89 protein-coding genes, 1 tRNA gene, 3 rRNA genes and 1 riboswitch are annotated in these 99632 nt (G+C 72.4%); of the genes, 77 read left to right on the top strand and 16 right to left on the bottom strand.

The features are described from left to right. The 33 genes from QMC84_RS19500 to QMC84_RS19340 form a co-directional block, all read left to right on the top strand. Positions 1 to 548: prepilin peptidase (locus tag QMC84_RS19500; protein WP_300377700.1), on the top strand; the 548-nt coding region annotated here is incomplete at its 5' end. Positions 549 to 633: 85 nt separating this feature from the next. Then, complete coding sequence (gene aroC, locus QMC84_RS19495; RefSeq protein ID WP_300377698.1) at positions 634 to 1812, top strand: chorismate synthase; 1179 nt, start codon at positions 634 to 636, stop codon at positions 1810 to 1812. Continuing rightward, entirely contained in the window at positions 1809 to 2345 is a 537-nt protein-coding gene (locus tag QMC84_RS19490) for a shikimate kinase (RefSeq protein WP_300377695.1), read from the top strand. The genes aroC and QMC84_RS19490 overlap by 4 nt, the downstream gene beginning before the upstream one ends. Then, positions 2342 to 3439 carry a 3-dehydroquinate synthase gene (aroB, locus tag QMC84_RS19485; protein WP_300377693.1) on the top strand — a complete coding sequence of 366 codons (1098 nt, stop codon included), beginning with the start codon at positions 2342 to 2344 and terminating at the stop codon, positions 3437 to 3439. The genes QMC84_RS19490 and aroB overlap by 4 nt, the downstream gene beginning before the upstream one ends. Beyond that, positions 3436 to 3876: a type II 3-dehydroquinate dehydratase gene (locus QMC84_RS19480; RefSeq protein ID WP_300377691.1), complete on the top strand. Its 441-nt coding sequence runs from the start codon at positions 3436 to 3438 to the stop codon at positions 3874 to 3876. Before aroB ends, QMC84_RS19480 begins: the two co-directional genes overlap by 4 nt. A 118-nt stretch (positions 3877 to 3994) precedes the next feature. Next, positions 3995 to 4789, top strand: coding sequence for an SIMPL domain-containing protein (locus tag QMC84_RS19475; protein WP_300377689.1), 795 nt, complete (start codon positions 3995 to 3997; stop codon positions 4787 to 4789). A gap of 115 nt (positions 4790 to 4904) precedes the next feature. Further along, positions 4905 to 5468: an elongation factor P gene (gene efp / locus QMC84_RS19470; RefSeq protein WP_300377687.1), complete on the top strand. Its 564-nt coding sequence runs from the start codon at positions 4905 to 4907 to the stop codon at positions 5466 to 5468. Next, the gene (nusB, locus tag QMC84_RS19465) at positions 5468 to 5875 is read left to right on the top strand and encodes a transcription antitermination factor NusB (RefSeq protein WP_300377685.1); all 408 of its coding nucleotides are present in this window, start codon (positions 5468 to 5470) and stop codon (positions 5873 to 5875) included. The genes efp and nusB overlap by 1 nt, the downstream gene beginning before the upstream one ends. A gap of 37 nt (positions 5876 to 5912) precedes the next feature. Then, complete coding sequence (locus QMC84_RS19460; RefSeq protein WP_300377683.1) at positions 5913 to 7289, top strand: NAD(P)/FAD-dependent oxidoreductase; 1377 nt, start codon at positions 5913 to 5915, stop codon at positions 7287 to 7289. Then, positions 7286 to 8119: a DUF1206 domain-containing protein gene (locus QMC84_RS19455; protein ID WP_300377681.1), complete on the top strand. Its 834-nt coding sequence runs from the start codon at positions 7286 to 7288 to the stop codon at positions 8117 to 8119. The genes QMC84_RS19460 and QMC84_RS19455 overlap by 4 nt, the downstream gene beginning before the upstream one ends. Positions 8120 to 8218: 99 nt before the next feature. Next, entirely contained in the window at positions 8219 to 9550 is a 1332-nt protein-coding gene (locus tag QMC84_RS19450; protein WP_300377679.1) for a hypothetical protein, read from the top strand. 21 nt (positions 9551 to 9571) lie between these two features. Further along, positions 9572 to 10585 (top strand): NADPH:quinone reductase, encoded by a 1014-nt coding sequence (locus tag QMC84_RS19445; protein WP_300377677.1) that lies wholly within the window; start codon positions 9572 to 9574, stop codon positions 10583 to 10585. 274 nt (positions 10586 to 10859) lie between these two features. Beyond that, positions 10860 to 12329 (top strand): arginine-ornithine antiporter, encoded by a 1470-nt coding sequence (gene arcD, locus QMC84_RS19440; protein WP_300377676.1) that lies wholly within the window; start codon positions 10860 to 10862, stop codon positions 12327 to 12329. A gap of 127 nt (positions 12330 to 12456) precedes the next feature. Next, positions 12457 to 13752: an arginine deiminase gene (arcA, locus tag QMC84_RS19435; RefSeq protein WP_300377674.1), complete on the top strand. Its 1296-nt coding sequence runs from the start codon at positions 12457 to 12459 to the stop codon at positions 13750 to 13752. 29 nt (positions 13753 to 13781) lie between these two features. Beyond that, on the top strand, positions 13782 to 14786 hold the full coding sequence (locus QMC84_RS19430) for an ornithine carbamoyltransferase (RefSeq protein ID WP_300377672.1): 1005 nt from the start codon (positions 13782 to 13784) through the stop codon (positions 14784 to 14786). 13 nt (positions 14787 to 14799) lie between these two features. After that, positions 14800 to 15756 (top strand): carbamate kinase, encoded by a 957-nt coding sequence (gene arcC, locus QMC84_RS19425; protein ID WP_300377670.1) that lies wholly within the window; start codon positions 14800 to 14802, stop codon positions 15754 to 15756. Between the two features lie 233 nt (positions 15757 to 15989). Then, positions 15990 to 16604 (top strand): bifunctional pyr operon transcriptional regulator/uracil phosphoribosyltransferase PyrR, encoded by a 615-nt coding sequence (pyrR, locus tag QMC84_RS19420; RefSeq protein WP_300377668.1) that lies wholly within the window; start codon positions 15990 to 15992, stop codon positions 16602 to 16604. Next, positions 16601 to 17557, top strand: coding sequence for an aspartate carbamoyltransferase catalytic subunit (locus QMC84_RS19415; protein WP_300377666.1), 957 nt, complete (start codon positions 16601 to 16603; stop codon positions 17555 to 17557). The genes pyrR and QMC84_RS19415 overlap by 4 nt, the downstream gene beginning before the upstream one ends. After that, positions 17554 to 18834 carry a dihydroorotase gene (locus QMC84_RS19410; protein WP_300377664.1) on the top strand — a complete coding sequence of 427 codons (1281 nt, stop codon included), beginning with the start codon at positions 17554 to 17556 and terminating at the stop codon, positions 18832 to 18834. Before QMC84_RS19415 ends, QMC84_RS19410 begins: the two co-directional genes overlap by 4 nt. Continuing rightward, complete coding sequence (gene carA / locus QMC84_RS19405) at positions 18831 to 19964, top strand: glutamine-hydrolyzing carbamoyl-phosphate synthase small subunit (protein WP_300377662.1); 1134 nt, start codon at positions 18831 to 18833, stop codon at positions 19962 to 19964. The genes QMC84_RS19410 and carA overlap by 4 nt, the downstream gene beginning before the upstream one ends. Then, positions 19964 to 23293, top strand: a complete 3330-nt coding sequence (gene carB / locus QMC84_RS19400) for a carbamoyl-phosphate synthase large subunit (RefSeq protein ID WP_300377660.1) — start codon at positions 19964 to 19966, stop codon at positions 23291 to 23293. The genes carA and carB overlap by 1 nt, the downstream gene beginning before the upstream one ends. Further along, positions 23290 to 24309 (top strand): quinone-dependent dihydroorotate dehydrogenase, encoded by a 1020-nt coding sequence (locus tag QMC84_RS19395; protein WP_300377658.1) that lies wholly within the window; start codon positions 23290 to 23292, stop codon positions 24307 to 24309. Before carB ends, QMC84_RS19395 begins: the two co-directional genes overlap by 4 nt. After that, entirely contained in the window at positions 24306 to 25115 is an 810-nt protein-coding gene (pyrF, locus tag QMC84_RS19390; RefSeq protein ID WP_300377656.1) for an orotidine-5'-phosphate decarboxylase, read from the top strand. Before QMC84_RS19395 ends, pyrF begins: the two co-directional genes overlap by 4 nt. After that, entirely contained in the window at positions 25112 to 25543 is a 432-nt protein-coding gene (locus tag QMC84_RS19385) for a hypothetical protein (RefSeq protein WP_300377654.1), read from the top strand. The genes pyrF and QMC84_RS19385 overlap by 4 nt, the downstream gene beginning before the upstream one ends. A gap of 129 nt (positions 25544 to 25672) precedes the next feature. Then, a complete protein-coding gene (gene mihF / locus QMC84_RS19380; protein WP_300377652.1) occupies positions 25673 to 25993 on the top strand; it encodes an integration host factor, actinobacterial type in 321 nt (106 codons plus the stop codon). A gap of 15 nt (positions 25994 to 26008) precedes the next feature. Next, positions 26009 to 26593 (top strand): guanylate kinase, encoded by a 585-nt coding sequence (gene gmk, locus QMC84_RS19375; RefSeq protein WP_300377650.1) that lies wholly within the window; start codon positions 26009 to 26011, stop codon positions 26591 to 26593. Positions 26594 to 26602: 9 nt separating this feature from the next. After that, positions 26603 to 26935, top strand: a complete 333-nt coding sequence (rpoZ, locus tag QMC84_RS19370) for a DNA-directed RNA polymerase subunit omega (protein ID WP_300377648.1) — start codon at positions 26603 to 26605, stop codon at positions 26933 to 26935. After that, on the top strand, positions 26910 to 28217 hold the full coding sequence (gene coaBC, locus QMC84_RS19365) for a bifunctional phosphopantothenoylcysteine decarboxylase/phosphopantothenate--cysteine ligase CoaBC (protein WP_300377646.1): 1308 nt from the start codon (positions 26910 to 26912) through the stop codon (positions 28215 to 28217). Before rpoZ ends, coaBC begins: the two co-directional genes overlap by 26 nt. Before the next feature lie 73 nt (positions 28218 to 28290). Beyond that, positions 28291 to 29481 carry a methionine adenosyltransferase gene (metK, locus tag QMC84_RS19360; RefSeq protein ID WP_300377644.1) on the top strand — a complete coding sequence of 397 codons (1191 nt, stop codon included), beginning with the start codon at positions 28291 to 28293 and terminating at the stop codon, positions 29479 to 29481. Between the two features lie 139 nt (positions 29482 to 29620). Continuing rightward, entirely contained in the window at positions 29621 to 31654 is a 2034-nt protein-coding gene (locus QMC84_RS19355; RefSeq protein ID WP_300377642.1) for a primosomal protein N', read from the top strand. A 64-nt stretch (positions 31655 to 31718) separates the two neighbouring features. After that, on the top strand, positions 31719 to 32264 hold the full coding sequence (gene def, locus QMC84_RS19350; protein WP_300377640.1) for a peptide deformylase: 546 nt from the start codon (positions 31719 to 31721) through the stop codon (positions 32262 to 32264). A gap of 2 nt (positions 32265 to 32266) precedes the next feature. Further along, the gene (gene fmt, locus QMC84_RS19345; RefSeq protein WP_300377638.1) at positions 32267 to 33217 is read left to right on the top strand and encodes a methionyl-tRNA formyltransferase; all 951 of its coding nucleotides are present in this window, start codon (positions 32267 to 32269) and stop codon (positions 33215 to 33217) included. Between the two features lie 188 nt (positions 33218 to 33405). Beyond that, positions 33406 to 34803 carry a transcription antitermination factor NusB gene (locus QMC84_RS19340; protein ID WP_300377636.1) on the top strand — a complete coding sequence of 466 codons (1398 nt, stop codon included), beginning with the start codon at positions 33406 to 33408 and terminating at the stop codon, positions 34801 to 34803. A gap of 3 nt (positions 34804 to 34806) precedes the next feature. Here the strand turns inward: QMC84_RS19340 and QMC84_RS19335 are convergent, their stop codons facing one another. Continuing rightward, positions 34807 to 35406 carry a hypothetical protein gene (locus QMC84_RS19335; protein WP_300377634.1) on the bottom strand — a complete coding sequence of 200 codons (600 nt, stop codon included), beginning with the start codon at positions 35404 to 35406 and terminating at the stop codon, positions 34807 to 34809. Further along, entirely contained in the window at positions 35406 to 35960 is a 555-nt protein-coding gene (locus tag QMC84_RS19330) for a SigE family RNA polymerase sigma factor (protein WP_300377632.1), read from the bottom strand. Before QMC84_RS19330 ends, QMC84_RS19335 begins: the two co-directional genes overlap by 1 nt. Positions 35961 to 36205: 245 nt before the next feature. Between QMC84_RS19330 and ligD the strand changes: the two genes are divergently transcribed. The 9 genes from ligD to QMC84_RS19285 all read left to right on the top strand — a co-directional run bounded on the left by ligD (position 36206) and on the right by QMC84_RS19285 (position 43361). After that, positions 36206 to 37186, top strand: a complete 981-nt coding sequence (gene ligD / locus QMC84_RS19325; protein WP_300377630.1) for a non-homologous end-joining DNA ligase — start codon at positions 36206 to 36208, stop codon at positions 37184 to 37186. A 9-nt stretch (positions 37187 to 37195) separates the two neighbouring features. After that, on the top strand, positions 37196 to 37858 hold the full coding sequence (rpe, locus tag QMC84_RS19320; RefSeq protein ID WP_300377628.1) for a ribulose-phosphate 3-epimerase: 663 nt from the start codon (positions 37196 to 37198) through the stop codon (positions 37856 to 37858). Positions 37859 to 38029: 171 nt separating this feature from the next. Next, positions 38030 to 38175: riboswitch (FMN riboswitch) on the top strand. Positions 38176 to 38253: 78 nt separating this feature from the next. Then, positions 38254 to 39297 carry a bifunctional diaminohydroxyphosphoribosylaminopyrimidine deaminase/5-amino-6-(5-phosphoribosylamino)uracil reductase RibD gene (ribD, locus tag QMC84_RS19315; protein WP_300377626.1) on the top strand — a complete coding sequence of 348 codons (1044 nt, stop codon included), beginning with the start codon at positions 38254 to 38256 and terminating at the stop codon, positions 39295 to 39297. Between the two features lie 2 nt (positions 39298 to 39299). Beyond that, a complete protein-coding gene (locus QMC84_RS19310; protein ID WP_300377624.1) occupies positions 39300 to 39953 on the top strand; it encodes a riboflavin synthase in 654 nt (217 codons plus the stop codon). Continuing rightward, positions 39950 to 41206, top strand: a complete 1257-nt coding sequence (locus tag QMC84_RS19305; RefSeq protein WP_300377622.1) for a bifunctional 3,4-dihydroxy-2-butanone-4-phosphate synthase/GTP cyclohydrolase II — start codon at positions 39950 to 39952, stop codon at positions 41204 to 41206. The genes QMC84_RS19310 and QMC84_RS19305 overlap by 4 nt, the downstream gene beginning before the upstream one ends. Positions 41207 to 41209: 3 nt before the next feature. Continuing rightward, the gene (gene ribH / locus QMC84_RS19300) at positions 41210 to 41695 is read left to right on the top strand and encodes a 6,7-dimethyl-8-ribityllumazine synthase (protein ID WP_300377620.1); all 486 of its coding nucleotides are present in this window, start codon (positions 41210 to 41212) and stop codon (positions 41693 to 41695) included. Between the two features lie 11 nt (positions 41696 to 41706). Then, entirely contained in the window at positions 41707 to 41970 is a 264-nt protein-coding gene (locus QMC84_RS19295) for a phosphoribosyl-ATP diphosphatase (RefSeq protein ID WP_300377618.1), read from the top strand. 13 nt (positions 41971 to 41983) lie between these two features. Then, positions 41984 to 42844, top strand: coding sequence for an ATP phosphoribosyltransferase (gene hisG / locus QMC84_RS19290; RefSeq protein ID WP_300377616.1), 861 nt, complete (start codon positions 41984 to 41986; stop codon positions 42842 to 42844). Positions 42845 to 42944: 100 nt separating this feature from the next. Beyond that, positions 42945 to 43361 (top strand): PH domain-containing protein, encoded by a 417-nt coding sequence (locus QMC84_RS19285; protein ID WP_300377614.1) that lies wholly within the window; start codon positions 42945 to 42947, stop codon positions 43359 to 43361. 35 nt (positions 43362 to 43396) lie between these two features. Here QMC84_RS19285 and QMC84_RS19280 read toward each other — a convergent pair whose 3' ends face one another. The 4 genes from QMC84_RS19280 to QMC84_RS19265 are packed head-to-tail and all read right to left on the bottom strand — an operon-like array spanning position 43397 to position 46659. After that, positions 43397 to 44320, bottom strand: coding sequence for an aldose 1-epimerase family protein (locus QMC84_RS19280; RefSeq protein ID WP_300377612.1), 924 nt, complete (start codon positions 44318 to 44320; stop codon positions 43397 to 43399). A 44-nt stretch (positions 44321 to 44364) separates the two neighbouring features. After that, positions 44365 to 44919, bottom strand: a complete 555-nt coding sequence (locus QMC84_RS19275) for a 4-amino-4-deoxy-L-arabinose transferase (protein ID WP_300377610.1) — start codon at positions 44917 to 44919, stop codon at positions 44365 to 44367. Positions 44920 to 44926: 7 nt separating this feature from the next. Continuing rightward, a complete protein-coding gene (locus QMC84_RS19270) occupies positions 44927 to 46204 on the bottom strand; it encodes an amino acid deaminase/aldolase (RefSeq protein WP_300377608.1) in 1278 nt (425 codons plus the stop codon). Then, positions 46204 to 46659 carry a hypothetical protein gene (locus QMC84_RS19265; protein ID WP_300377606.1) on the bottom strand — a complete coding sequence of 152 codons (456 nt, stop codon included), beginning with the start codon at positions 46657 to 46659 and terminating at the stop codon, positions 46204 to 46206. Before QMC84_RS19265 ends, QMC84_RS19270 begins: the two co-directional genes overlap by 1 nt. A 101-nt stretch (positions 46660 to 46760) precedes the next feature. On the opposite strand from QMC84_RS19265, the gene QMC84_RS19260 reads away from it, so the two are divergent. The 9 genes from QMC84_RS19260 to pheT all read left to right on the top strand — a co-directional run bounded on the left by QMC84_RS19260 (position 46761) and on the right by pheT (position 56898). After that, positions 46761 to 47288 carry an SseB family protein gene (locus QMC84_RS19260; RefSeq protein ID WP_300377604.1) on the top strand — a complete coding sequence of 176 codons (528 nt, stop codon included), beginning with the start codon at positions 46761 to 46763 and terminating at the stop codon, positions 47286 to 47288. Between the two features lie 308 nt (positions 47289 to 47596). Continuing rightward, positions 47597 to 48298 (top strand): translation initiation factor IF-3, encoded by a 702-nt coding sequence (gene infC / locus QMC84_RS19255; RefSeq protein WP_300377602.1) that lies wholly within the window; start codon positions 47597 to 47599, stop codon positions 48296 to 48298. Positions 48299 to 48396: 98 nt separating this feature from the next. Continuing rightward, positions 48397 to 48591 carry a 50S ribosomal protein L35 gene (gene rpmI / locus QMC84_RS19250; RefSeq protein WP_300377600.1) on the top strand — a complete coding sequence of 65 codons (195 nt, stop codon included), beginning with the start codon at positions 48397 to 48399 and terminating at the stop codon, positions 48589 to 48591. A 70-nt stretch (positions 48592 to 48661) separates the two neighbouring features. After that, positions 48662 to 49054, top strand: coding sequence for a 50S ribosomal protein L20 (gene rplT, locus QMC84_RS19245; RefSeq protein WP_300377598.1), 393 nt, complete (start codon positions 48662 to 48664; stop codon positions 49052 to 49054). Between the two features lie 29 nt (positions 49055 to 49083). Beyond that, positions 49084 to 49845 (top strand): RNA methyltransferase, encoded by a 762-nt coding sequence (locus tag QMC84_RS19240; RefSeq protein ID WP_300377596.1) that lies wholly within the window; start codon positions 49084 to 49086, stop codon positions 49843 to 49845. A gap of 10 nt (positions 49846 to 49855) precedes the next feature. Then, a complete protein-coding gene (locus QMC84_RS19235) occupies positions 49856 to 52168 on the top strand; it encodes an alpha-glucosidase (protein WP_300377594.1) in 2313 nt (770 codons plus the stop codon). A gap of 10 nt (positions 52169 to 52178) precedes the next feature. Then, complete coding sequence (locus QMC84_RS19230) at positions 52179 to 53207, top strand: ATP-binding protein (protein ID WP_300377592.1); 1029 nt, start codon at positions 52179 to 52181, stop codon at positions 53205 to 53207. Between the two features lie 86 nt (positions 53208 to 53293). Further along, entirely contained in the window at positions 53294 to 54400 is a 1107-nt protein-coding gene (gene pheS, locus QMC84_RS19225; RefSeq protein ID WP_300377590.1) for a phenylalanine--tRNA ligase subunit alpha, read from the top strand. A gap of 5 nt (positions 54401 to 54405) precedes the next feature. Continuing rightward, complete coding sequence (pheT, locus tag QMC84_RS19220; protein ID WP_300377588.1) at positions 54406 to 56898, top strand: phenylalanine--tRNA ligase subunit beta; 2493 nt, start codon at positions 54406 to 54408, stop codon at positions 56896 to 56898. Positions 56899 to 56943: 45 nt separating this feature from the next. On the opposite strand, the gene QMC84_RS19215 is transcribed toward pheT, so the two are convergent. Next, positions 56944 to 57744: a maleylpyruvate isomerase family mycothiol-dependent enzyme gene (locus tag QMC84_RS19215; protein WP_300377586.1), complete on the bottom strand. Its 801-nt coding sequence runs from the start codon at positions 57742 to 57744 to the stop codon at positions 56944 to 56946. 114 nt (positions 57745 to 57858) lie between these two features. On the opposite strand from QMC84_RS19215, the gene argC reads away from it, so the two are divergent. The 16 genes from argC (at position 57859) to QMC84_RS19135 (ending at position 76489) form a co-directional block, all read left to right on the top strand. Then, the gene (gene argC, locus QMC84_RS19210; protein WP_300377584.1) at positions 57859 to 58899 is read left to right on the top strand and encodes an N-acetyl-gamma-glutamyl-phosphate reductase; all 1041 of its coding nucleotides are present in this window, start codon (positions 57859 to 57861) and stop codon (positions 58897 to 58899) included. Further along, the gene (gene argJ / locus QMC84_RS19205; protein WP_300377582.1) at positions 58896 to 60047 is read left to right on the top strand and encodes a bifunctional glutamate N-acetyltransferase/amino-acid acetyltransferase ArgJ; all 1152 of its coding nucleotides are present in this window, start codon (positions 58896 to 58898) and stop codon (positions 60045 to 60047) included. Before argC ends, argJ begins: the two co-directional genes overlap by 4 nt. Positions 60048 to 60055: 8 nt before the next feature. After that, a complete protein-coding gene (gene argB, locus QMC84_RS19200) occupies positions 60056 to 60991 on the top strand; it encodes an acetylglutamate kinase (protein WP_300377704.1) in 936 nt (311 codons plus the stop codon). Continuing rightward, positions 60988 to 62184, top strand: a complete 1197-nt coding sequence (locus tag QMC84_RS19195; RefSeq protein ID WP_300377580.1) for an acetylornithine transaminase — start codon at positions 60988 to 60990, stop codon at positions 62182 to 62184. The genes argB and QMC84_RS19195 overlap by 4 nt, the downstream gene beginning before the upstream one ends. Further along, complete coding sequence (gene argF, locus QMC84_RS19190) at positions 62181 to 63119, top strand: ornithine carbamoyltransferase (protein WP_300377578.1); 939 nt, start codon at positions 62181 to 62183, stop codon at positions 63117 to 63119. The genes QMC84_RS19195 and argF overlap by 4 nt, the downstream gene beginning before the upstream one ends. Continuing rightward, on the top strand, positions 63116 to 63655 hold the full coding sequence (locus tag QMC84_RS19185; RefSeq protein WP_300377576.1) for an arginine repressor: 540 nt from the start codon (positions 63116 to 63118) through the stop codon (positions 63653 to 63655). Before argF ends, QMC84_RS19185 begins: the two co-directional genes overlap by 4 nt. Next, a complete protein-coding gene (gene argG / locus QMC84_RS19180; protein WP_300377574.1) occupies positions 63652 to 65085 on the top strand; it encodes an argininosuccinate synthase in 1434 nt (477 codons plus the stop codon). Before QMC84_RS19185 ends, argG begins: the two co-directional genes overlap by 4 nt. Next, the gene (argH, locus tag QMC84_RS19175) at positions 65085 to 66497 is read left to right on the top strand and encodes an argininosuccinate lyase (protein WP_300377572.1); all 1413 of its coding nucleotides are present in this window, start codon (positions 65085 to 65087) and stop codon (positions 66495 to 66497) included. Before argG ends, argH begins: the two co-directional genes overlap by 1 nt. Then, complete coding sequence (locus QMC84_RS19170) at positions 66481 to 67074, top strand: DNA-3-methyladenine glycosylase (protein WP_300377570.1); 594 nt, start codon at positions 66481 to 66483, stop codon at positions 67072 to 67074. Before argH ends, QMC84_RS19170 begins: the two co-directional genes overlap by 17 nt. 428 nt (positions 67075 to 67502) lie before the next feature. Next, positions 67503 to 69029, top strand: a 16S ribosomal RNA gene (locus QMC84_RS19165). A 404-nt stretch (positions 69030 to 69433) separates the two neighbouring features. Beyond that, positions 69434 to 72588: ribosomal RNA gene (locus QMC84_RS19160) — 23S ribosomal RNA — on the top strand. Positions 72589 to 72760: 172 nt separating this feature from the next. Beyond that, positions 72761 to 72877: ribosomal RNA gene (gene rrf, locus QMC84_RS19155) — 5S ribosomal RNA — on the top strand. Together the 16S, 23S and 5S rRNA genes form the textbook arrangement of a ribosomal RNA operon. A 37-nt stretch (positions 72878 to 72914) precedes the next feature. Then, on the top strand, positions 72915 to 74036 hold the full coding sequence (locus QMC84_RS19150; RefSeq protein ID WP_300377568.1) for a tetratricopeptide repeat protein: 1122 nt from the start codon (positions 72915 to 72917) through the stop codon (positions 74034 to 74036). A gap of 35 nt (positions 74037 to 74071) precedes the next feature. Next, positions 74072 to 74878: a protein phosphatase 2C domain-containing protein gene (locus tag QMC84_RS19145; RefSeq protein ID WP_300377566.1), complete on the top strand. Its 807-nt coding sequence runs from the start codon at positions 74072 to 74074 to the stop codon at positions 74876 to 74878. 18 nt (positions 74879 to 74896) lie between these two features. Next, positions 74897 to 75829, top strand: coding sequence for an alpha/beta hydrolase (locus QMC84_RS19140; RefSeq protein WP_300377565.1), 933 nt, complete (start codon positions 74897 to 74899; stop codon positions 75827 to 75829). Positions 75830 to 75970: 141 nt separating this feature from the next. Beyond that, entirely contained in the window at positions 75971 to 76489 is a 519-nt protein-coding gene (locus QMC84_RS19135; protein ID WP_300377563.1) for a DUF3145 domain-containing protein, read from the top strand. A gap of 27 nt (positions 76490 to 76516) precedes the next feature. Here the strand turns inward: QMC84_RS19135 and QMC84_RS19130 are convergent, their stop codons facing one another. The 7 genes from QMC84_RS19130 to QMC84_RS19100 all read right to left on the bottom strand — a co-directional run bounded on the left by QMC84_RS19130 (position 76517) and on the right by QMC84_RS19100 (position 83646). Further along, positions 76517 to 77002: a hypothetical protein gene (locus QMC84_RS19130; RefSeq protein WP_300377561.1), complete on the bottom strand. Its 486-nt coding sequence runs from the start codon at positions 77000 to 77002 to the stop codon at positions 76517 to 76519. A 49-nt stretch (positions 77003 to 77051) separates the two neighbouring features. Next, positions 77052 to 78524, bottom strand: a complete 1473-nt coding sequence (locus QMC84_RS19125) for a carboxyl transferase domain-containing protein (RefSeq protein WP_300377559.1) — start codon at positions 78522 to 78524, stop codon at positions 77052 to 77054. 26 nt (positions 78525 to 78550) lie between these two features. Further along, positions 78551 to 79804 (bottom strand): beta-ketoacyl-ACP synthase II, encoded by a 1254-nt coding sequence (fabF, locus tag QMC84_RS19120; protein ID WP_300377557.1) that lies wholly within the window; start codon positions 79802 to 79804, stop codon positions 78551 to 78553. A 61-nt stretch (positions 79805 to 79865) separates the two neighbouring features. After that, positions 79866 to 80111: an acyl carrier protein gene (locus QMC84_RS19115; protein WP_011755445.1), complete on the bottom strand. Its 246-nt coding sequence runs from the start codon at positions 80109 to 80111 to the stop codon at positions 79866 to 79868. Between the two features lie 34 nt (positions 80112 to 80145). After that, positions 80146 to 81153 carry a beta-ketoacyl-ACP synthase III gene (locus QMC84_RS19110; RefSeq protein ID WP_300377532.1) on the bottom strand — a complete coding sequence of 336 codons (1008 nt, stop codon included), beginning with the start codon at positions 81151 to 81153 and terminating at the stop codon, positions 80146 to 80148. A gap of 17 nt (positions 81154 to 81170) precedes the next feature. After that, a complete protein-coding gene (locus QMC84_RS19105) occupies positions 81171 to 82355 on the bottom strand; it encodes an acyltransferase domain-containing protein (protein ID WP_300377530.1) in 1185 nt (394 codons plus the stop codon). Positions 82356 to 82446: 91 nt separating this feature from the next. Then, complete coding sequence (locus tag QMC84_RS19100) at positions 82447 to 83646, bottom strand: helix-turn-helix domain-containing protein (RefSeq protein ID WP_300377528.1); 1200 nt, start codon at positions 83644 to 83646, stop codon at positions 82447 to 82449. A 120-nt stretch (positions 83647 to 83766) separates the two neighbouring features. On the opposite strand from QMC84_RS19100, the gene QMC84_RS19095 reads away from it, so the two are divergent. Beyond that, positions 83767 to 84708: an alpha/beta fold hydrolase gene (locus tag QMC84_RS19095; RefSeq protein ID WP_300377526.1), complete on the top strand. Its 942-nt coding sequence runs from the start codon at positions 83767 to 83769 to the stop codon at positions 84706 to 84708. Between the two features lie 155 nt (positions 84709 to 84863). On the opposite strand, the gene aceE is transcribed toward QMC84_RS19095, so the two are convergent. Continuing rightward, positions 84864 to 87614 (bottom strand): pyruvate dehydrogenase (acetyl-transferring), homodimeric type, encoded by a 2751-nt coding sequence (aceE, locus tag QMC84_RS19090; RefSeq protein WP_300377702.1) that lies wholly within the window; start codon positions 87612 to 87614, stop codon positions 84864 to 84866. Positions 87615 to 87839: 225 nt separating this feature from the next. Here aceE and QMC84_RS19085 point away from each other — a divergent pair, with 225 nt between their 5' ends. The 9 genes from QMC84_RS19085 to QMC84_RS19045 all read left to right on the top strand — a co-directional run bounded on the left by QMC84_RS19085 (position 87840) and on the right by QMC84_RS19045 (position 98328). Continuing rightward, the gene (locus tag QMC84_RS19085) at positions 87840 to 88283 is read left to right on the top strand and encodes a DUF3052 domain-containing protein (protein WP_300377524.1); all 444 of its coding nucleotides are present in this window, start codon (positions 87840 to 87842) and stop codon (positions 88281 to 88283) included. Between the two features lie 105 nt (positions 88284 to 88388). Continuing rightward, the gene (locus tag QMC84_RS19080; RefSeq protein ID WP_300377522.1) at positions 88389 to 90005 is read left to right on the top strand and encodes an AMP-binding protein; all 1617 of its coding nucleotides are present in this window, start codon (positions 88389 to 88391) and stop codon (positions 90003 to 90005) included. A 33-nt stretch (positions 90006 to 90038) separates the two neighbouring features. After that, the gene (locus tag QMC84_RS19075; protein ID WP_300377520.1) at positions 90039 to 90515 is read left to right on the top strand and encodes a peroxiredoxin; all 477 of its coding nucleotides are present in this window, start codon (positions 90039 to 90041) and stop codon (positions 90513 to 90515) included. A 245-nt stretch (positions 90516 to 90760) separates the two neighbouring features. Beyond that, positions 90761 to 90832 (top strand) — tRNA-Val (locus QMC84_RS19070). 124 nt (positions 90833 to 90956) lie between these two features. Continuing rightward, positions 90957 to 92126 (top strand): universal stress protein, encoded by a 1170-nt coding sequence (locus QMC84_RS19065; protein ID WP_300377518.1) that lies wholly within the window; start codon positions 90957 to 90959, stop codon positions 92124 to 92126. Positions 92127 to 92198: 72 nt separating this feature from the next. Further along, positions 92199 to 94514, top strand: a complete 2316-nt coding sequence (locus tag QMC84_RS19060; RefSeq protein ID WP_300377516.1) for an HAD-IB family hydrolase — start codon at positions 92199 to 92201, stop codon at positions 94512 to 94514. A 10-nt stretch (positions 94515 to 94524) separates the two neighbouring features. After that, positions 94525 to 95715, top strand: coding sequence for a zinc-binding dehydrogenase (locus QMC84_RS19055; protein ID WP_300377514.1), 1191 nt, complete (start codon positions 94525 to 94527; stop codon positions 95713 to 95715). A 109-nt stretch (positions 95716 to 95824) separates the two neighbouring features. Continuing rightward, positions 95825 to 97405: a lactate racemase domain-containing protein gene (locus QMC84_RS19050; protein ID WP_300377512.1), complete on the top strand. Its 1581-nt coding sequence runs from the start codon at positions 95825 to 95827 to the stop codon at positions 97403 to 97405. Next, positions 97402 to 98328 (top strand): lysophospholipid acyltransferase family protein, encoded by a 927-nt coding sequence (locus tag QMC84_RS19045; protein WP_300377510.1) that lies wholly within the window; start codon positions 97402 to 97404, stop codon positions 98326 to 98328. The genes QMC84_RS19050 and QMC84_RS19045 overlap by 4 nt, the downstream gene beginning before the upstream one ends. Positions 98329 to 98338: 10 nt before the next feature. Here QMC84_RS19045 and QMC84_RS19040 read toward each other — a convergent pair whose 3' ends face one another. Beyond that, positions 98339 to 99499: a Dyp-type peroxidase gene (locus QMC84_RS19040; RefSeq protein ID WP_300377508.1), complete on the bottom strand. Its 1161-nt coding sequence runs from the start codon at positions 99497 to 99499 to the stop codon at positions 98339 to 98341. Positions 99500 to 99632: the final 133 nt, after the last annotated feature.

Genomic DNA, 99632 nt, shown 5'->3' with positions numbered 1-99632 from the left:
CCGCCGGCCGCCAGGCTGAGGGCCGCCGCGGCGGGCAGCAGGCGCGGCGCGGCCGCCTGGTCGGCGCCGCGGTGGGGCTCGCCTGGCCGCTGCTGTTCCTGCTGCCGCTCGTGCCGGTCGGGGTCGCGCTCGCGGCCGTGGACCTGCGCACCCGGCTGCTGCCCACGGTGGTGGTGTGGCCGACGCTCGCGGCGACCGCGGCGCTGGCCCTGGCCAGCGGGCTCCTCGACGGCGACCGGGACGCGCTGGTCCGGGCGGCGCTGGGCGCGGTCGTCGTGTTCGCGGCGTTCTTCGCGCTCTGGTGGATCCATCCGGCGGGGATGGGGTACGGCGACGTCCGGCTGTCGGCCGTGCTCGGGCTCGCGCTCGGCTACCTGGGCTGGACCGAGCTCGCGGTCGGCATCTACGCCGGGTTCCTGGCGTTCTCGGTGCCCGGGCTCCTGCTCGCCCTGCTGCGCCGCGACCGGTCGATCCTGAGGGCGGCCTACCCGTTCGGCCCGTTCCTGCTGGCAGGGGCGCTGGCGGGCGTCGTGCTCGGAGGCTGGTGACCGGGACGTGCCGGCCGCACTGGACCGGTCTCGCGCCGGAGGTGACCGGCCCCGCCCGCCGTACCGCTCGTGAAAGACTGACGCCATGCTGCGTTGGCTGACCGCGGGCGAGTCCCACGGCCCCTCCCTGGTCGCGATCCTCGAGGGGCTGCCCGCCCACGTCCAGGTGACCTCCGATGACGTCGCCGACGCGCTCGCCCGCCGGCGGCTCGGCTACGGACGCGGCGCCCGGATGAAGTTCGAGAAGGACGAGGTCGCGCTGGTCGGCGGCATCCGGCACGGCGAGACCATCGGCGGTCCGGTGGCGATCGAGATCGGCAACTCCGAGTGGCCCAAGTGGGAGAAGGTGATGGCGGCCGACCCGGTCGACCCCGTCGAGCTCGAGTCCCTGGCCCGCAACGCGCCGCTCACCCGGCCCCGGCCCGGGCATGCCGATCTGGTCGGCATGCAGAAGTACGACTTCGCCGAGGCCCGGCCGATCCTCGAGCGCGCCTCGGCCCGCGAGACCGCCGCCCGGGTGGCGCTCGGCCGGGTGGCGTCCAACTTCCTCGAGCAGGCCGTCGGCGCCCGCATCGTCTCCCACGTCATCGAGCTCGGCGGCGTGCGGGCCCCCGCGGGCCTGTGGCCACAGCCCGACGACGTGAACCGCCTCGACGACGACCCGGTCCGCTGCCTGGACGCCGACACCAGCAAGCTGATGGTGGAGGCGATCGACCAGGCGCACCGCGACGGCGACACCCTCGGCGGCGTCGTCGAGGTCGTCGTCCACGGGCTGCCGCCGGGCCTCGGCTCCCACGTGCACTGGGACCGGCGTCTCGACGCGCGGCTGGCCGGCGCGCTGATGGGCATCCAGGCGATCAAGGGGGTCGAGGTCGGCGACGGCTTCGAGCTGGCCGCCACCCCCGGCTCGCGGGCGCACGACGAGATCGTCGGAGGCGAGGACGGCCTGCGGCGGGTCAGCGGCCGCTCCGGAGGCACCGAGGGCGGCATGAGCACCGGGGAGGTGCTCCGGGTCCGAGCCGCGATGAAGCCGATCGCCACCGTCCCCCGAGCACTGCGGACCGTCGACGTGGCCACCGGAGAGGCCGCGGTCGCCCACCACCAGCGCTCCGACGTCTGCGCCGTGCCGGCCGCGGGGATCGTCGCCGAGGCGATGGTCGCGCTGGTGCTCGCCGACGCCGTCCTGGAGAAGTTCGGGGGAGACTCGGTGCGCGAGACCCGGCGCAACGCGGAGAGCTACCTGGACACCCTGAGGTTCCGGTGAGCGGACCCGCACGGGCCCGCGTGGTCCTGGTGGGGCCGATGGGGGCCGGCAAGACCACCGTCGCCCGCCTGCTGGCCGCCGCCTGGGGCACCACCGTCCGCGACACCGACCACGACGTCGAGGCGGCCGAGGGCCGCACGATCTCCGACATCTTCGTCGACTCCGGCGAGGACGCCTTCCGGGCGCTCGAGCGCCACGCGGTCGCGGAGGCGCTGAGCCAGCACGACGGGGTGCTCGCGCTCGGCGGGGGAGCGGTGCTCGACCCCGCGACCCGCGCGCTGCTCGCCGGGCACCAGGTGGTGTTCCTGCGCGTGGGGCTCTCCGATGCCGTCAAGCGGGTCGGGCTCGGCGTCTCGCGCCCGCTGCTCCTCGGCAACGTCCGCGGGCGGATCAAGGCGCTCCTCGACGAGCGCACCCCGATCTACGAGTCCGTGGCCACGTTGGTCGTGGACACCGACGGCCGCAGCCCCGAGGATGTCGCGAAGGAGATCCGCGCTGCGCTGGACGGGCCCGCGCGGGAGGGGGAGGCATGAGGGAGACCGTCGTCCGGGTGACCGGCCCCTCGCCGTACGACGTCGTCATCGGCCACGACCTGGCCGACCGCCTGCCCCAGCTGCTCGGCGTCGGCGTCCAGCGGGTCGCGGTCGTGTTCGCCGACGCCCTGGCCGAGCTGGTGCGCCCGGTCCTCGACTCGCTGGCGGCGGCGTACGACGTGATGGTGCTGCCCATCCCCGACGGAGAGCGCGCCAAGAAGGCCGCGGTCGCCGTCTCGTGCTGGGAGGCGCTCGGCGAGGCTGGGTTCACGCGCTCCGACGCGGTCGTGACCTTCGGCGGCGGCGCCACGACGGACGTCGGCGGCTTCGTGGCCGCGACCTGGCTGCGGGGCGTGCGGGTCGTGCACGTGCCGACCACCCTGCTCGGCATGGTCGACGCGGCCGTCGGCGGCAAGACGGGCGTGAACACGCGCAGCGGCAAGAACCTCGTGGGCGCCTTCCACGAGCCGGTCGGGGTGCTCTGCGACCTGTCGACCCTGCGCTCCCTGCCCCGCGCCGAGCTGCTCGCCGGGCTCGGTGAGGTCATCAAGTGCGGGTTCATCGCCGACCCCGCGATCCTCACCCTCGTCGAGGGCAACGCGCCGTCCGGCCTCGACGCGGACTCAGCGGTGCTGCGCGAGCTGGTCGAGCGCGCCGTGCGCGTGAAGGCCGGCGTGGTCTCGGCGGATCTCAAGGAGATCGGTGGCCGCCCGGACGACCCCGGCCGGGAGGTCCTCAACTACGGGCACACCATGGCGCACGCCATCGAGCGCACCGAGAACTACCGGATCCGCCACGGCGAGGCCGTCTCGATCGGCTGCGTGTACGTCGCCGAGCTGGCCAACCGGGCCGGCACCCTCGGCTCGGACGTCGTCGAGCGGCACCGGCACGCGTTCGCGCGCGTCGGGCTGCCCACGTCGTACTCCAAGGCGTCCTTCGACGACCTGCACCGGGCGATGCGCGTCGACAAGAAGGCGCGCGGCTCCCAGCTGCGCTTCATCGTGCTCTCCGACCTCGCGGTCCCGACCGTGCTGGCGGGCCCCTCGGTGGTGGACCTGCGCGACGCCTACGCCGCGATCGGCGGCCCCGAGTGAGCGGCGGGCGCCGAGTGCTGGTGCTCAATGGTCCGAACCTGGGCCGGTTGGGGCGGCGTCAGCCGGAGATCTACGGCACCACGACGCACGCCGAGCTCGCCGACCGGTGTGTCGCGTGGGGGCGCGACCTCGGCCTCGACGTCGAGGTGCGCCAGACCAACCACGAGGGCGAGCTGCTCGACTGGCTCAACGCCGCCGCCGACGACGCGGAGCCGGTGGTGCTCAACGCCGCCGCCTGGACGCACTACTCCTATGCGCTGCTCGATGCCTGCGCCCAGCTGGTCGCACCGCTGGTCGAGGTGCACATCTCCGACCCGCACCAGCGGCCCGAGGAGTTCCGGCACACCTCGGTCGTCACGCCGTACGCCGTCGAGGTGATCGCCGGCCGCGGCATCGAGGGCTACCGGACGGCACTCGAGGTCATCGCCCGGGGCTGACTGTCCGTCGAGTGACGCGAACTGGCTGTCCCGGAGCGGGCAATCCAGCCACTTCACGTCACTCGACGGGAGATGGCGCCCGCGGAACCACTCAGCACGCCGATCCGTCCCATCCGGCATGAACGGGAACGTGACGGTCGGTGTGCGCGGGCTGCTCGTGGCCGCGCTGGTGGCGATGGCGCTGGTGGTGGCCTACCTCCTCGGCGGCTCCGGCGGCGGCACACCGGCGGCGCAGGCCGCCGCCGACGGTGGCGCGGCGCAGGCCGAGCGACCCCGGCTCCTGACGATGACCGGGACCGGCGAGGCCGGGGCGGTGCCCGACCAGCTGTCCTTCGGCCTCGGGGTGACCCTGACCCGGGCGGATCTCGACGATGCCCTCGCCGCGGCGAACGCGACGATGGGCCGGGTCCTCGGGGCGCTGGCGAAGTACGACGTCGCCAGGTCCGATGTCCAGACGACCGGGCTCTCGATGACGCCGGTGTACCAGTACCACGACTACAGCCCGCCGACGATCACCGGCTACCGGGTCTCGGAGCGGGCCTCGGTCCTGGTCAAGGAGCTCGCCCGGGGTGGCGAGGCCGTCAGCGCCGCCGTCCGGGCCGGCGGCGACGCCGTCCGGGTGAGCGGCATCCGGCTGCTGGTCGGCGACACCGGCGCGGTCCTGGAGAGGGCGCGGGACGCCGCCGTGGAGGAGGCGACCGCCAAGGCGCGGCAGTACGCCGAGGCCTCCGGCCAGACGCTCGGGGACGTGGTCAGGCTCCTAGAGGTGCACGCCCGGCCGCGGCCCTCGCCGTTCCAGCAGTTCGGGTCCGCGGTGCTGGGTCGCGCGGCGATGGACCTGAGCGCCGTGCCGATCCGCGCCGGGCGGGACCGGACCGCCGTCACCGTCCGGGTCGTCTGGGAGCTGGCCTGACCGCCTCGCGCAGCGGTTTCGGTGCGTGGGCGCCGAGCCGATAGACTCGTGCGCTGTGCCCGGCGCGATCCGGGTGGCTCCCCGACACTCGCGACCAGAAGGCTGACACGCGCGCATGGCAACGACGAACGACCTGAAGAACGGCATGGTTCTCAACATCGACGGTCAGCTCTGGGCCGTGGTGGAGTTCCAGCACGTCAAGCCCGGCAAGGGCCCGGCCTTCGTGCGCACCAAGCTGAAGAACGTCGAGTCGAACAAGAGCGTCGACAAGACCTTCAACGCCGGCACCAAGGTCGAGACCGCCACGGTCGACCGGCGCACCATGCAGTACCTCTACAACGACGGCTCGTCGTACGTCTTCATGGACGTCCAGAGCTACGACCAGCTCGAGATCGCCCCGGAGATCGTGGGCTCCGCGAAGAACTTCCTCCTGGAGAACCAGGAGGCGATCGTCGCCACCAACGAGGGTCGCGTCCTGTTCATCGAGCTCCCGGCCTCGGTCGAGCTCGTGATCACGTTCACCGAGCCCGGTCTCGCCGGCGACTCCGCCACCGGTCGCACCAAGCCGGCGACGCTGGAGACCGGCCACGAGATCCAGGTCCCGCTGTTCATCAACCAGGGCGAGAAGGTCAAGGTCGACACCCGCGACTCCTCCTACCTCGGTCGTGTGAAGGGCTGATGAGCGCCCGCTCCAAGGCCCGCAAGCGCGCACTGGACGTGCTGTACGCCTCCGACGTGCGCGGTGAGGACGCCGTGGCCGCCCTGGACCGGGCGATCGCGGAGGGCGAGGGGCCGACGAACGACTACACGGCCACCCTGGTGCGCGGCGTGGTCGAGCACCGCGCGCGCATCGACGAGCTGCTCTCGTCGTACTCGCAGGGCTGGACGTTGGCACGGATGCCGGCCGTCGATCGGAACGTGCTGCGGCTGGGCGTGTGGGAGCTGCTGTACGCCGACGACATCCCCGACGCGGTGGCGGTGAGCGAGGCGATGGCGCTGGTCACCGACCTCTCCACCGATGAGTCGCCGCAGTTCGTCAACGGCATCCTCGGCAGCATCGTGCGGAACAAGCCGTCCATCGTCTGAGCCACCGCGGCTCGGGTCAGGGGCCCATAGTGGACCCATGGACGCTCAGCAGGTGGACCTGGTCGTGATCGGCACCGGGCCCGGCGGCGAGGCTCTCGCCACCGGCGCCGCCCGCGCAGGAATGCGGGTCGTGGCCGTGGACAAGCACCTGGTCGGAGGCGAGTGCCCCTACTACGGCTGCGTCCCCACCAAGATGATGGTGCGCGGTGGCGACGTGGTCGCCGAGGTGCGCCGGGCAGCCGCGGTCGCCGGGGAGGCGACGGTCGCCCCCGCCTGGGCGGTGGTCGCGCGCCGCATCGACGAGGAGGCGACCACCGGGTGGGACGACACGATCGCGGTCGACCGGCTCCGGGACGCCGGGGTGACCTTCCACCACGGGGTGGGCCGGCTCGACGGGCCGGGCCGGGTGCGCGTCGAGGAGCCGGACGGCACGACCACGACGTACGTCGCCGAGCGGGGCGTGCTGGTCAACCCCGGCACCCACCCGGCCGCACCGCCGGTCGAGGGCCTGGCGGGGACGCCGTACTGGACGAACCGCGACGCGGTGCAGGTCACCGAGCTGCCTGCCACGCTGGTCGTCCTGGGCGGCGGGCCGATCGGGTGCGAGCTCGCGCAGGTCTTCTCCCGGTTCGGCGTCCGGGTCACCGTGGTGCAGCGCGGCGCGCGGCTGCTTCCTGCCGACGAGCCCGAGGCCGCGGAGCTCGTGGCGCAGGTCTTCGCCGAGGAGGGCATCCGGGTGCTGACCGGCGTCGAGGCGACGCAGGTCGGCTACGCCGAGGGCGTCTTCACGATCCGGCTCGACACGGGAGAGGAGCTGAGCGCCGACAAGCTGCTGGTCGCCGCCGGCCGGATCCCCAACCTGGACGACCTCGGCCTCGAGACGGTCGGCCTGGACCCGACGGCGCGGACCATCGAGGTCGACGAGCACCTGCGGGCCGCCGAAGGCCTCTGGGCGATCGGCGACGTGACCGGCAAGGGCGGCTTCACCCACGTCTCGATGTACCAGTCGGCCGTCGCTCAGCGCGACATCCTCGGCGAGCCGGGGCAGCCGGCGCGCTACCACGCGGTGCCGCACACGACGTTCACCGACCCGGAGGTCGGCGGCGTGGGGCTGACCGAGCAGCAGGCGCGCGACGCCGGGCTGCGGGTCCGCACCGGCACCACCGACCTGGCGAGCTCGTCGCGAGGTTTCACTCACGGACCCGGTGGGCACGGCCTGATCAAGGTCGTCGAGGACGCGGACCGGGGGGTCCTGGTCGGAGCCACCGCGGTGGGCCCGACGGGCGGAGAGATCCTCGGCTTCCTGGCCGTCGCGGTCCACGCGGAGGTCCCCGTCGACACGTTGAGGAACATGATGTACGCCTACCCCACCTTCCACCGGGCCATCGAGTCCGCCATCGCCGAGCTGTCATGACCGTCTCGGGAGGGAGCGCCGCGCGACGGGCCGAGGGAGCCGGCCGCGACGCGCACAACAGCAAGTGGATGGACTACGCCGTCCGCGCCGGTCTTGTCGCCTACGCCGTGGTGTATCTGATGATCGGCTGGCTGGCCGTCCAGCTCGCCTTGGGCGACCGTGAGGGCAAGCCGTCCAGCTCCGGCGCCATGCACCAGCTGGCCGAGCAGCCGTTCGGCGACGTGCTGATCTGGGTCGTCTCCATCGGGATGTTCCTGCTGGTGCTCTGGAAGCTGCTGGACGCGGCGTTCGGCCACCAGGAGGAGCGCGACGACAGCAAGCGCACGCGCAAGCGCCTGGTCTCGGTCGGCAAGGCGATCATCTACGCGGCCATCGGGCTCTCCGGCCTCCGGGTCGCCACCGGCTCCGGGTCCTCGGGCAAGAACAAGAGCTGGACCGCCTCCGTGATGGAGTGGCCCGGCGGCCAGCTGCTGGTCGGCCTGGCGGGCCTCGCCGTCATCGGTTACGGCTGCTACCAGGGCTACCGAGCCTGGACCGAGGGCTTCGCCGACAAGCTGGACGCCGAGGGCCGCAGCGGCAGCAGCGGCACGGCGTACCTCGCGTTCGGCAAGGCCGGCTACACGGCCCGCGGGATCGCGTTCCTCGTGGCCGGCGGTCTCATCGTCTACGGGGCCGCCACCCACGACGCCTCCAAGTCCGGCGGCCTCGACCAGGCCCTGTTCAAGGTGCTCGAGCAGCCCTTCGGCCCGGTCCTGCTCTGCCTGCTGGGCATCGGGCTCGCCTGCTACGGCCTCTTCACGCTGGCTCGGGCGCGGCACCTGTCCCAGTGAGCCCGCCCGGCGCGCTCGACCGCTCGCGCGTGTGACGGGCCCGAAATGGGGGAAGGACGCACTCAGCAGGAACCCCCAGTCTCGCGGAGGAGGACCTCGATGTCGCAGGATGCGTGGAGCTCGGCCGGCTCGCGACACGACCACGGCGACACCAGCGACCGGCTCTACACCCCGGAGGACCTGGCCGCGTACGCCGCTCACCGGGGCGGCGGCCCGGGTGCCGGGTCGCGTGGCCCGGCCGGTCCCGCCGATCCGCTGACCGACCCGTTGCCCGACCCGCGGGCCGGGTCGGCGCCGATGCCGTCCTCGCCGCCGCCGTCCTCGCCGCCGCCCCCCTCACGTCCGGGGAGCGGGCCCCCGCCGTCGTACTCTCCGTCCGGCCCTCCGCCCGCGGCACCGCCGTCGGCGCCGCCCGCGGCACCGGTCGTACTGGTCGGGGAGGGCGGGGCCGCGGACCCGGAGCAGCCGGCCGGCACCGAGGGCGAGGTGCGTCGCTTCATGAGCGCGACCGACTTCTTGGACCGCCGCGACGCGGCCCAGGAGCACGGCCCGGCGACCTGGGGCTGGCGGGGCGCCGTGCGCCGGTGGAGCGGCGGGCTGGTGACGCCGCGGATGGGCGCCACCGAGCTCGCCTATGAGCGCGACCGCCAGGCGATCCAGAAAGACTTCGACGGCCCGCGCACGATCGCGTTCATCAACCCCAAGGGCGGCGCCGCCAAGACCACCGGCGTGCTCGCCGCCGGGTACACCTTCGGCACCGTCCGCGGCGGGGGCGTAGTGGCCTGGGACAACAACGAGACTCGCGGCACGCTCGGCATCCGGGGTACCCGGAGCGCCCACCGCAACACGACCCGGGAGCTGCTGGAGGACCTCGAGCGGTTCACCGACGTCTACCAGTCGCGCATCGGGGACCTCGGCGCCTTCGTGCGCTCGCAGGGCGACGCCCACTTCGACGTCCTCGCCTCCGACGAGCGGCCCGACGTGACCGGCACGATCCGGGCCCAGGACTTCGACGCGGTGCACAAGCTGCTCGAGCGGTTCTACCGGGTCATCCTGATCGACACCGGCAACAACATGCGCGCCGAGAACTGGCTCGCCGCCGCCGGTGCGGCCGATCTGCTCGTGGTCACCAGCACCGTGCGCGAGGACACCGGCTACAGCGGCCTCTGGATGCTCGACGCCCTCCAGGACGCGGGCTACCAGAATCTCAAGTACAAGGCGATCACCGTGCTCTCCGACCCCTCCGCGGCCGTCGACACCAAGCTCGCGGCGGACCTGGTCGACGTCTACCAGCAGCGCACCCGCGCGGTCTACCGGGTGCCCTACGACCCGGCCCTGGTGGCCGGCTCGGTCGTGCCGTACTCCCAGCTCTCGCGCGGCACCAAGATGGAGTGGCTCAAGGCCTGCGCCGGCATGGCCGCGGCACTCTGACGCTGCGTGGGAGACTGTCGTATGCGCGCAGTCGTCTACCAGGAGACCGGTCCGTCGTCGGTGCTGGAGGTCGCCGAGCGCGACCTCCCCGAGCCGGGTCCGGGCGAGGTCCGGGTCCGGGTCCTCCGGTCCGGCGTGAATCCCACCGACTGGAAGTTCCGCGCCGGCATGATGTCGGGGTACGACGAGGTCGTACCCGGCCAGGACGGCGCGGGCGTCGTCGACGCGCTCGGCGAAGGGGTCGACGGTGTGGCGGTCGGCGACCCGGTGTGGCTGGTGCTCGCCCAGCACGGGCGCGCCTATGGGACGGCGGCCGAGTTCACCGTGCAGCCGGCCGGCCGGGTGGTGCCGCTGCCCGAGGGCGCCTCGTTCGACCTCGGCGCGAGCCTGGGCGTGCCGGCGGTCACGGCGCACCGCGCCCTGACCGCGGCCGAGGGCGGCCCGTCCCGGCTGGGCCCCGGCGCCCTCCAGGGCCGGGTGGTGCTCGTGGCCGGCGGAGCGGGCGCGGTCGGCCATGCCGCGATCCAGCTGGCCCGCTGGGCCGGCGCGACCGTGGTCGCGACGGTCAGCAGCGAGGAGAAGGCCAGGCTCGCCCGGGCCGCGGGCGCCCACCACGTCGTGAACTACCGGGAGCCGGGGGTGGCCCAGGCGATCCTCGCCGTCGCTCCCGACGGAGTGGACGTCGCCGTCGAGGTCGCCCCCGCGCAGAACATCGAGCTCGACCTCGAGGTGGTGCGGGTGCACGGCACCGTCTCGATCTACGCCAACAACGGCGGGGACACCCTGAGCCTGCCGCTGCGCGCGGCATTCGGGAAGAACCTGCGCTTCCAGTTCCTGATCCTCTACACCCTGCACGAGCAGCTGCTCCGCGCGGCCGTCGAGGACGTCTCGGCCGCTCTCGCCGGCGGCGCCCTCCGCGTGGGTGAGGACGCCGGGTTGCCGCTGCACCACTACCCGCTGGCCCGGGCCGCGGCGGCGCAGGACGCCGTGGAGGCCGGCGCGGTCGGCAAGGTGCTGCTCGACGTGGCGGACTGACGCTCGGCGGGCACCGGCGGCGGAGTCCTCCGGATCGGGACCTTTGGCTGCAAGGTCATGCATGGAGATGTACAGCCATTCGTGCCGCCGCGCGCACGGCCGCCGCGGCACCGAGAGACTCCTCGTGCGGGCCCCGTCGGCGCTCCCGCGTGGGCTGGGACGGGTCCCAGGTCGTCGTGCCGTTCGTCCCTGCTGCGGACCTGTCGTGGCCTCCTAGCGTCCTTCCCAGGACGGAAGATCGGTCTTCCGTCTCCTGAAGGAGGCCCTAGAAACCATGACTCAGCAGATGGTCCGACCACCGTCGGGCCCGAGCCCTGAGCAGTCCGCGAGAGGCGCCGGCACCCTGGCGCTGCCCGCCCTGATCGCCCTTGTCGTGGGGTCCATGATCGGTAGCGGCATCTTCGCGCTGCCCTCGCAGATGGCCGGGAGCGCTGCTCCCGGGCCGCTGCTCATCGGCTGGCTGGTGACCGGCGTCGGCATGCTGATGCTGGCGTTCGTCTTCCAGACCCTGTCGCGCCGCAAGCCCGACGTGGACGGCGGTGTCTACGGATACGCCCGCGCCGGCTTCGGCAACTACCTCGGCTTCACCTCGGCGTGGGGTTACTGGATCAGCGCCTGGATCGGCAACGTGGGCTACCTCGTCCTGCTGATGTCGACCCTCGGCTACTTCGTGCCGGCCTTCGAGGGCGGGAACACCGTGGCGGCCGTCATCGGCGCCTCCGTCGTGCTCTGGGTGGTGCACGCGCTGACGCTGCGCGGCGTGAGCGGCGCGGCCTTCGTCAACACGCTGGTGACGATCGCCAAGGTCGTCCCGATCCTGACCTTCATCGCGATCGCGGTCGTCGGCTTCAGGGCGGGCATCTTCACCACCGACGTGTGGGGCGACGGCCAGGGCCTCGGCTCCACCCTGGACCAGGTCAAGAACATGATGCTGGTCACCGTCTGGGTGTTCATCGGCATCGAGGGCGCCTCGGTCTACAGCCAGCGCGCCACCAAGCGCAGCGACGTCGGCCGAGCGACCGTGATCGGCTTCGTCGGCGTGCTGGTGCTGTTGCTCGCCGTGAACCTGCTGGCCTACGGCCTGATGAACCAGGCGAAGATCGCGGGTCTCGAGGACCCGTCGATGGCCGGCCTGATGCGGCACGAGGTCGGCAGCTGGGGCACCGGCTTCATCTCGATCGGCCTGGCGATCTCGCTGCTCGGCGCGCTCCTCTCCTGGGTGCTGCTGTGCGTCGAGATCCTCCGCCTGCCGGCTCGCGAGGGCGTGCTGCCGCGCCAGCTCGGAGCGGAGAACCGGTACGGCGCCCCGTCGAATGCGCTCTGGCTGACCAATGGCTGCGTCCAGCTGATGCTGCTGTGGACCCTCGTCAACGACAGCACCTACACCGACCTGATCTACCTCGCGACCTCGCTGATCCTGCTGCCCTACCTCTGGTCGGCGCTGTACCAGGTCAAGCTCGCCCTCACCGGCGAGACCTACGCCGAGCACGACGGCCGGACCCGTGACCTGACGGTCGGCCTGGTGGCCCTGGCGTACGCCGTGTGGCTGGTCTACGCGGGCGGCTGGGAGTACGTGCTCGTGGCCGGGATCTTCTACCTGGTCGGCACCGCGCTCTACGTCTGGGCGCGCTCGCAGGCCCGGGCGGAGATGTTCACGATGGCCGAGCGTGCGGTCGTCGCCGTGGTCGTCGGCCTCTCGGTCGCCGGCGTCATCGGCCTGGCCCAGGGCTTCGTCTCGATCTGAGCCGAGCCGGTTCCACCGCCCGGAGGGCGGGGTGGCCTCGGGCCACCACCCCGCCCGCCCGCTTCGGCGCGCCGTCGGGGCACCTCTCCCGCCCACCCGGCCACCCCTGCACAAAGGAAGGTTCATCATGGCAATCGAACAACTGTCCCGAGCGGCGATCGAAGAGACCGTCGCCGAGCCGAGAGTCGGCGTATGGTCCGAGGTCGGCCGTCTGCGACGGGTGATGGTGTGCGCCCCGGGGCTCGCGCACCTCCGGCTGACCCCCGATACCTGCGACGAGCTCCTGTACGACGACGTCATCTGGGTCGGCCAGGCCAAGCGTGACCACTACGACTTCGTGATGAAGATGCGCGACCGCGGCGTCGAGGTGCTCGACATGCTGCAGCTGCTCGTCGACGTGGTGCGCTACCCCGAGGGCCGCAACTGGATCCTGGACCGGAAGGTCACCGACGACCAGGTCGGCCCCGGCCTCGTCCATGAGGTGCGCGCCTGGCTGGAGAGCCTGCCGGCTGAGAAGCTGGCCGAGTTCCTGGTCGGCGGGGTCGCGTTCGGCGACGTGCCGGACGACATGGCCGGTCCGTTCCTGCAGTCGTTCCGCGACGCCGACGTGCAGCAGTTCGTGCTGCCGCCGCTGCCGAACACCGTGTTCGCCCGCGACAACTCGTCCTGGGTCTACCAGGGCGTGACCCTCAACAGCATGTACTGGGGCGCGCGCCGCCAGGAGACCCTGTTGACGACCGCGATCTACCGGTTCCACCCGAGCTTCGCGGGTGAGGACTTCCGAGTCTGGTTCGGCGACCCGGACCAGCAGCCTCGCGACCGCGGCAACGCCACGATCGAGGGCGGTGACGTGATGCCGATCGGCAACGGCGCGGTCGTGATCGGCATGGGGGAGCGGACCTCGCAGCAGGCCATCACCCAGGTCGCCCGGTCGCTGTTCGCGGCCGGTGCGGCGGACCGGGTCATCGCGGCCGGCCTGCCGCGCACGCGGGCCGCCATGCACATCGACACGGTGTTCACGTTCTGCGACCGCGATGTCGTCACGGCGTACGGCCCGGTCGTCGACGCGATCAACAGCTTCTCGCTGCGTCCCGACGACTCCTCGCCGTCCGGCCTGGACATCCGCCACGAGGACAAGCACTTCGTCGACGTCGTCTCCGACGCCCTCGACACGCCGATGCGGGTGGTGCCCACGGGCGGCGACCGCTACGGCTCGGCGCGCGAGCAGTGGGACGACGGCAACAACGTGCTCGCGATCGAGCCCGGCGTCGTCGTCGGCTACGACCGCAACACCCACACCAACACCCAGCTCCGCAAGGCCGGCATCGAGGTCATCACGATCGACGCCAGCGAGCTGGGCCGGGGCCGCGGCGGCGGGCGCTGCATGACCTGCCCGATCCTGCGCGACCCCATCGACTACTGACCATCCGACCGGAACAGAGGAAGAACCAAATGCCTGTCAACCTTCGTGGCCGACACCTGCTCAGCCTGCGCCACCACACCGCCGACGAGATCCGTCACCTGCTCGACCTCTCGCGCGACCTCAAGCGCGCGAAGTACGCCGGAGCCGAGCGGCAGCTCCTGCAGGGCCGCAACGTCGCGCTGATCTTCGAGAAGACCTCCACCCGGACCCGCTGCGCCTTCGAGGTCGCCTCCTACGACCAGGGTGCGCACGTCACCTACATCGACCCCGCGTCGTCCCAGCTGGGGCACAAGGAGTCGGTCGCCGACACCGCGCGCGTCCTCGGCCGCATGTACGACGCGATCGAGTACCGCGGGTTCTCCCAGGACGTCGTCGAGGAGCTGGCGAAGTACGCCGGCGTCCCGGTCTTCAACGGCCTCACCGACGAGTTCCACCCCACCCAGATGCTCGCCGACGTGCTGACGATGCGCGAGCACAGCGACAAGCCCCTGCACGAGATCGCCTTCGCGTACCTGGGCGACGGCCGCAACAACGTGGCCAACTCCCTCATGCTCGTCGCGGCCAAGCTCGGCATGGACGTCCGCATCGGAGCGCCGGAGGAGCTGTGGCCCGAGGACGAGCTCGTCAAGCTGTGCCACGAGTTCGCCGAGGAGTCCGGGGCCCGGATCCTGATCACCGACGACGCCGCCCAGGCCGTCGCGGGCGTCGACTTCATCTACACCGACGTGTGGGTCTCGATGGGCGAGCCCGTGGAGTCGTGGGCCGAGCGGGTCCAGCAGTGCCTGCCGTACCAGGTGAACGCCGAGCTGCTGCACGCCACCGGCAACCCGCGAGTCAAGGTGCTGCACTGCCTGCCGGCCTTCCACAACACCCAGACCAAGGTGGGTGCCCAGGTCGTCCAGCAGTACCCGGAGCTCGCGAACGGGATCGAGGTGACCGAGGACGTCTTCGAGTCCGCGGCGAACATCTCCTTCGACCAGGCGGAGAACCGGATGCACACGATCAAGGCGCTCCTCGTAGCGTCGCTCGCGTGAGGGGGAGGACGACATGCGCATCGTGATCGCTCTGGGGGGCAACGCCCTCCTGCGCCGGGGTGAGCCGCTGACCGCGGACAACCAGCGCGCCAACATCCGCATCGCTGCCGAGCGGATCGCCACCGTCGTGCCCGACAACGACGTGGTCATCGCCCACGGCAACGGTCCCCAGGTCGGCCTCCTGGCCCTCCAGGCGGCGGCCTACGAGGACGTGCGGCCCTACCCGCTCGACGTCCTGGGCGCCCAGACCGAGGCGATGATCGGGTACGTCATCGAGCAGGAGCTCGGCAACGTGCTGCCCGAGGAGAAGCACATCGCCACGCTGCTGACGATGGTGCGGGTCGACCCGGAGGACCCGGCGTTCCAAAACCCGACGAAGTTCATCGGGCCGATCTACCTCCGCGAGGAGGCCGAGGAGCTCGCGGCCGAGAACGGCTGGGCGATCCGTCAGGACGGCTCGTCGTTCCGACGCGTGGTCGCCTCGCCCGAGCCCCAGCACATCTACGAGGTGCCGTCGATCCGGACCCTCGTGGAGCAGGGCACGGTCGTGGTCTGCGCCGGCGGCGGCGGGATCCCGACCGTCCTCGAGCCCGGGCGCATCCTGCGCGGCGTCGAGGCCGTCATCGACAAGGACCTCGCCTCCTCGCTGCTCGCGCAGGAGATCGGCGCGGACCTGCTGGTGATCGCCACCGACGTCGACGGCGTGTACCTCGACTGGGGCACACCGGACCAGCGGATGCTGACCGAGACGACGCCGCAGGCGCTGCGCGCGTTCGACTTCGCGGCCGGCTCGATGGGCCCGAAGGTCGAGGCCGTGTGCCGGTTCGTCGAGCGGACCGGGCGGTCCGCCGCGATCGGCTCGCTCGCCGACATCGCCGAGATCGTCGCGGGCCGCGCCGGCACCCGGGTGGTACCGGACGGGCACGCCTCGGCGTCGGGACTGGACCGGGAGCTGGTCGTCACCGGCTGACTGTCGAGGCCGCGTCTGGCGTGGCGGCTCCGCCGCCACGCCGGCCGCGGGATCGCTCTTCGGGTTGGTGGTCCGACGGTGTGGTTGCGGTGGGTGGGTCGGCTGCGGGCCGTCCATCCCGTGGGAACGACCAGGGGTGGGCTGCGCCGCGAGCGCGCGGAGGAGTAGGGTCGTCCTCGATCGACATCCTTTAACGAGCCGTCCCGTGAGGCGGAGAAGGAGGTCCGAGGCTCATGCCTACGCACCCTCAACCCGTGCCCCCCGGTCCGTCGTCCAGCACGGACCCCGCCCGCCCCGTCCGCACCGTCCTCGACGAGCGTGACATCGGCCGGGCCCTCACCCGGATCTCCCACGAGATCCTCGAGCGCAACAAGGGCGCCACCGACCTCGTCGTGCTCGGCATCCCCAGCCGCGGCGTGCCACTCGCCGAGCGGATCGCCGAGCGGATCGCCGCCGTCGAGGGGTACGACGTGCCCGTCGGCTCGCTCGACGTCACCATGTACCGCGACGACCTGCGGATGAAGCCGGCCCGGACGCTGCTGCCCACGCAGATCCCGGCGGGCGGGATCGACGGCCGCATCGTCGTACTCGTCGACGACGTGCTCTTCTCGGGGCGCACCATCCGGGCCGCGCTCGACGCGCTCAACGACCTCGGCCGCCCACGGGCGGTGCAGCTGGCCGTGCTGGTCGACCGCGGTCACCGCGAGCTGCCGATCCGCGCCGACTTCGTCGGCAAGAACCTCCCGACCTCCCTCGTCGAGCGGGTCCGGGTGACCCTGGCCGGCACCGACGACGTGGACGCGGTCACCATCCAGGGCACCGCGCCCGCCGAGGAGGTGACCGCATGAAGCGGCACCTGCTCAGCGCGGCCGACCTGAGCCGCGACGACGCCGAGCTGGTCCTGCGGACCGCCGCCGAGCTGCGCGAGCTCGCCGACCGGCCGATCAAGAAGCTGCCGGCGCTGCGCGGGCGGACCGTGGTGAACCTCTTCTTCGAGGACTCCACCCGGACCCGGATCTCGTTCGAGGCCGCCGCGAAGCGCCTCTCCGCGGACGTCATCAACTTCGCGGCCAAGGGCTCCAGCCTCTCCAAGGGCGAGAGCCTGAAGGACACCGCGCTGACGCTCGAGGCGATGGGCGCCGACGCGGTCGTGGTCCGCCACGGCGCCAGCGGCGCACCGCACCGGCTCGCCCACTCCGGGTGGGTCCGCTCCAGCGTCGTCAACGCCGGCGACGGGACCCACGAGCACCCGACCCAGGCGCTGCTCGACGCGTTCACGATGTCCCGCCACCTCGGTACCGGGCCGAAGGGCAGCCTCGACGGCCGCCGGGTCGCGATCGTCGGCGACGTGCTGCACAGCCGGGTCGCTCGCTCCAACGCGCTCCTGCTGAACACCCTGGGCGCCGAGGTCACGCTGGTCGCCCCGCCGACGCTGTTCCCGGTCGGGGTGGAGAGCTGGCCGGTGGAGATCTCCTACGACCTCGACGCGGTGATCCCCAAGGCCGACGCGGTGATGATGCTGCGCGTGCAGCGCGAGCGGATGAGCGGCGGGTTCTTCCCGACCGCCCGTGAGTACTCCCGACGCTACGGTCTCGACGGCCGCCGGATGGCGACGCTGCAGGACCACACGATCGTCATGCACCCGGGACCGATGGTCCGCGGCATGGAGATCACCGCGGACGTCGCCGACGCCGACCGCTCCGTGATCGTCGAACAGGTCACCAACGGCGTCGCCGTGCGGATGGCCGTCCTGTACCTGCTGCTCGGGGGCTCCGAGCCGGCCGTCGGAGGAGAAGAGTGAGCACCTCGTACCTGATCAAGAACGTCTCCGTGCTGGGCGGGGAGCCCACCGACCTGCTGCTGAAGGACGGCGTGGTCCACGAGGGCGCCGACGAGGCCGGCGCCGAGGTGATCGACGCGACCGGGCTGATCGCGCTGCCCGGCCTGGTCGACCTGCACACCCATCTGCGCGAGCCCGGCCGGGAGGACGCCGAGACCGTCGAGTCGGGCACCCGCGCCGCCGCGATGGGCGGCTTCACCGCGGTGCACGCGATGGCCAACACCGAGCCGGTCGCCGACACCGCCGGAGTCGTGGAGCAGGTCTGGCGGCTGGGCCGCGAGGCCGGCTACTGCGACGTCTACCCCGTGGGCGCGGTCACCGTCGGCCTCGGCGGGCAGCAGCTCGCCGAGCTCGGCGCGATGGCCGACTCCGCGGCCCGGGTGCGAGTGTTCTCCGACGACGGCAAGTGCGTCAGCGACGCGGTGCTGATGCGCCGCGCGCTGGAGTACGTCAAGGCGTTCGACGGCGTCGTCGCCCAGCACGCCCAGGAGCCCCGCCTCACCGAGGGTGCCCAGATGAACGAGGGCCCGCTGTCCGGCCGCCTGGGCCTGGCCGGCTGGCCGGCGGTCGCCGAGGAGGCGATCATCGCGCGCGACGTGCTGCTCGCCGATCACGTCGGGTCGCGCCTGCACGTGTGCCACGTGTCCACCGCCGGCTCGGTCGAGCTGATCCGGTGGGCCAAGGGCAAGGGCGTCGACGTCACCGCCGAGGCCTGCCCGCACCACCTGCTGCTCACCGACGACCTGGCGGCGACGTACGACCCGGTCTACAAGGTCAACCCGCCGCTGCGCTCGGCCGCCGACGCGGAGGCGCTGCGAGCGGGGCTCGCGGACGGGACGATCGACATCGTCGCCACCGATCATGCCCCGCACCCGCACGAGGACAAGGACTGCGAGTGGGCGGCCGCGGCGTTCGGCATGCTCGGGCTCGAGACCGCGCTGTCGATCGTCCAGCAGACGATGGTCGATCGCGGCCTGCTCGACTGGGCCGGCGTGGCCGACCGGATGTCGCACGCCCCCGCCCGGATCGGCCGGGTGGCCGACCACGGCCGGCCGATCGCCGCGGGGGAGCCCGCCAACATCGTGCTCTACGACCCGGCGGCCACGCGGGTCGTCGACCCGGCTGAGTCGCAGAGCCTGAGCCGCAACACGCCCTACCGCGGCATGGAGCTGCCGGGGCGCGTCGTCGCGACATTCCTGCGCGGCAGGGCGACCGTCCTCGACGGGAAGCTGCAGTGACCGCCGGCAGCCAGAAGTCGGCGATCCTGGTCCTGGAGGACGGGCGCGCCTTCCACGGCGATTCGTACGGCGCCGAGGGGGAGACCTTCGGCGAGGCGGTCTTCAACACCGGCATGACCGGCTACCAGGAGACGCTGACCGACCCGTCCTACCACCGCCAGGTCGTGGTGATGACCGCGCCGCACGTCGGCAACACCGGCGTCAACGACGAGGACCCCGAGAGCCGCCGGATCTGGGTGGCCGGGTACGTCGTGCGCGACCCGGCCCGCCGCTCGTCGAGCTGGCGCTCGCGCCGCACGCTCGACGACGAGCTGCGTCAGCAGGGGGTCGTCGGCATCTCCGGCATCGACACCCGGGCGCTGACCCGGCACCTGCGCGAGCGCGGCGCGATGCGGGTCGGGATCTCCTCGACCGAGTCCGACCCGGCGGCACTGCTCGAGCGGGTCCAGGCGTCCGGGGAGATGGCCGGTGCCGAGCTCGCCTCGGAGGTCTCCACCCCGGAGGCGTACGTCGTCCCGGCCGTCGGCGAGAAGAGGTTCACCGTCGCCGCCCTCGACCTCGGCATCAAGTCGATGACCCCGCACCGGATGGCCGAGCGCGGCATCGAGGTGCACGTGCTGCCCGCGACCGCCTCGCTCGACGAGGTCCGCGCGGTCGGTGCCGACGGCCTCTTCTACTCCAACGGCCCGGGCGACCCGGCCGCCACCACGCACCAGATCGAGGTGCTGCAGGGTGCGCTGTCCGACGGGCTGCCGTACTTCGGCATCTGCTTCGGCAACCAGCTCTTCGGCCGGGCGCTCGGCTTCGGCACCTACAAGCTCAAGTACGGCCACCGCGGCATCAACCAGCCCGTGCTGGACCGCACCACCGGCAAGGTCGAGGTGACCGCCCACAACCACGGCTTCGCGGTCGACGCCCCGCTCGAGGGCACGACCACGACGCCGTACGGCGAGGCGAGCGTCAGCCACGTCTGCCTCAACGACGACGTGGTCGAGGGCCTCGAGCTGCGAGACGGCAGCGGCAAGCTGACGGGCTTCTCCGTCCAGTACCACCCCGAGGCCGCCGCCGGCCCACACGACGCGGCGTACCTCTTCGACCGCTTCCTCGACGTGATGGAGGGCAAGGCCTGATGCCGAAGCGCGAGGACATCAAGTCGGTGCTGGTGATCGGCTCGGGGCCGATCATCATCGGCCAGGCCTGCGAGTTCGACTACTCCGGCACCCAGGCGTGCCGGGTGCTGCGGGCCGAGGGCCTGCGGGTCGTGCTGGTGAACTCCAACCCGGCCACGATCATGACCGACCCGGAGTTCGCGGACGCGACGTACGTCGAGCCGATCACCCCGGAGTTCGTCGAGAAGGTCATCGAGAAGGAGCGCCCCGACGCGCTGCTCGCGACGCTGGGCGGCCAGACGGCCCTCAACACCGCGATCGCGCTCGCCGAGCGCGGCGTGCTCGACAAGTACGGCGTGGAGCTGATCGGCGCCAGCATCGAGGCGATCCACCGCGGCGAGAACCGCGAGTCGTTCAACGCGATCGTGCACAAGGTCGGGGGAGAGGTGGCCCGCAGCTTCGTGTGCCACTCGCTGACCGACTGCGAGGAGGCCGTCGCCCGGCTCGGCTACCCGGTCGTGGTGCGCCCGTCGTTCACGATGGGCGGCACCGGGTCGGGCATCGCCTACGACGAGGGCGACCTGAGCCGCATCGCCGGCGCCGGCCTGGCCGCCAGCCCGACCACCGAGGTCTTGATCGAGGAGTCGATCATCGGGTGGAAGGAGTACGAGCTCGAGGTGATGCGCGACCGGGCCGACAACGTCGTGATCGTCTGCTCGATCGAGAACGTCGACCCCATGGGCGTGCACACCGGTGACTCGATCACGGTCGCGCCCGCGATGACGCTCACCGACCGCGAGTACCAGCATCTGCGCGACCTCTCGATCGGGATCATCCGCGAGGTCGGCGTCGACACCGGCGGGTGCAACATCCAGTTCGCGGTGAACCCCGTCGACGGCCGGGTGATCGTGATCGAGATGAACCCCCGGGTCTCGCGGTCGAGTGCGCTGGCATCGAAGGCGACCGGCTACCCGATCGCCAAGATCGCCGCCAAGGTCGCGATCGGCTACACGCTCGACGAGGTCCCCAACGACATCACCACGCGCCCGGACGGCCAGAGCACGCCCGCGTCGTTCGAGCCGACCCTGGACTACGTGGTCGTCAAGGTGCCGCGGTTCGCGTTCGAGAAGTTCCCCGGCGCCGACCCGGTGCTCACCACGCACATGAAGTCGGTGGGCGAGGCGATGGCGATCGGGCGCAACTTCACCGAGGCGCTGCAGAAGGCGCTGCGCTCCCTGGAGAGCCGCACCGCGGTGTTCGACTGGGAGAAGGAGTGGGTCGACCTCGACAAGGACGCGATCCTCGCCGACATCCGCAAGCCGCACGACGGCCGGCTGAAGAAGGTCATGGACGCGATCCGCGCCGGGGCCACGCCGGAGGAGGTCTTCGACGCCACCGGCATCGACCCGTGGTTCGTCGACCAGCTGGTGCTGATCAACGAGATCGCCGCGGAGGTCACCGCCGCCCCTGAGCTGACCCCCGAGCTGCTGCGCAAGGCCAAGCGGCACGGGTTCTCCGACTTCCAGATCGGCAAGATCCGGGGCATGACCCCCGCGGTCGTGCGCGGGGTGCGGCACGCACTGGGCATCCGACCGGTCTACAAGACCGTCGACACGTGCGCCGCCGAGTTCGCGGCGACCACGCCGTACCACTACTCCTCCTACGACGAGGAGACCGAGGTGCGGCCGCGCGAGAAGGAGGCGGTGCTCATCCTCGGATCCGGTCCCAACCGGATCGGCCAGGGCATCGAGTTCGACTACTCCTGCGTGCACGCGGCGCTGGCGCTGTCCGACGCGGGCTACGAGACCGTGATGGTCAACTGCAACCCCGAGACGGTGTCGACCGACTACGACACCTCCGACCGGCTGTACTTCGAGCCGCTGACGCTCGAGGACGTGCTCGAGATCGTGCACGCCGAGCGGCAGGCCGGGCCCGTCGCCGGCGTCATCTGCCAGCTCGGGGGCCAGACGCCGCTGGGCCTGGCCCAGGGGCTCAAGGACAACGGCGTGCCGATCCTGGGCACCTCGCCCGAGGCCATCCACCTCGCCGAGGAGCGCGGCGCGTTCGGCCGGGTCCTCCACGAGGCCGGCCTGCCCGCCCCCAAGCACGGCCTGGCCACCAGCTTCGGCGAGGCCCAGGAGATCGCTGCCGAGATCGGGTTCCCGGTGCTGGTGCGCCCGTCGTACGTCCTGGGCGGGCGCGGCATGGAGATCGTGTACGACGACACCGCGCTCGAGGGCTACATCCACCGCGCGACCGAGATCAGCCCCGCGCACCCCGTGCTGGTCGACCGGTTCATCGACGACGCGGTCGAGATCGACGTCGACGCGCTCTACGACGGCGAGGAGCTCTTCCTCGGCGGCGTGATGGAGCACATCGAGGAGGCCGGCATCCACTCCGGCGACTCCTCGTGCGCGCTGCCGCCGATTACGCTGGGCGACGCCGAGATCCGCCGGATCCGCGAGGCCACCGAGGCGATCGCCCGCGGCGTGGGTGTCCGGGGGCTGCTCAACATCCAGTTCGCGCTCGGCTCCGACGTGCTCTACGTCCTCGAGGCCAACCCGCGCGCCAGCCGCACCGTCCCGTTCGTCTCGAAGGCGACGGCGACGCCGCTGGCGAACGCCGCGGCCCGGATCATGGTCGGGGACACCATCGCCCGGCTCCGGAAGGTGGGGATCCTGCCCGCGACCGGCGACGGCGGCACGCTGCCACCCGGCCAGCCGATCGCGGTCAAGGAGGCGGTGATGCCGTTCAACCGGTTCCGCACCCCCGACGGCCGCCAGATCGACACGATCCTCGGCCCGGAGATGAAGTCGACCGGTGAGGTGATGGGCCTCGACGCCGACTTCGGCACCGCGTTCGCCAAGGCCCAGGCCGGGGCGTTCGGGGCGCTGCCCACGAGCGGCCGGGTGTTCGTGTCGGTGGCCAACCGCGACAAGCGCAACATGATCTTCCCGATCAAGGTGCTGGCCGAGCACGGGTTCGAGATCCTCGCGACACAGGGCACCGCGGAGGTGCTGCGCCGCAACGGCGTGACCGCCACCGTGGTGCGCAAGCACTTCGAGGGCGCCGGACCGGACGGTGAGAAGACGACGGTGCAGCTGATCCTCGACGGCGAGGTGCAGCTGGTCGTCAACACCCCGCACGGCTCGACGAGCGGCAGCTCGGTGCGTCTGGACGGCTACGAGATCCGGACCGCTGCGGTCATGGGCAACATCCCCTGCGTCACCACGATCCAGGGGCTGGGTGCGGCCGTGCAGGGCATTGAGGCGGTACGCCGCGGGGACATCGGGGTCCGGTCGCTGCAGGACTGGGCCCGGGGGGCCGCCGAGGCGGCCGCGGCGCGGTGACCGCGTACCGGCTCCTGTTCGACCACGTCCTGACCCGGACGGACCCGGAGCGCGCCCACCACGGCGCGTTCCGGGCGATCCGGGCGGCCGGACCCGCGCTGCGGATGCGTCGTACGCCGGGGGCGCCGGTCGACGCGCTCGGGCTGCGGTTCCCCAACGTCCTCGGCCTCGCGGCCGGGTTCGACAAGAACGCCGTCGGCATCGACGCGCTCGCAGCGCTGGGCTTCGGGCATGTCGAGATCGGCACGGTCACGGGCGAGGCCCAGCCGGGCAACCCCCGGCCGCGGCTGTTCCGGCTGCCCGAGGACCGCGCGGTCGTCAACCGGATGGGCTTCAACAACGACGGCGCCGAGGTCGTGGCGCGCCGGTTGGCCGACCGTGCCCGGGGTCTCGACAGGCTCGACCACCGGCCGCGGCCCCTGCTCGGCGTCAACATCGGCAAGAGCAAGGTCGTGCCGGAGGACGAGGCGGTCCGCGACTACGAGAAGTCCGCGCGGCTGCTCGCGCCGTACGCCGACTACCTCGTGGTCAACGTCAGCTCCCCGAACACGCCCGGACTGCGCAACCTCCAGGCGGTCGAGAAGCTCGAGCCGATCCTCACCTCCGTGCAGGCGATCGCGGGGGACACGCCGCTGCTGGTCAAGATCGCGCCCGACCTCTCCGACGGCGACGTCCTCGCCGTCGCCGACCTGGCGCTGGCGATCGGCCTCGACGGGATCATCGCCACCAACACCACGATCTCCCGCGCCGGGCTGCGCACGCCATCGGCCCGGGTCGAGGAGATCGGCGCCGGCGGGCTGTCGGGCCGCCCGCTCACCGGGCGCTCGCTCGAGGTGCTGCGGCTTCTCCGCGACCGGGTGGGTCCGGACCTGACCCTGATCGGGGTCGGGGGCATCACCACCGTCCAGGACGCCCGCGACCGGCTCGCTGCGGGTGCGGACCTGCTCCAGGCCTACAGCGCCTTCATCTACGAGGGGCCGCTGTGGCCCCGCCGCATCCTCAGGGGAGTCCGATGAGCCCGTTCGGCAGCCGCCTCCACGTTGCGATCACGGACCGCGGACCGCTCTGCGTCGGCATCGACCCGCACGCCGGGCTGCTGGAGGACTGGGGCCTCCAGGACGACGTCGCCGGCCTCGAGTCCTTCGCGCTCGCGGTCGTGGACGCGATCGCGCCGCACGTCTCGGTGGTCAAGCCCCAGTCGGCGTTCTTCGAGCGCTTCGGCAGCCGGGGGATCGCGGTCCTCGAGCGGGTGATCGCGCAGTCCCGGGCCGCCGGGGCGCTGGTGCTGCTGGACGTCAAGCGCGGCGACATCGGGTCCACCAGCCAGGCGTACGCGGACGCCTACCTCGACCCGGCCTCGCCGCTCGCCTCGGACGCGATCACGGTCAGCCCGTTCCTCGGCTTCGGCTCGCTGGACCCGTTCGTCGAGACCGCCAGGACCCACGGCGCGGGGCTGTTCGTCCTGGCGCTCACCTCGAACAAGGAGGGCCCCGAGGTCCAGCACGCCCGGGTCGAGGACGGCACGGTCGCGGGCCTGATGCTCGACCACCTGCGCCGGCTCAACGCCGGCGCCGACCCGCTGGGCTCCTTCGGGGCGGTGGTCGGCGCGACGATCGGGTCGACCGACGAGGACCTGGCGTTCGACGGCCCGGTCCTCGCACCGGGCTTCGGGGCGCAGGGCGGCACGATCGCCGACGTACGCCGGCTGTTCGGTGCCGCGGCCGCGGTCCTCCCGAGCACCTCGCGCGAGGTGCTCCGGCTCCAGGACGCCGCGGCCATGCGGGACTTCGTGGTGCGCACGAACGACGAGCTCCGCTCGTGAGGCGGCTCCTGGCGGTCGCCGTGCTGCTCCCGCTGCTCGCTGCCTGCGGCTCCGACCAGGACGACTACTGCGCCGCGGTCCAGGAGCACCAGCAGGAGCTCAGCGACATCGTCGGCAGTGGCGCGCCGGACGCACTGCTGAAGGCCCTGGACGCGTTCCGCGACCTCCAGGACCAGGCGCCCGACGACATCACCGACGAGTGGCAGCAGGTCGTCGGTCGGATCGAGGCGCTCGCGGAGGCCCTCGACGCCGCCGGGGTCGACCCGGCCACCTACGACCGTGACCACCCGCCGGAGGGTGTCACCGCGGAGCAGAAGGCACGCATCGACGCGGCCGCCGCCCAGCTGGGCAGCGGGACGACGCTGCGGGCGCTGCAGGACCTCGACCAGCAGGCGCGCGACGTCTGCCGGACGCCGCTGACGCTCTGAGGATCGGGCGCGGGCCCGGCGCGGAGCGGGGCGGACCGGGACCCGATTGCTGCCCGGTCACCGTTCTGACTAGTGTGACCTCTCACCGGCCCGTCCGGCTCCTGTCCCTGACCGAAGGATCCAATCCTCGTGGCTCTGCCCCCGCTCACCCCCGAACAGCGCCAGGCGGCCCTCGAGAAGGCCGCCGCCTCCCGCAGGGAGCGGGCCGAGGTCAAGAACCGCCTGAAGAACTCCGGTGCCTCGATCGTGGACGTCCTTTCGGAGGGCCAGCGCAACGAGGTGATCGGCAAGATGCGCGTCGTGGACCTGCTCCAGTCGATGCCCGGGCTGGGCAAGGTCCGGGCCCGCCAGGTGATGGACCGGCTCGGCATCGCCGAGAGCCGGCGGGTCCGGGGCCTGGGCGCGAAGCAGGTGGCGGCACTGGAGAAGGAGTTCGCTGCGCGTGACTGAGCGGAGGCACTCGCGGTGACCGCGCCCTCCACCCGTCGTTCGCGACTCGTCGTCCTCGCCGGCCCGACCGCGGTCGGGAAGGGCACCGTCGCGGCCGAGGTGCGTCGCAGTCACCCCGACGTGTGGATCTCGGTCTCGGCGACCACCCGGCCCCCGCGACCGGGCGAGGAGGACGGCGTCCACTACTGGTTCGTGTCCGACGAGGAGTTCGACGCGATGGTCGAGCAGGACAACCTGCTCGAGTGGGCGGTGGTCCACCAGACCGCTCGCTACGGCACGCCCCGTCGGCCGGTCGAGCTCGCGCTGGCCTCGGGACGACCGGCGATGCTGGAGATCGACCTCCAGGGCGCGCGGCAGGTCCGCGAGACGATGCCCGAGGCGCTGTTCGTCTTCCTCAAGCCGCCGTCGTGGGACGAGCTGGTGCGGCGCCTGGTGGGTCGCGGCACCGAGACCGAGGAGGATCGCGCCCGCCGGCTCGAGACCGCGCGGGGGGAGCTCGCCGCCGAGGCGGAGTTCGACGTGACGATCGTCAACCACGAAGTTCACGCTGCTGCGGAGGACTTGGTAGCCTTGATGGTGCCATCCCCGACAGATCTGTGAGGCTTTAGCGTGTCCGGACCCACCATCGCTGCCGAGGGTGTCACCAACCCCCCGATCGACGAGTTGCTGACGAAGACCGACAGCAAGTACAAGCTGGTCCTCTACAGCGCCAAGCGCGCCCGGCAGATCAACGCCTACTACTCCCAGCTCGGGGAGGGCCTGCTCGAGTACGTCGGCCCGCTGGTCGACACCCACGTCCAGGAGAAGCCGCTCTCGATCGCGCTGCGCGAGATCAACGAGGACCTGCTGACCTGCGAGGACGTCGACCCCGCCGAGCTCGCCGCCGAGGAGGCTGCCGCCCAGGCCGCCGCCGCGGATGCGGGTGACTCCTTCCGCGAGTGATCCGCTGACCACCAGCAGCACCCACGAGGCCGCCTCCCCGTCCGGGGGGCGGCCCGCTGCTCGCGTGGTGCTCGGCGTCTCGGGTGGCATCGCGGCGTACAAGGCCTGCGAGCTGCTGCGCCGATTCTCCGAGTCCGGCCATGGGGCCGACTTCGACGTGACGGTGGTTCCGACCGCCGCGGCCCTTCAGTTCGTCGGCGAGTCGACCTGGGCCGCCCTGTCCGGCAAGCCGGTGGCGACCGAGGTGTGGACCGAGGTGCACCGGGTGCCGCACGTGCGGATCGGGCAGTCCGCGGACCTCCTGGTGGTGGCGCCGGCGACCGCCGACCTGCTCGCGAAGGCCGCCCACGGGCTGGCCGACGACCTGCTCACCAACACGCTGCTCACCGCCCGCTGCCCGGTGGTGTTCGCCCCTGCGATGCACACCGAGATGTGGGAGCACCCCGCGACCCAGGCCAACGTGGCGACGCTGCGGGAGCGCGGCGCCGTGGTGATCGAGCCCGCCGAGGGCCGGCTCACCGGCGTCGACACCGGCAAGGGCCGGCTGCCCGAGCCGGCCGAGATCTTCGAGCTGTGCCGGGAGGTGCTGGCCCGGGGGAGTGCCGTCGGGCCGGACCTCGCCGGCCGGCAGGTCCTGGTCACCGCCGGCGGTACCCGCGAGTACCTCGACCCGGTCCGGTTCCTCGGCAACCGGTCCTCGGGCCTCCAGGGCTACGCCCTGGCCCGCGCCGCCGCCGCCCGCGGCGCCGACGTCATCCTGGTCGCCGCCAACGTGAGCCTCCCCGACCCCGCGGGCGTCAAGATCGTGCGGGTCGAGACCACCGCCGAGCTGCGCGACGCGGTGCTGGCCGCGGCCCCGTCGGCCGACGCCGTGGTGATGGCGGCCGCGCCCGCGGACTACCGCCCCGTGGACGTCAGCGACGCGAAGATCAAGAAGGCCGAGGACGGCTCCGCGCCGACCGTCAGCCTCGCGCAGAACCCCGACATCCTCCACGAGATCAGCACCCGGCGCGCCCGACCCGGGGCGGTGATCGTGGGGTTCGCCGCGGAGACCGGCGACGACAGCGGCAGCGTGCTCGACCTGGCCCGCGCCAAGCTGGCCCGCAAGGGCTGCGACCTGCTGGTGGTCAACGACGTCAGCGGCGGCGCCGTCTTCGGCAGCCCCGAGAACGAGGCGGTGATCCTCGCGGCGGACGGCGGGGCGGTCGAGGTGCAGCGCGGCCCGAAGCACGCGCTCGCCCACGTCATTTGGGACGAAGTGGCAGCCAGGCTGCAGGATTGAGACCGCCGTCCCGCGATCCGGGACGCTCGATATCGTTGGCAGGACCGCCAACCCAGGACACAGGAGTGCAGCAGTGACCGGACGCCTCTTCACCTCGGAGTCGGTGACCGAGGGTCACCCGGACAAGATCGCCGACCAGATCAGCGACTCGGTCCTCGACGCGATGCTGGAGCAGGACCCGACCAGCCGCGTCGCCGTCGAGACACTGCTCACCACGGGCCTCGTCGTCGTCGCCGGCGAGGTCACCACGACCGGGTACGTCGACGTCAAGGACGTCGTGCGCCGCCGGATCATCGACATCGGCTACGACTCCTCGGTCAAGGGCTTCGACGGGCACTCCTGCGGCGTGATGGTCGCCATCGGCGGTCAGTCCGGCGACATCGCCCAGGGCGTCGACACCGGCCACGAGAGCCGCACCGGATCGGTCGACGCGATGGACAAGCAGGGCGCGGGCGACCAGGGCCTGATGTTCGGCTACGCCTGCGACGACACCGACGTGCTGATGCCGCTGCCGATCGTGATCGCGCAGCGGCTCGCCGAGCAGCTCACCGCCGTGCGCAAGGACGGCACGCTGCCCTATCTGCGCCCCGACGGGAAGACGCAGGTCACCATCGAGTACGACGCCGACAACCGCCCGGTCCGGGTCGACACCGTCGTGCTCTCCTCGCAGCACGACGAGGACACCGAGCTCGGCACCCTGGAGTCCGACGTCAAGAAGCACGTCATCGACCCGGTGCTCGCCACCTTCCGGATCCCCTCCGAGGGCTACCGGCTGCTGGTGAACCCGACCGGCCGCTTCGTCGTCGGCGGCCCGATGGGCGACGCGGGCCTGACCGGCCGCAAGATCATCGTCGACACCTACGGCGGCATGGCGCGTCACGGCGGCGGCGCCTTCTCGGGCAAGGACCCGTCGAAGGTCGACCGCTCCGCGGCCTACGCGATGCGCTGGGTGGCGAAGAACGTCGTCGCCGCCGGCCTGGCCACCCGTTGCGAGGCGCAGGTCGCCTACGCCATCGGCAAGGCCCAGCCGGTCGGCGTCTTCGTCGAGACCTTCGGCACCGGCGTCGTGGCCGACGAGCGGATCCAGCAGGCGGTGCTCGAGGTCTTCGACCTACGTCCCGCCGCGATCATCCGCGACCTCGACCTGCTGCGGCCGATCTACGCCAAGACCGCGGCGTACGGCCACTTCGGCCGCGAGCTCCCCGAGTTCACCTGGGAGCGCATCGACCGCGCCGACGCGCTGCGCGCCGCCGCCGGCCTCTAGTCAGCGTCTCCGGCGTCCGCGTCTCGCGCGTCGGCTTCGCCGCCGCGCGGGCCGCGGGATCGGTGCGCGGGCTGGTCGTTCCTCGGCGTGGTTACGGTGGCGGGTAGGTGCGTCGCCGCCCCCTGGTAGACATCAGTCCATGACGGACCCGGAGGAGCAGCCCGAGCTGCTGCCGGGGATGGTCCGGGCCAGCGTGAAGGCGTCCCGGGCCAAGGCGCGCGCGACCCGGGAGCGCAAGGCGGCGGCCGCCGAGCCCGCCGCGGTGGATCCGGTGGCCCGGGTCCTGGTCGACCTGCCGCTCGCCCACCTCGACCGGCCCTTCGACTACGCCGTCCCGGCCGCGATGGCCCAGGACGCGCGGCCGGGGGTGCGGGTGAAGGTCCGGTTCGCGGGCCAGGACGTCGACGGCTACCTCGTGGCCCGCGCGGCGGAGTCCGACCATCCCGGACGCCTGGCGCCCCTGCGGCGCGTCGTGAGCCCGGAGCCGGTGCTGGCCCCGCAGGTCGAGGCCCTCAGCGCCGAGCTCGCCGAGCGGTACGCCGGCACCCGCTCCGACGTGCTCCGGCTGGCGGTGCCGGCCCGCCACGCGACGACGGAGAGGGAGCCCACCCCCGCGGCCCCACCCTGGGCCGGTCCCGACCCGGCTGCGGGTGAGGCGGTGTGGGCCGGGCACGAGCCCGGCCCGGCGTACCTGCGCCACCTCGCCGCCGGCGCCAGCCCGCGGGCCGTGTGGACCGCCGCCCCGGCGACCGACTGGCCGGCCCTGGTCGCCCACGCCGTCGCGGCGACGTACGCCTCGGGTCGGGGGAGCCTGGTGTGCGTCCCCGACCACAAGGACGTCGCGCGGGTCGACGCGGCCCTCACGGACGTGCTGGGGGAGGGCCAGCACGTCACGCTGACCGCCGACTCCGGGCCGGCCGCCCGCTACCGCGACTTCCTCGCGGTCAGCCGCGGTCTGCGGCGGGTGGTGGTCGGCACCCGCGGTGCCGCGTTCGCGCCGGTCCACGACCTCGGGCTGGTCGTGGTCTGGGACGACGGCGACGACCTGCACGCCGAGCCGCGAGCGCCGTACCCGCACACCCGCGAGACGCTGCTGCTGCGGGCCGAGCGGGAGGGAGCCGCGGCCCTGGTCGGCGGGTTCGTGCGCACGGTGGAGGGCGAGTACCTCCTCCGCACCGGCTGGGCTCACGAGCTGGGCGCCACCCGGGAGGAGGTGCGCCGCCGGGTCACCGTGACCGTCGCGGGGGACGCCGGGTTCCGCGACGTCCACGCCCGCGCCGCCCGGATGCCGCGCGAGGTGCACCAGTCGATCCGCGACGCGCTGGCCGGGGGGCCCGTCCTCGTGCAGACGCCCCGGCTCGGCTACGTCAACGCCCTGGCCTGCGAGCGCTGCCGGACGCCGGCCCGCTGTGCCACCTGCCAGGGTCCGCTGGCCCTCACCGGACCGACCACCCCGCCCGGCTGCCGCTGGTGCGGCACCCTGGCCGAGGGCTGGGCCTGCCCGGAGTGCGGCCATCGCGGGCTGCGTGCGCCGGTGCTCGGCGACGCCCGGACGGCCGAGGAGCTGGGGCGCGCGTTCCCCGGCACCACCGTGCGCACCAGCTCCGGTGACGCCGTGGTGGCGACGGTGGGCGGACGCCCGCAGGTCGTGGTCGCGACGCCCGGCGCCGAGCCGGTCGCCGAGGGCGGCTACGCAGCTGTGGTGCTGCTGGACACCTGGCTGCTGCTCTCCCGGATCGACCTGCGCGCCGAGGAGGAGGCGCTGCGCCGGTGGGCGAACGCCGCGGCGCTGGTCCGCCCCGGAGGCCGAGTCGTGGCCGTCGGCGATGCGGCCCACCCGGCGCTCCAGGCGCTGGTGCGCTGGGACCCGGCCGGGTTCGCGGCCCGCGAGACCGCCGAGCGGGTCGAGGCGCACCTGCCGCCGGCCAGCCGCCTGGCCACGATCACCGGCGAGCCCGGCGCGGTCGACGACGCCCTGGTCCTCCTCGACGCCCCGCCGGAGGCCGAGATCCTCGGCCCGGTGGACCTGGGCGAGGGCGAGTCACGGGTCGTGGTCCGCGTGCCGCGGGCGCAGGGGCTCGCGCTCGCGCACGCCCTCGGCCAGCTCCAGCGGGCGCGCTCGAGCCGCAAGCTCGACGCCGTCCGGATCCAGGTCGACCCGCCCACCCTGTAGGACGCTGGCGCTCGCTCGACCACCACCAGGGAGCCGGCTGGCGCGTGCTCCCTAGACTCTGGACGTGCCCATCCAGCCGATCCGTCTCTTCGGGGACCCCGTCCTGCGCAAGCCCGCCATCGAGGTCGTCGACTTCGACAAGGAGCTGCGCCGGCTCGTCGAGGACCTCACCGACACCATGATGGGCGCCCCCGGGGCGGGCCTGGCCGCCCCGCAGATCGGCGTCGGGCTGCGGGTCTTCACCTGGTACGTCGACGGCGAGCCCGGCCACCTGGTCAACCCCCGGCTGGACCTGTCGGACGAGGTCCAGGACGGCCCCGAGGGCTGCCTGTCCATCCCGGGCCTGAGCATCGACTGCCGGCGCGCGATGCGCGCGGTCGCTCGCGGCTTCAACATGTACGGCGACCCGGTGACCATCGAGGGCACCGAGCTGCTGGCCCGTGCCCTCCAGCACGAGACCGACCACCTCGACGGGGTCCTGTTCATCGACCGCCTGGACACCGAGGCCCGCAAGGCCGCGATGAAGGCGATCCGCGAGTCCGAGTGGTTCGGCCTCGAGGCCCCCCAGATCAAGGTCTCCCCGCACGCCACGCACGGGCTCGGCTTCTGAGCATGCGCGTCGTCTTCGCCGGCACCCCCGAGGTCGCCGTCCCCGTCCTGGACGCCGTCGCCGCGTCCACCCACGAGCTGGTCGGGGTCGTCACCCGCCCCGACGCGCCCGCCGGGCGGGGCCGCCGGCTGGTGGCCAGCCCGGTCGCGGTCCGTGCCGAGGAGCTCGGCGTCCCGGTGCTCAAGCCGGCCCACCCGAAGGACCCGGAGTTCCAGGAGCAGCTCCGCGCGCTGCGCCCCGACTGCTGTCCGGTCGTCGCGTACGGCGCGCTGCTGCCGCAGTCCGCCCTCGACATCCCGGTGCACGGATGGGTCAACCTGCACTTCTCGGCGCTGCCCGCCTGGCGGGGCGCAGCCCCCGTGCAGTACGCGATCTGGGCCGGGGACGAGGTCACCGGCGCCACGACGTTCCGGATCGTGAAGGAGCTCGACGCGGGCCCGACGTACGGCGTGATGACCGAGCGGATCCGCCCGACCGACACCGCCGGCGACCTGCTCGCCCGCCTCGCCGAGGGCGGCGCCGGCCTCATGGTCGCGACCCTCGACGGGATCGAGGACGGCTCCCTGGAGGCTCGTCCGCAGCAGGCCGAGGGGGTGTCCTACGCCCCGAAGGTCGAGGTCGAGGACGCCCGCGTGGACTGGTCGCGGCCGGCGGTCGTGATCGACCACCAGGTGCGGGCCTGCACCCCGGCCCCGGGCGCCTGGACCACCGTCGACGGCGAGCGCCTCAAGCTCGGTCCGCTCACCCACGCCGAGCCGCCCACCAGTGCTGCCCTCGAGCCGGGGGAGCTGTGGGTCGGGAAGCACGACGTGCTGGTCGGCACCGGCACGACCGCCGTCCGCCTCGCCGAGGTGCGCCCGCACGGACGCCGGCAGATGGGCGCCGCCGACTGGGCCCGGGGCGCCCGGTTGGAGAGCGGTGTCCGAATTGGTGCCGGTTCCGGTGAAAGCTGAGGCCCGGGTCGATACGGTCGGGGGCATGAGCCGTCCGGCGCATGCAGACGACCCGAGACCGACTGTCGGAAACTGCAGGTCGCGGCCCGCCCGTCTCGGAGAGATCGAGCGCGAGGAGTGGGTGGAGATAGCCACCGAAGCCAGGGCCGTGCAGGCCGCAGCGAGCCCGTCGACGAAGTACCTCCCGGATGAGTGATACCCGGCCGCGGGAGCCGCAGCGCGGCAGCCGCACCGCCGGCAGCCGATCTGGCGTCGACCCGGCCCGGCTCGCGGCGCTCGACGTGATGAAGGCGGTGCGCGTCGACGGCGCCTACACCAACCTGGTGCTCCCCTCGGTGCTGCGCCAGCACGGGCTCTCCGGCCGCGACGCCGCGTTCGTGACCGAGCTCGTCTCCGGCACGATCCGTCGGAGGGGGACGTACGACGCCATCCTCGCGGCGTGCGTGGACCGGCCGCTGAGCAAGGTCGAGGCGAAGGTCCTCGATGCGCTGCGGCTCGGCACCCACCAGCTGCTCTCCATGCGGGTGCCCGTGCACGCCGCGATCAGCACCACGGTCGACCTGGTCCGCGCCAAGGTGAGCTCCGGCGCGGGCGGCTTCGCGAACGCCGTGCTGCGCCAGGTCGCGCGGCAGGAGCTGGCCGAGTGGATCCGCCGCGTCGCACCCGACCCGCGGCTCGCGCCGACCCGGTTCGCGTCGATCGCCTTCAGCCATCCGCGCTGGATCGTCGACGAGCTGCGCTCGGCCGTGGGGGCCGGCGAGCTGCTCGAGCTGCTCGCCGCCGACAACGAGCCGCCCCGGGTGACGCTCGTGGCTCGGCCGGGCCGCTCCAGCCGCGACGAGCTGCCGGGCGAGCCGACCGCCTACTCGCCGTACGGCGTGGTCCTCGACGGGGGCGACCCGGGCCAGATCCCGGCGGTCGCCGAGGGCCGGGCCGGGGTCCAGGACGAAGGCTCCCAGCTGGTCGCCGCCGCGCTCGCGGCGGCACCGGTCGAGGGCCCGGACCGGCGGTGGCTGGACCTCTGCGCGGGCCCCGGCGGCAAGTCGGCCCTCCTGGCCGCCCTCGCGGCCGGGCGCGGCGCCCGGCTGGTGGCCGCCGAGCGGCAGGAGCACCGGGCCCGCCTGGTGCAGCGGGCGCTCGGCGACGCGCCCGGGGTGACCGGCATCGTGACCTCCGACGGCACCGCGCCGCCGTTCGCCGCCGCGACCTTCGACCGGGTGCTCGTGGACGCGCCCTGCACCGGCCTGGGCGCCCTCCGGCGCCGGCCCGAGGCCCGGTGGCGCCGGCGCGCCGACGACCTGCTGAGCCTGGTGCTGCTCCAGCGCCGACTGCTGTCCGCGGCGCTCGACCTGACCCGCCCCGGCGGGGTCGTGCTGTACGCGACCTGCTCCCCGGTGCTCTCGGAGACCCGCGGCGTGGTGTCCTCGGTGCTCGAGACCCGCGACGACGTACGACTCGAGGACGTGCGCGGACTCCTGCCCGCCGTGCCCGACTGCGGTGGCCCGATGGAGGGCACCGTCCAGCTCTGGCCGCACCGGCACGGCACCGATGCGATGTTCCTGGGGCTGCTGCGCCGGACCGGCTGAGGGCTACTCGGCCCAGACGAGCGCTCCCGCGACCTCGGTGACCTGGGCCGGGGCGGTCCCCTGGCCCGGCGCGATGGTGGCGAAGACGTCGCCGTGCACGTCGCTGACGTACGTCCCGGGGCCCGCCTTGGCGGGGTCCTGGTAGTCGTCCCACGCCGCGGCAGAGCGCCAGCTCACCACCACGGACGCCCCGCCGCGGGAGCAGATGAACTTCTCGTCGGCCGGGCGGTCGCAGCGCCAGTCCGGGGAGTCGACGTAGACCGGGGCGTCCTGCAGGGCGCGCTGGGCGCGCGCGTGCGCGCCGGCCGCACGGGTCTGCCGCTCGGAGGTGGCCGCCCGTGTCCCGGGGTCCGACGCGGCGGTGGTGGGCTGGCTGGCGAGGTCCGGCCCGCCGCGCGGCGTACCGTTCGAGCCGGCCAGCAGGGCACCGCCCAGGGCGATCGCGGCGACGCCCGCCGCGGCGCCCACGGTGGCGGCGGTCCGGCGCCTCCGCCGGATCCGGGTGCCGGAGCGGGTGGCCGCCCGGAGCAGCTCCTCGAGGTCGACGTGCTCGTCCCTGACCCGCTCCTGCAGGGCGGTGCCGACGGCGGTGGGGTGGTCCATCACGGGGTCCTCTCGGTGAGCTCGGCGCCGAGCAGCGGTCGCAGCCGCTGCAGGGCGCGTCGGGATCGGGTGCGCACGGTCGTCTCGGTGAGCCCGAGGTCGCGGGCCGTGTCGGCGACCGAGCGGTCCTCCCAGTAGCGCAGCACCAGCAGCGCCCGGTCGTGCGCCGGGAGCGTGGCGAGGGCGGCGAGGAGATCCACCCGGGTCGCGGGGTCGTCCTCGGGCGCGGAGCCCTCGCGCCCGGGGACGGCACCGGCCGGCAGCTCAGTCGAGCGGCGCAGCCGGCGGTGGGACAGGAACGTGTTGAGCAGCGTGGTCCTGGCGTACGCCACCGGGTTCTCGGCCCGGGAGACCCGGCGCCACGAGGCGAACACCTTGGCGTAGGTCGTCTGGATCAGGTCCTCGGCCAGGTGGTGGTCCCCGGTGAGCAGCAGCGCCTGGCGGTACAGCCGGGTCCCGGTCGCCCGCACGAAGTCCCCGAAGTCCCCGGGGTCCCCGAGGTCCCTGGGGTCCTCGGGGTCCCCTCGGCTCTCGAGGTTCGGTGTGCTCGTCACACTCCTATGACGCCTCGAGGGGCCGTGGCGTTGCGGCCGATCGCGAACGATGGATCTCAGGCGAGCACGTGCCGCAGGTAGCGGCCCGGAACCTCCAACTAGGCCTTCTGGTGCCGATCAGGCCGAGCTGCTCCCAGGACCGATCCGGCAGCGGCAGCCGGGGTCCGCCCAGATCCGCACCACCGGGGGCTGGTCGAGGTCCAGGGCAGGAACCGAACGACCCGCCACCCCCTAGATTGGGGCGCATGCCCGCCGCCAAGCCGCCCGCGGTCGAGATCGAGGTCGACGACCGGGTCGTCCGGGTCAGCAACCCCGACCGGGTCTACTTCCCCGCCAGTGGGGCCACCAAGCTGGACCTGGTCGAGTACTACCTCGCGGTGGGCCCGGGCATCGTCAACGCCCTGTTCGAGCGGCCCTGCATGCTGCACCGGTTCCCCAAGGGGCTCGCCGGCGACAAGGTCCACCAGAAGCGCCTGCCGCAGGGCGCGCCACCGTGGGTGGAGACGGTCCGGCTGCACTTCCCCCGCTGGAACCGCACGGCCGACGAGCTGTGCGTGACCGAGCTGGGATCGGTGATCTGGGCGGTGCAGATGTCCACCGTCGAGTTCCACCCGTGGAACAGCCGCCGCGAGGACACCGAGAGGCCCGACGAGTGGCGCATCGACCTCGACCCCGGCCCGGACTGCTCCTACGACCGGGTCCGGCGGGTCGCGCAGGTCGCCCACGAGGTGCTCGACGAGCTCGGCGCGGTCGGCTTCCCCAAGACCAGCGGCAGCAAGGGCCTCCACGTCTACGTCCGGATCAGGCCCGAGCACGGGCACAAGGACGTACGCCGGGCCGCGCTCGCGTTCGCCCGCGAGGTGGAGCGGCGTACCCCCGACGAGGTCGACCTGACCTGGTGGCGCAAGGACCGCGACCCGGCCACGGTCTTCGTCGACTACAACCAGAACGCCCGCGACCACACGATCGCGGCGGCGTACTCCGTGCGCGGCCTCCCCGACGCCCGGGTCTCCACCCCGATCCGGTGGGACGAGGTCGACGACGCCGATCCCCGCGACTTCACGATCTTCACCGTCCCGGCCCGGTTCGCCGGGCTCGGCGACCTGCACGCCGACATCGACGACCACGTGTACGACATCGCCCCGCTGCTGGAGTGGGCCGAGCGCGACGAGCGCGCCGGCGCCGAGACGCCGGCCGAGCCGGACGAGCCCGGCGCTGACCAATAGGCTGACCCCGTGGGCATCCAGATCACGCCGAGCATCCTCAATGCCGACTTCGCGCACCTCGGCGCGGAGGTGGCCCGGATCGGCAGCGCCGACTGGGTGCACGTCGACGTGATGGACAACCACTTCGTCCCCAACCTCACGTTCGGGCCCACGATGGTGGAGGCCCTGGCCCGCTCGACGGACGTGCCGCTGGACGCCCACCTGATGATCGAGGACGCCGACCGCAACGCGCTCGCGTACGTCGAGGCCGGGTGCGGCTCCGTGACGTTCCACGTCGAGGCGGCCACGGCCCCGGTCCGGCTGGCCCGCGAGATCCGCTCCCACGGCGCGCGGGCGAGCATGGCGCTGCGGCCGGCCACCCCGGTGGAGCCGTACGAGGACCTGCTCCCCGAGCTCGACATGCTGCTGATCATGACCGTCGAACCCGGGTTCGGCGGGCAGCGGTTCCTCGACCTGTGCCTGCCCAAGATCCGGCGCGCCCGCGAGCTGATGGACAAGCACGGCGTCGAGACCTGGCTCCAGGTCGACGGCGGCATCAGCCTGGACACCATCGAGCGGTGCGTCGAGGCCGGCGCGGACACGTTCGTCGCCGGCTCCGCGGTCTACTCCGCCGACGATCCGGACCGGATGGTGGCCGAGCTGCGCGCCGCCGCCGAGCGCGCGGCCCGCTGACCGGGTCCCCAGACGTCATCCGGTCAGAGCCACGGGCAACACTGCCACGGTCAACACCCTCCGCATGACCTCTCGGGCGACCCACGCAGGCGCCAGGGGTCTCACCGTGACGGGTGCCACGCGCCACCGCCCGAGGTCGTGTGGCAGACTCGATCTCGACGAGTTATCAGCTCGCGTGCTCTGGGGTCGGTGTAATTCCGAGCCGGCGGTGACTGGGTTGACGCCCAGAAGTCCGCGACCCGGTCACAGCCAGTGACCGGTTGACCAGGTGGAAATCCTGGACCGACGGTGAAAGTCCGGATGGGAAGCGCACGCACGGCGTCCCGTCGGGCACCCGCCCGCCGGTGCCCGCCCGTCAGCCCCGGAGTCCGTGACCGGACCGGAGGGGCACCCAGATGAGGTTCAGCGCAGCCGAGCAGGCCGCCATGCGGCGTGCGCTCGAGCTCGCGGCGACCCCGGGCGTCCCGCTCGGCCCCAACCCCCGGGTGGGCTGCGTGCTGCTCGACGCGACCGGCCGCACCCTCGCCGAGGGCCACCACCGCGGCGCGGGCACCCCGCACGCCGAGGCCGACGCCCTGGCCCGGGCAGGCGATCGGGCCCGGGGGGCGACGGCGGTCGTGACCCTCGAGCCGTGCAACCACACCGGACGCACCGGCCCCTGCGCGCAGGCCCTGGTGGCCGCCGGCGTACGCCGGGTGGTCTTCGCGCAGCCGGACCCCAACCCCGAGGCGGCGGGCGGCGCCGCCACCCTCCGCGCCGCCGGCGTCGAGGTCGAGGCGGGACTCCTGGCGGCCGAGTCCGGACTCCTGAACAGGTTCTGGGCCTTCGGTCTCACCCACGGCCGGCCGTTCGTGACCTGGAAGTTCGCCGCGTCCCTCGACGGCCGCAGCGCCGCCGCCGACGGCACCAGCCGCTGGGTCAGCTCGCGCGCCGCCCGGCTCGACACCCACCGGCTCCGGGCGCTGTGCGACGTGATGCTCGTGGGTACCAACACCGTCGAGGTCGACGACCCCCTGCTGACCGTGCGCGACGAGGACGACCGCCCGCTGGCGCACCAGCCGCTGCGCGCGGTGATGGGGGAGCGGGACCTGGCGCCCGGTCGCCGGGCCTTCAACGAGGACGCCGCGTCGGTCCACCTGCGCACCCGCGACCCCGAGAAGGCGCTCGCCGAGCTCGCCGCCCTCGACCGGCAGCACGTCTTCCTCGAGGGCGGGCCGACGCTGGCCGCCGCGTTCCTCAGGGCCGCGCTGGTCGACGAGATCGTCGCGTACGTCGCGCCGATGCTGCTGGGGTCCGGCCGCGCGGCCGTGGGCGACCTCGGAATCCCCACCATCGCGCAGGCGTTCCGTCCCCAGGTCACCGACGTCACGGTGCTGGACGGGCTCGACGGCGAGCAGCCCAACGTGCGCCTGACCCTGACCCCCGCAGAAGGAGCCTGACCATGTTCACCGGGATCGTCGAGGAGCTCGGCACCGTCGCCGCCGTCGAGGACCAGGGCGACGCCATCCGCCTCACCATCCGAGCCGCGACCGTGCTCGAGGACGCGGCGCTCGGAGACTCGATCGCCGTCAACGGCTGCTGCCTCACGGTTGCCGCGCGCGAGGGGGACACCTGGACCGCCGACGTGATGCAGGAGACGCTCGACAAGACCAGCCTCCACGGCGTGCGCCCCGGCGACCGGGTCAACCTCGAGCGGGCGGTGACCGCGCAGAAGCGGCTCGGTGGCCACATCGTCCAGGGCCACGTCGACGGGGTCGGGACCGTGGTCCGGCGCACGCCGAGCGAGCACTGGGAGGTCGTCGAGATCGCCCTGCCGGCGGCCGACGAGCGCGGCTCCCTGGGCCGCTACCTGGTCGACAAGGGCTCGATCACCGTCGACGGCGTCAGCCTCACCGTCGTCGAGACCACCGAGGACGGCTTCACCGTGAGCCTGATCCCCGAGACCCTGGCCCGCACCACCCTCGGCACCCGACGCCCGGGCGACCGGGTGAACCTCGAGACCGACATCCTCGCCAAGCACGTCGAGAGGCTGCTGGCGCACCGTGACCGCACCGATCGGGGCCTGACGGCCCACACCGAAGGAGCATCAGCATGAAGAGCGACATCAGGCTCGACCCGGTCGAGCGGGCGATCGCCGACATCGCGGCCGGCAAGGCCGTGGTCGTCGTCGACGACGAGGACCGTGAGAACGAGGGCGACATCATCTTCGCCGCCAGCAAGGCGACGCCGGACCTGTTGGCGTTCACCATCCGGTACAGCAGCGGCGTGATCTGCGTGCCGATGCCCGCCGCGATGCTCGACCGGCTCGAGATCCCGCTGATGACCCCGCACAACAAGGACCGGCTGCGTACGGCGTACACGATCTCGGTCGATGCCCGCGACGGGGTGACCACGGGCATCTCCGCGGCCGACCGGGCCCACACCGTGCGGGTGCTCGCCGACTCGGCGACCGAGCCGTGGGAGATCACCCGCCCCGGCCACGTCTTCCCGCTGCGCTACCGCGAGGGCGGCGTGCTGGTCCGCCGGGGCCACACCGAGGCGGCCGTCGACCTCGCCCGGCTGGCCGGGCTGACCCCGGCAGGCGTGCTGGTCGAGGTCGTCAACGACGACGGGACGATGAAGCGCGGTCCGCAGCTGCGGGCCTTCGCCGACGAGCACGGCCTGGCGATGATCTCGATCGACGACCTGGTCCGCTACCGACGCCGCCACGAGACCCTCGTCGAGCGGGTCGCCGAGACCCGGGTGCCCACCCGGCACGGCGACTTCACCGCGTACGGCTACCGGATGACGGTGGACGGCTCCGAGCACATCGCCCTGGTCCACGGCGACATCAGCGGGCCGGAGCCGGTGCTGACCCGGGTGCACTCCGAGTGCCTGACCGGCGACGTGTTCGGCAGCTACCGCTGCGACTGCGGTCCCCAGCTGGACGAGGCGCTCGAGCGGATCGTGGCCGAGGGCCGCGGCGTGGTCGTCTACCTGCGCGGCCACGAGGGCCGGGGCATCGGCCTGGTCGCCAAGCTGCAGGCCTACCAGCTCCAGGACGGGGGCCGGGACACCGTGGACGCGAACCTCGACCTCGGGCTCCCCGCCGACGCCCGGCACTACGGGACCGCCACCCAGGTGCTCCGCGACCTCGGCGTCGGCAGCGTCCGGCTGATGACCAACAACCCCGACAAGGTGCGCAACCTGGAGGACTTCGGGGTCCCGGTCGCCGCTCGGGTGCCGCTGACGCCCCACCCCAACGACCACAACATCGCCTACCTGCTCACCAAGCGCGACCGGATGGGTCACGATCTGCCCCATCTCGCCGATGAGGTCAGCGACACCCTCGCCCAGAACGGAGCATGACCGATGACCGGACACGGGGCCCCCGTGCAGCAGCCGATCGACTGCAGCGACCTGCGGGTCGCCGTCGTCGCCGCCAGCTGGCACGAGCAGGTCATGGGCGGCCTGCTCGGCGGGGCCGAGCGCGCCCTGGACGACTACCACGTCGCGGACCGCCGGATCGTCCGCGTCCCCGGCGCCTTCGAGCTGCCCGTCGTCGCATCCGCGCTGGCCGCACAGGGGTACGACGCGGTGGTCGCGCTCGGCGTGGTGATCCGCGGCGGCACCCCGCACTTCGAGTACGTCTGCAACGCCGCGACCGACGGGCTGAGCCGGGTCGCCCTCGACCACACCACGGCGATCGGGTTCGGCGTCCTCACCTGCGAGGGCGACCAGCAGGCGCTGGACCGGGCCGGCCTGGACGGCTCGAAGGAGGACAAGGGCTACGAGGCCACGGCCGCGGCGCTGCTCACCGCCCGGACCCTGAAGGAGATCCGCTCCACCGCCCCGTAGGCTCTCCGTCTGTGAAGACGTTCGACGAGCTCTGGGCGGAGCTGGGCGAGAAGGCCCGGTCCCGCCCCGACGGATCCGGCACCGTGCGCGCGCTCGACGCCGGCGTCCATGCCATCGGCAAGAAGCTGGTCGAGGAGGCCGCCGAGTCATGGATGGCCGCCGAGCACGAGGGACCCGAGCGGGCGGCCGAGGAGATCAGCCAGCTGCTCTACCACGCTCAGGTCCTGATGCTCGCGACCGGCATCGAGCTCGACGACGTCTACGCACACCTCTGAGGAGGCGCCCGAGATGGCTCTGCTCCGCATCGCGGTCCCGAACAAGGGATCGCTGTCCCAGTCGGCGTCGGAGATCCTGCGCGAGTCCGGCTACCGCCAGCGTGACGACGCCAGGCAGCTGACGCTCACCGACGCCGAGAACGGCGTGGAGTTCTTCTACCTGCGTCCCCGAGACATCGCGGTGTACGTCGGCGAGGGCACCCTCGACGTCGGCATCACCGGCCGGGACCTGCTCCGGGACTCGGGTGCGAAGGCCGAGGAGGTCCGCGGCCTGGGGTTCGGACGCAGCCGGTTCCGGTTCGCCGGCCCGCAGGGCTCCTTCACCGATCTCGCGCAGCTGGAGGGCCTGCGGATCGCCACCTCGTACGTCGGCATCGTGCGCTCGTTCCTCGAGGAGCGTGGGATCGAGGCGACCGTCATCCGGCTCGACGGCGCGGTGGAGACCAGCATCCAGCTCGGCGTCGCCGACGTGATCGCGGACGTGGTCGAGACTGGCAGCACGCTGCGCCAGGCCGGCCTGGAGATCTTCGGCGAGACGATCCTCGACTCCGAGGCGGTGCTGATCACCCGCAGCGCGACCGCGGAGGTCTCCGCGGCGGACGGGTTCGAGGTGTTCCGCCGTCGGGTCGAGGGCGTCCTCGTGGCGCGCAGCTACGTGATGATGGACTACGACATCCCCACCGACCGCGTCACCGACGCGGTCCGGCTCACCCCCGGCATCGAGAGCCCGACCGTGTCGCCGCTCCATCGGGAGGGGTGGTCGGCCGTACGGGCGATGGTCCCACGCGACGGCGCCCAGCGCCTGATGGACGAGCTGTTCGGGATCGGGGCCCGGGGCATCCTCCTGACGGACATCCATGCCTGCCGCCTCTGACCCCCCGCCGGGCCCCCCGCCGGGCCCCCCGCCGGGCCCCCCGCCGGGCCCCCCGCCGGGGCAGCCGCAGGCCCTGCCGCACAGCTGGCGGCCCCTCGGCGTGCGGATCGCCGGGACCGCGGTCGGCGTGGCGCTGCTGGTCTGCTTCGCGTTCGCCTGGTTCGGCTTCGACCAGGAGACGCGCGACAGGTTCACGGTGTTCCAGCTCGGCACGCTCGTGTTCTTCGGGCTGATCGCGTTCTCGGTCTGGTACGCCCTGGTCCGCTGCCGCGTGATCGCCGAGCCGGAGCGGCTGGTCGTGATCAACGGCTACCGGCGCCACGAGCTCGACTGGCCCCAGGTCGTCGGCGTGCACCTTCCTCCCGGGGCCCCCTGGGTGACGCTCGACCTCGCCGACGGCACGACGGTCTCGGCGATGGGGATCCAGGGCTCCGACGGCGCCCGGGCCCGTCAGGCCGTCCGCGAGCTCCGGGCCGTCGTCGACCGGCTCGCGACCGACACCGAGCACGACGGCTAGCCGCGGCGGCCAGCCACGACGACTAGCCACGACGACTAGGACAGGGCCCGAACGCCCCAGGTGGCCGCGAACGCGTCGCCCGGCTGCCCGGCCGGCGCCAGGGTCACCACGCCGGTCCCCGTCCGGAACGCGTCGGCGGGCGCCGTCATCGGCTCCACCGCCAGCGACCGGCGCGCGGTCCCGGGCACCTCGTCGGCGCTGAACAGCTGCAGCCACCGGTGCTGCCCGTCGACCCAGAGCGCCACGCCGCGCCCGCTCGACGGGTCGGTCAGCACCACGGTGGCGAGGCCGCCGGCGTCCCTGCCGAGGTCGGTGAAGGCGTCGTCGAACCCGACCTCGCGGATCGGCCGGGCGACCCGGAAGTCGTACGGCGTGCCCGCGACGTCCTCCTGCCCCGCGGGCCGCAGGCGGTCGTCGACGAGCACGCGGGTGGCCGCCGGCAGCGTGAGCTCCCAGCCGTCCACCGGTCCCGGCCCGACGGAGAGGTAGGGATGCGCGCCGCTCGCGTACGGCGCGGGCGTCGCCGCGCGGTTGGTCGCGGCCTGGGTGACGGTCAGCCCGGCGGCGGACACGTCGTACCCGACCCGCAGGTCGAGGGTCCACGGGTAGCCGCTCTGGGCCATCAGCCGGTAGGTCAGCGACACCGAGTGGCCGGTGTGCTCCGCGACGGACCAGGCGACCCAGCGGACCAGGCCGTGCGAGGCGTTGTGCCGGGACGGCTCGCTGAGGGGCAGCTGGTGGTCCCGGCCGCCGAAGGAGTAGGCGCCGTCGCCGATCCGGTTCGGCCACGGTGCGAGCAGCTGCCCGCGTCCGCCCGCCGCGACCTCGTCGGCCTCGAACCCGTCCACCAGCGGCACGCCGGCGTGCTCGAGCAGCCGCAGGCCCGCTCCGCACTCGGTGACGACCGCCCGGTACCCGCCACCCGAGATCTCGTACTGGTCACCACTCGGCGGGAGCATGCCGGTCACCCTAGTGCCGCGGCCGGCTGCGTCGGATCCCGTGGTCAGGGCGTGGTGTCGACCCTCAGGTCGGCGCGATCCCGGGTCCGCTCACGCGCGAACAGCGCGGCCTCGTCGGCCTGCCACCGCAGCCACCGGGCGCGCAGGGACTCCCCGTCGCGGGCCAGGCCGCGACGCAGCCGGACGTCGGCGGGTGCCTCGACCCACGCCAGCGCCGTGACGAGGTGGGCGTAGGTCGCGGCACCGGACCCGACGCCCTCAAGGACCAGCAGCGGGCCGGGCGCCACCTGGACGCGCTCGGCGAACCGGCCGGCGTCCCAGTCGTAGCGGCGGTAGTGGCCGGTCTCCTCCCGCGCCAGTGGCTCCAGCAGCGTGCCGAGCTGGTCGGTGAGCCGGGGCAGGCCGTCCCAGCCGTCGTACAGGTCGTCCAGGTGGACCGCCCGCGCCTCGGGGGCGCGGGCGGTCACCGCCGCGGCGAGCGTGGTCTTGCCGGAGCCGGCGGGCCCGTCGATGCAGATCAGGCGTCCGGAGCCGAGCGTCGGTGGCCGCGACCGGGCCAGGTCCAGGAGCCTCGTGGCCCCGTCCGACGGGTCGTTCATCAGCGTCCTAGAAGGCCTGACCGCATCCGCGGTAGGTCGGCACCGCGTCGACGAACCGGTCGCCGGACAGCAGGTGCACGGTCGTGGTGTGCTCGAACGGCTCGCCGGACTTGGCGTGGCGGAACCAGACCAGGTCGCCGATGCCGAGCAGCGCCGCGCCGCGCCCGGTGAGCGGGGTCTGGACCTCGCCGGCGCCCTCGAGCCCGGTGAGGTGCAGCCCGGCGGGCGCCCAGGGGGTCGGCAGCCGGTCGGCGCCGGCGGGTCCGGAGGCGATCAGGCCGCCGCCGTGGACGGTCGCCAGGTCGGGCGCCGGCTTGCGGGTCACCGGGAGGCCGAAGAACGAGGCCGGCACCGGTCGGAACGAGCGGTAGTGGTCGAACAGGGTCGGGACCAGGAGGCCCGAGCCCGCGGCGACCTCGGTGACCACCGGGTCGCCGGACGAGGTCTCGACCGAGCCGGAGCCACCGGCGTTCCAGAACTCCAGGTCGGCGATCTCGCGCAGCGCGTCGGCGACCTGGCGGCGGCGTACGGCGAGCTGGGTCACCGAGAGCGCCTTGAGCCGGCGCACCACCACGGACCGGGCGCGCGCGGTGGGCACCGAGTCGGGCACCCCGGCGACCTGGCCCTCGTAGGTCATCGCACCGACCAGGCGGAAGCCGGCGCGGGCCTGCACGGCGCGGGCGAGCGTGACGACGGCGACGGCGTCCTGCAGGGGCGAGCGCTTCGGGCCGACGTGCTGCCCGGCCAGCTGCAGCCCGGCGTCGACGTCGATGGCGACCCGCACCGGGACGGCGTGGGAGGAGCGCACCGAGTCCACGACGTCGAGGTGCGCGAGGTCGTCGACCATGATCGTGATCGCGGCGGCCGCGGACGGGGAGGCCACCAGCTCGGCGAGCGCGCCCCGGTCGACGGTCGGGTAGGCGACCACGATGTCGTCGCAGAGCCGCTGCTCGTGGAGCCACAGCGCCTCGCGGAGCGTGTAGGCGAGGACGCCCTGGATGCCGTCGCGGCCGAGCGCTCGCGAGATCAGCGCGGGCACGCGGACCGACTTCGAGGCCAGGCGGACCGGCTTCCCCCCGGCGCGGCGGACGAGGTCGGCCGCGTTCGCGTCGAAGGCGTCCAGGTCGACCACGAAGATCGGGGTCGGCGGCGGCGTGTCGTGCTGCGCGACCGCGCCGTTGAGGCGGGCGTAGAGGCGGTTGCGGTCCACGAAGCCCTGGGACTCGGGCGCTCCGGTCGGCGCGGGGCGGGGCTGGGTCGGTCGGGACCCGGCGGTGCGACCCATCAGCTGATGCCGCGCTTGCGCAGCAGCGCCTCGATCTCGGCCAGGTCGTCGTCGATGGCGGGTGCGGAGCCGCCCGCCGGTCGCGGCGCTGCGACCTGGCCCGGTCCCTCGCTCCGCTCGTGGCCCCCTCGGTCGCCCCGCTTGCGGGGGCCGCCGAGCTGGCGGGCGCGCATCGCGCCGGAGACCACGAACAGCACACCGGACACGCCGGCGACCACGATGCCGGCCCACACGGTCGGGTTCCACGCCAGGTTGAGCGCCCAGTCGCCGATCGCATCGACGATCCGGGTGAACATCCGCAGCGTCTTGGTCAGGTACGCCGCGAGGGGGAGCAGCGTGAGGGCGAGGGCCCGTAGCCCGGAGGCCAGGCCGCGCCGGCGGAAGGACAGCCAGGTCCAGATCGCCCCGAGCACAGTGAGGCTCAGCGTCAGTGCTGCCCACGAAGCGTCGTCCACGGGGTCAAGCGTCCCACACCTCAGGTGACCGGGTTCCGCTCCTGCGGGCCCGGGCGGCGGACCGATTCGCGTCCGGGCGGGCCGGTCGGGACAATCGCCGGGTGAGCGAGCGCACCACGATCCCCGACCCCGGGTTCGCCGGGGACGACGGGTCGGCCGACCCCCTGGTCAGTGCCGCGCTGGCCGCGTGGGCCCGGGGCGAGGCGAGGTACGCCGACGCGCTCGCGGCGCTGCAGTCCGCCCGGCTCCTGGTCCCGGTGGTCGCGGTGCTCGGCGAGGTCGAGTACGACGCCGCCGGCCTGGCCCACGACAAGACCAGCGACATGGCCACGGTGCTGCTGCAGGGCGCGGACGGGCGGCTGGCGCTGCTGGCCTTCACCGGCACCGCGGCGCTCACGGCGTGGAACCCCGAGGGCCGGCCGGTCCCGGTGCTGGCCGCCGTCGCGGCGCGTGCGGCGCTCCAGGACGGCGCGGCGGCGCTGCTCGTCGACGTGGCCGGGCCGACCCGGTTCGTGGTCGAGGGCGAGGACCTCGAGGGGCTCGCGGCCGGCTGGGCCATCGCGCGCGTGGGGGCGGGGACCGCCTGGATTCGGCCCGACGGGGAATCGTCGGCTACGATCAAGCGTTGACCGATCCGTCCCGCCGTACCCTCGACGAGACAGATCCCGCAAGCGGAGGCTCGCACGATCGCCTCCCACCCGCACCGACCGCCGTTGGAGCACTGGCTCACCCCAGGGCGACAGCACAGGTCGTCGGGTCCGGTCCCGAGGACGAGGCCGCGGAGCGTACACCGTACGCGCCGGGCGCCAGGGCCCTCGGTGGCGTTGCCCCTCGTGGGAGGCGTCGGACTGGCTTCCGCTTGCAGACAAGCGGAAGCCTTTGTTGATTTCGCACCACCCTTCTCGAGGGTGACGAGCGGCAGAGACCTCCGGCCACATTGCCACCAGGAGGACACATCAGCACCGAGCTGCGTATCAACGATCGGATCCGGGTTCCCGAGGTCCGGCTCGTTGGACCCAACGGGGAGACTGTGGGCATCGTGCCCACCGATCAGGCCCTGAAGCTTGCGCAGGAGGCGGACCTCGACCTCGTCGAGATCGCCCCGCAGGGGAAGCCGCCCGTCTGCAAGCTCATGGACTACGGGAAGTTCAAGTACGAGAACGCCCAGAAGGCTCGTGAGGCCCGTCGCAACCAGACGAACGTGATCATCAAGGAGATGAAGCTTCGTCCGAAGATCGACGCGCACGACTACGAGACCAAGAAGGGCCACGTGGTGCGGTTCCTGCGCGCCGGGGACAAGGTCAAGATCACGATCATGTTCCGCGGCCGCGAGCAGCACCGGCCCGAGCTGGGCTTCCGGCTGCTCCAGCGCCTCGCCGAGGACGTGACCGAGCTGGGCTTCGTCGAGTCCGCCCCGAAGCAGGACGGGCGCAACATGATCATGGTGCTCGGCCCGCACAAGAAGAAGGCCGACGCCAAGGTGGACGTGAAGGCCGAGAAGGAGTCGCGGGCCGCCGAGCGGGCCGCGCACGAGGCGGAGGAGCGCGCCGAGCGCGACGCCGCCCACGCGGCCGGGCCGGTCGCCCAGAAGAAGGAGCGGGGCCGCTCCGAGAACCTCGATCCCGAGATCGAGGCCTGAGAACAGCCCATTGCGGTGGTCGGGCTCGGCCACTACCACGCACCGTGGTCGAGCTCGACGAGAGAGCACGCCCAGCTGGACGAGAAGAGAGAGCAGAGATGCCGAAGAACAAGACGCACTCCGGTGCGAGCAAGCGCTTCCGGGTGACCGGGACCGGCAAGATCCTTCGCGAGAAGGCCGGCAAGCGCCACAACCTGGAGAAGAAGCCGTCGAAGGTCACCCGCCGGATGACCGGGACGACCGAGGTCGCCAAGGCCGACGTCAAGCGCGCCAAGAAGATGCTCGGTCTCTGACCAGCCCCACCTTCGGGTGGTCGAGCTTGTCGAGACCCCCGCACCGAACCCCAGCAACAAGGAGTAAACAGTGGCACGCGTCAAGCGGGCAGTGAATGCCCAGAAGAAGCGCCGGGTCGTCCTGGAGCGCGCCAGCGGGTACCGCGGCCAGCGCTCGCGCCTGTACCGCAAGGCCAAGGAGCAGGTCACCCACTCGCTGGTCTACAGCTACAACGACCGCCGCAAGAACAAGGGCAACTTCCGCAAGCTGTGGATCCAGCGGATCAACGCCGCGGCCCGCGCCCAGGGGATGACCTACAACCGGTTCATCCAGGGCCTCAACCTGGCCGGCGTCGAGGTGGACCGCAAGATCCTCGCCGACCTGGCCGTCAACGACGTCGCCGCGTTCAACGTGCTCGTCGAGACCGCGAAGGCCGCGCTGCCCGAGGACGTCAACGCGCCCAAGGCGGAGGCGTCGGCCTGACCACCCCGCTCACGGCCGGCAACGGCCGTGTGAAGGAGGCGCGCAAGCTCAGCCGCCGCTCGGTGCGAACCGAGCGGCGGCTCTTCCTTGCCGACGGCCCGAAGGCCGTCGAGGGTGCCCTCGAGGTGCCCGACCGGGTCGTCGAGGTGTTCGCGACCCCGGAGGCCGCCGAGCGGTACGCCGGGCTCGCCACGACCGGTCCGGCCTGGACCCTGGTCGACGAGCGCGCCCTCGCCTCGCTGAGCGACAGCGTCCACCCGGCCGGCGTCGTCGCCGTCTGCCGGTTCCTCGACGTGCCGCTCGTCGAGCTCCTCGAGACCCCGCACCGGCCGCGCCTCGTCGCTGTCTGCGCCGACGTCCGCGACCCCGGCAACGCCGGGACGGTGCTCCGCTGCGCCGACGCGGCAGGCGCCGACAGCGTGGTGCTGGCCGGTCACTCGGTCGACGCCTACAACCCCAAGACGGTGCGGGCCAGCGTCGGCAGCCTCTTCCACCTGCCGGTCGCCGTCGAGGAGGACCCTGCGGTCGCCGTACGCGCCGCGCAGGGCGCCGGTCTGCAGGTGCTCGCCGCCGACGGAGCCGGCGAGGTCGACCTGGACGACGCCGGCGAGCTGCTCGCCCGCCCGACCGCCTGGCTGTTCGGCAACGAGGCCTGGGGCCTTCCCGACGAGCTGGCCGCGCTGGCCGACCATCGGGTCCGGATCCCCATCTACGGCCGCGCGGAGAGCCTCAACCTGGCCACCGCGGCCGCCTTGTGCCTTTACGCCACCGCCCGGAGCCGGCGTCGGTAGCGTCGCCCCCGTGCCTCCGCGTCGCCTGCCGGTCCCGCCCGCCCTCACGCTGGCCCTCAGCCTGGCCCTCGCCCTCGCGGTCCCGGGCAGCCTCCAGGCCGCCGCTCCGTCCGCCCCCGCGGCGCGGGCCGCGGCGGTGCCCGCCGACCTGGTCGACACCGTCACGCCCGGCGGCCTGGACGTCGCGCCCGGCGCCGTCGGGACCTGGACGATCGGGGACCTCGCCGTCGACGTCGGCCTCGACACGGGCCTGAGCGTCCGGGCCGGCGGGCGGACCGTCTGGGTGGCGCCGCCGGCGGGTGCGTTCGTGACCGGGGGCCGTGGGTCGGTGTCCTGGGAGGAGAACCGCGGCTACTTCTGGCCCACCGTGTCCTACACCGACCGGCTCCCGGACCAGAGCGTGGACACCGTGGTCGGCTCCGACGCGAGCGTCGTGCTCACCGGCCGGCTCAGCGGGGCCGCGGCCGACGACGCGTCGTACACGCTCACGGTGCGGCCGCGCCCGGCCGGGGGAGCGGCGCTCGTCGTGACCACCTCGGCCGCCACCCCGCTGACCTCGGTCGCCCTCGTGTCCGGCCGCTCGGCGCACGCCGGCGTGCACGGCTTCGGCGAGCAGTTCACCGACTTCGACCTCGACGGGCGCCTGCTGCCGATCGTCGACCGCGAGCAGGGCGTCGGGCGCGGCGAGGAGCCGATCACCTCGCTGGCGGACCTGACCAACCACGGTGCCGGCGGCACCCGGGACCTGACCTACGCCGCCTGGCCCTCCTTCGTCACCGACGACCTCCGTGGCCTGCGGCTGGACGCGGCGGTCGCCTCGTCCACGGCGTTCGCGGTCGCCGATACCCGGGACCCCGACGCCGTCTCGCTCGAGCTGTGGTCGCCGTCGCTCTCGGCCCAGGCGTCCGCGGCCGCCACGCCGGCGCGCCTGGTCACCGCCCAGCAGGCGGGGGACCGGCGGCGCCCGCTGGCGGGCTGGGCCACGCGCGGCGCGATCGTCGGCCTCCAGGGCGGGACCCAGGAGGTACGCCGCGAGCTGGGGCGGCTGCTCGACGCCGGTGCCAACGTCTCCGGGGTCTGGATCCAGGACTGGACCGGCAAGCGGACCACCTCCTTCGGCGACCGGCTGTGGTGGACCTGGCAGCTCGACCGCAGCCGCTACCCGGGCTGGGGGCGCCTGGTCCGCGGGCTCGCGGACCAGGGGATCACGACCACGACCTACGTCAACCCGTTCCTGGTCGACGCCGCGCCGAAGGGCGACCGGTCGATCCGGAACCTGTGGGCCGAGGCGCGCGACCGGGGCTTCCTGGTCACCGACGACACGGGAGCGCCGTACGCACTGGACCAGGGTGAGTTCGAGGCGTCCCTCGTCGACCTCACCGACCCGGCCGCCCGGTCCTGGTACGCGGACGTGATCGCCCGCTACGTGCTCGCCGACGGGGTCCGCGGCTTCATGGCCGACTTCGCCGAGGGCCTGCCGTTCGACGCGCACCTGCACGCCGGCAGCCCCGCGACCCTGCACAACCGCTGGCCCACGCTGTGGGCCCGGACCGTGCGGGCGGCCTGCCGCCGGGCCGAGCAGCCCCGCTGCGTCACGTGGTTCCGCAGCGGGGCGCTGGGTCAGGCGGCGCACGCCCCGCTGTTCTGGAACGGCGACCAGCTGGTCACGTTCGGTCGCGAGGACGGGCTCGCGTCCGCGCTCCTCGGCACCCTGTCCGCGGGCGTCTCCGGGTGGCCGCTGGTCCACTCCGACATCGGCGGCTACACCTCGGTCAACGCGGTCGTGAAGGACTACGTCCGCACGCCGGAGCTGCTGGCCAGGTGGGCGGAGTACCAGGCGTTCGGCGTCGTGATGCGCACCCACGAGGGCAACCGCCCGGCCGCCAACCCGCAGGTCTTCAGCACCCGCGCCACCGCCCGGGCGTTCGCCCACGCGACGCGGATCTTCGGCGCGCTGACGCCGTACCGCGATCGCGTGGTCCGCGCGGCCGCCCGCACCGGCGTCCCGGCGATGCGCCCGGTCTGGCTGGTCGCGCCGGACTCCCGGGCCGCGGCGTCCGAGACCGAGTTCCTCCTCGGCCGGCAGGTGCTCGTCGCTCCCGTCCTGGCGGCCGGCGCGACCTCGGTGCGGGTCGCCTTCCCGCCGGGCCGGTGGGTCCACCTGATCACCGGACGCGAGTACGCCGGCGACCGGACCGAGGACGTGTCCGCACCGGTCGGGCGCCCGGCGGCCTTCGTCCGGGCGGACGGACCGTGGTCGACGCGGCTCCCCGCGCGGTTCCGGGCCGCCGGGCTGGATCACCGATCGACCCAGGCTCGCTAAGGTCGGGGACGTGAGCCAGGCCGACCTCGACGCCCTCGCCGACGGCGCGGTGCTGGCCGGCCCCGACGGCCGGGTCACCGCGGTCAACGCGATGGCCGCGCGGCTGCTGGGCGCCGACCCGGCGACCGCCGTCGGCCGCCCGCTCGGACAGGTCCTCGCCCTCCGCGACCACGACGACCGCGACTGGTGCTCGATGAACCGGCCCTACGAGGGGCTCGCCACCCGGACCGCCGTCCCGGAGCAGACCTGGCTGCTGCCGGACGGCACCGAGGTGCTCGTCGTCGCCCGCCTGCACCGCCGCGCCCTGGACCGGCCGGTCGAGCGGGTCGCGGTGAGCCTGCGCTCGGGCCGCGGCCGGGCCCGGCTGGACCGGGAGCGCTCCGACCTGGTCGCCACGGTCGCGCACGAGCTCCGCTCGCCGCTCACCGGCGTCAAGGGGTTCGTCCAGGCGCTGCTCAACCGCTGGGACAAGCTCAGCGACGACCAGAAGAAGCTGATGCTGACGACCGTCAGCGCGGACTCCGACCGCCTCAGCCGGCTGATCGCCGAGCTCCTCGACGTGGCCCGGATCGACACCGGGCGGCTCCAGCTCTACCCCCGCCCCTCCGACCCGGGACTGCTCGTGCGGCGCGTCGTGGACTCCGTCGGCGCGAGCACCAGCCGGACGCTCGTGCTCGAGGTGTCGGCCGAGGTGCCCGAGGTCCTGGTCGACCCCGACAAGTTCACCCAGGTGGTCACCAACCTGGTCGAGAACGCCGTGCGCCACGGCGCCGGGACGGTCCGGGTGTCGGTCGGCGCCGCCGCGCAGGGCGACCGCCCCACCGCCGTGCACCTGGTCGTGGAGGACGAGGGTGAGGGCATCGCCCCCGAGCTGCGCCGGCGGGTCTTCACCAAGTTCTGGCGGAGCGGGTCGACCGGTGGCTCCGGCCTGGGGCTCTACCTCGTGCACGGCCTGGTCGAGGCCCACGGCGGGACCGTGACGATCGGCCGGGCCGAGTCCGGCGGCGCCCGCGTCGAGGTCTCCGTCCCCGTCGCGTGACAGGTCGCGAGACGACCGGTTCGCGTGCGTCGCACGGTGCTCCCTAGACTCGGGGGCACACGAACCGAACGACGAGAGGCGTCCCCTTGTCGGGCCCGAACACCGATTACGACCCCGTGGAGGTCACCCCGTTGCAGCCCGAGGAGGTCGAGGCCGCGCGCGACGCGGCCCTCGCGGCCATCGCGGCCGCCGGCGACCTGGCCGAGCTCAAGCAGGCGCGCCTGGAGCACGCCGGTGACCGCTCGCCGCTCGCGCTCGCCAACCGGGAGATCGGTGCGCTTCCGCCCCAGGCCCGCAAGGAGGCCGGCCAGCGCATCGGCCAGGCCCGCGGCGCGGTCAGCCAGGCGCTCGCCGCTCGCCAGGCCGAGCTCGAGGCCGAGCACGAGGAGCGGATGCTGGTCGACGAGACCGTCGACGTGACGCTCCCCACCGACCGGGTCCCCACCGGCGCCCGCCACCCGCTCACGACCGGCGCCGAGCTGATCGCCGACATCTTCGTCGCGATGGGCTGGGAGGTCGCCGAGGGACCGGTCATCGAGGCCGAGTGGCTCAACTTCGACGCGCTCAACCTCGGCCCCGACCACCCGGCGCGCACGATGCAGGACACGTTCTGGACCGATCCGGCCGACCACGGCGTCGTCCTGCGCACCCACACCTCGCCGGTCCAGGCCCGCACGATGCTCTCGCGCACCCCGCCGATCTACGTCGTGTGCCCCGGACGGGTCTTCCGCACCGACGAGTACGACGCGACCCACAGCCCGGTCTTCCACCAGGTCGAGGGCCTCGCGATCGACGAGGGCATCACGATGGCGCACCTCAAGGGCACCCTCGACCACTTCGCGGCCGCGATGTTCGGCGAGGGGATCAGCACCCGGTTCCGCCCGTCGTACTTCCCGTTCACCGAGCCGAGCGCCGAGGTCGACCTGGTCTGCTTCGTGTGCCGTGGGACCGGCGAGCTCGACGGCGCGTCCTGCCGCACCTGCCGCGGCGAGGGCTGGATCGAGTGGGGCGGCTGCGGCGTGGTGAACCCGCGGGTGCTCACCGCCTGCGGCGTCGACGCCCAGCGCTACACCGGCTTCGCGTTCGGCATGGGCATCGACCGCACCCTGATGTTCCGCCACGGCATCGAGGACCTGCGCGAGCTGTTCGAGGGCGACGTCCGGTTCACCACGGCCTTCGGAACGGAGCTCTGAGCACGATGAAGACCCCCGTCTCCTGGATCCGTGAGTACGTCGACCTCCCGGACGGCGTCACGACCGAGGACCTCACCCGCCGGCTGACCGCTCTCGGGCTCAAGCTCGAGGCGATCGAGAGCACCGGCGCCGACATCACCGGCCCGCTCGTCATCGGCCGGGTGCTGACGATGCAGCCCGAGCCGCAGAAGAACGGCAAGACGATCAACTGGTGCACCGTCGACGTCGGCGCCGCGAACGGGACCGGCGAGCCGCAGGGCATCGTGTGCGGCGCCCACAACTTCGCCCCCGGCGACCTCGTCGTGGTCGTGCTGCCCGGCGGCGTGCTGCCCGGCGGCTTCGAGATCTCGGCCCGCAAGACCTACGGCCACGTCTCGGCCGGGATGATCTGCTCGGCCCGCGAGCTGGGCCTCGGCGAGGACCACGACGGCATCATCGTGCTGCCGGCCGACGCCGGCGAGCCCGGCGCGGACGCGTTCGACGTGCTGGGGCTCGGCGAGGAGGTCATCGAGTTCGAGATCAACCCCGACCGCGCCTACGCGCTGTCGGTGCGCGGCGTCGCCCGCGAGGCAGCCCTCGCCTACGGCGCGCCGTACCGCGACCCGGCCGCCCGGTCGGTGCCGGCCCCGAACGGTGAGGGCTACCCGGTCGTCATCGACGACCCCGCCGGCTGCCCGGTGTTCGTGGCGCGCACCGTGTCCGGGTTCGACCCGGCCGCGCCGACCCCCGACTGGATGGCCCGCCGGCTGCAGCAGGCCGGGATGCGCCCGATCTCGCTGGCCGTCGACGTCACCAACTACGTGATGCTCGAGACCGGCCGGCCGATCCACGGCTACGACGGCGACAAGCTCCAGGGCCCGATCCGGGTCCGCCGGGCCCGCGCGGGCGAGCGGCTCACCACCCTCGACGGCGTCGACCGGTCGCTGTCCGCTGGGCCCGCGGGGGACCTGGTCGTCACCGACGACTCCGGCATCATCGGCCTGGGCGGGGTGATGGGCGGCGAGACCACGGAGCTGTCGGAGTCGACGACCACCATCGTGGTGGAGGCTGCGCACTGGGACGCCGTGGCGATGTTCCGCACCGGCAAGCGCCACAAGATCAGCTCCGAGGCCGGCAAGCGCAACGAGCGCGGCGCCGACCCGGCGATCACCCCGGCCGCCGCGGACCGGGTGGTCGAGCTGCTCACGACGCACGGCGGCGGCACCGCCGAGCCCGGCGTCACGGTCGTCGGCACCGCCCCGGCGCGGCCGACCATCACCATCGGCTACGACCTGCCCGCGCTGATCACGGGCATGGCGATCGACGCCGCGACCACCGTCGCCAACCTGGAGGCCGTCGGCTGCGTCCTGGTCAAGGCGGACACCACCTTGACCGCGACCCCGCCGCCGTGGCGGCCCGACCTCAACGACCCGTTCGACCTGGTCGAGGAGGTGGCCCGGATCGTGGGCTACGACCAGGTGCCCTCGGTGCTGCCCCGCGAGGCCGCCGGGCGGGGCCTGACCCGCGAGCAGCGGCTGCGCCGCCGAGTCGGTCGCACCCTTGCCGGGGCGGGCTGCGTGGAGGTGATCAGCTTCCCGTTCGTCGGCGACGCCGCCTTCGAGGCGCTCGGACTCGCGGCCGACGACCCGCGCCGACGCACGGTGCGGCTCGCGAACCCGCTCTCCAGCGAGGAGCCGTCGTACACCACGACCCTGCTCCCGGGCCTGCTCCGCGCGGCCGCGCGGAACCTCGGCCGCGGCGCGTCGGGCGTGTCGCTGTTCGAGACCGGCACCGTCGCGTTCCCCGTCGACCGCGGGCCGGCGCCGATCTACGGCGTCGACTGGCGCCCGACCGCCGACGAGGTGGCCAAGCTCTTCGAGGCGCTCCCGGACCAGCCGCTGCACCTCGCGGTCGTCCTGGCCGGCGAGCGCGAGCGGGCCGGCTGGTGGGGCCCCGGGCGCGAGTCCGGCTGGTCCGACGCCATCGCGCTGGTCCGCCGGCTCGGCGCCGAGCTCGGCGTCGGGGTCGACGTCGCGGCGGCCACCCGGACGCCGTGGCATCCCGGCCGCTGCGCACAGCTCGGCGTCGGCGGCGAGGTCCTCGGCCACGCGGGCGAGCTGCACCCCAAGGTCTGCCAGGCCTTCGGCCTGCCCCAGCGCAGCGCCGCGCTCGAGATCGACCTCGACACGCTGATGCGGCAGGCCCGCGAGGTCACGCCCGGCCCGGACTTCTCGACGTACCCCCTGGCGAAGGAGGACGTGGCGCTGGTCGTGGACCGGAGCGTCACCGCCGCCGAGGTGGGCGCCGCGCTCCGTGAGGGTGCCGGCGACCTGCTCGAGTCGATCCGGCTCTTCGACGTCTACACGGGGGAGCAGGTCGGCACCGGGCGCAAGTCGCTCGCCTTCGCGTTGCGGTTCCGGGCGCCGGACCGGACGTTGACCGAGGAGGAGACGGCGGCGGCCCGGGACGCGGCCGTCGCGCTGGCCGCCGAGCGGACGGGTGCCGTCCAGCGCAGCTGACCGACCGGACGCCCCGCGGCCGACGTCCTGGGGCTGTTCGGGGCTTCAGTCGAGCGGCTGGTCCACGGCCCGGCGGAAGTGGTCGTAGACCGCCCGGTCTCCGGCCACCCGGATCTCCCGGTCGTCGCCACGGCGCCAGAGCCACGCGTCGATCGCGCCGGCCGGCCCGTCGACCACGACGTCCGGCTCGCCGCCGGGATCGGGGACGACGGAGACGTCCGCGATCCCGTCGTGATGGGTGCCGCTCTCGGGATCGGTGCCGGTGAAGTGCCCGACCTGCACCCACACGGACTCGTCCCGGTCGGTCAGGTCGACACGGACGTACTGGGGGAGGCCGGTGAACGTGCCCCACGGCGGGGTGCCGCCGAACATCACGGCCAGCGCCTCGTCGACGCCGTCGGCGGCCAGCTCCGGGTCGAGCGGTGAGACGTCCCCCGCCGTCTGCTCGGCGTCGAGCCGGTGGATCAGGGCCTCGTGGGCCTGGCGGCGGAAGGTGAACCCGACGGTCTGCTCCTCCGACCAGGACCAGGCTGGCTCGGCCGGGTCGGCGGCCTCCAGGGCGGCGGCGAGCGCCGCCGAGTGCTCGTCGAAGGCGGCGAGCAGCGCGTCGTACGACGCCGGGCGCTGCGGCTCGACCCAGTCCCGGCTCGGGCCGGTCGGCCGGTCGCGGACGATGCGGGCCCAGAACTGCTGGACCTCGGTGAGGTGCCACAGCAGGTCGGCCGCGGTCCACTCCGGGCAGCCGGGCACGCGCGCGGCCGGGTCGCACCCGGTCAGTACCGCCCGGAAGCGCCCGGAGTCCTCGCGGAGGTGCCCCAGGTAGTCATCGAAGGCGAGTCTTGTCATGATGGGGAACCTAGCCCGCGGCGGCGACGGCGCGCTCGGGCGTTTCCCCGGCGCAGTGGGCCCGACGGGCGCCCACTTGCACATGAACATACGGTCGGTTGTATAGTCATGCACATGACGAGCAAGCGGATCGCGGTCGCCGGAGCCAGTGGCTACGCGGGGGGCGAGCTGTTGCGCCTGCTCCTCGGGCACCCGGACGTGGAGATCGGGGCGCTGACCGGGGCGTCGAACGCGGGCCAGCCGCTCGGCGCGCTGCAGCCGCACCTGGTCCCGCTCGCCGACCGGGTCCTGGTGGAGACCTCCCTGGAGACACTGGCCGGCCACGACGTCGTCTTCCTCGCGCTCCCGCACGGCCAGTCCGGCGAGATCGCGGCCCGGCTCGGCGAGGCCGACCCGGACACCGTCGTCATCGACTGCGGCGCCGACTTCCGGCTCGCCGACCCGGCGGCGTGGGAACGGTTCTACGGCGGCACCCACGCCGGCACCTGGCCCTACGGCCTCCCGGAGCTCCCCGGCCAGCGCGCCCTGCTCGCCGGGGCCCGGCGGATCGCCGTCCCGGGCTGCTACCCGACGGTGTCGACGCTCACGCTGGCGCCCGCCGTCGCCGCCGGCCTGGTCGAGCCCGACGTGGTCGTGGTCGCGGCCTCCGGCACCAGCGGCGCCGGGAAGTCCGCGAAGCCGCACCTGCTCGGCAGCGAGGTGATGGGCAGCGCCAGCGCGTACGGCGTGGGCGGCACCCACCGGCACGCCCCCGAGATCACCCAGAACCTCTCCGGCCTGATCGGGGAGACCGTCCGGGTCAGCTTCACGCCGCTGCTGGTGCCGATGCCGCGCGGCATCCTCGCCACCTGCTCGGCCCCGCTCCGCGGCGAGGTGAGCGCCGACGAGGCGCACGCCGCGTACGCCAAGGCGTACGCCGACGAGGCGTTCGTCCACGTCCTCCCTCAGGGCCAGTGGCCGCAGACCAAGTCCGTCACCGGCTCGAACTGCGTCCAGCTCCAGGTGACCGTCGACGCGGACGCCCACCGGCTCGTCGCCGTCGGCGCGGTCGACAACCTGACCAAGGGCACCGCCGGTGCCGCCGTCCAGTGCATGAACCTCGCGGTCGGCCTCGACGAGGGCACCGGCCTCTCGACCGTGGGACTGGCCCCGTGAGCGTCACCGCCCCGAAGGGCTTCCGTGCCGCCGGCGTCGCGGCCGGCCTGAAGTCCACCGGCGCCAAGGACGTCGCGCTGGTCGTGAACGACGGCCCCACCTTCGACTCCGCCAGCGTCTTCACCGCCAACCGCTGCAAGGCCAACCCGGTGCTGTGGAGCCAGGAGGTCGTCAAGGACGGCATCGTCCGTGCGGTCTTCCTGAACTCCGGCGGCGCCAACTGCTACACCGGCCCCGAGGGCTTCCAGACCACCCACGCGGTCGCCGAGCGGGTCGCCGAGCGGCTCGGGATCGGCCCGATCGACGTGGTCGTCTGCTCCACCGGCCTGATCGGGCTGACCAACGACCGGTCGCAGGTGCTCGCCGGCGCGGACGCGGCGTACGACGCGCTCGCTGCGGACGGCGGTGGTGCGGCGGCGGAGGCGATCATGACCACCGACTCGGTGAGCAAGCAGGTCGTCGTCGAGGGTGCCGGCTGGTCGGTTGCCGGAATGGCGAAGGGCGCCGGCATGCTGGCGCCCCAGCTCGCCACGATGCTCGTGGTGCTGACCACCGACGCGGTCGTACCGGCCGCCGACCTGGACACCGCGCTGCGCAAGGCGACCTCGGTCTCCTTCGACCGGCTCGACTCCGACGGCTGCATGTCCACCAACGACACCGTCACGGTTCTCGCCAGCGGCGCCAGCGGGATCACCCCCTCGCTGCCGGACTTCACCGACGCGCTCACGCAGGCGTGCACCGATCTCGCGATGCAGCTGCTCCGCGACGCCGAGGGCGCCGACCACGAGATCGCGATCACGGTGCTCAACGCGGCCACCGAGGCCGAGGCCGTCGAGGTCGGGCGCAGCGTGGCCCGGTCCAACCTCTTCAAGGCCGCCGTCTTCGGCAACGACCCCAACTGGGGCCGGGTGCTCGCGAGCATCGGCACCACCAGTGCCCGGTTCGACCCCGCGGACCTGGACGTGGCGATGAACGGCATCTGGGTCTGCCGCCGGTCCACACCGGACGCCGACCCGGCGACCGTCGACCTGAAGCCGCGCGAGGTCAGCGTGACCATCGACCTCAAGTCCGGCTCCGAGCGGGCGACGGTCTGGACCAACGACCTCACCCACGCCTACGTCCACGAGAACAGCGCCTACTCCTCATGAGCGAGCCGATGACGATCGAGCACACGTCCCACGACCCGAGCAAGCCCGATCCGGCCAAGGCCCGCACGCTCGCCGCGGCGCTGCCCTGGCTCAAGCGCTATCACGGCAAGATCGTGGTCGTGAAGTACGGCGGCAACGCCATGACCGACGAGACGCTGAAGCGCGCGTTCGCCGAGGACATCGCCTTCCTGCGGTTCGCCGGCTTCAAGCCCGTGGTGGTCCACGGCGGAGGACCGCAGATCTCGACCATGCTGGACCGCCTCGGGATCAAGTCGGAGTTCCGCGGCGGCCTGCGGGTGACCACGCCCGAGGCCATGGACGTGGTCCGGATGGTGCTGGTCGGCCAGGTGCAGCGCGAGCTCGTGGGGCTGATCAACGAGCACGGCCCGCTCGCGGTCGGCTGCTCGGGCGAGGACGCCGGCCTGTTCACCGCCGAGCCGGCCAACACCGTGGTCGACGGTGAGGAGGTCGACCTCGGCCTGGTCGGCGAGGTGGCCCGGGTCCGCCCGGAGTCCGTGCTGGACCTGATCGAGGCCGGCCGGATCCCGGTCGTCTCCAGCGTGGCGCCGGACGTCGACGGCCAGGTCCACAACGTGAACGCGGACTCCGCTGCCGCGGCCCTCGCGGTCGCGCTCGGCGCGGAGAAGCTGCTGGTGCTCACCGACGTCGAGGGCCTCTACCTCGACTGGCCCAGCTCGGAGGACGTGATCGGCGAGATCAGCCCCGAGGCGCTGGAGGAGATCCTCCCGACCCTCGCCTCCGGGATGGTGCCGAAGATGGGCGCCTGCCTCCAGGCGGTGAAGAACGGCGTCCCCCGGGCGACCGTCGTCGACGGCCGCGAACCGCACGCGGTCCTGCTGGAGCTCTTCACGAGCGAGGGCGTCGGCACCCAGGTGCTGCCCGGCGTCGAGACCAAGACCCGGAAGGCGAGGGACACCCCGTGACCGATCCAGTGACCGATCCCGTGACCGACTACCAGGAGCGGTACGCCGCCAGCCTGATGAACACCTTCGGCCCCCCGAAGCTGGTGCTCACCCGCGGCGAGGGCGCACGCGTGTGGGACACCGACGGCAACGAGTACGTCGACCTGCTCGGCGGCATCGCCGTCAACGCCCTCGGCCACGGCCACCCGGCGCTGGTCGAGGCCGTGACGACCCAGCTGCAGACCCTGGGCCACATCTCCAACTTCTTCACCAGCGCCCCGCAGGTCGAGCTCGCCGAGAGGCTGCTCGCCCTGCTCGAGGTCGGACCCGGCGGCGGGAAGGTGTTCTTCACCAACTCCGGGACCGAGGCCAACGAGGCTGCGTTCAAGCTGACCCGGCGCACCGGCCGCACCCACGTCGTGGTCGCCGAGGGCTCCTTCCACGGCCGCACGATGGGCGCCCTGGCGCTGACCTCGAAGGCGGCCTACCGCACCCCCTTCGAGCCGCTGCCGGGCGACGTGACGTTCGTGCCGTACGGCGACGCCGAGGCGCTCGCGGCCGCGGTCACCGACGAGACCGCCGCGGTGCTGCTCGAGCCGATCCAGGGCGAGGCCGGCGTCGTGGTGCCCCCCGACGGCTACCTGGCCGCGGCCCGCTCGGTCGCCGACGAGCACGGGGCGCTGCTCTGGTTCGACGAGGTGCAGACCGGCATGGGCAGGGTGGGCCGGTGGTTCGCGTTCGCGACCGCCGGCGTGCTGCCCGACGTGGTGACCGTCGCCAAGGGCCTGGGCGGCGGCTTCCCGATCGGCGCGTGCATCGGCGTCGGCGCGGCCGGGAGGCTGCTCGAGCCGGGCAACCACGGCACGACCTTCGGGGGCAACCCGGTGGCCTGCGCGGCGGCGCTCGCCGTCCTCGCGACCATCGAGTCCGAGGACCTCCTCGAGCACGTCACGGTGCTCGGCCAGAAGCTCCGCGACGGGCTGGGCGCCGACCCCCGGGTCACCGAGGTGCGCGGCGAGGGTCTGCTGATCGGCCTCGACCTGGCGGCCGACGCGGCCGCCGAGGTCGTGGCCGCCGCCCAGCGGGCCGGCTTCATCGTGAACAACCCCACCCCGAGCCGGATCCGGCTCGCGCCGCCGCTGGTGCTCACCGCCGACGACGCCGAGGCCTTCCTGCGGGCATGGCCGGGCATCCTGGACGAGGCGCTGGCATGACCGGCCACTCCGCGGTGCGGCACTTCCTGGCGGACGACGACCTGAGCCCCGCCGAGCAGGCCCGGGTCCTCGACCTGGCGGCCGAGCTCAAGCGGGCGCCGTACGCCGCCAAGCCGCTCGCCGGGCCGCGCACGGTCGCGATGATCTTCGACAAGCAGACGCTGCGCACCCAGGCCTCGTTCGCCGCGGGCATCGCCGAGCTCGGCGGCCACCCGATGCTGGTCGACGGTGCCCTGGCCGGCATCGGCGTGCGGGAGTCCGTGCCCGACGTCGCGCGGGTGCTGGGGCGGCAGGCCTCGGTCATCGTCTGGCGCACCTACGCCCAGGCCCGCCTCGCCGAGATGGCCGCGCACGCCGGCGTGCCGGTGGTCAACGCACTCACCGATGACTTCCACCCCTGCCAGCTGCTCGCGGACCTGCTCACGATCCGCGAGCACAAGGAGCGGCTCGGCGGCCTGACCGTGGCGTTCCTCGGCGACGGCGCCTGCAACATGGGCAACTCCTGGTTGCTGGCCGGCGCCACGGCGGGCCTGCACGTGCGCGTCGGCTCGCCCGACGGGTACGCGCCGGCCCGGGCGATGGTCGAGCGGGCCGCCGCGATCGCCGCGGGCACGGGCGGATCGGCCACCCTGGTGCCCGATCCCGTGGCCGCCGTGACCGGCGCCGACGTGGTGGTCACCGACACCTGGACCTCGATGGGCAAGGAGGAGGAGGCCGCCGCGCGGACCGTCGCGCTCGCGCCGTACTCCCTGACCACCGAGCTGCTCCAGCGGGCCGAGCCGGACGCCATCGTCCTGCACTGCCTGCCCGCCTACCGCGGCAAGGAGATCGACGCCGCGGTGCTCGACGGCCCCCAGAGCGTGGTCTGGGACGAGGCCGAGAACCGCCGCCACGCCCAGAAGGCCATCCTGTCGTTCCTGTTGGAGGCGCGATGAACACCGTCCTGCGGCCCACCACGAAGAGCGCCCGCCACCAGCGGATCGTCGAGCTGGTCTCGCAGCGCGAGGTCCACTCGCAGGCCGAGCTGGCCGACCTGCTGGCCGAGAACGGCCTGCGGGTCACCCAGGCCACGCTGTCGCGCGACCTGGTCGAGCTGGACGCGATCAAGGTGCGCTCGCCCACGGGATCGCTCGTGTACGCCGTTCCGGCGGAGGGCGGGGACCGACGACCGAGCGCGCCGGGGGAGACCGCGGCCGCGACCAACCGGCTGGCCCGGCTGTGCGGCGAGCTCCTCGTGAGCGCGGACGCCAGCGCCAACCTGGTCGTGCTGCGCACCCCTCCCGGCGCGGCCCAGTTCCTCGCCTCGGCCTTCGACAAGGCCGAGTTCCCCGAGATCCTCGGCACCATCGCCGGCGACGACACCGTGCTGGTCATCGGCCGTCACGCGAGCGGCGGCGAGGCCCTGGCCCGTCGCTTCCTCGCCCTCGCCGACGCCAACCAGCACCCCCAGCAGAAGGAAGAGCATTCGTGAGCAAGGTCCTGACGTCCCTCCCGGTCGGCCAGCGCGTCGGCATCGCGTTCTCGGGAGGCCTGGACACCTCGGTGGCGGTGGCCTGGATGCGCGACAAGGGCGCGATCCCGTGCACCTACACCGCCGACATCGGCCAGTACGACGAACCCGACGTCTCCGGCGTGCCCGCACGGGCCCGCGAGTACGGCGCCGAGATCGCCCGCGCCGTCGACTGCCGCGCGCAGCTGGTCGAGGAGGGCCTGGCCGCGCTCGCGTGCGGCGCCTTCCACATCCGCTCGGGCGGGCGCGTCTACTTCAACACCACGCCGCTCGGCCGGGCCGTGACCGGCACCATCCTGGTCCGCGCGATGCACGAGGACGGCGTCGACATCTGGGGCGACGGGTCGACGTTCAAGGGCAACGACATCGAGCGGTTCTACCGCTACGGCCTGCTGGCCAACCCCCTGCTGCGCATCTACAAGCCCTGGCTGGACCCCGACTTCGTCCACGAGCTCGGCGGTCGCACCGAGATGAGCCAGTGGCTGACCAGCCACGACCTGCCGTACCGCGACTCCCAGGAGAAGGCGTACTCGACCGACGCCAACATCTGGGGCGCCACCCACGAGGCGAAGACGCTCGAGCACCTGGACACCTCGATGGAGGTGGTCGAGCCGATCATGGGCGTCCGCTTCTGGGACCCCGCCGTCGAGATCGCCACCGAGGACGTCACGGTCGTGTTCGAGCAGGGCCGCCCCGTGGCGCTCAACGGGCGCCGGTTCGACGACCCGGTCGAGCTGGTCAAGGAGGCCAACGCGATCGGTGGCCGGCACGGGCTCGGGATGTCGGACCAGATCGAGAACCGGATCATCGAGGCGAAGTCGCGCGGCGTCTACGAAGCGCCCGGCCTCGACCTGCTCTGGATCGCCTACGAGCGCCTGATGAACGCGATCCACAACGAGGACACGCTCGCGAACTACCACGCGAACGGACGCCGCCTGGGCCGTCTGCTCTACGAGGGGCGGTGGCTGGATCCCCAGGCACTGATGCTGCGCGAGTCGATCCAGCGGTGGGTCGCGTCGGTGGTGACCGGCGAGGTGACCCTCCGGCTGCGCCGCGGCGAGGACTACACGATCGTGCGCACCGACGGCCCGGCGCTGTCCTACCACCCCGAGAAGCTGTCGATGGAGCGCACCTCGAACTCGGCGTTCGGGCCCACCGACCGGATCGGTCAGCTCACGATGCGCAACCTCGACATCGCCGACTCGCGCGCGATGCTCGAGATGTACGCCGGGCAGCCGCTCGACCAGGGTCAGGTGCTGGTCGAGAACGGCACGCTGTTCGGTCAGCTGCCGTCCGGCGGGTTCGACCAGATCACCGAGAACCCCGAGGTGCGCACCGAGCCGGACGAGGAGGCCCTCGACGCGGCCGCGATGGAGGCCGGGAACGACTGATGGGCACCAACACCGGAAAGCTCTGGGGCGGCCGCTTCGCAGGCGGCCCCTCGCCGGAGCTCGACGCACTGTCCGGCTCGACGCACTTCGACTGGCGGCTCACGCCCTACGACCTGGCCGGGTCGCGGGCGCACGCCAACGCCCTGCACCGCGCGGGGCTGCTCACCGACGCCGACCTCGCCGAGCTGCGGCGCGGCCTGGACGTCCTGGGGGAGCGGTACGCCGCGGGCGAGCTCGCGCCGGACCCCTCGGACGAGGACGTCCACGGCGCGCTCGAGCGGCTGCTGGTCGACGAGGTCGGCCCCGACGTCGGTGGCCGGCTGCGCGCCGGACGCAGCCGCAACGACCAGATCGCGACCCTGTTCAAGGTCTTCCTCCGCGACCACGCGGCCGTGGTCGCGGGCCAGGTGCTCGACCTCGTCGACGCGCTCGCGGCCCAGGCGCGTGGGGCCGGCGACGCCGTGATGCCCGGCCGCACGCACCTCCAGCACGCACAGCCCGTGCTGCTCGCCCATCACCTGCTCGCGCACTGCTGGGCGCTGCTGCGCGACGTCGACCGGCTCCGCGACTGGGACGCGCGGGTGGCGGCGGACTCGCCGTACGGCTCCGGCGCGCTGGCCGGCTCCAGCCTCGGCCTGGACCCGGAGGGCGTGGCGGCCGAGCTCGGGTTCACCGGCTCCAGCGCCAACTCGATCGACGGGACCGCCTCCCGGGACTTCGTCGCCGAGTTCGCCTACGTCACCGCCCAGATCGGCGTCGACGTGAGCCGGATCGCCGAGGAGGTGATCCTGTGGTCGACCCGTGAGTTCGGCTTCGTGACGCTGCACGACTCCTGGTCGACCGGGTCGAGCATCATGCCGCAGAAGAAGAACCCCGACATCGCCGAGCTGGCGCGCGGCAAGGCCGGTCGCCTGATCGGCAACCTGTCCGGCCTGCTCGCCACGCTCAAGGCGCTGCCGCTGGCCTACAACCGCGACCTGCAGGAGGACAAGGAGCCGGTGTTCGACTCCGTCGACACCCTCGAGGTGCTGCTGCCCGCGTTCACCGGCCTGGTCGCGACCCTCACCTTCCACACCGACCGGATGGCCGAGCTCGCCCCCCAGGGGTTCTCGCTGGCCACCGACGTCGCCGAGTGGCTGGTCCGCGAGGGCGTGCCGTTCCGGGTCGCCCACGAGATCGCCGGCGGGTGCGTGCGGCGCTGCGAGGAGCTCGGCGTCGAGCTGGCGGACCTCAGCGACGAGCAGTTCGCCGAGATCTCGCCGGCCCTGACGCCCGGGGTCCGCGACGTGCTGACCGTGACCGGCTCGGTCGCGTCCCGGGACGGCCGGGGCGGGACCGCGCCGGTCCGGGTCCGCGAGCAGCTCGCGGAGCTCACCAGCCGCCTCGACGGACACCGTGCCCGGCTCGCCTGACCTGCCCGCCGTGCTCTCCGGGCCCGTCCTCGAGGTGGCGCCCCGGCTGCTCAACGCCGTCCTGCGCCACGGCGACGTCGCGGTCCGGCTGACGGAGGTCGAGGCCTACGACGGCGCGAACGACCCCGGGTCGCACGCGTTCCGGGGGCAGACGCGACGCAACGCGGTGATGTTCGGCCCGGCCGGCCACCTCTACTGCTACTTCAGCTACGGCATGCACGTGTGCTGCAACGTCGTCTGCGGCACCGAGGGCACCGCGAGCGCGGTCCTGCTGCGCGCCGGTGAGGTCGTCGACGGACTGGAGCAGGCACGGGAGCGACGCAACCAGGCCCGGGACCGCGACCTGGCCCGCGGCCCGGCGCGGCTCTGCTCGGCTCTCGGGATCGAGCTCACCCACGACGGCACCGACCTGGCGGCCGGCCCGGTGACGCTGACGATCGCGACCCCGCCGGAGTCCGTCTCGACCGGCCCGCGGGTGGGTCTGCGCGGTGCGCCGGAGCGGCCGTGGCGGTTCTGGGCGACCGGCGACCCGACCGTCTCGCCCTACCGTCCCGCGGCGCCGCCCCGGCGCCGCTAGTGCGTGCCCCGACCCCGGGTTTGGCGCATCGCCGGGACCCTGGTAGGTTTCTTCTTCGCCGCGACACGCGGCTCCCACTCGGGCCGAGAGGCCACTTCGAAGGGGAGCGGTGCGTCCGGCCTCGGCCCGCCGAGACACCGGATCAGCCCCGAGTTGACCTGGTGGATCGGAGCCGGTAAGTTTTTGCAGGTTGCCCCGCAGCCGGTCTCGCAAGGGCCCGGTTCGGTGTGCGTCTGATTCTTGAGAACTCAACAGTGTGTCATAGTCGACGAATTAGTTTGTAATGCCCTGTTGACTTCTGCCCTTTTTGGGGTGGTTGTTGATGGTTTCTTTGACAATGATTCTGACAATTTTTAGTCAGGTTCTTCTTGTCAGGCATCTCTTTTTCCTGGCTGCGCTTTTTTTGGGGTGTGGTTGGGGTGTTGTTTTCAACGGAGAGTTTGATCCTGGCTCAGGACGAACGCTGGCGGCGTGCTTAACACATGCAAGTCGAGCGGAAAGGCCCTTTCGGGGGTACTCGAGCGGCGAACGGGTGAGTAACACGTGAGTAATCTGCCCTTCACTTTGGGATAACTACCGGAAACGGTGGCTAATACCGGATACGACACAGGTGCGCATGTGCTCTGTGTGGAAAGTTTTTTCGGTGGGGGATGTGCTCGCGGCCTATCAGCTTGTTGGTGGGGTAATGGCCTACCAAGGCTTCGACGGGTAGCCGGCCTGAGAGGGTGACCGGCCACACTGGGACTGAGACACGGCCCAGACTCCTACGGGAGGCAGCAGTGGGGAATATTGGACAATGGGCGGAAGCCTGATCCAGCAACGCCGCGTGAGGGATGACGGCCTTCGGGTTGTAAACCTCTTTCAGTACCGACGAAGCACCGGTGATGGTGGTGACGGTAGGTACAGAAGAAGCACCGGCCAACTACGTGCCAGCAGCCGCGGTAATACGTAGGGTGCGAGCGTTGTCCGGAATTATTGGGCGTAAAGGGCTCGTAGGCGGTTTGTCGCGTCGGGAGTGAAAACACTGGGCTTAACTCAGTGCTTGCTTTCGATACGGGCAGACTAGAGGCATGCAGGGGAGAACGGAATTCCTGGTGTAGCGGTGAAATGCGCAGATATCAGGAGGAACACCGGTGGCGAAGGCGGTTCTCTGGGCATGTCCTGACGCTGAGGAGCGAAAGTGTGGGGAGCGAACAGGATTAGATACCCTGGTAGTCCACACCGTAAACGTTGGGCGCTAGGTGTGGGATCCATTCCACGGGTTCCGTGCCGCAGCTAACGCATTAAGCGCCCCGCCTGGGGAGTACGGCCGCAAGGCTAAAACTCAAAGGAATTGACGGGGGCCCGCACAAGCGGCGGAGCATGCGGATTAATTCGATGCAACGCGAAGAACCTTACCTGGGTTTGACATACGCCGGAAAGCGCCAGAGATGGTGCCCCTTTTAGTCGGTGTACAGGTGGTGCATGGCTGTCGTCAGCTCGTGTCGTGAGATGTTGGGTTAAGTCCCGCAACGAGCGCAACCCTCGTCCTATGTTGCCAGCGGGTCATGCCGGGGACTCATAGGAGACTGCCGGGGTCAACTCGGAGGAAGGTGGGGATGACGTCAAGTCATCATGCCCCTTATGTCCAGGGCTTCACGCATGCTACAATGGCCGGTACAAAGGGCTGCGATGCTGTAAGGCGGAGCGAATCCCAAAAAGCCGGTCTCAGTTCGGATTGGGGTCTGCAACTCGACCCCATGAAGTCGGAGTCGCTAGTAATCGCAGATCAGCAACGCTGCGGTGAATACGTTCCCGGGCCTTGTACACACCGCCCGTCACGTCACGAAAGTCGGCAACACCCGAAGCCGGTGGCCTAACCCTTGTGGGGGGAGCCGTCGAAGGTGGGGCTGGCGATTGGGACGAAGTCGTAACAAGGTAGCCGTACCGGAAGGTGCGGCTGGATCACCTCCTTTCTAAGGAGCACACGCCCCGCACAGCCGGCATCCGTCCGGTTGGCATTGGTGGTGTTCACTAGTGGAATCGTCGATGAACGACCACGACCGTCGCATGGTCGCCTCAGTACTGCTTGTCTGTCCTTCGGGGGAGCGGGTGTGGAACCTGGTGGCTGTTGGGGTGGGGATGGTCTTGACACACTGTTGGGCTTTGAGGGATCAGGCAACTGGTGACTCGAGCTGCTCCCTTTGTCTGTGTTGGCCGGTTGGCTGGCGCGGGGGTTGGTGGGCGTGTTGTTTGTGAATTGGATAGTGGACGCGAGCATCTGCGACCAGGTCAACACCTGATCTGGTCGCTTCCTGGCGCGTGCTGCCCCTTGGGGTGGTGGCGTCAGGGTCTTTGTAGTTTTTGTTGAGTGTTTGTGAGACAAGCTATGAAGGGCACATGGTGGATGCCTTGGCATCAAGAGCCGATGAAGGACGTAGGAGCCTGCGATAAGCCCTGGGGAGTTGGCAACCGAGCTGTGATCCGGGGGTGTCCGAATGGGGGAACCCAGCACGAGTCATGTCGTGTTACCCGCGCCTGAATATATAGGGTGTGTGGAGGGAACGCCGGGAAGTGAAACATCTCAGTACCGGTAGGAAGAGAAAACAAAAGTGATTCCGAGAGTAGTGGCGAGCGAAATCGGATGAGGCTAAACCTTATGCGTGTGATACCCGGCAGGGGTTGCGCATGGGGGGTTGTGGGACCATCTGGAGGGGTCTGCCGGCTTCTCAGACAGTAAGAAAGTGTGCGTGAAGTTGAAGTCCATTGGAAAGTGGCGCCGTAGAGGGTGATAGCCCCGTAAGTGTAAGCGCATGCCTGTTGGATGGTATCCCAAGTAACACGGAACCCCTGAAATTCCGTGTGAATCTGGCGGGACCACCCGTTAAGCCTAAATACTCCTTGATGACCGATAGCGGACAAGTACCGTGAGGGAAAGGTGAAAAGTACCCCTGGCGGGGAGTGAAATAGTACCTGAAACCGTGTGCCTACAATCCGTCGGAGCCTAGCCCTCCCTTTTGGGGGTGGGTGGTGACGGCGTGCCTTTTGAAGAATGAGCCTGCGAGTTTGCGTTGTGTTGCGAGGTTAACCCGTGTGGGGGAGCCGTAGCGAAAGCGAGTCCGAATAGGGCGTATCCGGCGTGAGTCGGTGGAGTAGCACGATCAAGACCCGAAGCGAAGTGATCTATCCATGGGCAGGTTGAAGCGCGGGTAAGACCGCGTGGAGGACCGAACCCACTTAGGTTGAAAACTGAGGGGATGACCTGTGGATAGGGGTGAAAGGCCAATCAAACTTCGTGATAGCTGGTTCTCCCCGAAATGCATTTAGGTGCAGCGTTGTGTGTTTCTTGCCGGAGGTAGAGCACTGGATAGCTAATGGGCCCTACCAGGTTACTGACGTTAGCCAAACTCCGAATGCCGGTAAGTGAGAGCGCAGCAGTGAGACAGTGGGGGATAAGCTCCATTGTCGAGAGGGAAACAGCCCAGACCATCAGCTAAGGCCCCTAAGCGGTGACTAAGTGGAAAAGGATGTGGAGTCGCATTGACAACCAGGAGGTTGGCTTGGAAGCAGCCACCCTTGAAAGAGTGCGTAATAGCTCACTGGTCAAGTGATTCCGCGCCGACAATGTAGCGGGGCTCAAGTCATCCGCCGAAGCTATGGCATTCACGCCCACGTAAGTGGTAGCGCCCCAACGGGTGCGTGGATGGGTAGGGGAGCGTCGTGTCGCGAGTGAAGCCTCGGAGTGATCCAGGGGTGGACGCGACACGAGTGAGAATGCAGGCATGAGTAGCGAATCAGGAGTGAGAAACTCCTGCGCCGAATGATCAAGGGTTCCAGGGTCAAGCTAATCTGCCCTGGGTAAGTCGGGACCTAAGGCGAGGCCGACAGGCGTAGTCGATGGACAACGGGTTGATATTCCCGTACCGGCAAAGTAGCGCCCATGACGAACCCGGTGATGCTAACCGCCCGAAGCTCGTCTGACCGATCCCTTCGGGGTGAGGCGGGCGAGGGGAGCGCGGGACCCGATCTGGTAGTAGTCAAGCGATGGGGTGACGCAGGAAGGTAGCCCAGCCGTGGCGATGGTTGTCCACGGGTAAGGATGTAGGGGGTGGTCCAGGTAAATCCGGACCGCTGGCTTGGATGCCGGCCCTGAGATCTGATGCCGATCCATTTGTGGAGTAGTGGGTGATCCTATGCTGTCGAGAAAAACCTCTAGCGAGCTACGCGCCGCCCGTACCCCAAACCGACTCAGGTGATCAGGTAGAGAATACCAAGGCGATCGAGCGAACCATGGTTAAGGAACTCGGCAAAATGCCCCCGTAACTTCGGGAGAAGGGGGGCCGGATCCGTGACACACCTTGCGTGTGGCAGCGGTGATGGCCGCAGAGACCAGGCCCAAGCGACTGTTTACTAAAAACACAGGTCCGTGCGAAGTTGTAAGACGATGTATACGGACTGACTCCTGCCCGGTGCTGGAAGGTTAAGGGGACGGGTCAGCACACCTTGTGTGTGCGAAGCTCAGAACTTAAGCCCCAGTAAACGGCGGTGGTAACTATAACCATCCTAAGGTAGCGAAATTCCTTGTCGGGTAAGTTCCGACCTGCACGAATGGAGTAACGACTTGGGCGCTGTCTCAACCGTGGACTCGGCGAAATTGCACTACGAGTAAAGATGCTCGTTACGCGCGGCAGGACGGAAAGACCCCGGGACCTTTACTATAGTTTGGTATTGGTGTTTGGTTCGGCTTGTGTAGGATAGGTGGGAGACTGTGAAGGGCAGACGCCAGTTTGCCTGGAGTCAACGTTGAAATACCACTCTGGTCGTACTAGATGTCTAACCTAGGACCATTATCTGGTTCAGGGACAGTGCCTGATGGGTAGTTTAACTGGGGCGGTTGCCTCCTAAAATGTAACGGAGGCGCTCAAAGGTTCCCTCAGCCTGGTTGGCAATCAGGTGGCGAGTGTAAGTGCACAAGGGAGCTTGACTGTGAGACAGACATGTCGAGCAGGGACGAAAGTCGGAACTAGTGATCCGGCCACGGCAAGTGGAAGCGTGGTCGCTCAACGGATAAAAGGTACCCCGGGGATAACAGGCTGATCTTCCCCAAGAGTCCATATCGACGGGATGGTTTGGCACCTCGATGTCGGCTCGTCGCATCCTGGGGCTGGAGTAGGTCCCAAGGGTTGGGCTGTTCGCCCATTAAAGCGGCACGCGAGCTGGGTTTAGAACGTCGTGAGACAGTTCGGTCCCTATCCGCCGCGCGCGCAGGAAACTTGAGAAAGGCTGTCCCTAGTACGAGAGGACCGGGATGGACGAACCTCTGGTGTGCCAGTTGTCCCGCCAGGGGCACGGCTGGTTAGCTACGTTCGGAAGTGATAACCGCTGAATGCATCTAAGCGGGAAGCACGTTTCAAGATGAGGTTTCCCACCCCCTCGAGGGGGTAAGGCCCCCAGCAGAACACTGGGTTGATAGGCCGGAGGTGTACAGCAGCAATGCCCAGCCGACCGGTACTAATAGGCCGAGGGCTTGTCCCACAAACCCTCAACCAAACCTACAAAAACGCCTCGCGTCCACATCCAACACACACCACCCCCGACACACACGGGTGCCCTGAACCGGCACCGGAGTGTGCAGGGGGAACAAGAGAACAATGGCTTGGCACCAACACCGCGGTGAACACCACCCGCGAACCGGTGCCACAAGAGTTACGGCGGCCATAGCGAAAGGGAAACACCCGGTCCCATCCCGAACCCGGAAGTTAAGCCTTTCAGCGCCGATGGTACTGCAACCGAGAGGCTGTGGGAGAGTAGGACGCCGCCGGACATACACTCCGTAGGGGCCACCATCAGGTGGCCCCTACGTGCATTTCCCGATCGTGATCGACAGCGCCGGCAGCGGCGCAGGAGCAGGAGCAGCAGTCGTGGCCGAGCAGCGCCGAACCCCCAGGTCGCAGGGCACCGGGAAGCCGTCCGGCAAGCCCACGGGCAGGCCCACCGGGAAGTCGGCGGGCAAGCCTGCGGGCCAGTCTGCGGGCAAGCCGGCCGGGAAGCGTCCGGCGGCGTCCGGGCGGCCGTCGTCGGCGAAGTCGTCCGAGCGCGGTCAGCGCTGGAGCCCGGACGCCGATCGCTCCGATCGCTCCGATCGCTCCGATCGCTCCGATCGCTCCGATCGCTCCGATCGCTCCGATCGCAAGGACCGGCGCGGCTCCTCGGGCCGTCCGGCGAAGCAGGGCGACCGCCCGGGTCGCAAGAGCGACTGGAGGCGTCCGGCCGACAAGCAGGGCGCCCGCACGGTGGAGCAGGAGCGGTACGACGGCCCGGAGCTCCCCGAGGACATCACCGGCCGTGAGCTGGACCGCTCCGTGTCGGCCCAGCTCAAGGGGCTGCCGGAGAAGCTCGCCGCGCGCGTCGCCCGGCACCTCGCGGCCGCCGGCGCGCTCGTCGACGACGATCCGGAGACCGCCTACCAGCACACGCTGGCCGCCCGGGCTCGGGCGCCGCGGCTCGCGGTCGTGCGCGAGGCGACCGGGGAGGCGGCCTACGCCGCGGGCCACTACGCGGAGGCGCTCGCCGAGCTGCGCGCCGCGAAGCGGATGAACGGTGCGACCGCCTACCTGCCGATCATGGCGGACTGCCACCGGGCGCTCGGCAAGCCTCAGGAGGCGCTCAAGCTGTCGAAGAGCCCCTCGGTCGCCAACTTCGCGCCCGAGGCCAAGGCGGAGATGACCATCGTCGAGGCCGGGGCCCGGCGCGACCTGGGCCAGCTCGACGCCGCCCTGCGCACGCTCGAGCTCGCGCCGCTGGCCTCCAAGAGCCGCTCGTCGTGGGTGGTCCGGCTGCGGTACGCCTACGCGGACGCCCTCGAGGCCGCCGGCCGGGAGCAGGACGCGCTCGCGTGGTTCCACCGGACCCACGCGATCGACAGCGACGAGCTCACGGACGCCGACGAGCGTGCCGAGGCGCTCGAGCGGAAGCTCGGCTAGACTCCACCGCACTTTTTGCGAGGAGGTCCTTCACGATGCTGCGGTTCTCGGGTGCCGGTGTCAGTGACGTCGGGCTGGTGCGCCCCCACAACGAGGACGCCGCGTTCGTCGGACCCTACGTGGCGGTGGTCGCCGACGGGGTCGGCGGAGCCGCGGCCGGGGAGGTCGCGGCCGCGACCGCGGCGTACGCCGTCGCCGCGACCGCGCTCGGCCGGATGGGGGAGGAGCCGGAGGAGCTGCTCCTCGACGGCCTGGAGGCGGCCCGCACCAACATCCGGCGCGGCGTCCAGGGCGACCTCACCCGGCTCGGCATGGCCACCACCCTGACCGCCGTCGTCTGCGACGGCCGGCGGGCGGTGCTCGCCCACATCGGCGACTCCCGCGGTTACCTGCTCCGGGGCGGCGACCTGACCCGGCTGACCACCGACCACACCTACGTGCAGCGGCTGGTGTCGCGGGGCGAGCTGCGCCCCGAGGAGGTGGTCCGGCACCCGTGGCGCAACGTCGTGCTGCGCTCGCTCGACGGCGACCCGGTGCACGAGGGCGTCGACCTGCTGCCGCTCGCGGTGCGGACCGGCGACCGGCTGCTGCTGTGCAGCGACGGCCTCTCCGACCTGGTGCCGGAGCCGATCATCGCGGAGCTGCTCGCGGTCGCGGACCCGCACTCCGCCGCGGCGGCCCTCACCAGCGCCGCCCTGGAGGCCGGCGGCCGCGACAACGTCACCGCGGTCGTTCTGGACGTGGTCGAGGGCCCGATGGTCGTCGGTGACGGCCAGCCGCTCGGTGCGCTCCGCGAGGTGGCGAACGTCGTCGACCCGGGAGCCGTCCGCCTGGTCCGGTGACGTGCGAGACTCCGGGGCGTGGGGAACGTCAGGAGACCGGCTCTCGAGGGCACTGTCGCGGTCCGCGACGGCCGTCGGCTGAGCTTCGCGGAGTACGGACCGCGTCGCGGCCCGGCCATCATCTGGATGCACGGCACGCCCGGTGCCCGCCGCCAGATCCCGCTCGAGGCACGTGCGTACGCCGATCGGCGGGGTGTGCGGATCATCGGCATCGACCGGCCCGGCATCGGCTCCTCGACGCCGCACCTGTATCCCGACGTCCTGGACTGGACGCACGACCTGGAGCTGTTCCTCGAGACCCTGGCGATCGACACGGTCCGGCTGATCGGCCTCTCCGGGGGCGCGCCGTACGCGCTCGCCGCCGGCGCGGCCCTGCCCGACCGGGTGCACGGGGTCGGCATCCTCGGCGGGGTCGCTCCGACCCGTGGACCCGACGCCGTCGACGACGGCCCGATCCAGCTCGCCGTGCGCCTCGCCCCGCTGGTGACGGTGGCCCGGGTGCCGCTCGGGGTGGCGATCACCCAGGTGATCCGGGTGATCAAGCCGCTCGCGGGACCGGCGCTCGACCTCTACGCCGCGCTGCAGCCGCCGGGGGACAAGAACCTGCTCGCCCGCCCGGAGTTCAAGGCGATGTTCCTCGACGACCTGCTCAACGGCAGCCGGTTCCAGACCACGGCGCCCCTGGCCGACCTGATCCTGTTCACCCGGTACTGGGGCTTCGACGCCGCCGACGTGCGGGTCCCGGTGCGCTGGTGGCACGGCGACGCCGACCACATCGTGCCGTTCCGCCACGGCCAGCACCTGGTCGACCGGCTGCCGGACGCGACGATGTCGGTGATCGACGGCGAGAGCCACCTGGGCGGGCTCGGCATCGCCGAGGACGTGATCGACACGCTGCTCGACCTCGGGCCCCGCCGCGCCCGGACCGCCGGCCCGGCACGCCGGCGCTGACTCCGGCGCTGAGACTGGCGCTGGAACGCCTCATGGGTCACAATGGTGGCCACAACTACACCGCTGTCACTCATACCCTCGTCCATCTCCGCGAGCTCGCTGGGGAAGGCGCATCTCGCGCCGGAGATGAAGGAGGTCACGGTGACCGCACGCACTGCCCCCCGCGCCGCGACGCGAGGCGTCCTGTACGTCCACTCGGCGCCCTCCGCGCTGTGCCCGCACATCGAGTGGGCCGTCGGCGGTGTCCTCGGCGTGCCCGTGAGCCTGGACTGGACGCCGCAGCCGGCGCAGCCGGGCACCTACCGGGCCGAGCTGTCCTGGGCCGGCAAGGCCGGCGCCGCGGCGGCCGTCGCCTCCGCGCTGCGCGGCTGGAACCACCTGCGCTTCGAGATCACCGAGGAGCCCACCGCCGGCTCCGAGGGGGCCCGCTACTCCTTCACCCCCGAGCTCGGCGTCTTCCACGCCGTCACCGGCCTGCACGGCGACATCATGATCCCCGAGGACCGGCTCAAGGCGGCGGTCGTCAAGGCCGCGCTCGGCGACACCACCCTGCTCGGCGAGATCGACAAGCTGCTCGGCCGGCCCTGGGACGACGAGCTGGAGACGTTCCGGCACGCCGGCGACGGGGCGCCGGTGCGCTGGCTGCACCAAGTGGTCTGAGCGGGGCGAGCGCGCCCTCAGGACGTTCTAGCGCCGGCGCAGCCGGAAGTAGGACGGCTCCAGCCAGACCTTGTGATCCTCGCCGGCGCTCCCGTACCAGTGCACCTTGGCCCGGATCTTGAACTTGCCGGCGTAGGTGCTGTACTGGCAGAACCGGAAGTGCGTCCGGTTGCGCGCCGGGTCGGAGTCGGAGAAGTACGTCCCGGAGGCGATCGTCTCGCCGGTGCGGTCGTCGAGGAACGTCTCGACCGTCCAGTCGTCGCTCGGCGTGGTGATCACATACCGGTAGGCGTAGTTGCGGCAGCCGCGGCGCAGGATCCCGTCTCTCGCGCTGGTGTGGCCGTAGTCGGCCCGGTCGCGACGCTGGTGGTGCTGCGGCTCACCGAGCAGCCCGCCGACCAGCCCCGAGACCGGGTCGGAGGGCGGCTCGGCCAACGCAGGGACGGCCGGGAGCATGCCCGCGGCCAGCGCGGCCGCGGCGAGCAGGGAGCTCAGGCGTGTGACGGGCGTCATACCGGTCCAACGCACCAGCCGGCGAGCCGTTACGCCGCCCGCCCGGACGCTAGAGCGGGATGTTCCCGTGGGAGCCGCGGCGGACCCCGCCGGCCTGCACGGCGTCGTCGATCGCCCGGGCGAGGGCGCCACGGGTCGCGGCCGGCTCGACGACCTCGTCGACCACGCCGATCTCGACCGCCCTGTCGACCCCGCCGGCGATCCGCTCGTGCTCGGCGGCCAGCTCGGCCTCCATCTGGGGGCGGATGTCGGGGGCGACCTCGGCCAGCCGGCGCCGGTGCAGGATCCGGATCGCCGCGACCGCGCCCATCACGGCGACCTCAGCGCCGGGCCACGCGAAGACCTTCGTGGCACCCAGCGAGCGCGCGTTCATCGCGATGTAGGCGCCGCCGTAGGTCTTGCGGGTCACCAGCGTGACGCGGGGGACCACGCACTCCCCGAACGCGTGCAGCAGCTTGGCGCCGCGGCGGACCACGCCGTCCCACTCCTGCCCGACGCCGGGCAGGTAGCCGGGCACGTCGACGACCACGACGAGCGGGACGCCGAACGCGTCGCACATCCGCACGAAGCGCGAGGCCTTCTCGGCCGAGATCGAGTCGAGGCAGCCGCCCAGGCGCAGCGGGTTGTTCGCCACCACGCCGACGGTGCGACCGCCGAGCCGGCCCAGGGTGGTCACGATGTTCGGCGCCCACCGCGCGTGCAGCTCCTGCGCGGTGCCCTCGTCGAGGATCGACTCGACCAGGGGGTGCACGTCGTAGGCCCGCTTCTTCGACTCCGGGAGCAGCGCCGCCAGGTCGCGGTCCTCGACGTCCTCGACGACCAGCGAGCCCTGGGAGCCCAGCAGGCACGCCACGTCGCGGGCCCGGTCGAGCGCGTCGCGCTCGGTGTCCGCGAGGATGTGGACCACCCCCGAGCGCCGGCCGTGTGGCTCGGGGCCGCCGAGCCGCAGCATGTCGACGTCCTCGCCGGTCACCGAGCGCACCACGTCGGGCCCGGTCACGAAGATCCGGCCCTCGGGGCCGAGGATCACCACGTCGGTCAACGCAGGACCGTACGCCGCGCCGCCCGCGGCCGGGCCGAGCACCACCGAGATCTGCGGGATCCTGCCCGAGGCCTGGGTCATCACCTGGAAGATCCGGCCGACCGCGTGCAGGGACAGCACGCCCTCGGCCAGCCGGGCGCCGCCGGAGTGCCAGAGCCCGACGATCGGGATCCGGTCGGTCATCGCCCGGTGGTAGGCGTCGACGACCACACGGCAGCCGAGGTCGCCCATCGCGCCGCCCATGACCGTGGCGTCGGAGCAGAACGCCACCACGCGGGTGCCGGCGACCTGGCCGACCGCGGCGAGCATCCCGGAGTCGTCGTCGGGGGTGATCAGCTCGAGCGTGCCCTCGTCGAGGAGCGCGGTGAGCCGGTGCACCGGGTTGCGCGGGTCCTGCTCGCGGGGGAGCTTGGCCGGCTTGGTGGCAGGGGCAGTGGCAGTCGCAGGGGCAGGGGCAGGGGCAGTCGCAGGAGCAGTCACAGTGGTGCGTGTCCTTCCGAGGGGGATCAGACGGATCCGAACGCGACGGCGACGTTGGCGCCGCCGAAGCCGAAGGAGTTGTTGAGCGCGGCGATGTCACCGAGCGGCAGGTCGCGGGCCTTCGTGGCGATGTCCAGCTCGACCTGCGGGTCCTGGTTGTCCAGGTTGATGGTCGGTGGCGCGATCCGGTGGTGGAGCGCCAGCACCGTCGCGACCGCCTCCAGCGCCCCGGCGCCGCCGAGCAGGTGACCGGTCATCGACTTGGTGCTGGTGACGACGACGTCGGTCGCGTGCGCGCCGAGCGTCGCGTGCAGCATCAGGCCCTCGGCGATGTCGCCCTGCGGGGTCGAGGTGGCGTGCGCGTTGACGTGCGCGACGTCGCCCGGGCTGATGTCGGCCTCGGCGAGCGCCCGCAGGATCGCGCGGGAGCCGCCTCGGCCCTCCGGGTCGGGCTGGGCGATGTCATGGGCGTCAGCGGTGATGCCCGCCCCCAGCACGGTCGCGTAGATCCGCGCGCCGCGCGCCAGGGCGTGCTCCTCGGACTCGAGGACCAGGACGCCGGCGCCCTCGCCGAGCACGAACCCGTCGCGGGCGAGGTCCCACGGCCGCGAGACCGTGGTCGGGTCGCCGCCGTCCGGGCCGCTGGCGGTCTTCGAGAGCGCCATCATGTTCGCGAACGCCGCCATCGGCAGCGGGTGGATCGCCGCCTCGGTGCCGCCCGCGAGCACGACGTCGGCACGGCCCAGCCGGATCTGGTCGACCGCGAGGGAGATCGCCTCGTTGCCGGACGCGCACGCCGAGACCGGCGTGTTGACCGCCGCGCGCGCTCCGACGTACAGGCTGAGCTGCGCCGCCGGGGCGTTCGGCATCAGCATCGGGACCGCCAGGGGGGACACCCGGCGCGGACCCTTCTCCCGCAACGCGTCGTAGTTGTCCAGGAGCGTCGTGACTCCGCCGATGCCGGAGGCCATGGCGACGCCGAGCCGGTCCCGGTCGACCTCCGCGCCCTCGAGGCCGGCGTCCTTCCAGGCCTCCATCGCGGCGACCATCGCGAACTGTGCGGACCGGTCCAAGCGGCGGGCCTTGACCCGCTCGAGGATCTCGGTGGGCTCGACGGCGATCCGGCCGGCGATCCGCACCGGCATCCCCTCGGCCCAGTCGTCGGTCAGGAACCGGACGCCGGACCGCCCGTTGACCAGGGCGTCCCATGTGCTGGGAACGTCACCGCCGACCGGGGAGGTGACCCCGAGGCCGGTGACGACGACTCGCTTGGAAGACATGCTGCTCCTTGGTTCGTCGAGGACGTGTCTCGACGTGCTCGGCCCCCGGGTGGGGGGTGGCTCAGGCCTGGGCGCGCTCGATGAACGCGACGGCGTCGCCGACGGTCTTGAGGTTCTTGACCTCGTCGTCGGGGATCGAGACGCCGAACTTCTCCTCGGCGGCGACGACCACCTCGACCATGGACAGCGAGTCCACGTCCAGGTCGTCGACGAAGGACTTGTCGAGCTGGACGTCGTCGGCGTCGATGCCGGCGACCTCGTTGACGATGTCGGCGAGGTCGGCGCGGATCTCTTCGGTCGTTGCCATCGGGGCACTGCCTTTCGGTTGGTTGGGTGGGGAACTACGGGACGATGACGACCTGCGCGGCGTACGCGAGGCCGGCACCGAAGGCGATCAGGAGGGCCTTGTCGCCGCTGCGCGCGTCGCCCTCCTCGATCATCCGGTCGAGGGCGAGCGGGATGGACGCGGCCGAGGTGTTGCCCTGCTCGGCGATGTCGCGGGCGATCTTGACGCGCTCGGGGATCTTCATGGCCCGAGCCATCGCGTCGGTGATCCGCATGTTGGCCTGGTGCGGCACGAAGACGTCGAGGTCGTCGATGCCGATGCCGGCGCGGTCGAGAGCGAGCTGGCCGATCTTCGCCATCGAGTACGACGCCCAGCGGAACACCGCGTTGCCCTGCATGACCAGGTGCGGCATCTCGGGTCGCTCGCTGGCCACGACGTCGCGCCAGTCCTCGCGCTGGCGGATCAGCTCGAACTGCTCGCCGTCCGAGCCCCAGACCACCGGGCCGATGCCCGGGGCGTCGGTGGGGCCGACGACCGCGGCGCCCGCGCCGTCGGCGAAGATGAACGCGGTGCCGCGGTCACCGATGTCGGTGAGGTCGGAGAGCCGCTCGACACCGATCACGAGCACGTGGCCGGCGCTGCCGCCGCGCACCATGTCGGCCGCCATCGCGATGCCGTGGCAGAAGCCGGCGCACGCGGCGGAGATGTCGAACGCCGCGGCCTGGTCGGTGCCGAGCTCGTAGGCGATCGCCGTGGCGATGGCAGGCGTCTGGATCAGGTGGGTGACGGTCGCGACGATCACGCAGTCGATCTGCCGGGGGTCGACCGCGGCCCGCTCGAGCGCCTTCCGCGCCGCCGCCACCGACATCACCTGCACGGTCTCCTCGGGCGTGGCCCACCGGCGCTGCTTGATGCCCGAGCGCTGCTGGATCCACTCGTCGCTGGAGTCGATCGCCTCGACGACGTCGGCGTTCGGGATCACCCGCGACGGCCGGTAGGACCCGACGCCGAGGATCCCCGCGTGCCGGGCCCCCTGGGCCTGCTGGATCGTGGACTCTTTCATGGACTCGTTCGAGGCCATCAGGCTCCTCCCTCGGGGTGCAGACGCAGTAGTGGCTGGCCGGGTGAGACCAGGTCGCCGTCCTCGACCAGCCACTCGACGACGGTGCCGCCGTGCGGCGCGGTGACCTGGGTGCGGTCGCGCAGGCTCGCGACGTCACCGATGGCCGCGCCGGGCCGGAGTACGTCGGTGCCGGCCGCGGCAGTGTCCTGGTGGAACGTGCCCTTGGCCGGCGAGACCACCATCCGCCAGGTCGGGCTGATGCCCAGGTCGGAGGACTCGCCGTGCTTGGCGCAGAACGCGCGGGCGTCGTCGAGCTGGTCGGGCGTCTTGAGGGCGAAGGTCTCCACCCCGCGCAGGGTCCGCTTGGCGATCCCGGTGAGGGTCCCGGCCGGAGGCATCTCGAGGATGCCGGTGACCCCGAGGTCCTCCATGGTCTCCAGGCACAGGTCCCAGCGGACCGGGCTGGCGATCTGCCCGACGATCCGCGCCAGGACGTCGCGGCCGTCGTGGACGACCCGGCCGTCGCGGTTGGAGATCACCCGGGTGCGCGGGTCGTGCACCGAGACCGAGCGGGCCAGTGCGGCCAGGTGGCCGACGGCCGGCTCCATGTGGTGGGTGTGGAAGGCGCCGGCGACGCTCAGCGGCATCAGCCGGGCCTTGGCCGGCGGCTCGGCGGCGAGGGCCTCGAGCTGCTCGCGGGTGCCGGCGGCCACCACCTGACCGGGGCCGTTGTCGTTCGCCGGCGTCAGGCCGTGCTTGTCCAGGGCCGCGAGGACCTCGTCCCGGTCGCCGCCGAGCACCGCGGTCATGCCGGTCGGCGTCGCCGCGGCCGCCCGCGCCATCGCGTTGCCGCGCTCGCGGACCAGGACCATGGCCTGCTCGGCGGTGATCACCCGGGCGCCGGCCGCGGCCGCGATCTCGCCGACGCTGTGGCCGGCGACCGCGCCGACCTGCGCGAAGGCATCGGCGGGGTGCGGGAAGAGCTCCAGGGCGGCCACCAGGCCGGTCGCGACGAGCAGCGGCTGGGCGATGTTGGTCTCGCGGATCGTCTCGGCGTCGGCCTCGGTGCCGTAGTGGGCCAGGTCGAGGCCGGCGACGGTCGCGAGCCACGCGAACCGGGAGGCGAACGTCGGGTCCTCGAGCCAGGGCCGGAGGAAGCCGGGCGACTGGGCACCCTGGCCGGGAGCGACGATGACGAGCACCCGTCCACTCTGCCGGGAAGCCGGGCCGGACCACGCCTCCGGCCCACACCAATCGACCGACGATCCTTTGTGGGAACCCTACAAAGAACGCTCAGGCGTGCGGGATGCCGCGACCGGACTGGCGACCGAGCACGAGGGCGATCTCGAGGGTGAACGCGTCCCGCGCGTGGCCGGGGGAGAGGCCGGTGAGCTCGGCGACCTGTCGGAGCCGGTAGCGCACCGTGTTCGGGTGGACGAACAGGGCCCGCGCGGTCGCCTCGATCGAGGAGCCGTGCTGGTAGTACGCCGCGATCGTCTCGATCAGGGTGCCGCGGGCCTGGACCAGGGGGAGGTAGACCTCGTCGACCAGGTGCCGGCGCGCGTGGCCGTCGCCGGCGAGCACCCGCTCGGGGAGCAGCTCGGTGCTGCGCACCGGGCGCGGCGCCTCGGGCCAGCCGGCCGCGGCCCGGTGGGCGGACAGCGCCGCCCGCGCCGACACGTGGGCCTGGGCCAGATCGGCGGCCACCGGCCCCACCACCACGGGGCCCGCGCCGAACAGGTCGCTGACCGCCTCCGCGGCCGCCCGCGGATCGACCACCCCACCGAGCAGCACCACCAGCCGGTCGCCCTGCACCGCGCACAGCGCGTCCATCCCGGCCGCCCGGGCCACCCGGCGTACCTCGTCGAACGTGTCGGTCTCGCTGCGCGTGCGGGGAACGCTGCCGAGGACCACCGCCACGTCGCCGCGCGCCGCCCAGCCCAGGGCGCTGGCCCGCGAGAGCAGGGCCTCGTCGGCCTCCGAGCGGAGCACGGCGTCGACGACGAGGGCCTCGAGCCGGGCGTCCCAGGCGCCGCGCACCTCCGCGGCTCGCGCGTAGACCTCGGCGGTGGCGAAGGCCACCTCGCGGGCGTAGCGGAGCACGGCGGCCCGCACGTCGGCCGCGTCGGCGGGGTCGAGGAGCTGCTCGACGTTCGACTCGACGACCTCGATCGAGAGCCGCACCAGGCCGACGGTCTGCTGGAGGTTGATCACACCCGCGAGGGCGCGCGGCGCGGCGCCGAACACCGAGGCGACCATCTCGGTCGACCCCGGCGCGGGCTGGTCGACCGCCTGGCGGTACCAGTCGACGAAGCCGCGGATACCGGCCTGGACGATCATGCCGACCCAGGACCGGTCCTGGGCGCTCAGCTCGCGGAACCAGGGCATGTCCTGCTCCATCCGGGCCATGGCGGCCGTGCTGAGCGCCCCGGTCGCGCGCTGGAGCGCGTCCGCGGCCCGGCGGTGCGGGCCGGCGCCCTGCCCTGGATCCACCGTCCGAGGCTAGTGGAGCCCTCGGACGGACGTAAAACCCCGGCAAATCAAGGCGATCGATCTCCCGAGCCGGCGGTCGGCGTGGTTGAATCGCGGCCAACGTCCACCTGGGGAGGCGCCGTGAGCAAGGGGAACGACGTCGAGTTCGTGACCATCCACGGCCACCGGCGCGCCTACGTGCGGACCGGCAGCGGGCCGGCCGTGCTCCTGCTGCACGGGCTGGGCTGCGACCACACCACGTGGGAGCCGGTGATCGAGGCGCTGAGCCGCCGCTACACCGTGATCGCCCCCGACCTGCTCGGCCACGGGCAGTCCGACAAGCCCCGGGCCGACTACACGCTGGGCGGCTACGCGAACGGCATGCGGGACCTGCTGACCGTGCTCGGCATCGACAAGGTGACGGTGATCGGGCACAGCTTCGGCGGCGGCGTCGCGATGCAGTTCGCCTACCAGTACCCCGAGCGCACCGAGCGCCTGATGCTGGTCGCCTCCGGCGGCCTGGGACCCGAGGTGTCGCCCGGCATCCGCGCGATCAGCACGCCGGGGTTCCACCAGGTGATGGGGCTGCTCACCCTGCCCGGCGTACGCCATCTCGGGATGGCCGGCCTGCGCACCGTGGCCAAGGGGCCGTGGAAGCTGACCCGCGACCTCGACGAGGTCGCCGACATCTACGACACCTTCAAGGACCCGCAGGCGCGGCACGCGATCCGGCACGTCGTCCGGGCCGTCGTCGACTGGCGCGGCCAGATCGTGACCATGGCGGACCGGGCCTACCTCACCGAGGAGATGCCGATGTGGGTCGTCTGGGGCCGCGACGACCGGGTCATCCCCGTACGGCACGCCAACACCGCCGCCGCCCTGGCGACCAACGCTCGGGTCGAGGTGATCCCGGACGCCGGGCACTTCCCGCACAAGGACCACCCGCACCGCTTCGCCCGGATCGTGCAGGAGTTCATCCGCTCCACCGAGCCGGCCAAGTACTCCCGCGCCCGGTTCCGCGCCCTGCTGCGCTCCGGCGGCAACGGCCCGCGCCTGCGGTCGGTGTCCTCCGACACGGCCTGAGCCGGTGCAGGTTTCCCCGGGTACCCGGGGAAACCAGTACTCCTAGGCCGAAACTTCGGCCGAAGAGCGACAACTTCCCCGGGTACCCGGGGAAACCGGCACAGCCCCCCGTACGGTCTCGAGACGCTCCGTCGGGTCCGCTGGCGCGGCTCGGATCAGGCGTCGCCGCCCTCCTGCTTCACGCCGGCGACGGCGGTGGGGTCGTCGATCCGGTACCTCGCGAACGCCTCCTCGACCTTCGAGCGGTCGACCTGACCGGCGTCGGCGAGGGCCTGCAGGGTCTGCACGACCACCGACTGGGCGTCGATGTGGAAGAAGCGGCGGGCGGCGGGGCGGGTGTCGGCGAAGCCGTAGCCGTCGGCGCCGAGCACCCGGTAGTCCGCGGGCACCCAGCGGGCGATCTGCAGCGGCACCGCGCGCATGTAGTCCGAGACCGCCACGACCGGGCCGGAGGCGCCGGCCAGCTTGTCGGCGACGTACGCCGTGCGCGGCGTCTCGCCCGGGTGCAGCAGGTTCCACTCCTCGGCGGCCGCCCCGTCGCGGGCCAGCTCGTTCCACGAGGTGACCGACCAGGTGTCGGCGCGCACGCCCCACTCGTCGGCCAGGATCTGCTGGGCCTCCTTGATCCACGAGAACCCCACGCCCGAGGCGAGCAGCTGCGCCCGGGGGCCCTCGCCGTCGGCGGACGACACGTGGTGCAGGCCCTTGAGGATGCCCTCGACGTCGACATCGTCGGGCTCGGCCGGCTGCTGCACCGGCTCGTTGTAGACGGTGATGTAGAAGATCACGTTCTCGGCGTCCTGGCCGTACATCCGCTCGAGGCCGGAGCGCATGATGTGGCTGACCTCGTAGGCGAACGCCGGGTCGTAGTGCACGACCGCCGGGTTGGTCGCCGCGAGCAGCGGCGAGTGGCCGTCCGCGTGCTGGAGGCCCTCGCCGGTCAGGGTGGTCCGGCCCGCGGTGGCGCCGATCAGGAAGCCCCGGGCGAGCTGGTCGCTCATCGCCCAGATCGAGTCGCCGGTGCGCTGGAACCCGAACATCGAGTAGAAGATGAAGAACGGGATCATGTGCTCGCCGTGCGTGGCGTACGCCGAGCCCGCGGCGGTCGCGGACGCGACGCCACCGGCCTCGGAGATGCCCTCGTGGAGCATCTGGCCCTGCGCCGACTCCTTGTAGGAGAGCAACAGTTTCCGGTCGACCGACTCGTACTGCTGGCCGCCCGGGTTGTACACCTTCGCGCTCGGGAACATCGAGTCCATGCCGAAGGTGCGGTACTCGTCCGGCGCGATCGGCACGATCCGCTTGCCGATCTCCGGGTCCTTCATCCAGTCCTTGAGCAGCCGTACCAGGGCCATCGTGGTGGCGATGGCGTGCTTCCCCGAGCCCTGCTTGAGGTCGGCGTACATCGCGTCACCGGGCAGCTGCAGCGGCTTGGCGCGCACGCTCCGCTGCGGGATCGACCCGCCGAGCTGGCGGCGGCGCTCGAGCATGTACTCGATCTCGGGGGACTCGGCGCCCGGGTGGAAGAACGGCGCCGCGCCGGTCTCCTCGTAGGTGCGCTCCAGGTCGCGATCGGAGATCGGGAGGTAGAGCCGGTCCCGGAACTTCTTCAGGTCGTCCTGGGTCAGCTTCTTCATCTGGTGGGTCGCGTTGCGGCCCTCCAGGGCGTCGATCGTCCAGCCCTTGACGGTCTTGGCCAGGATCACGGTCGGCTGGCCGACGTGCTTGGTGGCCGCGTCGAAGGCGGCGTACACCTTGCGGTAGTCGTGGCCGCCGCGCGGCAGCTTGCGGATCTGGTCGTCGCTCATGTGCTCGACCATCTTGCGCAGCCGCGGGTCCGCGCCGAAGAAGCTCTCGCGGATGTAGTCGCCGGACTCGACCGAGTAGGTCTGGAAGTCGCCGTCCGGAGTGGAGTTCATCCGGTTGACCAGGACGCCGTCGACGTCGCGGGCCAGCAGCGGATCCCACTCGCGGCCCCACACGACCTTGATCACGTTCCAGCCGGCGCCGCGGAAGTTCGCCTCCAGCTCCTGGATGATCTTGCCGTTGCCGGTCACCGGCCCGTCGAGCTGCTGCAGGTTGCAGTTGACCACCCAGACCAGGTTGTCGAGCTCCTCGCGGGCGGCGATCCGGATCGCGCCGAGCGACTCGGGCTCACCCATCTCGCCGTCGCCGAGGAACGCCCAGACGCGCTGCTGGTCGGTGTCCTTGATGCCGCGGTTGTGCAGGTAGCGGTTGAACCGCGCCTGGTAGATCGAGTTGAGCGAGGTCAGCCCCATCGACACCGTCGGGAACTCCCAGAACTCCGGCATCAGGCGCGGGTGGGGGTACGACGAGAGGCCCGCGTGCGGCCCGTGCTGGACCTCCTGGCGGAACCGGGAGAGCTGGGTCTCGGTCAGCCGGCCCTCGAGGAAGGACCGGGCGTAGATGCCGGGGGAGGCGTGCCCCTGGATGAAGACCTGGTCGCCGCCGCCGGGGTGGTCCTTGCCGCGGAAGAAGTGGTTGAAGCCGACCTCGTAGAGGCTCGCGGAGGACTGGTAGGTCGCGATGTGGCCACCGACCTCGAGGCCCTTGCGGTTGGCGCTGGAGACCATCACCGCGGCGTTCCAGCGGATGAACGCACGGATCCGGCGCTCGGTCTCCTCGTCGCCGGGGAACCACGGCTCGCGCTCGGGCGGGATCGTGTTGATGTAGTCCGTGCTGCGCAGGGCGGGGACGCCCACCTGCATCTCGCGCGCGCGCTCGAGGAGGCGCAGCATCACGTAGCGGGCCCGTTCGCGGCCGCGCTCGCCGACCAGCGAGTCGAAGGAGTCGATCCAGTCCGTGGTCTCGTCCGGGTCGATGTCGGGCAGCTGGGTCGGCAGGCCTTCGTGGATGACGGTCGGAATCGCGCCGCTCCGCTTGATGTCCTGGCCAGGGGTGAGGCCGGGGGTGGGGCCGGAAGTAGGGGTGGGATCTTCGGTCACGGCCCCATCGTCGCACGGCCGTGGGAGGCTACGAATCTACCCATCGGTAGGCCCACGTCGCGGTCCGTCGCGAGCAGCTGCTCGACACCGACGGGTTGCGCGCCGCCCGCCTTCTCCGGTGGACTACTCCCCAGTTCGTTCCGACGCAAGACATGGAGGCAGCACTTGAGCTCGACCCCGGGTGGCGGGTCCACCCAGACAGACGGACCTGCTGCAGGCCCTGCCGACCGGCTGGGCCTGAAGGCCGGCATGGTCGTCCAGGAGCTGGGCTGGGACAGCGATGCCGACGACGAGCTGCGCATCGCGATCGAGGACCGGATCGACGCCGACATGGTCGACGGCGACTACGGCAACGTCGTCGACGCGGTGCTGCTGTGGTGGCGCGACGAGGACGGTGACCTGGTCGACGGCCTGGTGGACGCCCTGACCGACCTGGTCGGCGGGGGCGCCATCTGGCTGCTCACCCCGAAGGTCGGCCGCGCCAACGCCGTCGACCCCGCCGACATCGCCGAGGCCGCGCCCATCGCAGGCCTGGCGCAGACGACGACGGCCGCGGTCAGCAAGGACTGGTCCGCGACCCGGCTGATCGCACCGAAGACCCCCGCGTAGGTCGGGTCACCGCGGCCGTGCCGGGACCTTCGGGGGCCGCGCTCGTTGCTCCGGTCGTCGCCTCGGGCGTGGTCCCGGGTCCTCCGTCTGCGAGAAAGTGAGTCCGTGCTCCAGGTTGTGCTCCAGAAGGCCCGCGCCGGCGCCACGGCGACCGGCACCACGCTCAAGGTGCTCGGGGAGGCGGGGGTCATCCGCCCCCGCAACCCGCTCGCCCTGGCCAGGGCGGCGAAGGTGCTCAAGGACTGGGGGACCGGTCCGGCCGGCGGCTTCACGGCCGCGGCCCTGCTCGACCCGCGGCGCACCGCGGTCATCGACGAGCTGGGGTCGCTGACCTTCGCCGAGCTGCAGGCCCGCTCGAACGCGCTGGCCCGCGGCTTCGCCGAGCTGGGCGTCTCCGAGGGGGACAGCGTCGCCCTGATGTGCCGCAACCACCGCGGCTTCGTCGAGGCCAGCATCGCCACCGCCAAGCTCGGCGCCGACATCCTGTACCTCAACACCGCCTTCGCCGGACCGCAGCTGGTCGAGGTCCTCGAGCGCGAGCGGCCCGCCCTGGTCGTCCACGACGAGGAGTTCACCGGGCTGCTCGCCAAGGCCGACGTCGGTACGTCGGTCCTCGCCTGGACGGACTCCCCGGAGCCCACCGACCCGACCCTCGAGTCCCTGATCGCCGGCCGCGACGGGGCCGACCTGGAGCCCGCCGGCCGGCACGGCCGGATCGTGATCCTGACCTCGGGCACCACCGGCACCCCCAAGGGCGCCCCGCGCAGCGAGGCCGGCATCGACGCGGCCGTGTCGCTGCTCTCGCGGATGCCGCTGCGCTACGGCTGGCGCACCCACATCGCCGCGCCGCTGTTCCACACCTGGGGCTTCGCGCACCTCGCGCTCGCGATGCTGCTCGGCTCGACGATCGTGCTGCGCCGGCGCTTCGACCCGGAGACCTGCCTGCGAGCGACCCAGGACGAGCGGTGCGACTCGCTGGTGGTGATCCCGGTGATGCTGCAGCGGATGATGGCGCTGCCGGAGGAGACGCTGGCGGCGTACGACCTCTCCCGGGTCCAGGTCGTCGCCTCCTCGGGATCGGCGCTGCCGGGGGACCTGGCCACCGACTGGATGGACCACTTCGGCGACCATCTCTACAACATCTACGGCTCGACCGAGGTCGCCTACGCCTCGATCGCCACGCCCGTCGACCTGCGCGAGGCGCCGTCGGCGGCCGGGCGGCCGCCGTACGCGACGGTCGTCAAGATCTTCGACCCCGACGGCCGTGAGCTGCCGCCGGGGGAGACCGGCCGGATCTTCGTCGGCAACGGGCTGCTGTTCGAGGGCTACACCGGCGGCGGGCACAAGGAGGTCGTCGACGGGCTGATGTCGACCGGCGACGTCGGCCGCTTCGACGCCGACGGACGGCTGCACGTCGAGGGTCGCGACGACGAGATGATCGTGTCCGGCGGCGAGAACGTCTTCCCCAGGGAGGTCGAGGACTGCCTGATGCGCCACGACGCGGTCCTCGAGGTCGCGGCGGTCGGCGTGGACGACCCCGACTTCGGCAAGCGGCTGCGCGCGTTCGTCGTGGTCAGCCGCGAGGTGCCCGAGCAGGAGCTCAAGGACTGGGTCAAGGAGAACCTGGCCCGCTACAAGGTCCCGCGCGAGATCGTGTTCCTCGGCGAGCTGCCCCGCAACGCCACCGGGAAGGTGCTCAAGCGCGACCTCCACACCGAGTGAGGGATGCCCGGCGCGTGGTGCGAGGATGGCGGCATGAGCACCCCCCGGACCGGACTGGAGCTGGGCGGCCCCGCCCCTGACTTCACGCTGCGCGACCAGTTCGGCCAGGACGTCACGCTCTCGTCGTTCCGGGGCCGCAAGGCGGTGGTGATGTTCTTCTACCCCTACGCGTTCTCGGGGGTGTGCACCGGCGAGATGGCCGGCATCCGCGACCGGCTGGCCGACTTCCTCACCTTCGAGACCGAGGTGCTCGCGATCTCCTGCGACCCGGTCTACTCGCTGCGTGCCTTCGCCGACCAGGACGGCCTGAACTTCCCGCTGCTCTCGGACTTCTGGCCGCACGGCGAGGTGTCCCGCGCCTACGACGTCTTCGACGAGACCAAGGGGTCCTCGCGGCGATCGTCGTACGTCGTCGACAAGGACGGCCGGGTGCGCTGGGCGGTCCACAACGCGATGCCCGAGGGCCGCGACATCGACGAGCACCTCAAGCAGCTCGTCGCGGTCCTCTGACCCGCGCTGAGGGGGGACTCGTCGCCGGTCTAGACCGGCGTCCTCGAAATCCCTCGGAAATCGTGGGAAGGAGCGACACGGGTTGAATGGCCCCTCTACAGTTGACCCTGTTGGACCGCAGGTGACCCGAGACGCCTGCGGTCCAACTTCATTTTGGCTCCATTTCGGGTTCATCTCGGGTTCAATTCGGGCCGCTTCCTTGGCGTAGTGTGTGCCCGGCTCCGGAGGTCCTCCGTGAGCGTGTCGGGCGTATAGCTCAGCGGTAGAGCACCTCCCTTACAAGGAGGTGGTCGGGGGTTCGATCCCCTCTGCGCCCACTCCCGCTGTCCCTGCGAGCTCACCCGTCCAGACGGCTCGTCACCCTTCTGGAGGACCGCTAAGGACGGGCACCGCCCCGCCGAACTGAACCTCGTCAGAACCGACGAGTAGCGAGCCCGGGAGGTGGCAGTCATCACGAACGAGACGGTCCCGGGCGGGACCATCGTCGTCGGCGTCGACCAGACCCCGGCCGCGGCCGAGGCGCTGGCCTGGGCGATCCAGGAGGCCGTGCTGGAGGACACGCCGCTGACGCTGGTGCACGGCGTCGGCGCGGCCCTGTCGTCCTGGGTGGACTTCCAGACCATCGACTTCCGAGACGTGCTCGACGCGACCACCGCCACCGGGCGGGAGGTCCTCGACGCCGCGCAGGCCGAGGTCGACCGGGTCGCGCCGGCGGTCGAGGTGCACCACGTGCTGCGCCTGACCGACCCGCACCAGGCCCTGCTCGAGCTCTCGGACGACGCGGCCATGCTGGTCGTGGGGCCCCGGACCGTGCTGCACGAGCGCGAGTCGGTGATGTCCTCGGCGCTCGGCTTCGTCCGGGACCGCGCCGGCTGCCCGGTGGTGGTCCCGCGGCTGCGGCGCACCCCCGGCGCGGGCGTGGTCGTGCTCTGCGACGGCTCCCCGGAGTCCCAGTCGATCCTCGCCTACGCGTGGGGCCAGGCCGACCGGCGCCGACTCCCGCTGACCGTCGTGCACTGCCTGCCCGACCCGCCGGCCGACCCGTACCCGCGCGACATCGGCCTGATGGACGCGACCGCGCGGATGGAGGCCAGCCTCGGGCCCTCGCTGCTCGGCTTCGAGCGGCTGCTGCTCAGCGACCTGGTCCGCGACATGCACTCACGGTGGCCCGGTGTCGACGTCCGCCTGGTCGTCGAGGACGCCGCGATCGACCGGTGGCTCGAGCGCGCCCGGCAGCAGGCGGACCTGCTCGTCGTCGGCGCGCGCCACGCGCGCCGGCTCTCGGATCTGGTCATCGGCAGGTCCACGCCGGAGGAGGTGCAGTGCGTCACCGTCGTGCTGCCCCTGGAGGACCGGCTCGAGCCCGACGCGGACGCCCTGCGGGTCACGATCGCGCGGCTGCACGGGTGCGCCCAGCGGCTGGTCCAGCTCGACATCCCCCTCGAGCAGGCGGTGGCCGAGATCCGCTCGGTCACGATGAACACCGACCTGCTCGCCGAGGCGGCGCTGACCGCGCTGCGCGGCTGGGGCTCGATGTCGGCGAAGAGCTGGCAGACCCGCGAGGTCGCCGAGCTCCTGGTGCGGGCCGGCGCCCGCCGTTCCTGGCCGTAGGAGCGAGCTGGTCGCCGCCCGCCGCCGGACGGCTACTCGCCGGTACCCGCCGGACAGGGCACAATCCCTCGCGTGACGGTGGCATCGGTGGCCGAACGACTCTCGGGACGGCACGTCCTGCTGACGGGCGTCACCGGGTTCGTGGGCGAGGCGCTGCTGCACCTGCTGCTCTCCGACGTGCCCGGCGTGCGGGTGACGGCGCTGGTCCGGCCCAAGGGCTCGACCAATGCGGCCGGCCGGACCGCCGCGCTGCTCGGCAAGCCGATCTTCGCGCCGGTCGTCGAGGCCGCGGGCGGGGTCGAGGCGCTGATGGCGGCCCGGGTCGGCGTACTGGAGGGCGACCTCGCCGACGTGCCCGCGCTCCCGGAGGGGCTGGACGCGGTCGTGCACTGCGCCGGCGACGTGTCCTTCGACCCACCGGTCGACGAGGGCTTCCGCACCAACGTGCTCGGCACCCGGGACCTGGTCCGGAGGATCCAGGAGCTCGACGACCCCGACCGCCGGATCCACTACGTGCACATCTCCACGGCGTACGTCGCCGGCCGCCGCCGCGGCTCGATCCCGGAGGGGACCGTCGACCACGACGTCGACCTCGAGGCCGAGCTCGCCTGGGGGCTGGCGCAGCGGCGGCAGATCGAGCACCAGAGCCGCAGCGCCTTCGTGCTCGAGCGCGAGCGCCGCAGGGCCGAGAGGGCGCACAGCCGCGCCGGGATGCTCACCGCGGCGAGCGCGACCGAGGCCGCCCGCAAGGAGTGGGTCAAGCGCGAGCTGGTCCGGGTCGGCACCGAGCGGGCCCGCAGCCTCGGCTGGACCGACTGCTACACGTTCACCAAGGCGCTCGGCGAGCGGGTGGTCGAGGCCCACGCCGCGACGGCACGGGTGTCGATCGTCCGCCCGAGCATCATCGAGTCCGCCCTCGTCACGCCGCACCCGGGGTGGATCGAGGGCTTCAAGATGGCCGAGCCGCTGATCCTCGCCTACGGGCGCGGCGAGCTGCCCGAGTTCCCCGCGGCCGCGGACACCATCGTCGACATCGTGCCGGTCGACCACGTCGTGGCCGCGGTCGTCGCGGTCCTGGCGAGCCCGCCGGAGGTCGGCGCGCCGGCGTACTTCCACGTCTCCTCCGGCGACCGCAACCCGCTGACGTTCCGACAGCTCTACGACAACGTGCGCGCCTACTTCGACGAGCACCCGTTCGCGGCCGGCGACCGCGGCGCCGCGCGGCTGCCGGACTGGCGCTTCCCCGGCGCCCAGTCGGTCGAGCGGCTGCTGAGCACCAGCGAGCGCGCGCACAAGGTCGCGGACTACGTGGTCGGCCGTACGCCGCGCAGCGACCGGGCCCGCGAGCTGGCCCGCAAGCTGGACCAGCAGGGCCGGCGCCTGGAGTTCCTGCGCCGCTACCTCGACCTCTACCACGAGTACGCCCAGGCCGAGCTGCGCTTCTCCGACGCCCACACGCTCGCGCTCTTCGAGTCGCTCTCGCCCGAGGACCGCGAGCGGTTCGCCTTCGACACCGCGGTCGTCGACTGGGCGCACTACCTGCGCGAGGTGCACTGCCCGGCGGTCACCGCGCCGGTGCGCCGCATGGACGAGGCGCGCCGCGCCCGCAAGCGCAACGCGGACCTGGGGTTGCGGCCGCTGTCGGGTGCGGGGGTCTCGACGGGCTCGACCACCACCGGCAGCGCGGTCGCGGCGTTCTTCGACATGGACGGCACCCTGCTGTCGTCGAACGTGATCGAGACCTACCTCTGGCTGCGGCTGCGCGAGCAGTCCGGCTCCGAGCGGGTCACCGAGCTGGGCCGGGTCGCCGCCCGGCTGCCGGGCCTGGTGCGCGCCGAGCGGCGCGAGCGCAGCGCGTTCCTACGCGCCGTCTACCGCGAGTACGCCGGGGCCCGCCTGGCCGACCTGGAGGCGGTGGCGGACGCCCACCTCACCGACCACGTGCTCGCGCGCCTCTCCCCGGACGCCGTGCGCCGGATCCGCGAGCACCGGGCCGCCGGCCACCACACCGTGCTGATCACCGGCGCGATCCGGCCGCTGACCCGGCCGCTCGCGCCGCTCTTCGACCATGTCGAGGCCGCCGAGCTGGCCGTGGACGACCGCGGGGTGTGCACCGGCTACCTCGCCGCCTCGCCGCTGGTGGGGGAGTCGCGGGCAGCCTGGATGCGGCAGTACGCCGCCGACCAGGGCCTCGACCTGGGGTCGTCGTACGGCTATGCGGACTCGCACTCCGACCTCCCGCTGCTGGAGGCGGTCGGCCGACCGGTGGCGGTGCGGCCGGACGTGCCGCTGTTCCGGCACGCGCGCAGGCACCGGTGGACGATCGTCGACTGGGCCAGCTCGACCTCCACCACCCGCACCCTCAACCCGGCGGGGGACCTGTCGTGAGGAGCGCCCGATGATGCTCGCGCTGGAGATGTTCCGGTCGGTCTCGCGGACCATGGCCGGCAAGGCGATCGGCGGCCGGATGCCCGGCGTGCTGTCCGGCTTCGCCGCGCCGCTGCGGCTGGTCACCATCGACGAGCCGCGGGTCGAGCGCCCCGGCTGGGCTCGGCTGCGCACCCGGCTCTCGGGCATCTGCGGCTCCGACCTCGGCGCGCTCTCCGGCCGCACCAGCCTGTACTTCTCCGCGGTCGTGTCGCTGCCGTTCGTGCCCGGGCACGAGGTGGTCGCCGAGCTGCTGGACGACTGCGAGGACCTGCCGGCCGGCACCCGTGTCGTCATCGACCCGGTGCTGGCCTGCGCCGCACGTGGCGTCGAGCCGTGCGAGGCGTGCGCGAGCGGCGCGACCAACCGGTGCGCGCGGATCACCGTCGGGCAGCTCTCGCCGGGTCTGCAGACCGGGTTCTGCCACGACACCGGCGGCGGCTGGGGCCAGCAGCTGGCCGCCCACCGCAGCCAGCTGCACCCGGTGCCGGACGGGTTCTCCGACGAGCAGGCGATCCTCATCGAGCCGGTCGCCTGTGCCGTGCACACCGCGCTGCGGGCCGGCGTCCGCGGCGGCGACCGGGTCCTGGTCAGCGGGGCCGGCTCGGTCGGCCTGTTCGCCACCCTCGCGCTGCGCGAGCTCACCGAGGCGGGCGAGATCATCGTGGTCGCCAAGCACCCGCACCAGCGCGAGCTGGCCCGCGAGCTGGGCGCGACCGAGGTGGTCGCGCCGGGCGAGGTGCTGCGGCGGGTACGCCGCTCCACGGGCGCCTTCCAGCTCGAGCCGGAGTTCTCCACGCCGTACCTCCTCGGCGGCGTCGACGTCGCCGTCGACGCGGTCGGGAGCAGGCAGTCCCTCGAGACCGCGCTCCAGGCCACCCGGGCCGGCGGCCGGGTGGTGCTCTCCGGCATGCCCGCCGGCGCCGACCTGTCCGCGGCGTGGTTCCGCGAGCTCGAGGTGGTCGGCACCTACGCGTCGGCCCGCTCCGACGACGCCTTCGGGCGAGCGACCGAGCTGGTCGCCACCGACGCCGTCCAGCAGCTCGCCAAGAGCGTCGCCAGCTATCCGCTGCACCGGTGGCGGGAGGCGCTCGACCACGCGCACTCGGCCGGCCGGCTCGGCACCGTCAAGGTCGCCTTCTCACCGGGCAGCGCGTCGTGAGGAACGAACGACGGGCGTGGGCCCGGGGAGGTCGCGCAAGCGCGCGACCGAGGAACCGAGGTCGCGACCGCGTGTCGAGACCCAGCCAGATGTCAGGAGCGATCACACGATGAGCCGTCCAGGATTCGTCCTCGAGGTGGACGACCGCACCCCGCCGCTGGTCGTCCACGAAGGCCTCGGCTTCCGGCTGGAGAGCTTCCCGCTCGGCACCCGCGTGGTCTACCCGCCGGAGTCGATCCCGACCGTCCCGGACGTCGAGGAGGCGATCCGTGAGGCGCTGCTGCACCCGCACGACTCCGAGCCGCTGCCGGCGCTGCTGCGGCCGGGGATGCGACTGACGATCGCCTTCGACGACCTCTCGCTGCCGCTGCCGACGATGCGGGCGCCGGACATCCGCGGCCGGATCATCGAGCAGGTCCTCACGCTGGCCGCGGAGGCCGGCGTCGACGACGTGCACCTGATCGCCGCCAACGCGCTGCACCGCCGGATGACCGCCGCCGAGCTCAAGCACATCGTGGGGGAGCGGGTGTTCCGCTCGTTCTATCCCCAGGGCCAGCTCTACAACTTCGACGCCGAGGACCGGGACGACCTGGCGCACCTCGGCACCACCGACAAGGGCGAGGACGTCGAGATCAGCAAGCGGGCGGCGGAGTCCGACCTGCTCGTCTACGTCAACGTGAACCTGGTCGCGATGGACGGCGGCCACAAGTCCGTCGGCATCGGGCTGGCGTCGTACCGCTCCCTGCGCCACCACCACAACGCCAAGACCATGGTCGAGTCGCGCTCGTTCATGGACCACAAGCACTCCGCGATGCACCACTCCGCCTGGCGGATGGGCCGGCTGGTCAAGGAGCACGTCAAGGTCTTCCAGATCGAGACGACGCTGAACAACGACGTCTTCCCCCGACCCTTCGACTTCCTCCAGAAGCGCGAGTGGGAGTGGTCGGTCAAGGACCAGGCGACGATGCTCGGCGTACGACGGGGGATGTCGGTCGCGCCGCTGCGGATGCGGCACCGGATGTTCCACGACCTGCGGTCGGTCTACGGGCTGACCGGCGTCAACGCCGGCGAGGTCGAGGCCGTGCACGAGCGGACCCTGCAGAAGGTGCACCAGCAGCACCTGGTCGAGGTGCAGGGCCAGTCCGACGTGCTGGTGATGGGCGTGCCCTACCTCGGGCCCTACAACGTGAACTCGTCGATGAACCCGATCCTGGCCACCTGCATGGGGCTCGGCTACTACTTCAACTCCTACCGGGGCCGGCCGGTCGTCCGGAAGGGCGGCGCGGTGATCCTGTACCACCCGCTCAACGAGGGCTTCAACCAGCTGCACCACCCGTCGTACGTCGACTTCTACGAGGAGGTGCTCGCCGAGTCGACCGACCCGGCGGTGGTCGGGGAGAAGTACGAGCAGCAGTTCGCCCAGGACCCCTGGTACATCCACCTGTACCGGACCTCGCACGCCTACCACGGCGTCCACCCGTTCTACATGTGGTACTGGGCGGCGCACGCGATGGACCACGTCGACGAGGTGATCTGGGTCGGCGCCGACCGCCGGGTCGCCGCCCGGCTCGGCTTCCGTGCGGCCAGCACCCTCGCCGACGCGCTCGAGATGGCGTCCGGCACCGTCGGGTCCAGCCCGTCGATCACCTACCTGCACAACCCTCCGCACCTGCTGGCGGACGTGCGATGAGCTTCATCCGGGAGTCGGTCGACGACGTCCGCCAGGTCGCCCGCGGCTGGCGCTGGGGCCGGCGGGCCCAGGTGCCCCGATCGGCGGAGGAGTGGGTCCTCCCGGCCCGGTCCACGGTGTTCGGCACCGAGTGGTCGCGCCGCCGCCCCGCGATGGCCGCCCGCGAGGTCGCCCAGAAGGCCGGTCTCGAGCCGCTGTTCCGCTCCCAGGTGCGCACCCGCGTCGAGGGCCTCGACGTGCTCTCGCGGGTCGACGGCCCGGTGATCTTCGTCGCGAACCATGCCTCCCACCTCGACACGCCGCTGATCCTGCTGTCGCTGCCCGACGAGTGGCGCCGGCGGACGGCGGTGGCCGCCGCGGCGGACTACTTCTTCGACACCTGGTGGCGCGCGGTCGGCTCCTCGCTGCTGTTCAACACGTTCCCGATCGACCGCCGCGGCGGCATCATGGCGGCGACCCCGGGCGAGGTGCTCGCGGAGGGCTGGAGCCTGGTGATCTACCCGGAGGGCACGCGCTCCACCGACGGCTGGCTCGGCCGGTTCCGGATGGGCGCGGCCTTCCTCGCCAAGGAGTACGGCGTCCCCGTGGTGCCGGTCGCCCACCGCGGGACGTTCGCGGCGATGCCGCGCGGGCAGGGCTGGCCCTCGACCGGCCGGCGCCAGCTCACCATCCGGTTCGGCGAGCCGCTGGTGCCCGGGCCGGAGGAGACCGTGCGCGAGTTCGCACCGCGGATCAAGGACGCCGTCGCCGCCCTGCTGGACGAGGACTCCTCCACCTGGTGGGAGGCCCGGCGCCGGGCCGCGTCGGGGGCGACCCCGGACCCGACCGGGCCCAAGGTCGCCCAGTGGCGCCGGGTCTGGCAGCAGACGCAGTCGCCGCAGGCGGACGCGCCGGCCCGGCGGCTGACCGCCTGGCGGCGCTGAGCCCGCACCCTCACCCGAGCACGGTCGACCCCAGCCAGTCGCCGCGCTCGAACCCCGGCAGCACCACGAACACCGCCGAGCCGGTCGCCGTTGTCCAGGTGTTCAGCGCGTCCGCGCGGTCCAGGGAGCGCTGGATCGGCACGAACTGCCCCGCGAGCGAGGCCTGGAAGCTGCAGAACAGCAGCCCGCACTCCTCCGCGGAGGCGTAGCTGGCGCCCCTGCGGAGGATCCGGGCGCCGGCGTTCTCCATCGGGTGCGCGAGCCGGGCGTGCGCGTGCGGCCCGGGGTCGTCGAGCCGGGCGCCGTCGTCGAGGCGGCGGCCCAGCGACCGCTCCTGCCGGTCGCGGGTGAGCTCGGCCCAGGTGTCGAGGTCCATCGCGATCCGGCGTACGACGAGCGTGCTGCCGCCGGTCCACGGCGGGTCCCGCAGCCACACCGTCTCGTCGAACGCCTCGGTGCCCGGCACCGGGTTGGCGGTGCCGTCGATCTGCCCGAACAGGTTGCGCCCGGTCATCGGCCGGCCCTCGGGGTCGACGCCGTTCCAGAAGCCCGCCTGGCGCCAGCGCTCCCGGGCGAACGGCCGGGCGTCGCGCACCAGCTGGCGCACGGCGTGCGCGACCGTCGTCCCCTCGCGGCCGCCGACCACGAGCACCAGGTCCCCGCCCGACCAGCGGGGCTCGAGCCGATCGTGGCGCATCGGCGGCACCGGCTCGAACCCGCGCGGCGGGTCGACCCGGGCGGCAGTCAGCGTGCCGGGGCCGAGCCCGACGGTGATCGTCAGGTCGGCGCGGGCCGCGGCCAGCCACGGCTCGGTATCGCCGGGGGTCGCGCGCCCGGTGGCCAGCGCCTCCACGTCGCCGGTCCACGCCCGGAGCAGCCGCCCGAGCGCGTCGCGGTCGACGTCGGGCAGCAGGTCGAGTGCGACCAGCTCGACCACCGGCGGGGTCGGGGCGGCGACGCCCGGCTGGTGCACGCCGTACGGCGAGACCTCGGCGCCGGGCCCGGTCCGCGTGGCGCCGCCGTCGCGGTGGCCGTCCCGGCCGGTGCCCCAGGCGGCGCCGCCCGCCGTGCCCGCGACCGCGCCGGCGACCGCCGACCCGGCGTACCCGAGGAACCGCCGCCGGCCCAGCCCCTGCCGGTCCGGGGTCGGGGTGCTGTCGGGCCCGGCCATCAGTGGCCGTGCTCCGCGGTGCCCGGCGCGTGGTAGTGCCCGCCGTCCTCGGTGAACTCCTTGACCGGCGCCGTGACCTCCAGGGTGGTCCCGTCGGAGAACCTCAGCGCGAGGTCGACCTCGTCAGATCGGA

This window comes from Nocardioides sp. (assembly GCF_030019515.1).
Lineage (GTDB): Bacteria > Actinomycetota > Actinomycetes > Propionibacteriales > Nocardioidaceae > Nocardioides.
This window is presented reverse-complemented; position numbering and strand designations above follow the sequence as displayed.

Coding starts and splice junctions, on each gene's coding strand:
- carB (WP_300377660.1), top strand. CDS start 19,964: ATGCCGAAGCGCGAGGACATCAAGTCGGTGCTGGTGATCGGCTCGGGG.
- QMC84_RS19335 (WP_300377634.1), bottom strand. CDS start 35,406: ATGGACCACCCCACCGCCGTCGGCACCGCCCTGCAGGAGCGGGTCAGG.
- QMC84_RS19445 (WP_300377677.1), top strand. CDS start 9,572: ATGCGCGCAGTCGTCTACCAGGAGACCGGTCCGTCGTCGGTGCTGGAG.
- QMC84_RS19040 (WP_300377508.1), bottom strand. CDS start 99,499: ATGGCCGGGCCCGACAGCACCCCGACCCCGGACCGGCAGGGGCTGGGC.
- QMC84_RS19130 (WP_300377561.1), bottom strand. CDS start 77,002: ATGACGCCCGTCACACGCCTGAGCTCCCTGCTCGCCGCGGCCGCGCTG.
- ribD (WP_300377626.1), top strand. CDS start 38,254: ATGAGGTTCAGCGCAGCCGAGCAGGCCGCCATGCGGCGTGCGCTCGAG.
- QMC84_RS19280 (WP_300377612.1), bottom strand. CDS start 44,320: ATGCTCCCGCCGAGTGGTGACCAGTACGAGATCTCGGGTGGCGGGTAC.
- QMC84_RS19310 (WP_300377624.1), top strand. CDS start 39,300: ATGTTCACCGGGATCGTCGAGGAGCTCGGCACCGTCGCCGCCGTCGAG.
- arcC (WP_300377670.1), top strand. CDS start 14,800: ATGCGCATCGTGATCGCTCTGGGGGGCAACGCCCTCCTGCGCCGGGGT.
- fabF (WP_300377557.1), bottom strand. CDS start 79,804: ATGTCTTCCAAGCGAGTCGTCGTCACCGGCCTCGGGGTCACCTCCCCG.
- QMC84_RS19270 (WP_300377608.1), bottom strand. CDS start 46,204: ATGGGTCGCACCGCCGGGTCCCGACCGACCCAGCCCCGCCCCGCGCCG.
- QMC84_RS19275 (WP_300377610.1), bottom strand. CDS start 44,919: ATGAACGACCCGTCGGACGGGGCCACGAGGCTCCTGGACCTGGCCCGG.
- aroC (WP_300377698.1), top strand. CDS start 634: ATGCTGCGTTGGCTGACCGCGGGCGAGTCCCACGGCCCCTCCCTGGTC.
- QMC84_RS19145 (WP_300377566.1), top strand. CDS start 74,072: ATGCTGCGGTTCTCGGGTGCCGGTGTCAGTGACGTCGGGCTGGTGCGC.
- QMC84_RS19450 (WP_300377679.1), top strand. CDS start 8,219: ATGTCGCAGGATGCGTGGAGCTCGGCCGGCTCGCGACACGACCACGGC.
- QMC84_RS19075 (WP_300377520.1), top strand. CDS start 90,039: ATGAGCACCCCCCGGACCGGACTGGAGCTGGGCGGCCCCGCCCCTGAC.
- argC (WP_300377584.1), top strand. CDS start 57,859: ATGACGAGCAAGCGGATCGCGGTCGCCGGAGCCAGTGGCTACGCGGGG.
- QMC84_RS19475 (WP_300377689.1), top strand. CDS start 3,995: ATGAACGGGAACGTGACGGTCGGTGTGCGCGGGCTGCTCGTGGCCGCG.
- QMC84_RS19460 (WP_300377683.1), top strand. CDS start 5,913: ATGGACGCTCAGCAGGTGGACCTGGTCGTGATCGGCACCGGGCCCGGC.
- hisG (WP_300377616.1), top strand. CDS start 41,984: ATGGCTCTGCTCCGCATCGCGGTCCCGAACAAGGGATCGCTGTCCCAG.
- QMC84_RS19115 (WP_011755445.1), bottom strand. CDS start 80,111: ATGGCAACGACCGAAGAGATCCGCGCCGACCTCGCCGACATCGTCAAC.
- arcA (WP_300377674.1), top strand. CDS start 12,457: ATGGCAATCGAACAACTGTCCCGAGCGGCGATCGAAGAGACCGTCGCC.
- QMC84_RS19045 (WP_300377510.1), top strand. CDS start 97,402: ATGAGCTTCATCCGGGAGTCGGTCGACGACGTCCGCCAGGTCGCCCGC.
- rpmI (WP_300377600.1), top strand. CDS start 48,397: ATGCCGAAGAACAAGACGCACTCCGGTGCGAGCAAGCGCTTCCGGGTG.
- QMC84_RS19055 (WP_300377514.1), top strand. CDS start 94,525: ATGATGCTCGCGCTGGAGATGTTCCGGTCGGTCTCGCGGACCATGGCC.
- QMC84_RS19340 (WP_300377636.1), top strand. CDS start 33,406: ATGAGTGATACCCGGCCGCGGGAGCCGCAGCGCGGCAGCCGCACCGCC.
- QMC84_RS19110 (WP_300377532.1), bottom strand. CDS start 81,153: ATGAAAGAGTCCACGATCCAGCAGGCCCAGGGGGCCCGGCACGCGGGG.
- coaBC (WP_300377646.1), top strand. CDS start 26,910: ATGCGGGTGACTCCTTCCGCGAGTGATCCGCTGACCACCAGCAGCACC.
- QMC84_RS19415 (WP_300377666.1), top strand. CDS start 16,601: ATGAAGCGGCACCTGCTCAGCGCGGCCGACCTGAGCCGCGACGACGCC.
- ligD (WP_300377630.1), top strand. CDS start 36,206: ATGCCCGCCGCCAAGCCGCCCGCGGTCGAGATCGAGGTCGACGACCGG.
- pheT (WP_300377588.1), top strand. CDS start 54,406: ATGAAGACCCCCGTCTCCTGGATCCGTGAGTACGTCGACCTCCCGGAC.
- QMC84_RS19185 (WP_300377576.1), top strand. CDS start 63,116: ATGAACACCGTCCTGCGGCCCACCACGAAGAGCGCCCGCCACCAGCGG.
- argB (WP_300377704.1), top strand. CDS start 60,056: ATGACGATCGAGCACACGTCCCACGACCCGAGCAAGCCCGATCCGGCC.
- argF (WP_300377578.1), top strand. CDS start 62,181: ATGACCGGCCACTCCGCGGTGCGGCACTTCCTGGCGGACGACGACCTG.
- nusB (WP_300377685.1), top strand. CDS start 5,468: ATGAGCGCCCGCTCCAAGGCCCGCAAGCGCGCACTGGACGTGCTGTAC.
- QMC84_RS19305 (WP_300377622.1), top strand. CDS start 39,950: ATGAAGAGCGACATCAGGCTCGACCCGGTCGAGCGGGCGATCGCCGAC.
- QMC84_RS19455 (WP_300377681.1), top strand. CDS start 7,286: ATGACCGTCTCGGGAGGGAGCGCCGCGCGACGGGCCGAGGGAGCCGGC.
- efp (WP_300377687.1), top strand. CDS start 4,905: ATGGCAACGACGAACGACCTGAAGAACGGCATGGTTCTCAACATCGAC.
- pyrR (WP_300377668.1), top strand. CDS start 15,990: ATGCCTACGCACCCTCAACCCGTGCCCCCCGGTCCGTCGTCCAGCACG.
- pyrF (WP_300377656.1), top strand. CDS start 24,306: ATGAGCCCGTTCGGCAGCCGCCTCCACGTTGCGATCACGGACCGCGGA.
- fmt (WP_300377638.1), top strand. CDS start 32,267: ATGCGCGTCGTCTTCGCCGGCACCCCCGAGGTCGCCGTCCCCGTCCTG.
- ribH (WP_300377620.1), top strand. CDS start 41,210: ATGACCGGACACGGGGCCCCCGTGCAGCAGCCGATCGACTGCAGCGAC.
- QMC84_RS19050 (WP_300377512.1), top strand. CDS start 95,825: ATGAGCCGTCCAGGATTCGTCCTCGAGGTGGACGACCGCACCCCGCCG.
- QMC84_RS19430 (WP_300377672.1), top strand. CDS start 13,782: ATGCCTGTCAACCTTCGTGGCCGACACCTGCTCAGCCTGCGCCACCAC.
- argH (WP_300377572.1), top strand. CDS start 65,085: ATGGGCACCAACACCGGAAAGCTCTGGGGCGGCCGCTTCGCAGGCGGC.
- QMC84_RS19215 (WP_300377586.1), bottom strand. CDS start 57,744: ATGACAAGACTCGCCTTCGATGACTACCTGGGGCACCTCCGCGAGGAC.
- aroB (WP_300377693.1), top strand. CDS start 2,342: ATGAGGGAGACCGTCGTCCGGGTGACCGGCCCCTCGCCGTACGACGTC.
- arcD (WP_300377676.1), top strand. CDS start 10,860: ATGACTCAGCAGATGGTCCGACCACCGTCGGGCCCGAGCCCTGAGCAG.
- QMC84_RS19355 (WP_300377642.1), top strand. CDS start 29,621: ATGACGGACCCGGAGGAGCAGCCCGAGCTGCTGCCGGGGATGGTCCGG.